General features: G+C 53.8%; 108 protein-coding genes, 2 tRNA genes, 4 other RNA genes and 1 pseudogene (1 of these 115 running past the window's edge). 65 read left to right on the top strand and 50 right to left on the bottom strand.

The annotated features are described in order from the left end of the window. Positions 1-603 carry the beginning of a C4-dicarboxylic acid transporter DauA gene (dauA, locus tag BMI79_RS03055; protein WP_076940339.1) on the bottom strand. The gene continues 1089 nt to the left of window position 1, outside the view, so 603 of the gene's 1692 nt are visible here — the first part of the coding sequence; its start codon is at positions 601-603; its stop codon lies off the left edge, out of view. A gap of 200 nt (positions 604-803) precedes the next feature. Next, complete coding sequence (locus tag BMI79_RS03050; protein ID WP_076940338.1) at positions 804-1289, bottom strand: heme-degrading domain-containing protein; 486 nt, start codon at positions 1287-1289, stop codon at positions 804-806. Between the two features lie 190 nt (positions 1290-1479). Here BMI79_RS03050 and BMI79_RS03045 point away from each other — a divergent pair, with 190 nt between their 5' ends. Both BMI79_RS03045 and BMI79_RS03040 read left to right on the top strand, forming a co-directional pair. Continuing rightward, positions 1480-2577, top strand: a complete 1098-nt coding sequence (locus BMI79_RS03045; protein WP_076940337.1) for a GGDEF domain-containing protein — start codon at positions 1480-1482, stop codon at positions 2575-2577. A gap of 140 nt (positions 2578-2717) precedes the next feature. Then, complete coding sequence (locus BMI79_RS03040) at positions 2718-3257, top strand: DUF2058 domain-containing protein (protein WP_076940336.1); 540 nt, start codon at positions 2718-2720, stop codon at positions 3255-3257. 437 nt (positions 3258-3694) lie between these two features. On the opposite strand, the gene BMI79_RS03035 is transcribed toward BMI79_RS03040, so the two are convergent. From BMI79_RS03035 to BMI79_RS03025, 3 genes are all read right to left on the bottom strand, one after another. After that, entirely contained in the window at positions 3695-4870 is a 1176-nt protein-coding gene (locus tag BMI79_RS03035) for an acyltransferase family protein (RefSeq protein ID WP_076940335.1), read from the bottom strand. Between the two features lie 587 nt (positions 4871-5457). Next, positions 5458-5580: non-coding RNA, RtT sRNA (locus BMI79_RS03030), on the bottom strand. Positions 5581-5624: 44 nt separating this feature from the next. Beyond that, positions 5625-5714 (bottom strand) — tRNA-Ser (locus tag BMI79_RS03025). A gap of 445 nt (positions 5715-6159) precedes the next feature. Between BMI79_RS03025 and nrfA the strand changes: the two genes are divergently transcribed. From nrfA to BMI79_RS02950, 15 genes are all read left to right on the top strand, one after another. Then, positions 6160-7593, top strand: coding sequence for an ammonia-forming nitrite reductase cytochrome c552 subunit (nrfA, locus tag BMI79_RS03020; protein WP_076940400.1), 1434 nt, complete (start codon positions 6160-6162; stop codon positions 7591-7593). Between the two features lie 42 nt (positions 7594-7635). Next, the gene (nrfB, locus tag BMI79_RS03015) at positions 7636-8205 is read left to right on the top strand and encodes a cytochrome c nitrite reductase pentaheme subunit (RefSeq protein ID WP_076940334.1); all 570 of its coding nucleotides are present in this window, start codon (positions 7636-7638) and stop codon (positions 8203-8205) included. Further along, positions 8202-8873: a cytochrome c nitrite reductase Fe-S protein gene (gene nrfC, locus BMI79_RS03010; protein WP_076940333.1), complete on the top strand. Its 672-nt coding sequence runs from the start codon at positions 8202-8204 to the stop codon at positions 8871-8873. The genes nrfB and nrfC overlap by 4 nt, the downstream gene beginning before the upstream one ends. After that, on the top strand, positions 8870-9817 hold the full coding sequence (gene nrfD, locus BMI79_RS03005) for a cytochrome c nitrite reductase subunit NrfD (RefSeq protein WP_076940332.1): 948 nt from the start codon (positions 8870-8872) through the stop codon (positions 9815-9817). The genes nrfC and nrfD overlap by 4 nt, the downstream gene beginning before the upstream one ends. A 31-nt stretch (positions 9818-9848) precedes the next feature. After that, the gene (gene nrfE / locus BMI79_RS03000; RefSeq protein WP_076940331.1) at positions 9849-11534 is read left to right on the top strand and encodes a heme lyase NrfEFG subunit NrfE; all 1686 of its coding nucleotides are present in this window, start codon (positions 9849-9851) and stop codon (positions 11532-11534) included. Then, entirely contained in the window at positions 11522-11908 is a 387-nt protein-coding gene (locus tag BMI79_RS23970) for a cytochrome c-type biogenesis protein CcmH (protein WP_076940330.1), read from the top strand. Before nrfE ends, BMI79_RS23970 begins: the two co-directional genes overlap by 13 nt. Next, positions 11905-12471: a TPR domain-containing protein gene (locus BMI79_RS02990; RefSeq protein ID WP_076940329.1), complete on the top strand. Its 567-nt coding sequence runs from the start codon at positions 11905-11907 to the stop codon at positions 12469-12471. Before BMI79_RS23970 ends, BMI79_RS02990 begins: the two co-directional genes overlap by 4 nt. A gap of 355 nt (positions 12472-12826) precedes the next feature. After that, positions 12827-13732 carry a GntR family transcriptional regulator YhfZ gene (yhfZ, locus tag BMI79_RS02985; RefSeq protein ID WP_076940328.1) on the top strand — a complete coding sequence of 302 codons (906 nt, stop codon included), beginning with the start codon at positions 12827-12829 and terminating at the stop codon, positions 13730-13732. A 9-nt stretch (positions 13733-13741) separates the two neighbouring features. Continuing rightward, positions 13742-14101 carry a PRD domain-containing protein gene (locus tag BMI79_RS02980; protein WP_076940327.1) on the top strand — a complete coding sequence of 120 codons (360 nt, stop codon included), beginning with the start codon at positions 13742-13744 and terminating at the stop codon, positions 14099-14101. Positions 14102-14181: 80 nt separating this feature from the next. Beyond that, positions 14182-15357 (top strand): YhfX family PLP-dependent enzyme, encoded by a 1176-nt coding sequence (locus BMI79_RS02975; protein WP_076940326.1) that lies wholly within the window; start codon positions 14182-14184, stop codon positions 15355-15357. Beyond that, entirely contained in the window at positions 15350-16576 is a 1227-nt protein-coding gene (locus tag BMI79_RS02970; protein WP_076940325.1) for a phosphopentomutase, read from the top strand. The genes BMI79_RS02975 and BMI79_RS02970 overlap by 8 nt, the downstream gene beginning before the upstream one ends. Continuing rightward, on the top strand, positions 16573-17475 hold the full coding sequence (locus BMI79_RS02965; protein WP_076940324.1) for a phosphotriesterase-related protein: 903 nt from the start codon (positions 16573-16575) through the stop codon (positions 17473-17475). Before BMI79_RS02970 ends, BMI79_RS02965 begins: the two co-directional genes overlap by 4 nt. A gap of 77 nt (positions 17476-17552) precedes the next feature. Further along, a complete protein-coding gene (locus tag BMI79_RS02960) occupies positions 17553-17915 on the top strand; it encodes a DUF2620 domain-containing protein (RefSeq protein ID WP_076940323.1) in 363 nt (120 codons plus the stop codon). Between the two features lie 10 nt (positions 17916-17925). Further along, the gene (locus BMI79_RS02955) at positions 17926-19275 is read left to right on the top strand and encodes a YhfT family protein (RefSeq protein ID WP_076940322.1); all 1350 of its coding nucleotides are present in this window, start codon (positions 17926-17928) and stop codon (positions 19273-19275) included. Between the two features lie 22 nt (positions 19276-19297). Beyond that, positions 19298-20416 (top strand): aminotransferase class V-fold PLP-dependent enzyme, encoded by a 1119-nt coding sequence (locus BMI79_RS02950; RefSeq protein WP_076940399.1) that lies wholly within the window; start codon positions 19298-19300, stop codon positions 20414-20416. A 401-nt stretch (positions 20417-20817) separates the two neighbouring features. Here BMI79_RS02950 and BMI79_RS24530 read toward each other — a convergent pair. After that, positions 20818-20940: non-coding RNA, RtT sRNA (locus BMI79_RS24530), on the bottom strand. A gap of 46 nt (positions 20941-20986) precedes the next feature. Then, a tRNA-Ser gene (locus BMI79_RS02945) sits at positions 20987-21076 on the bottom strand. Between the two features lie 218 nt (positions 21077-21294). Here BMI79_RS02945 and ghrA point away from each other — a divergent pair. From ghrA to BMI79_RS02930, 3 genes are all read left to right on the top strand, one after another. After that, positions 21295-22236, top strand: a complete 942-nt coding sequence (gene ghrA / locus BMI79_RS02940) for a glyoxylate/hydroxypyruvate reductase GhrA (RefSeq protein WP_076940321.1) — start codon at positions 21295-21297, stop codon at positions 22234-22236. A gap of 123 nt (positions 22237-22359) precedes the next feature. After that, the gene (locus BMI79_RS02935) at positions 22360-23097 is read left to right on the top strand and encodes a phosphatase (RefSeq protein ID WP_076940320.1); all 738 of its coding nucleotides are present in this window, start codon (positions 22360-22362) and stop codon (positions 23095-23097) included. A gap of 41 nt (positions 23098-23138) precedes the next feature. Further along, on the top strand, positions 23139-23717 hold the full coding sequence (locus BMI79_RS02930; RefSeq protein ID WP_076940319.1) for a TorD/DmsD family molecular chaperone: 579 nt from the start codon (positions 23139-23141) through the stop codon (positions 23715-23717). Positions 23718-23757: 40 nt separating this feature from the next. Here the strand turns inward: BMI79_RS02930 and BMI79_RS02925 are convergent, their stop codons facing one another. The 3 genes from BMI79_RS02925 to mdtH all read right to left on the bottom strand — a co-directional run bounded on the left by BMI79_RS02925 (position 23758) and on the right by mdtH (position 26550). Beyond that, the gene (locus BMI79_RS02925) at positions 23758-24321 is read right to left on the bottom strand and encodes a lipoprotein (protein WP_076940318.1); all 564 of its coding nucleotides are present in this window, start codon (positions 24319-24321) and stop codon (positions 23758-23760) included. Positions 24322-24511: 190 nt separating this feature from the next. Further along, the gene (gene grxB, locus BMI79_RS02920; protein WP_076940317.1) at positions 24512-25159 is read right to left on the bottom strand and encodes a glutaredoxin 2; all 648 of its coding nucleotides are present in this window, start codon (positions 25157-25159) and stop codon (positions 24512-24514) included. Between the two features lie 185 nt (positions 25160-25344). Beyond that, a complete protein-coding gene (gene mdtH, locus BMI79_RS02915; protein ID WP_076940316.1) occupies positions 25345-26550 on the bottom strand; it encodes a multidrug efflux MFS transporter MdtH in 1206 nt (401 codons plus the stop codon). Between the two features lie 345 nt (positions 26551-26895). Between mdtH and rimJ the strand changes: the two genes are divergently transcribed. From rimJ to murJ, 4 genes are all read left to right on the top strand, one after another. Next, complete coding sequence (rimJ, locus tag BMI79_RS02910) at positions 26896-27483, top strand: ribosomal protein S5-alanine N-acetyltransferase (RefSeq protein ID WP_076940315.1); 588 nt, start codon at positions 26896-26898, stop codon at positions 27481-27483. An 8-nt stretch (positions 27484-27491) separates the two neighbouring features. After that, entirely contained in the window at positions 27492-28136 is a 645-nt protein-coding gene (locus BMI79_RS02905) for a DUF480 domain-containing protein (protein ID WP_076940314.1), read from the top strand. Then, positions 28129-29046, top strand: coding sequence for a Gfo/Idh/MocA family protein (locus BMI79_RS02900; protein WP_076940313.1), 918 nt, complete (start codon positions 28129-28131; stop codon positions 29044-29046). Before BMI79_RS02905 ends, BMI79_RS02900 begins: the two co-directional genes overlap by 8 nt. A 114-nt stretch (positions 29047-29160) precedes the next feature. Continuing rightward, a complete protein-coding gene (gene murJ, locus BMI79_RS02895) occupies positions 29161-30696 on the top strand; it encodes a murein biosynthesis integral membrane protein MurJ (protein WP_076940312.1) in 1536 nt (511 codons plus the stop codon). Positions 30697-30767: 71 nt separating this feature from the next. On the opposite strand, the gene argS is transcribed toward murJ, so the two are convergent. After that, on the bottom strand, positions 30768-32498 hold the full coding sequence (gene argS / locus BMI79_RS02890; protein ID WP_076940311.1) for an arginine--tRNA ligase: 1731 nt from the start codon (positions 32496-32498) through the stop codon (positions 30768-30770). A 771-nt stretch (positions 32499-33269) separates the two neighbouring features. Between argS and BMI79_RS02885 the strand changes: the two genes are divergently transcribed. After that, positions 33270-33833, top strand: coding sequence for a VOC family protein (locus tag BMI79_RS02885; RefSeq protein ID WP_076940310.1), 564 nt, complete (start codon positions 33270-33272; stop codon positions 33831-33833). On the opposite strand, the gene BMI79_RS02880 is transcribed toward BMI79_RS02885, so the two are convergent. Continuing rightward, entirely contained in the window at positions 33830-34981 is a 1152-nt protein-coding gene (locus BMI79_RS02880; protein ID WP_076940309.1) for a MalY/PatB family protein, read from the bottom strand. The two genes, BMI79_RS02885 and BMI79_RS02880, sit on opposite strands and share 4 nt — an antisense overlap. Before the next feature lie 117 nt (positions 34982-35098). Between BMI79_RS02880 and cutC the strand changes: the two genes are divergently transcribed. The 3 genes from cutC to BMI79_RS02865 all read left to right on the top strand — a co-directional run bounded on the left by cutC (position 35099) and on the right by BMI79_RS02865 (position 39269). Further along, positions 35099-35857 carry a copper homeostasis protein CutC gene (gene cutC, locus BMI79_RS02875; RefSeq protein WP_076940308.1) on the top strand — a complete coding sequence of 253 codons (759 nt, stop codon included), beginning with the start codon at positions 35099-35101 and terminating at the stop codon, positions 35855-35857. Positions 35858-36727: 870 nt separating this feature from the next. Then, positions 36728-38083: an MFS transporter gene (locus BMI79_RS02870; protein WP_076940307.1), complete on the top strand. Its 1356-nt coding sequence runs from the start codon at positions 36728-36730 to the stop codon at positions 38081-38083. Between the two features lie 10 nt (positions 38084-38093). Continuing rightward, a complete protein-coding gene (locus BMI79_RS02865; RefSeq protein WP_241680024.1) occupies positions 38094-39269 on the top strand; it encodes a 4-hydroxybenzoate 3-monooxygenase in 1176 nt (391 codons plus the stop codon). Between the two features lie 43 nt (positions 39270-39312). Here BMI79_RS02865 and BMI79_RS02860 read toward each other — a convergent pair whose 3' ends face one another. Continuing rightward, positions 39313-40146: an IclR family transcriptional regulator domain-containing protein gene (locus tag BMI79_RS02860; RefSeq protein WP_076940306.1), complete on the bottom strand. Its 834-nt coding sequence runs from the start codon at positions 40144-40146 to the stop codon at positions 39313-39315. Between the two features lie 241 nt (positions 40147-40387). On the opposite strand from BMI79_RS02860, the gene BMI79_RS02855 reads away from it, so the two are divergent. Both BMI79_RS02855 and pcaC read left to right on the top strand, forming a co-directional pair. After that, positions 40388-41761 carry a 3-carboxy-cis,cis-muconate cycloisomerase gene (locus tag BMI79_RS02855; protein WP_076940305.1) on the top strand — a complete coding sequence of 458 codons (1374 nt, stop codon included), beginning with the start codon at positions 40388-40390 and terminating at the stop codon, positions 41759-41761. Beyond that, on the top strand, positions 41758-42147 hold the full coding sequence (gene pcaC, locus BMI79_RS02850) for a 4-carboxymuconolactone decarboxylase (protein ID WP_076940304.1): 390 nt from the start codon (positions 41758-41760) through the stop codon (positions 42145-42147). The genes BMI79_RS02855 and pcaC overlap by 4 nt, the downstream gene beginning before the upstream one ends. Positions 42148-42151: 4 nt before the next feature. Here the strand turns inward: pcaC and pcaQ are convergent, their stop codons facing one another. The 4 genes from pcaQ to BMI79_RS02830 all read right to left on the bottom strand — a co-directional run bounded on the left by pcaQ (position 42152) and on the right by BMI79_RS02830 (position 45313). Beyond that, positions 42152-43084 carry a pca operon transcription factor PcaQ gene (gene pcaQ, locus BMI79_RS02845; protein ID WP_076940397.1) on the bottom strand — a complete coding sequence of 311 codons (933 nt, stop codon included), beginning with the start codon at positions 43082-43084 and terminating at the stop codon, positions 42152-42154. A gap of 81 nt (positions 43085-43165) precedes the next feature. Beyond that, on the bottom strand, positions 43166-43792 hold the full coding sequence (pcaG, locus tag BMI79_RS02840) for a protocatechuate 3,4-dioxygenase subunit alpha (protein ID WP_425272336.1): 627 nt from the start codon (positions 43790-43792) through the stop codon (positions 43166-43168). Then, positions 43792-44514, bottom strand: a complete 723-nt coding sequence (pcaH, locus tag BMI79_RS02835; protein ID WP_076940303.1) for a protocatechuate 3,4-dioxygenase subunit beta — start codon at positions 44512-44514, stop codon at positions 43792-43794. Before pcaH ends, pcaG begins: the two co-directional genes overlap by 1 nt. Before the next feature lie 151 nt (positions 44515-44665). After that, positions 44666-45313 (bottom strand): TetR/AcrR family transcriptional regulator, encoded by a 648-nt coding sequence (locus BMI79_RS02830; protein ID WP_076940302.1) that lies wholly within the window; start codon positions 45311-45313, stop codon positions 44666-44668. Positions 45314-45527: 214 nt separating this feature from the next. Between BMI79_RS02830 and BMI79_RS02825 the strand changes: the two genes are divergently transcribed. Further along, a complete protein-coding gene (locus tag BMI79_RS02825) occupies positions 45528-47390 on the top strand; it encodes a bifunctional sugar phosphate isomerase/epimerase/4-hydroxyphenylpyruvate dioxygenase family protein (protein ID WP_076940301.1) in 1863 nt (620 codons plus the stop codon). A 6-nt stretch (positions 47391-47396) separates the two neighbouring features. Here BMI79_RS02825 and BMI79_RS02820 read toward each other — a convergent pair whose 3' ends face one another. Beyond that, the gene (locus tag BMI79_RS02820) at positions 47397-48284 is read right to left on the bottom strand and encodes a shikimate dehydrogenase (protein WP_076940300.1); all 888 of its coding nucleotides are present in this window, start codon (positions 48282-48284) and stop codon (positions 47397-47399) included. A gap of 523 nt (positions 48285-48807) precedes the next feature. Here BMI79_RS02820 and BMI79_RS02815 point away from each other — a divergent pair. Beyond that, complete coding sequence (locus BMI79_RS02815; protein WP_425272341.1) at positions 48808-50178, top strand: MFS transporter; 1371 nt, start codon at positions 48808-48810, stop codon at positions 50176-50178. Between the two features lie 42 nt (positions 50179-50220). Here the strand turns inward: BMI79_RS02815 and cmoB are convergent, their stop codons facing one another. The 5 genes from cmoB to BMI79_RS02790 form a co-directional block, all read right to left on the bottom strand. Next, positions 50221-51192 (bottom strand): tRNA 5-methoxyuridine(34)/uridine 5-oxyacetic acid(34) synthase CmoB, encoded by a 972-nt coding sequence (cmoB, locus tag BMI79_RS02810; RefSeq protein ID WP_076940298.1) that lies wholly within the window; start codon positions 51190-51192, stop codon positions 50221-50223. After that, positions 51189-51932, bottom strand: a complete 744-nt coding sequence (gene cmoA / locus BMI79_RS02805) for a carboxy-S-adenosyl-L-methionine synthase CmoA (protein WP_076940297.1) — start codon at positions 51930-51932, stop codon at positions 51189-51191. The genes cmoB and cmoA overlap by 4 nt, the downstream gene beginning before the upstream one ends. Positions 51933-52035: 103 nt before the next feature. Further along, entirely contained in the window at positions 52036-52431 is a 396-nt protein-coding gene (locus BMI79_RS02800; protein WP_076940296.1) for an MAPEG family protein, read from the bottom strand. Positions 52432-52584: 153 nt separating this feature from the next. Next, on the bottom strand, positions 52585-53400 hold the full coding sequence (locus BMI79_RS02795; protein WP_076940295.1) for a DUF72 domain-containing protein: 816 nt from the start codon (positions 53398-53400) through the stop codon (positions 52585-52587). A gap of 67 nt (positions 53401-53467) precedes the next feature. Next, positions 53468-54040, bottom strand: coding sequence for a hydrolase (locus BMI79_RS02790; protein WP_076940294.1), 573 nt, complete (start codon positions 54038-54040; stop codon positions 53468-53470). Between the two features lie 521 nt (positions 54041-54561). Between BMI79_RS02790 and aspS the strand changes: the two genes are divergently transcribed. The 6 genes from aspS to ruvB all read left to right on the top strand — a co-directional run bounded on the left by aspS (position 54562) and on the right by ruvB (position 59963). After that, positions 54562-56346, top strand: a complete 1785-nt coding sequence (gene aspS, locus BMI79_RS02785; protein WP_076940293.1) for an aspartate--tRNA ligase — start codon at positions 54562-54564, stop codon at positions 56344-56346. Beyond that, on the top strand, positions 56346-56792 hold the full coding sequence (nudB, locus tag BMI79_RS02780; protein ID WP_076940292.1) for a dihydroneopterin triphosphate diphosphatase: 447 nt from the start codon (positions 56346-56348) through the stop codon (positions 56790-56792). Before aspS ends, nudB begins: the two co-directional genes overlap by 1 nt. A gap of 83 nt (positions 56793-56875) precedes the next feature. Then, positions 56876-57619: a YebC/PmpR family DNA-binding transcriptional regulator gene (locus tag BMI79_RS02775; RefSeq protein ID WP_076940291.1), complete on the top strand. Its 744-nt coding sequence runs from the start codon at positions 56876-56878 to the stop codon at positions 57617-57619. Positions 57620-57686: 67 nt separating this feature from the next. Beyond that, positions 57687-58208, top strand: a complete 522-nt coding sequence (gene ruvC / locus BMI79_RS02770; RefSeq protein ID WP_037398908.1) for a crossover junction endodeoxyribonuclease RuvC — start codon at positions 57687-57689, stop codon at positions 58206-58208. Positions 58209-58323: 115 nt separating this feature from the next. Beyond that, on the top strand, positions 58324-58938 hold the full coding sequence (gene ruvA, locus BMI79_RS02765; RefSeq protein ID WP_076940290.1) for a Holliday junction branch migration protein RuvA: 615 nt from the start codon (positions 58324-58326) through the stop codon (positions 58936-58938). Positions 58939-58955: 17 nt separating this feature from the next. Next, the gene (gene ruvB / locus BMI79_RS02760; RefSeq protein ID WP_076940289.1) at positions 58956-59963 is read left to right on the top strand and encodes a Holliday junction branch migration DNA helicase RuvB; all 1008 of its coding nucleotides are present in this window, start codon (positions 58956-58958) and stop codon (positions 59961-59963) included. A 38-nt stretch (positions 59964-60001) separates the two neighbouring features. Here the strand turns inward: ruvB and znuB are convergent, their stop codons facing one another. Then, positions 60002-60787, bottom strand: coding sequence for a zinc ABC transporter permease subunit ZnuB (gene znuB / locus BMI79_RS02755; RefSeq protein ID WP_076940288.1), 786 nt, complete (start codon positions 60785-60787; stop codon positions 60002-60004). After that, positions 60784-61542, bottom strand: a complete 759-nt coding sequence (gene znuC / locus BMI79_RS02750) for a zinc ABC transporter ATP-binding protein ZnuC (protein ID WP_076940287.1) — start codon at positions 61540-61542, stop codon at positions 60784-60786. Before znuC ends, znuB begins: the two co-directional genes overlap by 4 nt. Positions 61543-61620: 78 nt before the next feature. Between znuC and znuA the strand changes: the two genes are divergently transcribed. The 3 genes from znuA (at position 61621) to lpxM (ending at position 64990) form a co-directional block, all read left to right on the top strand. Continuing rightward, the gene (gene znuA / locus BMI79_RS02745) at positions 61621-62547 is read left to right on the top strand and encodes a zinc ABC transporter substrate-binding protein ZnuA (RefSeq protein ID WP_076940395.1); all 927 of its coding nucleotides are present in this window, start codon (positions 61621-61623) and stop codon (positions 62545-62547) included. A gap of 21 nt (positions 62548-62568) precedes the next feature. After that, positions 62569-63891, top strand: a complete 1323-nt coding sequence (gene mepM / locus BMI79_RS02740; RefSeq protein WP_076940286.1) for a murein DD-endopeptidase MepM — start codon at positions 62569-62571, stop codon at positions 63889-63891. Positions 63892-64021: 130 nt separating this feature from the next. Further along, positions 64022-64990: a lauroyl-Kdo(2)-lipid IV(A) myristoyltransferase gene (gene lpxM / locus BMI79_RS02735; RefSeq protein WP_076940285.1), complete on the top strand. Its 969-nt coding sequence runs from the start codon at positions 64022-64024 to the stop codon at positions 64988-64990. Between the two features lie 67 nt (positions 64991-65057). Here lpxM and BMI79_RS02730 read toward each other — a convergent pair whose 3' ends face one another. From BMI79_RS02730 to BMI79_RS02720, 3 genes are all read right to left on the bottom strand, one after another. After that, a complete protein-coding gene (locus BMI79_RS02730; protein WP_076940284.1) occupies positions 65058-65948 on the bottom strand; it encodes a leucine-rich repeat domain-containing protein in 891 nt (296 codons plus the stop codon). A gap of 282 nt (positions 65949-66230) precedes the next feature. Next, a complete protein-coding gene (gene pyk, locus BMI79_RS02725) occupies positions 66231-67673 on the bottom strand; it encodes a pyruvate kinase (protein ID WP_076940283.1) in 1443 nt (480 codons plus the stop codon). Between the two features lie 188 nt (positions 67674-67861). Continuing rightward, complete coding sequence (locus tag BMI79_RS02720) at positions 67862-68734, bottom strand: MurR/RpiR family transcriptional regulator (RefSeq protein WP_076940282.1); 873 nt, start codon at positions 68732-68734, stop codon at positions 67862-67864. A gap of 394 nt (positions 68735-69128) precedes the next feature. Between BMI79_RS02720 and zwf the strand changes: the two genes are divergently transcribed. The 4 genes from zwf to mdtI all read left to right on the top strand — a co-directional run bounded on the left by zwf (position 69129) and on the right by mdtI (position 72600). Next, positions 69129-70604: a glucose-6-phosphate dehydrogenase gene (gene zwf / locus BMI79_RS02715; RefSeq protein WP_076940281.1), complete on the top strand. Its 1476-nt coding sequence runs from the start codon at positions 69129-69131 to the stop codon at positions 70602-70604. 141 nt (positions 70605-70745) lie between these two features. After that, on the top strand, positions 70746-71387 hold the full coding sequence (locus tag BMI79_RS02710) for a bifunctional 4-hydroxy-2-oxoglutarate aldolase/2-dehydro-3-deoxy-phosphogluconate aldolase (RefSeq protein ID WP_076940280.1): 642 nt from the start codon (positions 70746-70748) through the stop codon (positions 71385-71387). Positions 71388-71915: 528 nt separating this feature from the next. Beyond that, positions 71916-72284 (top strand): multidrug/spermidine efflux SMR transporter subunit MdtJ, encoded by a 369-nt coding sequence (mdtJ, locus tag BMI79_RS02705; protein WP_076940279.1) that lies wholly within the window; start codon positions 71916-71918, stop codon positions 72282-72284. Continuing rightward, the gene (gene mdtI / locus BMI79_RS02700; RefSeq protein ID WP_076940278.1) at positions 72271-72600 is read left to right on the top strand and encodes a multidrug/spermidine efflux SMR transporter subunit MdtI; all 330 of its coding nucleotides are present in this window, start codon (positions 72271-72273) and stop codon (positions 72598-72600) included. The genes mdtJ and mdtI overlap by 14 nt, the downstream gene beginning before the upstream one ends. Before the next feature lie 45 nt (positions 72601-72645). On the opposite strand, the gene BMI79_RS02695 is transcribed toward mdtI, so the two are convergent. After that, entirely contained in the window at positions 72646-72990 is a 345-nt protein-coding gene (locus BMI79_RS02695) for a RidA family protein (RefSeq protein ID WP_076940277.1), read from the bottom strand. 133 nt (positions 72991-73123) lie between these two features. Here BMI79_RS02695 and yoaA point away from each other — a divergent pair, with 133 nt between their 5' ends. From yoaA to rnd, 5 genes are all read left to right on the top strand, one after another. Further along, on the top strand, positions 73124-75028 hold the full coding sequence (gene yoaA, locus BMI79_RS02690; protein WP_076940276.1) for a DNA repair helicase YoaA: 1905 nt from the start codon (positions 73124-73126) through the stop codon (positions 75026-75028). 79 nt (positions 75029-75107) lie between these two features. Continuing rightward, positions 75108-75809 (top strand): tRNA (adenosine(37)-N6)-threonylcarbamoyltransferase complex dimerization subunit type 1 TsaB, encoded by a 702-nt coding sequence (tsaB, locus tag BMI79_RS02685; protein WP_076940394.1) that lies wholly within the window; start codon positions 75108-75110, stop codon positions 75807-75809. A gap of 103 nt (positions 75810-75912) precedes the next feature. Beyond that, entirely contained in the window at positions 75913-76512 is a 600-nt protein-coding gene (locus tag BMI79_RS02680) for a Slp family lipoprotein (protein ID WP_076940275.1), read from the top strand. A 198-nt stretch (positions 76513-76710) separates the two neighbouring features. Next, the gene (gene fadD, locus BMI79_RS02675; RefSeq protein WP_076940274.1) at positions 76711-78399 is read left to right on the top strand and encodes a long-chain-fatty-acid--CoA ligase FadD; all 1689 of its coding nucleotides are present in this window, start codon (positions 76711-76713) and stop codon (positions 78397-78399) included. 121 nt (positions 78400-78520) lie between these two features. Continuing rightward, on the top strand, positions 78521-79642 hold the full coding sequence (rnd, locus tag BMI79_RS02670; RefSeq protein WP_076940273.1) for a ribonuclease D: 1122 nt from the start codon (positions 78521-78523) through the stop codon (positions 79640-79642). Positions 79643-79850: 208 nt separating this feature from the next. Here rnd and minE read toward each other — a convergent pair whose 3' ends face one another. From minE to minC, 3 genes are read right to left on the bottom strand one after another with little or no spacing between them, the layout of a single operon-like run. Continuing rightward, on the bottom strand, positions 79851-80120 hold the full coding sequence (gene minE / locus BMI79_RS02665; protein WP_076940272.1) for a cell division topological specificity factor MinE: 270 nt from the start codon (positions 80118-80120) through the stop codon (positions 79851-79853). 3 nt (positions 80121-80123) lie between these two features. Beyond that, positions 80124-80936 carry a septum site-determining protein MinD gene (gene minD / locus BMI79_RS02660; RefSeq protein ID WP_076940271.1) on the bottom strand — a complete coding sequence of 271 codons (813 nt, stop codon included), beginning with the start codon at positions 80934-80936 and terminating at the stop codon, positions 80124-80126. Between the two features lie 25 nt (positions 80937-80961). Further along, the gene (minC, locus tag BMI79_RS02655) at positions 80962-81648 is read right to left on the bottom strand and encodes a septum site-determining protein MinC (protein ID WP_076940270.1); all 687 of its coding nucleotides are present in this window, start codon (positions 81646-81648) and stop codon (positions 80962-80964) included. Between the two features lie 136 nt (positions 81649-81784). Here minC and BMI79_RS02650 point away from each other — a divergent pair, with 136 nt between their 5' ends. The 4 genes and pseudogenes from BMI79_RS02650 (at position 81785) to BMI79_RS02635 (ending at position 83780) form a co-directional block, all read left to right on the top strand. Further along, a complete protein-coding gene (locus BMI79_RS02650; RefSeq protein WP_076940269.1) occupies positions 81785-82057 on the top strand; it encodes a YcgL domain-containing protein in 273 nt (90 codons plus the stop codon). Between the two features lie 98 nt (positions 82058-82155). Next, positions 82156-82428 (top strand): annotated as a pseudogene (locus BMI79_RS24085) (lytic murein transglycosylase); the annotation flags it as partial. A gap of 93 nt (positions 82429-82521) precedes the next feature. Next, entirely contained in the window at positions 82522-83178 is a 657-nt protein-coding gene (locus BMI79_RS02640) for a fumarylacetoacetate hydrolase family protein (protein ID WP_076940268.1), read from the top strand. A gap of 155 nt (positions 83179-83333) precedes the next feature. Continuing rightward, positions 83334-83780 (top strand): YcgN family cysteine cluster protein, encoded by a 447-nt coding sequence (locus BMI79_RS02635; protein WP_076940267.1) that lies wholly within the window; start codon positions 83334-83336, stop codon positions 83778-83780. A 43-nt stretch (positions 83781-83823) separates the two neighbouring features. On the opposite strand, the gene kdoO is transcribed toward BMI79_RS02635, so the two are convergent. The 3 genes from kdoO to nhaB all read right to left on the bottom strand — a co-directional run bounded on the left by kdoO (position 83824) and on the right by nhaB (position 87587). Beyond that, positions 83824-84723, bottom strand: coding sequence for a Kdo hydroxylase KdoO (gene kdoO, locus BMI79_RS02630; protein ID WP_076940266.1), 900 nt, complete (start codon positions 84721-84723; stop codon positions 83824-83826). Between the two features lie 627 nt (positions 84724-85350). After that, positions 85351-85881, bottom strand: a complete 531-nt coding sequence (dsbB, locus tag BMI79_RS02625; protein WP_076940265.1) for a disulfide bond formation protein DsbB — start codon at positions 85879-85881, stop codon at positions 85351-85353. 122 nt (positions 85882-86003) lie between these two features. Next, positions 86004-87587: a sodium/proton antiporter NhaB gene (gene nhaB / locus BMI79_RS02620; protein ID WP_076940264.1), complete on the bottom strand. Its 1584-nt coding sequence runs from the start codon at positions 87585-87587 to the stop codon at positions 86004-86006. 243 nt (positions 87588-87830) lie between these two features. Between nhaB and fadR the strand changes: the two genes are divergently transcribed. Then, the gene (gene fadR, locus BMI79_RS02615; protein WP_076940263.1) at positions 87831-88550 is read left to right on the top strand and encodes a fatty acid metabolism transcriptional regulator FadR; all 720 of its coding nucleotides are present in this window, start codon (positions 87831-87833) and stop codon (positions 88548-88550) included. A gap of 58 nt (positions 88551-88608) precedes the next feature. Here the strand turns inward: fadR and BMI79_RS02610 are convergent, their stop codons facing one another. After that, a complete protein-coding gene (locus BMI79_RS02610; RefSeq protein ID WP_076940262.1) occupies positions 88609-90144 on the bottom strand; it encodes a SpoVR family protein in 1536 nt (511 codons plus the stop codon). 664 nt (positions 90145-90808) lie between these two features. On the opposite strand from BMI79_RS02610, the gene BMI79_RS02605 reads away from it, so the two are divergent. Together BMI79_RS02605 and dadX are read left to right on the top strand one after the other, a co-directional pair. Beyond that, complete coding sequence (locus BMI79_RS02605) at positions 90809-92113, top strand: D-amino acid dehydrogenase (RefSeq protein WP_076940261.1); 1305 nt, start codon at positions 90809-90811, stop codon at positions 92111-92113. Positions 92114-92178: 65 nt separating this feature from the next. Beyond that, positions 92179-93252 (top strand): catabolic alanine racemase DadX, encoded by a 1074-nt coding sequence (gene dadX / locus BMI79_RS02600; protein ID WP_076940260.1) that lies wholly within the window; start codon positions 92179-92181, stop codon positions 93250-93252. Between the two features lie 13 nt (positions 93253-93265). Here the strand turns inward: dadX and BMI79_RS02595 are convergent, their stop codons facing one another. Together BMI79_RS02595 and BMI79_RS02590 are read right to left on the bottom strand one after the other, a co-directional pair. Further along, a complete protein-coding gene (locus tag BMI79_RS02595; protein ID WP_076940259.1) occupies positions 93266-93826 on the bottom strand; it encodes a 3'-5' exonuclease in 561 nt (186 codons plus the stop codon). A 330-nt stretch (positions 93827-94156) separates the two neighbouring features. Beyond that, positions 94157-94333, bottom strand: a complete 177-nt coding sequence (locus BMI79_RS02590) for a GhoT/OrtT family toxin (RefSeq protein ID WP_076940258.1) — start codon at positions 94331-94333, stop codon at positions 94157-94159. 348 nt (positions 94334-94681) lie between these two features. Between BMI79_RS02590 and cspE the strand changes: the two genes are divergently transcribed. Beyond that, positions 94682-94894 carry a transcription antiterminator/RNA stability regulator CspE gene (gene cspE, locus BMI79_RS02585; RefSeq protein ID WP_076940257.1) on the top strand — a complete coding sequence of 71 codons (213 nt, stop codon included), beginning with the start codon at positions 94682-94684 and terminating at the stop codon, positions 94892-94894. 397 nt (positions 94895-95291) lie between these two features. Here the strand turns inward: cspE and BMI79_RS02580 are convergent, their stop codons facing one another. Together BMI79_RS02580 and yeaG are read right to left on the bottom strand one after the other, a co-directional pair. Continuing rightward, positions 95292-96563: a YeaH/YhbH family protein gene (locus BMI79_RS02580; RefSeq protein ID WP_076940256.1), complete on the bottom strand. Its 1272-nt coding sequence runs from the start codon at positions 96561-96563 to the stop codon at positions 95292-95294. 119 nt (positions 96564-96682) lie between these two features. Next, the gene (gene yeaG / locus BMI79_RS02575; RefSeq protein ID WP_076940255.1) at positions 96683-98617 is read right to left on the bottom strand and encodes a protein kinase YeaG; all 1935 of its coding nucleotides are present in this window, start codon (positions 98615-98617) and stop codon (positions 96683-96685) included. 486 nt (positions 98618-99103) lie between these two features. On the opposite strand from yeaG, the gene BMI79_RS02570 reads away from it, so the two are divergent. After that, positions 99104-99808 carry a MipA/OmpV family protein gene (locus tag BMI79_RS02570; RefSeq protein WP_076940254.1) on the top strand — a complete coding sequence of 235 codons (705 nt, stop codon included), beginning with the start codon at positions 99104-99106 and terminating at the stop codon, positions 99806-99808. A gap of 94 nt (positions 99809-99902) precedes the next feature. Here the strand turns inward: BMI79_RS02570 and BMI79_RS02565 are convergent, their stop codons facing one another. Both BMI79_RS02565 and gapA read right to left on the bottom strand, forming a co-directional pair. Next, positions 99903-100778, bottom strand: coding sequence for a D-hexose-6-phosphate mutarotase (locus BMI79_RS02565; RefSeq protein ID WP_076940253.1), 876 nt, complete (start codon positions 100776-100778; stop codon positions 99903-99905). A gap of 86 nt (positions 100779-100864) precedes the next feature. Next, positions 100865-101860, bottom strand: a complete 996-nt coding sequence (gene gapA / locus BMI79_RS02560) for a glyceraldehyde-3-phosphate dehydrogenase (protein ID WP_076940252.1) — start codon at positions 101858-101860, stop codon at positions 100865-100867. Positions 101861-102206: 346 nt separating this feature from the next. Here gapA and msrB point away from each other — a divergent pair, with 346 nt between their 5' ends. Both msrB and BMI79_RS02550 read left to right on the top strand, forming a co-directional pair. Continuing rightward, complete coding sequence (gene msrB / locus BMI79_RS02555; RefSeq protein WP_076940251.1) at positions 102207-102620, top strand: peptide-methionine (R)-S-oxide reductase MsrB; 414 nt, start codon at positions 102207-102209, stop codon at positions 102618-102620. Between the two features lie 64 nt (positions 102621-102684). Beyond that, positions 102685-102957: a YeaC family protein gene (locus BMI79_RS02550; RefSeq protein ID WP_076940250.1), complete on the top strand. Its 273-nt coding sequence runs from the start codon at positions 102685-102687 to the stop codon at positions 102955-102957. Between the two features lie 126 nt (positions 102958-103083). Here BMI79_RS02550 and pncA read toward each other — a convergent pair whose 3' ends face one another. The 3 genes from pncA to sppA form a co-directional block, all read right to left on the bottom strand. Continuing rightward, complete coding sequence (gene pncA / locus BMI79_RS02545) at positions 103084-103716, bottom strand: bifunctional nicotinamidase/pyrazinamidase (RefSeq protein ID WP_076940249.1); 633 nt, start codon at positions 103714-103716, stop codon at positions 103084-103086. Positions 103717-103733: 17 nt separating this feature from the next. Next, positions 103734-104750 carry an asparaginase gene (ansA, locus tag BMI79_RS02540; protein WP_076940248.1) on the bottom strand — a complete coding sequence of 339 codons (1017 nt, stop codon included), beginning with the start codon at positions 104748-104750 and terminating at the stop codon, positions 103734-103736. A gap of 80 nt (positions 104751-104830) precedes the next feature. Continuing rightward, on the bottom strand, positions 104831-106684 hold the full coding sequence (gene sppA / locus BMI79_RS02535) for a signal peptide peptidase SppA (protein ID WP_076940247.1): 1854 nt from the start codon (positions 106682-106684) through the stop codon (positions 104831-104833). Positions 106685-106844: 160 nt separating this feature from the next. Between sppA and BMI79_RS02530 the strand changes: the two genes are divergently transcribed. The 4 genes from BMI79_RS02530 to BMI79_RS02515 all read left to right on the top strand — a co-directional run bounded on the left by BMI79_RS02530 (position 106845) and on the right by BMI79_RS02515 (position 111636). Beyond that, positions 106845-107396, top strand: coding sequence for an NAD(P)H nitroreductase (locus tag BMI79_RS02530; protein ID WP_076940246.1), 552 nt, complete (start codon positions 106845-106847; stop codon positions 107394-107396). A gap of 168 nt (positions 107397-107564) precedes the next feature. Continuing rightward, positions 107565-108608, top strand: a complete 1044-nt coding sequence (selD, locus tag BMI79_RS02525; RefSeq protein ID WP_076940245.1) for a selenide, water dikinase SelD — start codon at positions 107565-107567, stop codon at positions 108606-108608. 8 nt (positions 108609-108616) lie between these two features. After that, positions 108617-109726, top strand: a complete 1110-nt coding sequence (gene mnmH, locus BMI79_RS02520) for a tRNA 2-selenouridine(34) synthase MnmH (RefSeq protein ID WP_076940393.1) — start codon at positions 108617-108619, stop codon at positions 109724-109726. Further along, positions 109726-111636, top strand: a complete 1911-nt coding sequence (locus tag BMI79_RS02515; protein WP_076940244.1) for a DNA topoisomerase III — start codon at positions 109726-109728, stop codon at positions 111634-111636. The genes mnmH and BMI79_RS02515 overlap by 1 nt, the downstream gene beginning before the upstream one ends. A 46-nt stretch (positions 111637-111682) precedes the next feature. On the opposite strand, the gene BMI79_RS02510 is transcribed toward BMI79_RS02515, so the two are convergent. From BMI79_RS02510 to BMI79_RS02490, 5 genes are all read right to left on the bottom strand, one after another. Beyond that, positions 111683-112078, bottom strand: coding sequence for a pyrimidine (deoxy)nucleoside triphosphate diphosphatase (locus tag BMI79_RS02510; RefSeq protein WP_076940392.1), 396 nt, complete (start codon positions 112076-112078; stop codon positions 111683-111685). Positions 112079-112121: 43 nt separating this feature from the next. Further along, positions 112122-112928: an exodeoxyribonuclease III gene (xthA, locus tag BMI79_RS02505; protein WP_076940243.1), complete on the bottom strand. Its 807-nt coding sequence runs from the start codon at positions 112926-112928 to the stop codon at positions 112122-112124. Between the two features lie 102 nt (positions 112929-113030). Continuing rightward, complete coding sequence (locus tag BMI79_RS02500; protein WP_076940242.1) at positions 113031-113603, bottom strand: LOG family protein; 573 nt, start codon at positions 113601-113603, stop codon at positions 113031-113033. A 92-nt stretch (positions 113604-113695) separates the two neighbouring features. Continuing rightward, positions 113696-113795, bottom strand: a non-coding RNA gene (locus tag BMI79_RS02495) — RtT sRNA. 48 nt (positions 113796-113843) lie between these two features. Next, positions 113844-113971, bottom strand: a non-coding RNA gene (locus tag BMI79_RS02490) — RtT sRNA. Positions 113972-114055: the final 84 nt, after the last annotated feature.

The raw sequence follows: 114055 nt of genomic DNA, 5'->3' as shown, positions 1-114055 counted from the left end.
CTTTGGCCAGAAGATCAGGATTAATAGGGTAACGACACCGATCAGCGTATCGCCGAAATCCACGCTGGGCAGCGCATGCAGCAGGGCGTAGACTTTACCGATGTAATTTTCCGGTACTTCGGCCATGGCAAGCCCAAAAAAGTCTTTCACCTGCATGGTGGCAATGGTGATGGCGATCCCAGAGGTAAAACCGAGTGTTACCGACAGCGGGATGTATTCAATCAGGCGGCCAAGGCGCGCCAACCCCATCAACAGCAGAAACAGGCCGGAAATCATGGTGGCAATCAACAGGCCAGAAAGCCCGAACTGCTGCGAAACGGGGTATAAAATAACGACAAAAGCGGCGGTAGGGCCAGAGACGCTATAACGTGAGCCGCCGCTGACGGCAATCACGATCCCGGCAATCGCCGAGGTGTAAAGCCCGTACTGTGGTGGAACACCGCTGGCAATCGCCAGTGCCATCGCCAGAGGAATGGCGATAATACCGACGGTGACCCCGGCAATCGCATCTTTCAGCAGACGTTGAAGTGAATAAGGTTCCCGCCAACAGGCTTCAATCAGCGCGCTGAAGGGGCGAATGCCGTTAATTTCGTGCGTTTTCATCTAAGTTGCAAACCAAATCTAGAAAAGAGAAAGGAATGGCGGGCCAGATGAGGTCCGTCGCGGATAGCTGAAGATACCATACCCCTTTCTGTGGGCAGATACCTAGACCTGTATCAATGCAGTCATTATTGCTGCCATTGACAATGGGTTCAGACCGGCGTACCGGTCTGTATGGTGGGGATAAGTGCGATTTTTACGGCTTAGTGCATGGCTGGCAGGGATAAGCCGAGAAAGTGCGCCAGAGTATCTACCAAAAGATTATGATCTTCACGCTGCGGCGAACCGGAGATGGCAATCGTTCCAATACAACCCACACCGGCCAGCCGGATCGGAAATGCACCGCCATGGGCCGCATAGTCTCGCACGCTGAGGCCATACCTTTCTTCCAGCGTGACTTGGCGCTGCTGCAGGCGCAGGCCGACGGCATAGGAACTTTTATGAAAGTGATTAACCACATTGCGCTTGCGGCGCACCCAGTCAGCATTATCTGGCGTGGTGCCCGGCATGGCGTAGGAGAACAACGTGTGCCCGGTAAGCTGGATTTCGATAGCGATCGCCAGATGGTGCTGTTCAGCCGCCGTTTTCAGCGCGATGCCCAATTCCCAGGCGGTGGTATGATCGAAATGGTGAAAGGTTAATGCCGTTTCCTGCATAGCTAACGCTTGTAAACCGTCCTCAATATTCATGACTTATCCCCTTGGCGCTATTGTGAACAGACTATTCTGATCGGAGGGAGCGTTAAAGACAGTCTCATCATAACTTAGAACTGCTAGTCTATTATTATCGCGAGTAATATGTCAGTGACCTGGAGCGGGTGAGATAAGGATTTTTAGCGACGAATCACCCTGCGGACATCTGGGGGCATGCCGGATACCTATGACATACGTTGCCTCGATCGCTTCTTTGTACAGTGATGCCTGCATCACTTATGCCACGCTGTCACTGAGTTATTTTGTTCTGAGCAAGAATGCGCCTTTCTCTTACCATTCTGAACTGTGGAAACGCGTGCTGTTTGGTGCGCTGGCTGGCTTAGCGGTGCTTTATCTGAACCACGATCGGTTCCCGTTGGCTCACGGTGTTTATTATAGCTTTAGCATGATCCCGATGATTCTCGTCATCTTCTTTGGTGGCGGTGTCAGTGGATTGGCATGTTATTTGGTGAGCTTCATTTTTACCGGCGGATTCACGCTAGATAATCTGTTTATTGCTTCGATCGTTTTACCCTTGCTGCTTTCAGCGGTATGGCAAAAAAAATCGAACGGCGTGTTTTATCTCACCATTAGCATCATTGCGCTCTACCGTATTATCGTTGTTGGTACACAGGTTAATTTTCAAGAGCTATGGCTAGATATTCTGCTGTATCAGGCGGCTTCAGCCCTCTGCCTGGCTATTTGTTACCATGCCCTGATTTTTAAAGAGCGCCACATTCATGCCTTTTTTACCATGCGTAATAAAGCCACGATAGATAGCCTGACCCATATTAACAATCGAGCCAGCATCGATTACAAAATGATGGTGCTGCATGAGCAGCGTCAGCCTTGTGGCTTAATGATGCTGGATTTGGATGATTTTAAAAAGGTGAATGATACCTATGGCCATCTGGCGGGGGATGGCGTGCTGACGGGAATTGGCCGTATTTTGCAGGGCAGCGTTCATAGCGAGGATTTTGTCGGGCGCTATGGTGGTGAGGAGTTTATCGTGATTACTGCCAGCCATGACCCGGCATATATTCATACGGTGGCGGAACGTATTCGCAGCAAGGTTGAAAGTTCATGCTTTAGAACAGAAGAGGGCAATGAAATCCGCCTGACGATCTCTATCGGCACCTCATTGTTTTTACCTGGAATGACGGTGGAAAAAGCCATAGAGGTGGCCGACGAAGCATTGTATACCGCCAAACGCAATGGCAAGAATCGTGTGATGAGCAGCCAGTTGATGTCGTTGGCTCCGCTGGGGGACAGTTTCAGGCAGTAAGTCTGGTGCTGTGAGCGCTGTGTCTGAACCTGAAGGCAGCCGCTGATTCAAATCACACCGCGATCGGATTCGGCACCTGTTACAGCCTCAAAAATTACAGGTATAATCCCACAAATTATTCAACGGGTTTAGAAGCGAAGATGACAAAACTTACCTTACAAGAGCAGATGCTGAAAGCTGGATTAGTGACCAGCAAAAAAATGGCCAAGGTCCAAAAAACGGCTAAAAAATCACGAGTTCAGGCCCGTGAGGCAAGAGAGGCGGTAGAAGAAAATAAAAAAGCACAACTTGAGCGTGATAGACAGCTAAGCGAACAGCAAAAACAAGCTGCTTTATCTAAAGAATACAAAGCGCAGGTGAAGCAGCTCATTGAAATGAACCGAGTGGTCATTGCAAAAGGTGATATTGATTTTAACTTCACCGATAATAATTTAATTAAAAATATCGTTGTCGATAAGCCTACTCAAGCTCAGTTGATTAACGGCCGCCTCGCCATTGCGCGTTTGGTGGTTGATAGCAGCGGCAAGAGCGAATATGCCATCATCCCCGCGAGCGTCGCTGATAAGATTGCGCAGCGAGATGCCAGCAGTATTGTATTAAACAGCGCACTGAGCCAGGAAGAGCAGGATGAAGACGATCCGTATGCTGATTTTAAAGTGCCCGATGATTTGATGTGGTAATTGATTTTTCGCAGATGCTTATGAACGAAAAGCTCGTTAGGGCTTTTCATTCAGGTCCTGTGTTCGGTAGCCGTTCAATTCATCACACTTTCAATTTTTAACATTTTATTTATAACCATAATAATTCAAGTTGCATGTAGGCGGCAACTGAGCGACAAATCAGTCAAAGACTGATTTGAACAGCGCTTGCGCTGGCCCGTAGGGTGAGCCTCGAAGAGGCTCATAATCCCCAGGAGCTTACTCAAGTAAGTGACTGGGGTGAGTGACAAATCTGCTTGGCAGATTTGAACGCTGCTTGCAGCGGCCCCGAAGGGGCGAGGCCCAATATGGGCCGAGTAACGCAGTCAACACCCAAGCAACTTGAAGTATGAAGGGTATAGATATTCAAGAAATCCCCGAGTCTGGCAGCGGTGAACTCTGTCAGACTCGGGGGTGGGTCAGATTTTGATATAAATTTGCCGGCGATACAGCATTGAACTGATCGACCAGTTGACGCAGAGGAACAGCAGGGCGTAAGCCAGTGAACTCGGGTAGTCACCTAATAGGGGTCTTAACACCCCGTCGTAGACGAGCTGATGAATCGTGACTAACGAATCGTAACTACCAAACGGAATAGTGTTTAACAGCAAAGAAAGAAAGGCCGCATTGACGTAGATAAAAAGTGGATTAATACCGAACGCTTCAAAAGGGCGGCACCAGGTTTTCTTGCCCTTAATATCAATAATCCACATGAGCAATGCGAGGAAGGATGCGGCTAAGCCACAGGTCACCAGCACAAAAGTGGGCGACCATATCTTTTTATTAATCGGGCAACCATAGCTGAGTAAAAAGCCGATAAAGGTCAGGCTGGTGCCTATAATAAATAGCGTCTGTACTTTCTGCTGAATATCCTTGGTGCGTGAGAGTATTTTGCCGCAATAAAAGCCTAACAGGACGTGGGCGATCGCCGGGAGCGTACTCAGCAATCCTTCAGGGTCAATTGCCAGCCCGGCATCTTTGTACATGTGGTTGACGCCAAGAATCGCCTGGTCAAGTTGCGAAATAATATTTTGCTCACTTTGCTCAAACCCATTGCCTGCAAGCAGAATGGCATAATATCCCAACAGAAGCGTGACGATGATATGCGGGATGTATTTATGGTTGACCAACAGGGCAATAATCGCGGTAGCTGCGTAACAGATAGCCAATCGCTGCATTACTCCTAAAATACGAATGTGCTCAAAGTTCCATAGCGAAGGCCCTAATCGCTGCCAGAACTCAACGCCCTCAGCGGTAAGCTTGTAGGAGGTTCTGAGAAACAGGGCAAACCAGGCAATGAATAATCCAATCATAAAGATAACCAAGGTGCGGGTCAGAATTTTGGTTATGGTGGCTGAACTGGCCGAGAATTGGCTTTTCTGCAGAGAAATATAAGTAGAGATGCCCATAATGAACATAAAAAAGGGGAAAACCAGATCGGTTGGCGTTAACCCATGCCAGGAGGCGTGCCCGAGAGGAGCGTAAACGTAGCTCCAAGAACCAGGATTATTGACCAGAATCATTCCTGCGATTGTCATACCTCGTAAAACATCTAAGGAAAGCAAACGATTATGAGAACTGGAGATTTTCGACATAGTATCATGTTGTCCTTAAACTAAAGATGGAATGTGGCTTAACCACAATGAGGCCGGTTGCCATGGCCTTAATATCGTTTAAATTCATATTGTTATGACGTTTTGATAAGTGTCGATATAGAGAGTGGTAGAGCTGAGGGTTCGACGCCATCGCTGTCACAGCTTATAAAAAATAGCTTAAAATGATTATATTTATTAATTATTTTGTGAGGAGGGTGATTTGCTGGAAAGAGGATGGATTTTTATGCGTGGCAAGTGCAAAGAAAGCTGATGGTCGAGGCTGTCGATGTTGCCTGGGGGAATTGCAATGCGCGTATGTCGAACCCTGTCGAGGTTCTCTTGTAGGGTTCATAAAAGAAAATAAGCCAGAATTTTCGCTCTAATGCCCGTCAGTAAAGGCTGGCCAGTTCCCTCTCCCTTGGGGAGAGGGTTAGGGTGAGGGGACGAGCACCGAGCTATAAGCCCCTCACCCCGGCCCTCTCCCACAGGGAGAGGGGGCGACTCCTTTAGCAATGGCTGCATGATTGCGCAGTTTTGCGCTTAACTGACCAACATTAGAACTTTCGTTCAGAGTTTCTCTTTGAATTTGGCGGTGAGAGAGGGCTTGATTCGCTGCGCTCACCCTTCGGGCGGCCTGCGGCCGTCCAAAATGGCAGGCCATTTTGTCGAACCCTGTCGAGGGTTCCCACCCCTCTCTTTGGGGAATCTAAAAGCAAAAAAGCCTGAACTTTCGCTCAGGCTTTCTCTTTGAATTTGGCGGTGAGAGAGGGGTTCGAACCCTCGATACACTTTCGCGTATACACACTTTCCAGGCGTGCTCCTTCAGCCACTCAGACACCTCACCGTTTCGTTGCGCGTTACTCAGTGCAACGGGGCGCTACTATAGGGAGTGACGCTGATCCGGTCAAGAATATTTTCGTGCTTTTAGCGTGGCTGGTTAAGCTGTGTTCGCATTGCTGCAAACTCCGGCGGAAATAACGACGGGCGAGAATCCAATCACTGTGAACCAACGTTCAGAACGCAGTAGAAAGAAAAACCGCGCTCCTCTATGTTACTTATTATATACCTCTTATTAGGTATTTGATTTTCAAGCACGTTTGGCTGCGCTGCGCCACTTCGCAAAAATCAATCGAAGTGGTGAATTAGCCCTCATTAACTTGATTAAAGACAACAATTTTTGTGTGGTCTATGTTATCCATAGCCAGCGAGCAGTATCGATAATATGTCCTTCGTGGATCTAATAACTAATAAGCCGCTGCTATTCAGCAGGCTAAATGGATGGGATGCTTATGACTAAGGTAAGCGATATATTGGCCATTTTTCTGGCGGGGATCTGTGCGGGTTTTGTCTCGTTTTCGCTACAAGCCGATGCCTCTAACACCGCCGTACCGCAGAAAATAGAAGCCAAAAACGAAACATTCTCTGCGCCTCACCCCGATCAATACCAATCATGGAAAGCAACCTCAGAGCAGTCGGAGCAGGTCGATGCGCTAGCGGAAGATCCACGCCTGGTGATCCTGTGGGCCGGATATCCTTTTGCGAAAGACTACAAGAAACCGCGCGGCCACGCCTATGCGCTGACGGACGTGCGTGAAACGCTGCGCACCGGTGCACCAAAGACCGCTGAAGATGGGCCACTGCCGATGGCCTGCTGGAGCTGCAAAAGCCCGGACGTTGCCAGAATGATCACCGAGCAGGGCGAAGAAGGGTATTTCCACGGTAAATGGGCACGCGGCGGCCCGGAAATTGTCAATAACCTCGGCTGTGCGGATTGTCATAACACCGCTTCAGCGGAGTTTGCCGAGGGGAAACCGGCGCTGACGCTTTCCCGCCCTTATGCTTCCCGGGCGATGGAGGCGATTGGAAAACCCTTTGATAAAGCGGGGCGTTTTGATCAACAAGCCATGGTGTGCGGGCAGTGCCACGTTGAATACTATTTTGATGGTAAAGATAAAGCGGTGAAATTCCCTTGGGATAAAGGGACCACCGTCGACGATATGGAAGTCTATTACGACAATATCGCTTTCTCCGATTGGATCAATCCGTTGTCCAAAGCGCCGCTGCTCAAAGCCCAGCACCCAGAATATGAAACCTGGCGCGCGGGTGTGCATGGCCAAAACAACGTAGCCTGTATCGACTGCCATATGCCGAAAGTGCAAAACGCTCAGGGCAAGATCTATACCGATCACAAAATCGGTAACCCCTTCGATAACTTCGAAAAAACCTGTGCCACTTGCCACACCCAGGATAAGGCCAGCCTGGAAGGGATGGTAGCCAAGCGTAAAAAAGATATCACTGAGATCAAGCTGAAGGTCGAAGACCAACTGGTGCATGCACACTTTGAGGCGAAAGCCGCGTGGGATGCCGGTGCCACAGAGGCTGAGATGAAACCGATTCTGATGGATATCCGCCATGCGCAATGGCGCTGGGATTATGCCATCGCGTCGCACGGCATTCATATGCATGCACCAGACGTTGCGCTACGGGTGTTAGGCACTGCGCTCGATCAGGCGGCTCAGGCCCGCACCAAGCTGGCCCGCCTGTTGGCGACCAAAGGTATCAGCGATGAAATCCCGTTGCCGGATATTTCCACCAAGCAAAAGGCGCAGTTGGCCTTGGGCATGGATATGCCACAGCTTAATGCGGAAAAGCAGGAATTCCTCAAGACGGTAGTACCGCAGTGGGATGAGCAGGCGCGCAAAGCCGGGCGACTCAGCCAATAACCCCTCCGCCCCGTGCGCGGGGCGTAAAAAAATGGAGTGAATATGAGCGTACTGCGTTCGTTATTAACTACCGGGGTGCTGGCCTGCAGCCTTTGGCTGACGGTATTACCGGTATCAGCTCAAACTGATAGCCCTGCGATGCAACAACAAAACGCCGAGGTGAAGTTACAACGTAACCCCGATGAGGCCTGCTTGCGCTGCCATAAGCCGCAGCAGAATGCGATGCATGGCAAACATGCAGGGGCGATCAACCCGAATAATCAGCTACCGGTGACCTGCACCAACTGCCACGGTAACCCTTCGCTGCAGCATCGCGAAGGGGTGAAGGATGTGATGCGTTTTAATGAGCCTATGTATGGCGTAGAAACGCAAAATAGCGTCTGTATGTCTTGCCACTTGCCGGAGGCGTTGCAAAAAACCTTCTGGCCGCACGATGTCCACCTGGCCAAAGTGACCTGCGCCAGTTGCCATCAGCTTCATCCCCAGCAGGATAAAATGCAGGGGCTGAGTGATAAAGGGCGGATACAGATCTGCGTGGATTGCCACCGTCAGCAACAGGATGATCCGGCGTTTAATCCAGCAGCCGTGCGGCTGGGTAAGGAGCAGCCATGAGCTGCTCACGACGCCGTTTTATTACCGGTATAGGCGTGCTGGCCGTGGCGTCTAGCGCCGTAGAGAAAGTGCTGGCGCGCACGATGAATGTTAATGGTGTGCGCTATGGCATGGTGCATGACGAGTCGCGTTGCATCGGTTGCACCGCCTGTATGGATGCCTGCCGCGAAGTGAATCAGGTGCCAGCAGGCGTTTCGCGCCTGACGATTATCCGCAGCGAACCGATCGGCAGCTTTCCAGACGTGAAGTACCGGTTTTTCCGCCACTCCTGCCAGCATTGCGACGATGCGCCCTGTGTGGATGTCTGCCCCACCGGGGCTTCATTCCGAGATGCCGCCAGCGGGATTGTCGACGTTAACCCCGATCTGTGCGTCGGTTGCCAATACTGCATTGCTGCTTGCCCGTATCGGGTGCGGTTTATTCACCCGATCAGCAAAACGGCAGATAAATGCGATTTTTGCCGCAAAACCAATCTCCGCCAGGGTAAACAGCCCGCCTGCGTGCTGTCCTGCCCGACTCAGGCGCTGATCTTTGGCAATCTCGACGATCCCAACAGTGATATCTCGCGCCTGCTGAGGCAGACCACGACTTACCGCTACAAAATTGCGCTGGGTACCCGGCCAAAAGTGTATCGCGTGCCTTTTAAATATGGGGAGATAAGTCAATGACCTCTGCGTTTCATTTTGACTCTCTAGTCTGGGACTGGCCGATCGCGATTTACCTGTTTCTGATCGGCATCTCCGCCGGTCTGGTGACGTTGAGCATTCTGCTGCGCCGTTACCACCCGCAGGAGGGCACCTCACACAGCCGCATCATGCGCACCACGCTGTTTATTGCGCCCAGTACGATCATCCTGGGGCTGGTGATCCTGATTTTCCACCTGGCGCGCCCGTGGACCTTCTGGAAGCTGATGTTCCATTACAGCTTCACTTCGGTGATGTCGATGGGGGTGATGCTGTTCCAGGTGTATACGCTGGTGCTGGTGGTCTGGCTGGCGCTGATTTTCCGCGACGAAGTGGCTGCGCTACAGCAGCGCTGGCTGCCAAAGTTGACGCTGATCCCCAACCTGTTGGCGCGCTTCCTGCCGTTTCTGCGCCCGATTGAAACCCTGATGATGGTTTTGGCCGTGCTGCTGGGAGCCTATACCGGGTTCCTGCTGTCCGCGTTGAAATCCTACCCGATGCTCAATAACCCGCTGTTGCCCGCACTGTTTCTGTTTTCGGGAGTATCATCTGGGATTGCCGTGGCGCTGTTAGCCTTTGTGTTCGGCCCCAAGGGCGATTTGCACAGCAAGGAAATGCACTTTCTGCACCGTGTCGAAACCCCGGTGGTCTGGCTGGAGATCTTCCTGCTAGCCGCCTTTTTTATCGGCCTGTGGCTGGGGGATGATGGCAAGCTGCGTGCGCTGTCGGCGGCGCTGGGTGGCGGGTTCTGGGCCTGGTGGTTCTGGCTGGGCGTGGTGGGCGTTGGGCTGTGCCTGCCGCTGTTGCTGAAGGCATTAGGCTGGGGCAAGGCGCAGGGGCAGATCCTGCTGATCAGCGGTAGCAGCCTGTGTGGAGTGTTGCTGTTGCGCTATTTCATCCTGTATGCCGGGCAAATGACGGTGGCCTGAATGATGTTGGCAGCGAAATAAGGCGGTAAACGTGCTGTTGTGGTTACCCGAATTGGGGTTTGGTGCACTGTTGCTGGCGTGTACGGCGTCATGGCTGATCTCTGGCGTGGCGCTGTTCGCGCGCCACCGGGTAGCGCTGTTGCCAATCCGTGCTTGGAGTTTGGCAATATTTGCCTTGATCGCGCTGGCGTTCGCTATCCTGCTGTTGCTGTTTTTGCGCGATGATTTTTCTGTGCTGTATGTTGCCCAGCACGGGCACAGTCAACTCTCGGGCTTACTTAAGGCCGCGGCGTTGTGGGGCGGCCACGAAGGTTCATTGCTGCTTTGGTTGCTGTGCCTGAGCGGCTGGGCTGCCGTTTTCGCCTGGCGCAGTAAGCCGGAAGAGGCAACGGCGTCCGTCACGCTGGCGATCCTGTTGCTGATCGCCGGTTGCTTTCTGATCTTCATTCTGTGCTTCTCCGATCCCTTTGTTCGCGTTTTTCCCCCGGCGGTTGAAGGGCGAGATCTGAACCCGATGCTGCAACATATCGGGCTGATTCTGCATCCCCCTCTGCTGTATCTCGGCTATGCCGGGTTCGCCGTCTGCAGTGCGGTGATGTTGGCCGCCTTGCTGAACGGGGAGTTCACTCCCCAAACTGCCGGGCAATGCCAGCATTGGGCTGCCCCAGCATGGTGTTTCCTCACCGCTGGGATCATTCTGGGGTCCTGGTGGGCCTACAGTGAATTGGGTTGGGGCGGCTGGTGGTTTTGGGATCCGGTCGAAAATGCCTCTTTGCTGCCCTGGCTGACCGCAACGGCATTGCTACACAGCTTGGCCGCTAGCCAGCGCACCGGCGGGTTGCGGCACTGGACGCTGCTGCTAACGTTTGGGACGTTCGTGCTCAGCCTGTTGGGAACCTTGATCGTGCGCTCTGGCGTGCTGCTCTCGGTACATGCCTTCGCGCTGGATGAACAGCGGGCATTACCACTATTCGTGTTGTTTGCTTTCCTGAGCGGTGCCTCGTTTCTGGTCTACGCCCTGCGTGCCAACCGGGTTGAACAGCCGGTGCCACCTGCGCCGCCTGTGTTAGTAGTGACACTGCTGCTGTTCAGTTCGGCGGCGCTGATCGTGTTGATCGGCACGCTCTACCCGATGCTGTACCGGCTGATGGGCTGGGGGCAGATTTCTGTCGGTGCGCCTTACTTCAATCTGGTTCTACTGCCTTTTGGGCTGTTGGCGTTGATCCTGATGTGCGTTGGTGGTTTTCGCCGCCGGCTTGCGCAGTGGATTGCGCATTCCGGCGTGCTGCTGGCCGCCTTGGGCATTCTGTGTTCGTCGTTGCAACGGCATGAGGTCAGCCTGAACGTGGCCGTTGGGGAAAGCGTGACGCTGGCCGGTTATGAGTTCACGTTCCGCGCGATCGAGCTACAGGCGCAGGGCAACTTCACCACCGAACAGGCGGTGATCGACGTCTCACAGCAGGGGAAAGCGCTGACGCAGCTTAGGCCGGAGCGGCGTTTTTATACCGCGCGTCGCCAGCAGATGTTTGAACCGGGCATCGACTGGAGCGTGCTGCATGACTGGTACGTGGTAATGGGCGAGAAAAGCGGTGAGGATCGTTACGCCATGCGGTTTTATGTGCAGACCGGTATCCGTTGGATCTGGTGGGGTGGTGCCCTGATGATCATGGGCGTGCTGGCCGCTCGTTGGTCAAGGAGGACGCCATGCGCAGGCTAGCCATTTTGCTGTTGTGGTGTGGGCTGGCATGGCCGCTGCGGGCGCAGGTGGTCGATACCTGGGCATTTTCCTCGCCTATGGTGCAAGAACAGGCTCTGGCGGTGGCGGCAAAAATACGTTGCCCGCAGTGCCAGAACCAGAACCTGCTGGAGTCGAATGCGCCAGCGGCAGTGGCTATGCGCCACGAGGTTTTTGCCATGACGGAGCAGGGCAAAACGGAAAGCGAGATCATGAGTTTTATGACCGCGCGTTACGGCAATTTTGTGCGCTATCAACCCGCGTTAGAGGCTTCAACTTTGGTGCTTTGGGGGCTACCGCCGCTGCTGTTGGCGCTGATCGGTATCGTGCTGTGGCGCGGAAGGAGTAAACTATGACGCCGCGCCGTTTTCATCTGTTGTTGATCGGCCTGGTGTTGACGATCGCGGCGGGCCTGTATCTGGCCAGCGGCCGGCCCGCCAGCCTGCTGGCTCAGCAGCAGGTGCAGAAACTGACCCCGGCACAGCAGGCCGATAGCCGGTTGATGCGGTTGCAGCAAAAGCTCAGCCAGACTCCGCAGGACAGCGTGCTGTGGGCTGAGTTGGGAGAATACTATCTCTACAGGGATAACTTTGACGCTGCGATCGCCGCCTATCAGCAGGCGTTGGCGCTGCGCGGCGGTAACGCAGAACTCTATTCCGCGCTGGCGACGGTGCTCTATTATCAGGCCGGGCAGCATCTGACGCCGCAGGCGGCGGGCTATATCGAACAAGCCTTGCAGATGGATCCAGACGAAGTATCGGCCCTGATGCTGCTGGCTGCGGATGCCTTTATGCAGGCGGACTACGCACGGGCGAGTGGCTTGTGGCAGCGCCTGTTAGACAGCAATTCCCCGCGCGTGGATCGCCAGCAGCTTATCGCAGCCATTAATATGGCTAAGATGCTGATGCGGCAGCCATAAGCCGCATCAGGCCCGCAGAAAATCATGCCAGCGGCGCACCAGATAATTATGTTCATCCATCACTGAGTTCTAGACCGCGATGTGGCTCATTCGCTGCCCCCATCCTGGGTTTCACCCTGTGTTCAAGTTGCTAGGGGGGCGTTACACGGCCATATTGAGCCCCACCCCTTCGGGGGGGCTGCAAGCAGCGTTCAAAACTGCTGGCCAGCGCTGTTCAAATCGGTCAGTTGCCGCCTACAAGTAACTCGAATTATTTCGGGTATAGATGTGACCCTTCTCTGGTTTTTACTTTTCTGCCGTTGATCTTTATATTCATTTTTATGAATATAAAGCCAATGCAACAACGACATGCAACATGAATCATAAATTTATCAAGAAAGAGGGCATCGCCCAATCGTTTCTGGCGCGCTATCTGTTAACAGAGCAGATAGGCGGTAGGTTGAAAACCATCGATGCCCTGGCGAAAGAAAGCGGTTTATCTGTGGGCCTGATGCAAGGGGCGTTAAAAAGCCTTGAGCAAGATGGGGCGATTGGCGTTGAGCGCCGTGGGCGTAATGGCAGTTTTATTATCGCCGTCGACCATAAAGCGCTGCTCAAGCACGCCAATATCGGCAATGTTGTTTGCGCGATGCCGCTGCCCTATACCCGGATTTATGAAGGGCTGGCCAGCGGATTAAAAGCCCAGTTTGCGGATATTCCCTTTTATTTTGCCCATATGCGGGGATCGGACATCCGTATTGAGTGCCTGCTGAACGGTCTTTACGATCTGGCGGTGACCTCAAGACTGGCGGCCGAAAGCTACGTGCAGCAGCACCAGGTGCAGATCGCGCTGTCGCTTGGCGAGCACAGCTACACGGAGCAGCACCGGTTGATTTATCGCCTGGGTGAACGGGAGAGCATACGTAAGGTGGGGATAGACAGTGCCTCTGCGGATCAGAAAATTATGACCGCCGCATTTTTCGCCGGGCAGGCTATCACCCTGGTTGAGATCTCTTACCACGAATGCCTGAAACAGATTATCTGCGGTGATATTGATGCCGCTATCTGGAACGTGAGCGACGATGAGGAACTGGCCCGTCTGGGGCTGATGACAGCCCCCCTCAGTGGCGATGATTGTTTTACCAGCGCATCGGAGGCGGTGATCCTGACCCGTCACCATGATGTGCAAACACAGCGGTTGTTACACACCATGGTGGATCGTCAGAGCCTGTTGTTCCACCAGCAACGCGTGGTTGCGGGTGAGATAAGGCCTGTTTATTGAGGGATGAATATGGAGCAAAGATTACACCTGCTTTGTCAGGGCGGCGTGATTGATAGTGAAGTGCGTGATGGCATGCTGAGGGTGCTGGATGCGCTGGACAACCGCTGGTCTATTCCGGTGCGCAATGAGCAAGGCGTTATGGCCTTGACCCACATGGCCAGTGCCCTGATGCGTTCAAAGCAACATATTGTGATTCAGGCCTTGGATGAAGAGCTGCAACGCGAGATGTGCGAGGCAGAAATTTACCCGCAACTGCTGCTTATTCACCGGGATCTGTTGCAGGTATCGGGCCATCAAGCCCATCCCAATGAAGAGGGCTACCTGCTGGCTAATCTTTACAGTTTGCTGCAAGCCCAGAACCCGCACTGATGGGTTATTTCATGGGCTAAATATTCATATTACTGAAGATATAAGGCGATAATTATCGCCAGGGCTGCAGAAGAGAAGATATGTTTATTAACGCACTGCAAAAGCAAAACCCCAAGATGGTGGATGTAGCCAGGGAGTTATGGGCGCAAGGGCTTATCTTGCCTGACACCTATGTTATTGATGTTGACAGGGTTATTTCCAATGCCCGTCAGTTATTGCAGGTGGCTCAGGCATGCGGTATTGAACTCTACCTGATGACCAAGCAGATTGGCCGCAACCCTTGGCTAGCCGAGCGCTTGGTTGCCCTGGGTTACCGTGGCGTGGTGGCGGTGGATTTTCGCGAAACTCAGAGCCTGGCCGCCGCCGGGCTCCCGCTGTGCCACGTTGGGCATCTTGTCCAGATCCCCGATAAACTGATCCCGCAAATAGTGGCGCAGCGGCCAGAGGTCATCACCGTTTTCTCTCTGGAGAAAGCCGCGAAGATTGCCGAACATGCGCAGCGCTTGGGCTATGTGCAGCCGGTGATGCTGAAAGTGTTTGCGCCAGGCGATCTGCTCTATCCTGGTCAAGAGGCCGGTTTTGTGCTGGAGCAACTGCCAGAGGTTGCGGCAAAAATCGCCGCCATGCCGGGGCTGTTATTACAAGGGCTGACCCATTTCCCATGCTTGCTGTGGGATCCACAGCAGCAGCAAACCTTACCCACGCATAATTTACAGACGCTGCTGCAGGCCAGCCAACGGCTACGGCAATGTGGCTGTGACATCCGGCAGGTCAATGCCCCTTCCGCGGCCAGTTGCACCACGTTACCGCTGCTGGCACAGCTCGGTGCTACCCATACTGAGCCGGGGCACGCTCTGACCGGCACCATACCGGCCAATATCAAAGGCGATCAGCCCGAGCAGATTGCCATGCTGTATCTCACCGAGGTTTCCCACCATTTCGCCGGTAACAGCTATTGCTACGGCGGTGGCTATTATCGCCGCGGCAATGTTCTGCAGGCGTTGGTCGGTACAGAGCAAGAAGGGCCACTGCTGACCGCCAGCGTTCTGCCGCAGCATGAATCCAGCATCGATTATCACATTGCTCTGCAAGGGATATACCCCATCGGCAGCCCTGTCCTGATGTGCTTTCGCAGCCAGATATTTGTCACCCGTAGCGATGTGGCGCTGGTATCTGGCATTGCCACGGATCGGCCGAAGCTGGAAGGGATTTACGACAGCCAGGGCCGTGTGAAAAAAGGGGGCTGCAATGGCTAAGTTTCTGGTACTGGTGATCGACAGCTTCGGCGTGGGGGCGATGGATGACGTTGCACAGAAACGGCCTCAGGACCTGGGAGCTAATACCTGTGGCCATATTTTGCAGGCTTACCCTGAAGTACGTTTACCGACGCTGGAACGGCTTGGGCTGATTAATGCTTTGGGTTTTAAAGCCAATATCATGCAGCCTTGCGCCAGCGCGGTGTTTGGTACTGCCAACCTGCAGCATGAAGGGGGCGATACCTTTATGGGGCATCAGGAAATCATGGGCACCCAACCACAAACTCCGGTGTGCATTCCTTTTTCAGCGGTGATCGGCCCGGTGGAAGCGGCTCTGCAACAGGCGGGTTACCGAGTGAAACGCATGGGGGAGGGGCTGCAATACCTGTGGGTGAATGATGCGGTAGCGGTGGGGGACAACATCGAGGCGGATCTGGGGCTGGTATTTAATGTTACCGCCAATCTGACGCTGATCCCCTTCAGCGAAGTCAAGAAGATTGGCCGCGTTGTGCGCGAGCAGGTCAAGGTGGCGCGAGTGATTGCCTTTGGCGGGCTGATTGGCGATAGCCAGCGTATTCACCGGGCGGCAGAGACCAGGCTGGATAAATACATTGGCATTAACGCACCGGCGTCTGGAGCTTATGAGCACGGCTTTCAGGTGCAACACATGGGGTATGGCGTTAACGCCGCCGTACAGGTGCCACAGCAGTTGCATCAGGTGGGCATCAGCACGGTTCTGATCGGCAAAGTCGCCGACATCGTGGAAAATCCGCATGGCAGCAGCTATCAGAATTTGGTGGATAGCCAGACGATTCTGGATATCACCCTAAGCGAATTGCAAAAGCCGGGAGCGAGCTTCATCTGCAGCAATATTCAGGAAACCGACCTGGCTGGCCACGCCCAGAATACGGCGCGTTACCTCGATCGCCTGCAACTGGTGGATCGCAACCTGGAGCAGATATTGGCACATTTGGCCGCGGAGGATTGCCTGATTGTCACCGCCGATCACGGCAATGACCCGACGATTGGCCACAGTAAACACACGCGGGAAAAAGTGCCGTTACTGGTGTATTGCCAAGGTGCGCCTGCAGGGGATTTGGGGTTACGCAGCACGCTGTCGGATATCGGTGCCACCGTATGTGATTTCTTTCACGCCCCTGCACCGCAGAATGGCCGTTCATTTTTGCCACAACTCAGGCCGCACAGGAGCACGATATGACAAGCACCAAGCCGCTTACGAGCTGGATTGATGGCTCCGGTTACACCTATGTACATGAGCATCTGCATGTTGATCTCTCCGGGGGGAAAAACGATATCGACTGCAGGTTGGATCAATATGACCTGATCTGCCAGGAAATGCGTGAGCTGTTCGCGCTTGGGGTGCGCAACATTGTGGAGATGACCAACCGCTATATGGGGCGCAAGGCCGATTTCCTGCAGGCGCTGATGCGCGATAGCGGGATGAACATCATCGCCTCCACCGGTTATTACCAACAGGCATTTTATCCCGCCCATCTTGCCCAGCTTAGCGCAGCCCAAATCGCGGCGGAAATGTGCAGCGAGATCGAGCAAGGCATTGATGGCACGGCGATGAAAGCGGGGGTGATTGCTGAGATTGGCTCCAGCCGGGGGAAAATTACTGATGACGAACGGCGGGTGTTTGCCGCTGCGGCTTTGGCTCATCAGCAAACCGGCAGGCCGATCTCGACCCATACCACCCTCAGCACCATGGGTTTTGAGCAGCTACGGCTGTTGCAAAGTTTTGGCGTGGCTGCGGAGCATATTGTCATCGGGCACTGCGATCTGACCGATAACCTCGACACCATTTTGCCGATCTTGGATCAGGGCGCTTGGGTACAGTTCGATACCATCGGCAAAAACAGCTATTACCCCGACAGTAAACGGGTCGCGATGTTGCGAGCGATTGCGGATCGCAAGCAGCTTGGGCAAGTGATGCTCTCAATGGATATTACCCGGCGCTCCCATTTAAAAGCCAACGGCGGGATCGGTTTTGCCTATCTGCTGAACACCTTCGTGCCGATGTTGCTTGAGGCTGGTTTGTCTCAACGTGATGTGGATCTGATGCTGCGCGATAACCCAGCTCGATTTTTTAACTGATACCTACCCTGCGTTATGCACGCCGAAACGTACATGTTTAGGATACTGCTAGTTAACTGAATAAAAAGGAAAAAAAGATGAAATTTGTCATTGGTGGCCAGATCGAAAAAGAAAAAATTGCCGACGCCGTGCGCCGCCTGGCCGGTGAGAAAGCAACGTCTATCAGCATTATGAATGATATCGAAGCCGCGATGAGCATCAAAAGCGGCCAGGCGGATATCTATCTTGGCGCCTGCAATACCGGCGGCGGCGGGGCGCTTGCCATGGCGATCGCCATTATCGGCATGGACAAATGTGCCACCGTGGGGATGCCTGGCAAGATCCTGTCCGACGACGAGATCGCCGCCTGCATCAAAGCGGGCAAGATCGCCTTCGGCTTTACCGGGCAGGATATTGATGCGGTAGTACCGGTAATCGTTAACACGCTGTTCTCTCAGTGAGGCTGTTGCCATGGAACACTCATTCTTAATGCGATTGCTTGAAATCGACCCCACCAAGGCGGGGTTATTGGCGCTGATCGGGGCGATTTCCGCCATGATGGCCAACCGAGGGATTGCGGTATTTCATGATGGGCTCCGCCCGCTGATGCCCGAGTATCTGGAAGGGCGCATGAGCCGCAAGGCGCTCGGTGCCACCAGCTTTGCGTTGAGTTTCGGGCTTATTATCGGCTTCGGGCTGCCATTTTCCCTCACCGCACCGATTATTTTAGTGCACAGCCTACTGCTCGGTACCGACGTGATCGGCGTCTGGTGTGCCGACAGCCGCAAGGGGCTGGTGCTGTCTGGCGTGATCGGCGCGCTGTACGCTATTGCTCTGCTGACCGGGCTACGCTCGGTGGTCGAGCTGTTCAGCCATATGCCAGTGAACTTTATGAGCAATCTGGGGAAAGTGGGCGATCCTATTGTGGCTTGCTTTGCTCTGTTCCCGGCTATTGTAGTGGGTTATCAGTATGGTTACCGCAAGGGGATCTGGGTGTTGGTTGCAACGTTGGTGGGGTATCTCGCCACGCAGGCTATCGGTAACCTCAGCTTTGGTGGTTTGCTTGCTACCCCCGTCAAGCTTGATCCTAACGGCAGTGCGCTGCTGCTTTCCATGGTCGCCATGTTCTACTTTGCCATGAAAGAGCGCCCGCCAGAGCCAACCAACGGCCAGCAGGCAGGGGCGAATGCAATGCTGGTGGGGCTGTTTTCCAGCCGTATTGAACGTATCCAGAAGAATAAATGGCTGCTGGTGCTGAGCGGCGGGCTGACGGCGGTGGCGGCAACCATGTCTTTTAGCCTGTTGGCAGAAGGCCCAGTTTCACTGCAGTTGATGGCACATGGTGAACAAACCAGCGCCATGCTAGTAGCGCTGGCGCGCGCCATCAGCTTTGTGCCATTAGTGGGGATGACGGCGATCGCAACGGGTGTCTACAGCCCCGATGGCATGAAGTTTGTCTTCGTTGCCGGTTTGGCGACCAATAACCCGTGGATCGCTTTTATCGCAGGTTGCATCATCATGCTGATGGAGATCCAATTACTGACCAAAATCGCTATCGGCTTGGATAAATATCCTGGCATCAAAGCCTGTGGCGACCATATTCGTACCGCGATCACCCGGATGCTGGAAGTGTCGTTGCTGGTCGGGGGCATGATCGCCTCGAACGCTATTCTGCCGGGCATGGGCTTTATGGTGGTGGCAGGGCTGTACTTGCTTAACCGCACGTCGAAGCGGCCACTGGTTGAGATGGCTATCGGGCCGATCGCTACTATTGCGGTTGGGATATTGGCCAACATTATTCAGATTGTCGGCATCGGCTGATAGCCGAGTGGGGTGAATCATGATCAGGACTTTTCCACTTATCAGCATGAGTATGGAGCAGGCCCAGCAGGCTCAGTTTCGGCTGGTGGATACTATCTGCCGTCATTTCCCTGGGGCAGAGTTTTTGACCCAGGGGGATTTGGGCCTTGCGCCGGGGCATAATCAGCCGCGAATGACCCGGCAGGTTGAGGCGGTTATCGCCCAGTTTTTTTCTGCCGAAGCGGCGGCGCTGGTGAGTGGTGCGGGCACGGGGGCGATCCGCTGCGGGCTGGCGGCATTGCTTAAATGCGGTGACAGCCTGCTGATTCATGATGCACCGATTTACCCCACCAGCAAGGTGATTGTGGAACACATGGGGTTACGCCTGATTCGCGCAGATTTTAATCAGCCGGAACAGATTGCTCAGGCAGTGAGTGAGCACCGCCCTGCGGCAGCGTTGGTGCAACATACCCGGCAGAAAATTGAGGATAGCTATGACCTGGGGGCGGTTGTCCACCAACTGAACCAACTGGCGATCCCGTCGTTAGTGGATGATAACTATGCGGTGATGAAAGTGGCGAAGATTGGCTGTGAGCAGGGGGCAACCTTATCAACCTTCTCCAGCTTTAAGCTGTTTGGCCCTGAGGGGGTTGGGGTGGTGGTGGGCAAGCAGCAGGCCATTACCGCTATTCGCCACAATATGTATTCTGGCGGTAGCCAGATCCAGGGCTTTCAGGCGATGGAGGTATTGCGTGGGCTGACGTTTGCGCCGGTGATGCATGCGGTTCAGGCGCGGGTGAACGAGGAGTTGGTGCGCCGCCTGAATCAGGGCGAAATACCACTGATAAAACAGGCGCTGCTGGCGAATGCGCAATCTAAAGTGCTGCTGGTGGAGTTTCATCAACCGATCGCTGCGGCGGTGTTGGAGTATGCGCAAACACTGGGGGCGTTGCCTTATCCTGTTGGCGCTGAATCCAAGTATGAGATCCCTCCGCTGTTTTACCGCGTTTCCGGCACTTTCCGCCAGGCGGACCCCAGCCTGGAACAGCGTATGATCAGAATAAACCCTAATCGCAGCGGTGCGGACACTATTATCCGCATACTGCGTGAAAGCTGCTTGGCGGCCAACGCAGGTGATGAACTGCCAGAGTTGGCAATCTAAAAGCAAAAAGCCTGAACTTTCGCTCTAATGCTGGTCAGTTAAGCGCAAAGCAGCATAATAATGCATCAATGGCTCAAGGCATCGCCCCCTCTCCCTGTGGGAGAGGGCCGGGGTGAGGGGCAAGTCGTGCGGTGATTGTCCCCTCACCCTAACCCTCTCCCCAAGGGAGAGGGAACTGGTTAGGGTTAACTGATGAGCATTAGAACTTTCGCTCAGGTTTTCTCTTTGAATATGGCGGTGATGTCGGGCTTGATTCGCTACGCTCACCCTTCGGGCGGCCTGTGGCCGTCCAAAATGGCAGGCCATTTTGTCGAACCCTGTCGAGGGTTCTCGCCCCTCCCTGTGCGGGGAGTCTAAAAGCAAAAAAGCCTGAACGTGAATTCAGGCTTTCTCTTTGAATATGGCGGTGAGGGAGGGCTTGATTCGCTACGCTCACCCTTCGGGCGGCCTGCGGCCGTCCAAAATGGCAGGCCATTTTGTCGAACCCTGTCGAGGGTTCTCGCCCCTCCCTGTGCGGGGAATCTAAAAGCAAAAAAGCCTGAACGTGAATTCAGGCTTTCTCTTTGAATATGGCGGTGAGGGAGGGGTTCGAACCCTCGATACACTTGCGCGTATACACACTTTCCAGGCGTGCTCCTTCAGCCACTCAGACACCTCACCATATTGTTATCGGCAACGCTTTACGCTGGCGATGGGCGCTAATGTAGGAGAATCTGTTCCCAGCGTCAATACTCTTCTTACATCGCCGAGCGCGTTTAGTTAAACTTGCAGCAATCTGCTGATTTGACGAACGATCGCCGTTAATTTAATCCCCCGCCAGAGTGCAGGAACCGCTCTGGACAGGCGAGATAAACCGCAATCATTAAGGGCCAAGGATAATGAATATCATTTTTTACCATCCATTTTTCGCCGCTCAGGACTGGCTGGTGGGAATGACGCAACGCTTACCGCAGGCTCACATTCGTGCCTGGCAACCCGGAGATAATGATCGGGCAGATTATGCACTGGTATGGCGCCCGCCGTATGAGATGCTGGCTAACCGCGGCGATCTGAAAGGCATATTTGCCTTAGGGGCCGGGGTTGACGCCATCCTTGAGCAGGAACGCCAGCACCCTGGCACTTTGCCAACTGGGGTGCCATTGGTGCGACTGGAAGACAGCGGGATGGCCCAGCAGATGCAAGAGTATGCGCTGGCCTGCGTATTGCGCTATTTCCGCCGTTTTGATGAGTACCACGTATTGCAACAGCAACAACGTTGGTTGCCGTTGGTTCCGCATCAGCAGAGCGATTTCACTATCGGCATTCTTGGGGCCGGTGTTTTGGGCAAAAGCGTGGCGCAAAAACTGGTAGAGTTTGGTTTTAAGGTGCGTTGCTGGAGCCGCAGCGCCAAGCAGATTAACGGCGTGCAGAGTTTTGCTGGTAACGCGCAGCAGGCAGCATTTCTGCATGACACGCGCTTGCTGATCAATCTGCTGCCCAATACGCCGGAAACTCAGGGGATCCTCAATCAGCAGCTGTTTGCTCAGTTGATACCGGGGGCTTACTTGCTCAACCTAGCCCGTGGTGCGCATCTGGTGGAAAACGATCTGCTACAGGCGCTTGAGCAAGGGCAAATCGCTGCGGCAACGCTCGATGTGTTTGGTCAGGAACCGCTGCCGCAGGCGCATCCGTTCTGGTGCCATCCGCGTGTCTCCATCACTCCACATATCTCTGCTATTACGTTACCCGAGCAGGCAATGAACCAAATTGCTGCTAATATTCTGGCGCTTGAGGCGGGGGGCCCCCCCACCGGCCTGGTTGATATGCAGCGCGGTTACTGACGCGCGATCGCCCAGAGTGCACTACTGATGGCAGTGCTAGCTGCTATCATGAAACAAGTCAGCTTACCGTGCCCAAAATCAATCGGCCGCATGACATTGGTAGGCTCATCACAAGGAGAAATAATGTACCCCGTTGATTTACATATGCATACCGTTGCCAGTACTCATGCTTACAGTACTCTGCACGACTATATTGCGGAGGCGAAACAAAAAGGCATCACGTTGTTTGCCATCACCGACCACGGGCCGGATATGGCCGATGCCCCCCATTACTGGCACTTTATGAATATGCGAGTCTGGCCGCGTCTGGTGGATGGCGTCGGTATTCTGCGCGGCATTGAAGCCAATATCAAAAATCTGGCAGGTGATATCGACTGCACCGGCCCGATGCTGAATGAGATCGATCTGATCATTGCCGGGTTTCATGAACCGGTGTTTGCGCCACAGGACAAAGCCGCCAATACGCAGGCGATGATTGCCGCGATGGCGCAGGGGGATGTGCATATCATCAGCCATCCAGGTAACCCCAAATACCCTATCGATATTGCAGCGGTTGCCGCCGCCGCCGCGCAGTATCAGGTGGCATTGGAGTTGAATAACTCTTCCTTTACCCACTCGCGCAAGGGAAGCGAAGCCAACTGCCGCGCCGTGGCGGCGGCAGTGCGTGATGCCGGGGGCTGGCTGGCGTTGGGCTCTGATTCACATGTGGCGTTTTCGCTCGGTGATTTTGAGCACTGTGAGCGCATTATCAAAGAGGTGGATTTCCCACCGGAGCGTATTCTCAACGTATCACCGCGTCGCTTGCTGGGCTTTCTTGAACAGCGCGGTAAACCGGCAATTGCGGAACTGGCCAATTTGTGACATCGTCACGGCAAATTTTCCGTCTTGAATAGGGTTTGATCATGAATGAGTTTTCCGTTGTCTGTCGGGTACTGGGGACGCTGTTTTACCGCCAGCCACAGGATCCGCTGCTGGTGCCGCTGTTTACTCTGATCAAAGAGGGCAAGCTTCAGCAGCATTGGCCACTGGAACAGGACGAATTGTTAACGCGTTTGCAGCAGCATTGTGAAGCCAATCTGCTGGCGGCTGATTTTAATGCACTGTTTGTCGGCAGTGAGTGTAGCGTGCCGCCGTTCCGTTCTGCGTATGTGGAAGGGAGTACCGAAGCTGAAGTACGCGTTTTCCTGCAACAACGTGGGATGCCGCTAGGTGAGGCACCTGCCGATCACTTCGGTTCGTTGCTGCTGGCCGCTTCCTGGCTGGAAGATCAGTCGCAGGAAGATGAAGCTCAGGCGCAAATCATCTTGTTTGATGAGTTTCTGCTGCCCTGGTGCGGGCGTTTCCTGGGTAAGGTTGAAGCCCATGCCACCAGCGGTTTCTACCGTACTCTGGCCGTGATCACCCGTGACGCCATTGCGGCGATGCGTGATGAACTGGCGGAGTATGAGCAGGAAGAAGCAGGATCGGGCGAAGAAGAGTAGTTTGCAGAGGGCGCAGTCAGTCAACTGCGCCCCATTAAGCTTAGTCGGTGAACGGGATCACCAATTGACCCGGTTTTACTTCCAACCCTTTCGCCAGTTTGCGCGCCAGCGCTTCTGTCTTACTGTTATCCGGGTTTAAGACATAGACCGGCTGCTGGTCGAAGTAGGCTTTCAGCGACTGGTTCAGATAAGGCGTGAGCGCTTTCATCACGGTATCCATTTTTTCCGGTTGCACCTTGTAGTCCACCAGTTCCATTTCTTTCAGGAAGATAGCGCCTTTTTCACGCTCATAAACCGGCTGCGCCTTCAGCGTCAGTTGCAGCTCGGCTGCCTGCGGGCCAAGAATCGAGGTGATATCGACCTTGGCATTGCCAGAAAGCATCACCTTGCCAGGCTCGCTGCGGCCAATCTGGCTTTGCAACTGCGTCAGGACGATATTGGCATCAACGAGCCCAGGCACCCCAATCTGTTTCTGAAAATTATTGTGCTTCAGCAGGTAATCATTCACTTCCTGCTCGCTGACGCTGTATTGCGTCAGTTGGTTACAACCGGCAAGCGCACCGGCAAATATCAGGGCAGCAACGCCCATCAGGATCTTCTTCATTCGTGCCTCGTAAAACTGCTAATGGAAATGCTGCAGGTGATAATGATAAACATCTGGCTCCCAGCAAAGAAATATTTGCCCGGGTGGCAGGATAGCAGATGATGGGGTAGAAATGACGGGGGGCCTATCGGATAACGACGAAATCGGGGCAGAAAGGCATGCCAGCAACGCTGACATGCCCGAGAGACAATCACTGCTCCATATCGAGCAGCAGCGGGATATCGCCGCGTTGTGCCATTCGGTTACGGTAGGCCTCTACGTTGTCGGGCAGCGCGACGCCAGCGACGATCGACAGCGAACGCAGCAGCGGGAACAGGTGGATATCATCGGTAGAAAGCGTGCCATTAACCGCTTCAGGCGATTGGATCAGCGTGGCAAGGTTTGCCAGATCGTTTTCCAACTGAGCAATGAGATCGGCGCTGTCCGCCAGATGGGTGGCAAAATCCCCGATCGCCGCCTGTTTTTTATCGCTGAAGTAACGACGCGCATTGTCAGTGGCGAACTCTTCGAAATCGGCATTGGCAAAACGCGGCAACAGCAGTTTACCGGTATAGCTGTTGGCATGTTGCAGCCAGTCGATAATAGCCGGGTTGGTTTTGCCGGTCAGGAGAGGTTTACCGTCAAGGATATCGACATAATGCACAATATCCATACTTTCTGGCATGTAGCTCCCGTCATCCTTCTGCAGGATGGGGGCCATTTTCTTGCCGATCATGCTGATGGGGGTCGCTTCGTCATCGCTGAGCAGGGTCACTAAGCGTACAGGCAGATTCTTAAGGCCGAAGATCATGCGGGCTTTCACGCAGAATGGGCAATGATCATAAATAAATAGTTTCATGCTTGCTCCTGTTGTCAGGTTTTAACAGCAATAATTATCACAGCCAACCACGGCTGTCGCGCAAAGTTGTTGTTATATGATGCGTTGATAGGGACTTTTTTGCGCTCGTTTTTTCACTATCAGGATAGCTGCCACTGCTGATTTAACAGGTATTATCGGTTATTCAACGCGTATTGACACCTGGTTTAACCTCCGCGCAGCACGGCCGGGGCGGTGGCGCGTGGATTGAACTGCCAGTACAGGGCAAACAGCGTGATGAAGCCCACTAATCCTAACAGGAACCATGGCAGCTCGGGCCTGCCCAATGCATGGCCGGTGTCATACATCCAACCACCGCCGGTATAACCCAGTGCGCCGCCTAAAGCCAGGCCCAGACGGCTGAACCCCATGTAACTGCCACGCGCCCGTGGATCGGCCAGCGAGGCGCTCAGGGTTTCACGGGCGGGCTCGGCAATGATCGATCCCAGGTAGAAACAGCAGATCAGGGTGAAGAGCGCTTGCAGGCTGTTCGCCAGGCCGACCGGTATCAGGCTGATGGTCATCAGCAATAAACCGGCCATCAGGCGCTGTTCCAGGCGAAAGTGCTTTTCGCTCCAGCGCGCCAGTGGATAAAGTAATGACAGCGACAGCGCGGCCTCAATGGCATACATCCATTTTACAGCCGCCGGTGAGCCAGCGATTTCATTCACCACGATAGGCAGCATCAGCATCACCTGCACCGCCAGCATGTAGTAACCCGTCAGTGTCAGCACATAGGCTAGGAAACGACGATCGCGCATCACGCGCATCATGCCTTCTTTCATGGGCGCACGGACGGTGGAGATACGGTAGGCTGGCAACAGCCAGGCATTCCAACCGGCGGCCAACACGAAAATCCCGGCACCGGTCCAGCAGACAAAGTGGAAGTCATATTGCAGCAACCAACTGCCGATCAGCGCGCCGACCACCGCACCGGCGCTGTCTTGCATCATCAGCAGGGAATAGAAACGGCTGCGTTCGTGCGGACGCGTTAGCTTGATCACCAGCGCGGTACGTGGCGGATCGAACAGCGTGCCGCCAATCGCCGAAAGCGCGCAGGAAAACCATAGCAGCCAGGGTTGATCCGCCATCGCCATGGCAGCAAAGCCCGCGGCACGCAGCAGCATGCCGGTGACAATCATCGGTTTGGCACCAAAGCGATCGGCAATCGCGCCGCCAAAAATTCCCAGCCCTTGTTGCACCAGCTGGCGTAGGCCAAGCGCAATCCCCACCACCAAGGCGGCCCAGCCAAGCTGATCGACAAAGCGGATAGAAATCAGTGGGAAGACCACGAAAAAGCCTAAAACCACCAACAGGTTATCAAACAGTAGGAAATATTTACCCAAGCTCCGAGCTTGCGATACCAAAGACATGCTTCACCACGAGCAATTAAGAAGGAGAAAACGCCAACCCGCTTATTCTCCCCCCAATACACCCATACCGATAGAGGGGTAATAGATAATATTTTTTTATCGTCAATACGTTATGCGGGTGGCAAAACCGGTTAAAAAAAATGACAAAACGATTGATTGCTTATTTACTGAACGATGGGGGTTTTACCTGTGGGCCGGGCTACGGTTATATTAAACGCGGGCAAGTGCGGTTCTGCGTCGGTGATTGAACGTTAATGGCACCGGCGGTGAAGGCAATAACGGCAATAATTCAGTGCTCACCCAATCAATACTTCTTATCGAACCGTCCTGACCGCGGGGGAAATGATGTTTGGCTATCGCTCTGCATCACCAAAAGTACGCCTTACCACTGACCGGCTGATTGTCCGTCTCGTCCATGAGCGTGATGCCTATCGCCTGGCAGAATACTACGCGGCCAACCGCGCGTTTCTCAAACCCTGGGAGCCGTTGCGGGATGAAAGCCACTGCTATCCTTCTGGCTGGCAGGCGCGGCTGAGCATGATTACCGAGATGCAAAAACAGGGCAGTGCCTACTATTTTATCCTGCTGGATCTCGATGAAAATGAAGTGCGTGGCGTAGCCAATTTCAGCAATGTGCTGCGTGGCTCTTTTCACGCCTGTTTTCTGGGGTACTCCCTGGGGGAAAAATGGCAAGGGCAAGGGCTGATGTATGAAGCGCTGCAATCCGCCATCCGTTATATGCAGCGCCAACAACGGATGCATCGCATCATGGCCAACTATATGCCGCATAACCAGCGCAGCGGTGCGCTGCTCGCGCGGCTCGGTTTTGAACGTGAAGGCTATGCCAAAGATTATCTGCTGATCGACGGGCAGTGGCAGGATCACGTACTCACCGCATTAACCTACAAAGAATGGCTACCACCATCACGCTGAGGCCATAAATGAAATATGAATTGAGTGCTAAAGAAGCCCGAGTGATTGGTTGCCTGCTGGAAAAACAGGTAACTACGCCCGATCAATATCCGCTTTCGCTGAATGCCATCACCTTAGCCTGCAATCAGAAAACCAATCGCGAACCGGTAATGGAACTGTCGGAAAGTGAAGTCCAGCAGACCCTGGATTTGCTGCTACGAAAGCATTTTCTGCGTACGCTGAGCGGTTTTGGTAACCGGGTGGTGAAATATGAGCACCGTTTCTGTAATTCGGAATTCGGTCAACTGAAGCTCTCGCCTGCCGAGCTGGCGGTTATCGCCACGCTGTTACTGCGTGGCGCGCAGACGCCAGGCGAACTGCGCACCCGCACCAACCGTATGCACGAATTCAACGATGTCAGTGAAGTTGAAGATGTTCTGCAGCAACTGACCGTGCGTGAGGATGGCCCGTTTGTGGTGCGCTTGCCGCGTGAACCCGGCAAGCGTGAAAACCGCTTTATGCACTTATTCAGCGGGCAGATCGAAGCAGCTCCCGCAGAGGCTGAACCCGCCGCGGCAGGGGATCTGAGCGAACGGGTTGCGGCCTTGGAAGCTGAGGTGGCGGCGTTGAAACAGCAATTGGATCGCCTGCTAGCGCGGGGGCAACATGAGTAAATTACGTATCGGCGTGGTCGGGCTTGGAGGCATTGCGCAAAAAGCGTATTTGCCAATCCTCAGCCACGCGGTGGATTGGCAACTGGTTGGGGGCTTTTCACCTAACCAGCAGAAGGCACAACCGGTGTGCGACAGCTACCGTATGGCCTGTTTCTCGCGGCTTGACAGCTTGGCGCAGCAATGTGATGCCGTGTTTGTGCACAGCAGCACCGCGAGCCATTTTGCAGTAGTCAGTGAGCTGCTTAAGCTCGGCGTGCATGTTTATGTGGATAAACCGCTGGCGGAAACGCTGGAACAGGCAGAGCAATTGATCGCTCTGGCTGATAAGCGCGGTAAAGCGTTGATGGTGGGGTTTAATCGGCGCTTTGCGCCGCTGTATTGCCAATTGAAGCAGCAAATGCAGCAGCCAGCATCAATCCGTATGGACAAACACCGTGCGGACAGCGTTGGGCCGCAAAACCTGCGTTTTACCTTGCTGGATGACTATCTGCATGTGGTAGACACGGCATTGTGGCTGGGGGGCGGTGAAGCTACTCTGCTGAGCGGCAGCCTGCGCGCCAACCCTGCGGGTGAGATGCTCTATGCGGAGCACCATTTTGCCTGCGGCGAGGCGCTGGTCACCACCAGTATGCACCGCCGTGCCGGTAGCCAGCGTGAGAGCGTACAGGCGGTGAGCAACGGGGCCGTGTATCAGGTGAGCGATATGCGCCAGTGGCTGCGTGAGGATACACAGGGCGTGGTGGAGCAACCGGCTGCGGGGTGGCAGACCACGCTGGCCCAGCGCGGCTTTGTTGGCGCGGTGCAGCACTTTATTCAGTCGGTCAGCAATCATACTGCCCCGGAAACCGCCGGTGAGCAGGCGATCTACGCGCAGCGCCTGATCGAGAAGATGTTGCGTAACTCCGAGTAACATAGGGCGGTAGCTATTACTTTGCTGGATCCGTAGACTATTGCCTTGTTCTTCAACTGACGCCTGCTGTTGCAGGCGTTGATATTTACACGTCATACTCATCAGAAAAACCACATGAATCTATTAAAATCGTTGGCAGCCGTAAGCTCGATGACCATGTTTTCGCGGGTGTTGGGTTTTGCGCGTGATGCCATTGTGGCACGCGTTTTTGGCGCCGGTATGGCGACGGACGCCTTCTTTGTGGCGTTCAAATTGCCGAACCTGCTACGGCGTATTTTTGCCGAAGGGGCTTTCTCTCAGGCGTTTGTCCCTATTTTGGCGGAATACAAAAGCCAGCAGGGGGAAGAGGCGACGCGCACCTTTATCGCCTATGTTTCCGGCTTGCTGACGCTGGTGCTGGCGGTAGTGACGGTGCTTGGCATGCTGGCCGCGCCTTGGGTGATCTACATTACTGCTCCGGGCTTTACCGATACGCCGGATAAGTTCGCTCTGACTTCCGCGCTGCTACGCATTACGTTTCCCTATATCCTGCTGATTTCGCTGGCTTCTCTGGTGGGGGCAATCCTCAACACCTGGAACCGTTTCTCCATTCCGGCCTTTGCGCCAACGCTGCTGAACGTCAGCATGATCGGTTTTGCGCTGTTTGCTGCACCTTATTTTCATCCGCCGGTGCTGGCGCTGGCCTGGGCGGTGGTGGTCGGCGGCGTGCTGCAACTGGGTTATCAGCTGCCGCATCTGAAGAAGATCGGCATGTTGGTGCTACCGCGCCTGAAGTTGGGCGATGCGGGCGTATGGCGGGTGATGCGCATGATGGGCCCGGCGATCCTCGGGGTATCTGTCAGCCAGATTTCGCTGATTATCAACACCATTTTTGCCTCATTCCTGGTGTCTGGCTCCGTGTCCTGGATGTATTACGCCGATCGCCTGATGGAGTTTCCTTCTGGCGTATTGGGCGTGGCGCTGGGGACGATCCTGCTGCCTTCACTGGCAAAAAGTTTCTCCAGCGGGAATCAGGATGAATACAATCGCCTGATGGATTGGGGGCTGCGTCTCTGTTTTGTATTGGCGTTACCGAGTGCAATTGCGCTGGGGATCTTGGCCAAGCCACTGACCGTTTCCCTGTTTCAGTACGGTAAATTCACCGCGTTCGACGCGGCGATGACGCAACGCGCCCTGGTGGCCTATTCTGTTGGCCTGATGGGGCTGATCGTGGTGAAAGTGCTGGCTCCAGGGTTCTATTCCCGCCAGGACATCAAAACGCCGGTCAAGATTGCCATTATCACCCTGATCATGACACAGGTAATGAACCTGGCGTTTATCGGGCCGCTGAAGCATGCTGGGCTGGCATTGTCGATCGGTTTGGCCGCCTGTCTGAATGCTTCACTGCTGTATTGGCAACTGCGTAAGCAGAAAATCTTTCAGCCGCAGCCGGGTTGGGCCGTGTTTCTGATCAAGCTGGTGATTGCGGTGCTGGCGATGTCTGCGGTCTTGCTGGGGATTATGTGGCTGATGCCCGCCTGGGATCAGGGCAATATGTTGACTCGGCTGTTGCGGTTGGCGGTGGTGGTGGTCGCAGGCGCGGTGGCCTATTTCGCCGTGCTGGGGGGATTAGGCTTCCGGCCTCGGGATTTTGCCCGCCGGGTGGTGTAACCCTCCTCTTGTAACGTAAATAAAAAAGGTCGCTAACGAACAGCGACCTTTTTTGCATTTTGCCTCTCGCCTTACATGCGTTCGACGGTGTCGATCCCTAAGGTGTCCAAACCGGTTTTCAGCGTTTTGGCGGTCAGCAGCGCCAGTTTCAGGCGGCTTTGACGGGCTTCTTCGCTCTCGGCGTTCAGGATCTGGCAATGTTCGTAGAAACCGGAGAACAACCCGGCTAGATCGTACAGATAAGTACACATCACGTGTGGTGTACCCTCACGAGCTACCACGGTAAGGGTTTCTTCGAATTGCAGCAGGCGGGTGGCCAACGCAATTTCCCGCTCTTCGGTCATCACCAACGGCAGAGTCAGGTCGTTTTCAGCGATACCGGCGCGTTTGAACACCGAAGCCACGCGGGTATAGGCATATTGCATATAAGGGGCCGTGTTGCCTTCAAAGGCCAACATGCTGTCCCAGTCGAAGATGTAGTCGGTTGTGCGGCTTTTTGACAGGTCGGCGTATTTCACCGCGCCGATACCCACGGTATTAGCCACGTTCTGCATTTCTTCAGCGGACATGTCCGGGTTCTTTTCAGCAATCAATTTGCTGGCCCGCTCAATGGCTTCATCCAGCAGATCAGACAGCCTGATGGTGCCACCAGCACGGGTTTTGAACGGCTTGCCATCTTTGCCCAGCATCATGCCGAACATGTGATGTTCCAGCGTCACCGCATCTGGCACATAACCGGCTTTACGCACGATAGTCCAGGCTTGCATCAGATGCTGGTGCTGGCGTGAGTCGATGTAATACAGTACGCGATCGGCACCCAGCGTTTCATAACGGTATTTGGCACAGGCGATATCGGTGGTGGTATACAGGTAGCCGCCATCTTTTTTCTGGATGATGACGCCCATTGGGTCACCGTCTTTATTCTTGTATTCGTCAAGGAAGACCACGGTAGCGCCTTCGCTCTCTACCGCCAGCCCTTTTGCTTTGAGATCGGCAACGATGCCCGGCAGCATAGCGTTGTACAGGCTTTCACCCATCACGTCATCTTCGGTCAGGGTGACGTTCAGACGGTTATAGGTGATCTGGTTTTGTGCCATGGTGATGTCAACCAGCTTACGCCACATCTTCAGGCAGTAGTCATCACCCCCTTGCAATTTCACCACGTAGCCACGGGCGCGCAGGGCGAAATCTTCGTCTTCGTCGTAGTTTTTCTTTGCTTCACGATAGAACTGTTCCAGATCCGACAGACCCATATCGCTGGCGTGCTCGTTCTGCATTTTTTCCAGATAGGCGATCAGCATGCCGAACTGGGTGCCCCAGTCACCAACGTGGTTGGCGCGGATCACCTTATGGCCGAGGAATTCCTGGGTACGCGCGGCAGCATCACCAATGATGGTGGAACGCAGGTGGCCAACGTGCATCTCTTTCGCCACGTTGGGGGCAGAGTAGTCGATCACAATGGTCTGTGGCGCAACCGGGGCAATACCGAGCTTGGGTGCGCTCAACACGAGGTCAGCCTGATGAGCAACCCAGTTCGCGTTCAGGAAAATATTGATAAAGCCGGGGCCAGCGATCTCGACCTTGCTGGCTATGTCACCCAGGTCCAGCAGTTGCACCACTTTCTCTGCCAGCTGTCGTGGCGGCATGCCGAGTTTTTTCGCCACGGACATGACGCCGTTAGCCTGATAATCACCAAACTGCGCTTTCGTGGACTGACGAATTTGCGCTTCGCAATCGGCAGGTGCGCCTGCGGCAATCAGCGCCTGGCTGACTTTATCTGATAGAAGAGCCTGAATATTCACCGGGTTACCTTAATGCAAACGAGGGGCGTGCGCTGCACGGCCCTCCGGATTCAAAGGTGGTTCTTATTACCGCGCCAGAAAGGCCGGCTAACCACAAAATAGCCCGTAATTGTATCTGATAAGAGGCGCCGCGTCAGCAGTTGACGCGGGCAGGGTAACGAAAGAGGGGAAAAGTGGCGCTATGCAAGGTTAAAGAGTTAACGTTGTTTATTGTGGCGACCAGGACGGCTGCGTCGACTAGTATGCAGCATACTATTTTGACTTATCCTGCAGTGGCGATAAATTGCATAGACCGCAATAAGTATCAGAACAACAGAAAGGCCTAAAAGAAGCATAGTTATTTACCTGTATTTTGGTACAGGCTCAAATTATCGTAATAGTCCGGTGTAAGCAATTAATCACGCGCCAAATAAGAAAATTCTTACTATATCTTGTTTTTTTAGTCATTAAAATCAATGAATAAAGATTTTCTGCGTAAATTTTGGAGAAGGAATTGTGTGTCTTAAAATTAAATTTGTTTTAAAACAATTGGTTGGGTGGTTGTTTTATCTTGAGAATATAACAAATTAAAAGTGGGGTTAAATAATACACTCTAGGCGCTATTATCATTACCGACTGTCTAATAGTTTTTCGCAAAATAAAGTTGTACAAAAGAAGGAATAATTCACTCAAACCTGACGGTTTTTTTCACTGTACAAGTCGTAGCCTGTGCCGCATTCGCCGTGTAAATTATGCTATCTGTTGCCCGCATTTGGAGAAATTGAACAACCTATGATCTCTTTGTCATCGATTACCGAACTTAACGACCTGGTGCAGGATTTACCGCGCTTTGAACAGGCGCTGACACAACTGGCAGAAAAGCTGCATCTCGATTTGTCAGCATTCAGCGCTGACCATATTTCGCTGCGTTGCCACCAGAACAGCACCGCCGATCGCTGGCGCCAAGGGCTATTGCAGTGCGCGACGTTGTTGTCGGAAACGGAGATCAACGGCCGGCCTATTTGCTTGTTTGATCTGGCCGTTCCTTTGGCGGTGGGCCCGTGGCATATCGACTGTGTGGAGCTGCCCTATCCTGGTGAAAAACGTTATCCGCACGAAGGATGGGAGCACGTGGAACTGGTGCTGGGCGGCGATCCGGCCACCCTCTATGCGCGAGCGTTGAGCTGTTTGGCGGATGAGGCGCTGCTGCTGCCAGGGATCAAGCTGAAGCAGAGTGCGCCAAAAGGAGAGGGGGAACGCTTGCCGAACCCGACGCTGGCCCTGACGGATGGCAATATCACCATCAAGTTCCATCCGTATCCTATCCGTGACATCGTCGCCAGCGAGCGGGGTTAACCGGCACTGAGGCGATTGACCGCCTGCGCCATGCGATCCAGCGCCTCTCTGAGCAGTTCACGTCGGCAGCCAAAGTTGAGACGCACAAAACGGCGGTCGCCAAAGTCTAGCCCAGGGCTCAAGCCAACACCGGCCTGCTCGAAAAAGGCATGCGGGTTGTTTACGGGCAATCCGCGGCAATCGATCCAGGCCAAGTAGGTTGCTTCTACCGGAGGCAGATGCAGGCCGGGCAAGGCATTAATACGCTCGATCACCAAATCGCGGTTGGCGCGTAAATAATCCAGTTGTTCATACAGCCACTGTTGCCCATCGCTGTAGGCTGCCTGAGCGGCAACCAGCGCCAGTATGTCCACTTCCGGCACAATGCCACTGCGCGCCCGGCATAGCTGTAAACGCAATTGGTTGTTAGGGATGATGGCCATTGAAGCCCCCAATCCGGCGATGTTGAAGGTTTTTGACGGTGCCATCAGAGTAATGCTGCGCTGCGCCGCATCGTCATTCAGGCTGGCAAACGGAATATGCTGCAAGCCGGGCTCCAACAGCAGATCACAGTGGATTTCATCCGAACAGACGATCAGATCATGACGGCGGGCGAACTCATGCTGCGCCAGCAGTTCTTCGCGCCGATACACCGTGCCGCCAGGGTTGTGTGGATTGCATAGCATCAGTAGCCGCTCGTTCCCTTCAAGTTGCCGTTCTGCGTGAGCGAGATCCAATACCCAGCGTTGATTATCGAGCCGTAACGGAATTTGCCGTTGTGAACGACCAGCAAACTTTGCGGCTTTACGGAAAGGAGGATAAATCGGTGAAGGGGCAAGGGTTGCCTGACCTTCAGCGGTAAAAGCACGTACGCATAAATTCAGCCCGCAAACCAGGCCCGGCAGGATAACCAGCCATTCGGGCAAAATGTGCCAGCCATAGCGCTCTGCCATGCGCCGGGTAAAAACCTTGCCAAGCTCAGGGGATGGGTGGCCGTAGCCGAACACGCCATGGGCGATGCGCTGCTGCAGAGCGTCGATCACCGCAGGGGGAGAAGCAAAGTCTGTGTCGGCGACCCAGAGGGGAATAATGTCGCGATCGCGATATTTGTTCCACTTAACGCTGTCACTGTGACTGCGGTCTATCCATTGATCAAAATTGAATGCCATAGTTTCCCCTTGAGCTGGCTTATGTTGTAGGGTACGACCCTATGCGAGAAATCTTGTAACTATAGCGACAGGTAGAACAACTGCTGTAGCATTTTTAGCCGTTCACTGGGGGTAACGATGATAAAACTGGAAGTTTGTTGCTATAGCGTCGATTGTGCGATGACGGCTGAACAGGCAGGTGCCGATCGTATTGAACTGTGCGCCAGCCAGAGTGAGGGCGGATTAACGCCAAGTTATGGTTCGCTGTTGCTGGCCCGTGAGCGGGTGAATATTCCCGTGCATCCGATCGTGCGTCCGCGCGGTGGTGATTTCTGTTACAGCGCGGTCGATTTCGAGATCATGAAAAATGATATCTCATACATTCGTGACCTGGGGTTTGCCGGCGTGGTGGTCGGGATGTTGGGTGAAGAAGGGCATATTGATTTGCCGCGCATGCGGGAAGTGATGAAATTGAGCGGTGAGATGGCGGTGACTTTCCACCGCGCGTTCGACATGTGCCAAAACCCGCTGGTTGCGTTGGAGCAATTGACGCAATTGGGCGTAGCTCGCATTCTGACCTCGGGGCAACAGCAAAATGCCGAGCTGGGATTACCGCTGTTACGTAATCTGTTGCAGGCCAGCCAAGGGCCGGTGATTATGGCGGGGGCCGGAGTACGCTTAAGTAACCTGCACAAGTTTGTAGATATCGGTATTCAGGAGTTGCACAGCTCTTCTGGGCATACGGTGCCTTCGACCATGCGTTATCGCAAGGCCGGTGTGACCATGTGTTCCGACAGTGAGTTTGACGAGTTCAGCCATTATTGCGTGGATGGTGAAATGGTTGAAGCAATGAAGAATGCGCTGGCTTTGGTTGGCCCAATAACCAAGAGTGCGTGAAATAGACTCCTCGTTGTACCGGATCTGATATTTTCTGGCCCCGATAGATTATCGGGGCTTTTTAATTCCAAGCCAAGACATCAAACAATTATCTACGGCGAATAGATAAAAAAAAGCCCTGTTCAGGGATGATCGATCAGGGCGAGGCGTTTTGAAGTCGGCAATTATTATTTTGAACAGCATTATTAGCATTCAGAGTTTAGTTTAGAAATACTGCTATAACGTAGTGAGAATTATCTCAAAATCAATGAGTCAGCTTATAATAACCTGGCTTAATTTTAAAAAGGTTCAGCCTGTGACTATTTGCGGTTAATAGGTTGGTACAGCCGAAAAAAAGCCCTGAACAGGGTAGAGGTGCTCAGGGCGAAGTTATCAAGTATTCACTGGTGTTGGCGCGATACCAACACTTTTATATTAGTTAATAATTCTTGAGTTATCGTAATTTAATTGTTGCATTAATGTAACTATTGATTGCATTCAGGTGAGATGGGCGTTTTATCGCTCAACAGTAACGCTAATTTCCAGTGCCCCTCTTCCTCACGTTGCTGACAAGACGGCCAGCGTCAAATGAATCGTCATTAAGTACCATTAATTAATGTTAAACTAGTCACATAAATTCGATGTGCCTTTATTGGTGCATAACGATTTTTTGCATTGATTTATATTGTAATTTTTCATCTCTCCACCTGCTTTTGTTCGGTATTCGCACAGTAATTTAATTAACAATATTGCAACTTTTCGACGTCAATGTTTTGCTTAAATGGCGATTGACGCACTTGTGTTCGATTATCGCGCATTTAAGGGCTCTCAGGATACTTATCTCGCGTTCCCTTATGGTCACAGTAGCTCAGCCAAGATAGGAAGCGCTCTATGCCACAAGAAAACACTATTGATGTCCAAGCACTGATCAACAACAGCCGGTTTTCCACCTACCAGTGGCTAATACTGGGGATGTGTTTTTTAACGGTTGCGCTGGACGGTTTTGACACGGCGATCGTCGGTTATATTGCCGCTTCTCTGGTGCAGGAGTGGGGGATTGAAAAAACCTCACTGGGCCCGGTGATGAGCGCGGCGCTGGTGGGCCTTGCCGTAGGGGCACTGACCGCCGGGCCGTTGGCAGATCGCATCGGCCGCCGCAAAGTATTGATTCTCTCGCTGCTGGTCTTCGGCGGTTTCAGCCTGCTGACCGCGTTTGCGACCAACTTATCCATGCTGACTCTGCTGCGCTTCCTCACCGGATTGGGGTTAGGGGCTGCTATGCCTAACGCCGCGACGCTGATGTCGGAATATGCCCCCGAGCGCCGCCGGGCGTTGCTGGTGAACCTGATGTTCTGTGGTTTCCCGCTGGGTTCTTCGCTGGGCGGCTTCGTTTCTGCCTGGCTGATCCCCCATTTTGGCTGGCAAAGCGTGCTGATTCTGGGCGGTGTGGCTCCACTGCTGTTGGCGCTGGTGCTTATTGCCGCACTGCCAGAGTCGGTACGTTTTATGGTGTTGCACCGCTATCCGGCCGAACGTATTGCAGCCGTACTGCGCCGTATTTCGCCGCAGCAGTTGGTGGCACCGCTGCGTTTTACTTTGAATGAACAAGGGGCAAAAACCGAGAAGTCGGCGTTACGGGTAATCTTTTCCCCGCATTACCTGCGTGGCACCTTGATGCTGTGCCTGACCTATTTCATGGGGCTGATGATTTTCTATCTGTTGACCAGTTGGCTGCCGCTGTTGATCCGTGAAACGGGGGCCTCGCTGCGCCAGGCTTCGTTGATTACGGCCTTGTTCCCACTCGGGGGCGGCATTGGAGTGCTGGTGATCGGCTGGTTGATGGATCGGATGAATCCACACAAGGTGGTGGCCGTCGGTTACCTCCTCACCGCGCTGTTTGTCTTTGCTATCGGTTTTGTCAATACCAATCCGGTGCTGATGGGGGGCGTGGTGTTTATTGCCGGCGTTTGCATGAACGGTGCGCAGTCATCCATGCCGGCATTGGCCGCCGGTTATTACCCGACAAACGGTCGCGCCACCGGGGTGGCCTGGATGCTGGGTATTGGGCGCTTTGGCGGCATTCTTGGTGCAATGAGCGGCGGATTGCTGATGCAATTGCAACTGTCTTTCAGCGTGATTTTTACCCTGCTGGCGATCCCGGCATTGGTCGCCGCGTTGGCATTGATGATTAAACATTTTTCCCTCAGCAAACCTGCGTTGCTGGGCTCACTGAACAAGGCTCAATAAGGAGAACGTTGTGCATAGACAAACACAGGTAGGGATCGTGGGTGCCGGGCCCGCTGGGCTGATGCTTTCTCATCTGTTGCATCTGCAAGGGATCGAGTCGGTAGTGTTGGAAACGCGTAGCCAGCAAGCGGTGGAATCAACCATTCGTGCCGGCGTGCTGGAACAGGGAACTGTCGACTTGCTTAACCAGACCGGCTTAGGGGCACGTCTGGCGCGTGAAGGGGCCAAACATCAAGGGATCCGGCTGGCATTTGACGGGGAACAACACCGTATTGACCTGACCGAACTGACCGACAGAGAAATCACCGTCTACGCCCAACATGAAGTATTGAAAGACCTGATTGCCGCACGTCAGGCGGCACAGGGGCAACTGCTGTTTGAGGTGGAGCAGGTGTCGCTGCAGCAACTGGAAAGTGCGCGTCCGCAGATCCATTATCGTCATCTGGATGAAGACCACATCATTAGCTGCGATTTTGTGATTGGCTGCGACGGCTTTCACGGCATCTGCCGTGCCGCGATGCCTGGCGGGCTGCGTAAGGATTATACTCGCGTCTACCCCTTTGGCTGGTTTGGTATTTTGGTGGAAGCGCCTCCTTCCTGTGACGAACTGATCTATGCCCGCCATGCGCGTGGTTTTGCCCTGGTCAGCACGCGTTCGGCGCAGGTGCAGCGCATGTATTTTCAGTGCGATCCGCAGGAAAAGGTTGAGGATTGGTCTGACGATCGGATTTGGCACGAACTGGAAACCCGCTTGGAAAACCGCAACGGTTGGTCACTAAAGCAAGGGAAAATTTTCCAGAAAAATGTGGTCGGCATGCGCAGTTTTGTGACTGAACCGATGCGTTATAAACGCCTGCTGTTAGCCGGGGATGCCGCGCACATTGTGCCGCCTACCGGCGCAAAAGGGTTAAACCTGGCCATGGCCGACGTGCGCCTGCTGGCTCAGGCGCTGGAAAGCCTATACCGCCAGGGCAACTGGTCGCATCTGGATGCATACAGCGAGCAGGCCTTGCGGCGGGTATGGCGTGCGGAGCATTTCTCCTGGTGGATGACCAACATGTTACACACCCAGGGGGAAAGCAGTTCGTTCCAGCAGCGCCTGCAACTGTCTGAATTGCAATACATGGTCAAATCGCGCAGCGCCATGACCATGCTGGCTGAAAACTATGTTGGCTTGCCTTTTTAATCAGCAACCGCAGCCCGTAAGGGCTGCGATATCGGTGGCGGAGTCAGGATAACAGCAGTGACAGTTCCTGAGCGCCATCACGCAACACCGGCAGGATGCGCTCAGTCAGTTCAGCGATCGGCACCAATCCCGCCTGCACCCCGACGTTCAGGGCCGCGCTGACGCTGCCGTCGGCAGCCAGGAGCGGCACGGCAATCGAACGCAAGCCAATTTCCAATTCCTGATCGTTAATGGCGTAGCCTTGAGCACGCACCTTTTTCAGCTCTTCTTTCAGGCTGCTGACGCTGGCAATGGTGTGCTGGGTATAGCGCACCAGGCTGACGCGCTTGAGGTAGTTATTCAGCGCTTCCGGCGGCAAATGGGCGATCAGCACGCGCCCCATCGAGGTGGCAAAGGCAGGCAAGCGGCTACCGATATCCAGATCGATACTCATAATACGTGAGCTGGACGCGCGTGCGATATACAGAATGTCGTCACCGTCCAGCGTGGCGATCGAACAGGATTCATTGAGCATCTGGCTGATGTGCTTCAGCACTGGCTGAGTGGCCTTGGCCAGCGGCGTCGAGGCCAGATAAGGGTGGCCCAGCGTCAGGATGCGCGGGCGCAGCTCAAAGTTCTTGCCGTCCTGCGCGTAGACAAAACCTAATTTGGTGAGCGTGTACAGGCAACGGCGCACCGCGGCGCGCGGGATGCCGGTTTTCTGACTGATTTGTGAGATCGACATCAGCCGCCGCTGCGGCGTGAACGCCTGGATCACCTCCAGGCCGCGCGCCAGCGAAGTCATAAAATTCGGGTCACCTTTAAACGGATCGTTACTGCTGCCAGCAACAAAACTGTGATCTTCGGAAGCAGCGTCGGGGGAGGAGTGGCGAGTCATGGTCAATCTCTGCTGGTATTGGCTAATTTCGCACAGTCTATCCGATAATCGCCCACTGCGCGCTGCGGGCCGCAAACTGACGCGTGAAAATCCTGTTCGGATCACAGAATCTGATAACAGCACAATCAAGTTCCCGTTTTGTGCGATATACGCACAGTATAGCGATTATCGCCCTTGACGCTGTTCGGTTAGCAAGGCTAACGTTAACGCGTTGCCCAGAGTGAGTAGAGGACAGGAAATGATGGAATTACTGACACCGTTGCTGCGGCCTTCAGCGGTCAACCACTGCTTTAGCGATGCAGCGGTTTTGCAAGGGATGCTGGATTTTGAGGCAGCACTGGCGCAGGCGCAGGCTGAAGCTGGCGTGATCCCGCGTTCAGCAGCAGAAACCATCGCCCGCTGTTGTCAAAGCGAATTGTTGGATGCTGGTGCAGTGGCCGCCGCGGCGGCACAGGCAGGTAATCTGGCGATCCCGCTGGTACGCCAACTGACCGCGCGGGTGGCCGAACAGGATGCGCAGGCGGCGCGTTTTGTGCATTGGGGAGCCACCAGCCAGGATGCGATCGATACCGGCTTGGTGTTGCAGCTGCGCGGTGCGTTAGCGCAGACCGATCGCCAGTTGACGCAGCTGATGACGGTTCTGGTGCAGCAGATTGACCGCCATGGCGTTACGCTGATGGTGGGGCGAACCTGGATGCAACAGGCGCTGCCCACCACGTTAGGGCTGAAACTGGCTGGCACATTGGACGCGTTGCTGCGTTATCGCCAACGCTTGCAACAGATGTTGCCACGCGTGCTGGTGCTGCAATTTGGCGGTGCCGCCGGGACGCTCAATTCGCTGGGCACCAAGGGCAAAGCGGTGTCTGCTCTGCTGGCGCAGCGTTTGCAGTTGACGGAAGCCGACACCCCTTGGCACAGCCAGCGCGATCGCCTGCTGGAAGTGGCGGGCTGGTATGCGGGGCTTGCCGGTACGTTGGGCAAGCTGGCGCGCGATATTTCACTATTGTGCCAGACCGAAATTGCTGAGGTTGCCGAACCGCAGGCCGAGGGACGCGGCGGTTCTTCAACCATGCCGCATAAGCGCAACCCGGTGTCCTGCGCGGTGATCCTGGCGGCGGCGATGCGTGCCCCCGCGCTGGTAAGCGGCCTGTATCAGGCGATGCTGCAAGAACATGAGCGTGGTTTGGGTGGTTGGCATGCCGAATGGGAAAGCCTGCCGGAACTGATGATGCTCAGCGCCGGGGCGCTGGCGGCCAGCGTGCCGCTGATTGACGGGCTGCAGGTTTTCCCGGCCCGTATGGCGGATAATCTGGCGCTGACCGGTGGGCTGATCCTGGCTGAAGCCGTGACGATGGCGCTGGGTGAACAGATGGGGCGCCAGAACGCCCACCGCCATATCGAACAGGCCTGCCAGCACGCACAGGCAGCAAATTTGCCGCTGCTGGCGGTGTTGGAACAGGATGAGCAGGTGCTGAAATGGCTCGATCGCCAACAACTGGCCGAACTGCTCGATCCTGCCAATGCGCTCGGCAGCGCCAGCGTATTTATCCAACAGGTCTTGGCTCGTGCCAAAGCGGCGCACCAATCACTTTTCACCACCGAGGAGCAATCATGAATGATGAACAGCGTTACCAGCAAGGGATCGCGGTACGCCGCGAAGTGCTGGGGGATGCCCACGTTGACCGCACCCTGAGCAACCTGACGCCGCTCAACCAGGAGTTTCAGCACTTTATCAGCCGCTACGCCTGGGGCGAGATCTGGACCCGTCCTGGTTTGGCGCGCCATACCCGCAGCCTGATCACCATCGCGATGCTGATTGCCCTTAACCGTGAAGCGGAGCTGCGCATGCACCTGAAGGCAGCGTTCAACAACGGCGTCACCCGCGAAGAGATCAAAGAGGTGTTGATGCAGAGTGCGCTGTACTGCGGTTTACCTGCGGCCAACGCGGCGTTTCATCTGGCAGAAGCGGTGTTTGCCGAAATGGATGCTGCGGCAGGCTGAAGGGTTAAGCTCGTTCCCCCAAGGCTTCGCGGCGCACTGCGGTGATAAACTCTTGCAGAGCGCCGCTCGAATGCGCCTGATTACGCACGATGATCCCCACCGGTTCAGAGGTGCCTGGCCCGCTGAATGGCAGCGGCAGCAATCTGCCGGCGGCGAGATCGTCCTGCACCGCACCGGAAGGCACAAACCACAGGTAGTCGTATTGCAGCGTTAACCGCCGCGCCAGCGACGGTGACAAGGTTTCCACACGCTGGGCGGGCAGGGAAAGGCCGCTGGCGGTCAGCAGCGCCTCGGCATTCTGGCGCGGTACGGTGCCTTTGGGGGCGACGATCAGCGGGTAGCGCAGGGCATTTTCCAGCGTCAGGGTTTCACGCAGCAGCGGGTGTGCGGGCTGGGCCACAACCTGTAACTCTTCCAGAAACAGCAGTTCAAATAGCAGGCCGCTCATCATTTGCGGATCCGCCATGCGGCCGATCGCCAGATCCAGTTCACCGTTTTGTAACTGCGCCAGCAGCGCCGTGTTGTGCATGGTGGTGACCTGAATGCGCAGATGAGGATGAAGCTGCTGAAAATGGGCGATGACCGGCGGTAATACTCCCAGCGCGGCGGTGGGTAGAGCGCCTATCCGCAGCGGGGGCGGCAGAGCCTGGGCCTGTTGCGCCAGCACGTCTCCGGCGTCGGCCAGGGCCGCCATGATGCGCTGCGCATGAGACAGGAACACCTCGCCTTGCGCCGTCAGGCGGGCACCATGGCGGCCACGTTCAAACAGGGTGACGCCGGTCAGGGCTTCCAATTCGCTGAGCGTTTTCGACAGTGCGGGTTGACTCAGATTCAGGCGTTCCGCCGCCCGGTGCAGGAAACCTTCCCGGGCGACGGCGATAAAGCAGTGGATATGGCGCAGACGAATACGCTGGGTAAAAACGTTGTTGTTATCTATCACGCCGCCACTCCGTCATTAAGGTTACGGCAGAGTAACCGATCTTTCTGCCGTTATGAACGGGCTTGGCCGCACTCTGGATTACACATCGAAAAATACGGTTTCGTTCTCTCCTTGCAGCACGATATCAAACTGGTAGAGAGTGCCCTCTGCCGTGGTCTTTTTCTGGCCGATCAGCGTATTGCGCCGGACTTCCTGTTCGACCAGGTTGAGCACCGGATCGGCCTGGTTAGCTGCTTCCTCGTCGGAGAAATACATGCGGGTATGCAGCCCCAGGTTGATGCCACGCGCCACGATCCACAGGTTGACATGCGGCGCCATCAGCCGGCCGTCGCGCCCGGTCACTGCCCCAGGTTTGATGGTATCAAAGGCATAAACACCGCTGGCGAAATCGGAGCAGGCACGCCCCCAGCCACGGAAGTTATTGTCCAGGCTTTTATCATGCTGATGATCCTGCGGGTGTTGATAACGCCCGGCGGCATTGGCCTGCCAAATTTCCAGCAGGACGTCACGCAGCGGCGTACCGCTACCGTCGAACACCCGGCCTTCAATACGGATACGTTCGCCGCGGGTTTCGGCATTGGTCAGCACCGGGCCGAAGTTGTTGTCGAAAATATCAAAACCAGCGGCATGAGGGGCCAGGCCGATATGTACGTAAGGGCCTGCGGTTTGTGAAGGTGTTTCCAGCAAATAGGTATCTTTCAACATTAGGCTTTCCCCTGTAAGCGGTTTTCAAACAGCGTGGCGCGATGCCCGCGCAGCACCAGATCAAAGCGATACGCCAGGCTGTCGAGCTGCACAGACGCGGACTTATCGAGTACCGAAATCAGCGAACGCACGGCGTCATCGTTATTGATGGAACGCACAATCGGGCATTGGGCAATCAGCGGATCCCCTTCGAAATACATCTGGGTGATCAGGCGTTGTGCAAAGGCATCACCAGAGAGGGAAAAATGGATATGTGCCGGGCGCCAGTCATTGACACGGTTGCGCCAGGGGTAGGGGCCGGGCTTGATGGTGCGGAAAACGTAATAGCCCTTGTCGTCGGTAAGCATGCGTCCACAGCCGCCAAAGTTGGGATCGATCGGTGCCAGATACTGATCTTTTTTGTGGCGATAACGGCCACCGGCGTTAGCCTGCCACACCTCAACCAGCGTATTGCGCACGGGCTGGCCGTTTTCGTCGCGCACGTAGCCATGCACGATAATCCGCTCGCCAATCGGCATACCCTGTTTGGCGTAATTCAGGATCAGATCGTTATCTAGCGGCCCGAGTTCACTGCTGGAAAACACCGGGCCGGTGATTTCGGAAAGCGAATTCTGCAATGAAATGGGGGCATTACGCGGCGAGCGTAAGACACTGCTTTTATATTCCGGTGAGTAGGCTGGCGGATGGCGATCGCGATTGCGTTGATACAGCTCGCTGCTCATAGGGCGCTCCTTATGGATAAGGTGAAGGGGATAGCTTGACCCTCGGCAGTGTATAAGCGGTGAGTTGTTACAATAAAGTGAATTTTACAGGCTGTTTACATAGCAAAAAGTAATGTAAATGGCCTGCAATAAAGCAAAGGCAGCAGGCAGTTTACCTTGCAAGATAGCGGGTTGTGGCGACCACCGCCATTTTTCGGTGGTGGGCAATCTGTTCTTCTGGCGATTGGTTACTTTCAAAAAGCGTATTGAATGTGTACTGATTGGCAACATGGTGGAAACACAGGCTGCTGATCAGGCGGTGGACATCGTGGGCGCTGACTTCGTCATTAAACAGTTGTTTGGCTTTACCGCGCGCCAGAATATCTTCCAGCAGCGTCAGCGCACTCTGGTTGAGCGCGCGGATATGCGGCGACTGGCTGATGTATTGACCGCGCATCATGTTTTCCATGCAAATCAACCGAATAAAGTCGGGGTGCTCCACGTGGTAATTGAAGCTTTCTTCCACCAGCCTGACGATGGCTTCTGCGGGTGGCAGGCTAGCTAACGCCAAAGCGGACTCGTGATTGCGAATGTGCTGATAGACATATTCCAGCACCGCCAGATACAAGGTTTCTTTGTTCTGAAAGTGATACACCACCATGCGCTTGGTGGTTTCTGCCTGCTGGGCAATATTTTCCAGGCGCGCGCCTTTGAGGCCAAACTCGGCAAACTCAGACAAGGCGCTGGTAAAAATACGCTGTCTCAAACCTTGGGGATCGTTTTTGCGTTTGCCGCTTGGTGAGTCGATTGGATTTAACATCAAGAGGTTGGTTATTGAGAGAACACCGGGTAAGAGTAACCGCCGGGCTGCGCCAATACAACCTTCGCTTTCCGGTTGTTTTGTGATCGCTGTTAAGGAGTGGTGAACGCCGTTTTGAACCTGGTTGACATTATGAACCTTTTGGTACAAAAAAGGGTGTGCCGTGCTTCTGCCCGGTGCCAGAGGGTATTTGGTTTATCAACAGGGGAATCTCATGCTGCGTTCAATAGCGACGGTATCCATTGCCGGAACGTTACCGGAAAAGCTGGCAGCCATTGCTGCGGCAGGCTTTGATGGTGTAGAAATTTTTGAAAACGATCTGCTCTACTTTCCGGGTAAACTGGCAGAAATACGCCAGCGGGCGCAAGACCTGGGGTTAGCCATTACGTTGTACCAGCCGTTTCGTGATTTTGAAGGCGTGCCGCGATCGCTGATGGCGGGCAATCTGGAGCGCGCGCGGCGCAAGTTTGCGCTGATGCATGAGCTGGGGTGCGATCGCATGCTGTTGTGCAGCAATGTCTCACCAGACAGCTCTCCCCACTTCGATCAGCAGGTAGAGGATCTGGCCCAGTTGGCTGATTTAGCACAACAGCAACAGATCGTCGTCGCCTATGAGGCGTTAGCCTGGGGGCAGCACGTTAACCGCTATCGGCAGGCGTGGGAACGGGTACGTGCGGTTAACCGCCCGGCGTTGGGTCTGGCATTGGACAGTTTTCATATTTTGGCTTTGGGCGACAAACTCGATCAATTAGATGATATTCCGCTGGAAAAGATCGCCTTTCTGCAACTGGCGGATGCGCCGTGGTTGAACATGGAAGTGATTGAGTGGAGCCGCCATTTCCGCTGTTTCCCTGGACAGGGGGTGTTACCGCTGGTGGAGTTTGCCGCCGCGCTGCTTCGTAAAGGGTACTGCGGCCCCTGGTCGTTGGAAGTGTTTAATGACGGTTTTCGCGCGGCACCCAGCGGCGCAACGGCGAAAGACGGCTGGCGCTCGCTCTTGCTGTTAGAAGAACAGGCGCAGGCGGCGTTGAGGCAAATCGACCCTGAATTGTTCAGCACAGCGCCACTGCCACAGCGTCAGGCGATCGAATTCTTGGAATTTGCCGTTAATGGCGCAGAAGCAGACGAACTGGCGCGCTGGCTTGGGCAATTGGGGTTCAGCCACGCTGGCGTTCATCGCTCCAAGCGCGTGGCACTTTACCAGAATGGCGGAATTCGCGTGGTGCTTAACCAGCAGCCAAACTCTTTTGCCGCGGGCTACCATGAGCAGCACGGCGCTTCGCTGTGCGCGCTGGCCTGCCGTAGCGATCGTCCACAGGCTTTGTTACGGCGCGCCAGAGACTTTGCCTACCCGTCTTATCAGGGGCAGGTTGGCCCGAATGAGCATGAAATCCCCGCGCTCTGCACGCCGGACGGCAGCCTGATTTACCTGTTTGGCGAGCAGACCAGCGAGGTGTACCAGGATGATTTCCACCTGCAACCCGTAGCAGCTGTAGCAGGGCCACGGTTAGAGGGGATCGATCACTTGGCTTTGGCGATGCCCGCAAGCGCGCTGGAAAACTGGGTGATGTTTCTGCGCACGGTGTTGGGGATGCAGGCGGACAGCGAACAGTTGCTGCCCGATCCTTACGGCCTGGTGCGCAGCAAAGCGCTGCACACCCTCTGCAACGGCATTCGCTTACCGTTGAACGCTTCACAAAGCCTGGACACACTCAGTGCGCGCACCGTGGAGGCTTATCACGGCAGCGGGTTGCAGCACGTGGCATTCTCCACGGCCGATATTTTTCAGGCGGTGACTGCCGCCAGACAAAATGGCGTGGCGCTGCTGACCATCTCCGATAACTACTACGACGATCTGGCAACCCGTTTTAGCCTGGATGCAGAGTTCGTTGCTCGGTTGCGGCAGCACCATATTCTTTACGATCGCGATCCGGTGGGGGGCGAACTGCTGCATGTTTACACTCAGCCGTTCAGCGGTGGGTGTTTCTTCTTTGAACTGCTGGAAAGGCGTGGTGGCTATAGTCAGTACGGGGCAGCCAATGGTGCAGCACGCCTGGCAGCGATGCGCCAAGGGTAGCCCGGCTTATGCCGGGGTGACGCAGGCCTGTTGAAAAATCGCTAGCATATGTTCGCGATCCGCTGGCAGGCCGGTGTAAAGCTCAAATGCCTGAGCGGCCTGGAATACCACCATGCCGTCACCGCCAATTGCCTGGCAGCCTTTGGCGCGTGCGCGCAGGACCAGCTCCGTTTCCCGGGGAACGTAAATCACATCGGCCACCCAGTGCTGCGGCGTGAGCCAGTCAATATTGATGGGGATACCGGGGTGGCCGCTCATGCCGATCGGCGTTGCCTGCACCAGGCCGTTGCTGTTGGCTAATGCCTGCTGCGGATGGTGGGTGATGCTGATGCGATCGGAACCGAAGTGCAGCAGCAACTGCTGGTACAGCGCTTCACTGCGCGCCGTATCGCGATCGTACAGGGCCAGATGCTTGACGCCATACTCCAACAGGCCGTAGGCGCTGGCACTGCCTGCCCCCCCAGCGCCGATCTGCAACACGCGTTCAATATTCACCCCGGGTAAATTACGGCGGAAGTGGCTGATAAAACCGGGGCAGTCGGTATTGTGGCCGATGCGCTGGCCGTGGCGAAACAGAACGGTGTTGACCGCGCCAATAGCGCTAGCCTGCGGCGAGAGCTGATCCAGATAAGGGATGATTTGCTGTTTGAACGGGTGGGTCACGTTGCAACCGGTAAAACCGAGGGTTTCCAAGCTGCGTAACACATTTGGCAGGGCCTCCGCCTCCCAACCACGTTGGGCAAAGTCCAGCAACTGATAGCTGCAGCGTAGACCTTGGCGGCGAGCTTCGTGCTCGTACAACTGGGGAGACAGCGAGCCTTGGATATCTTTGCCTAGCAAAGCCAGCAGATAAAGCGCTGGACGCGATGCTGCAAGTGGGGCGTTGGCATTCATGATGAACTCCGGTGGTTTCAAGGTTGGGGCAGATTGCCCGCGCCATGATAAAATGAACCATATGGTTCTTTATGTAAACATGAGGGATGTGATTTGTGACAGTTGTCAAAGGTGATAAAGGGGCACCGGCTGAGCGGAAACCCTCGGGATATGATGAGCTTCACATATTTGCAACAATATTTTCACCTTTGGCGCTGGCAATAAACAGAAAACCTTAGGTGAATTAATATGTTTTATTTCAATTAATTGAGTTTATTTTTAACCGTGAACCACATCAAGTCAGTAAGGTTAAAATGTACCAAACAGTTCGATAACCGCCCAAATTATCGCATCACCCCATTGCTGGCACCCGTGTGAATTCTTACATTCTAAGTACGATATACGAATTATTGGGCGATAATCGCCCAGTTTACCGTTGCTGTCGCCATCGGCCGCAGGCGTATAACTCAACGACGCAAAGATCGATTACAGCGTGTTGATGACGAAAAACGCTTGTGGCATAGCCGAATGTACGGAGGGAAATATTGTGGCTGCAAACGAGATAGATGTGAGGGAATTGATTAACCAGCGTCCCCTGGGGCGTTTTCAAAAGCTGATTATCTGCCTGGGATTCATTGTGATTGCCCTGGATGGCTTCGATATCACGCTGATGGGGTTTATTGCGCCAGAGCTGAAGGTGCAGTGGGGCGTGGCTAACCACCAATTGGGTTGGGTGATCAGCGCTGCGCTAGTCGGGTTAACCTTGGGGGCGCTGCTCTCTGGCCCGCTGGCGGACCGTCTGGGCCGCCGGGTGATTATCATCAACAGCGTATTTTTCTTCGGTTTTTGGACCATTATTACCGCCTTTTCGCAGAATATCGACCAGATGATATTGTTCCGTTTTATGACCGGGCTGGGGATGGGCGCTGCGATGCCGAATGTTGGCACGCTGATCTCTGAATATGCGCCGGAGAAAAAACGCTCGTTCCTGATTACCGTGGTGTTCTGCGGCTTTACCTTTGGTGCTGCGATTGGGGGATTTGCCGCCTCTTGGTTGATCCCGCGTTTCGGCTGGCACTCTCTGCTGCTGCTAGGCGGGATCCTGCCGTTGCTCAGTGTGCCACTGTTGTTGCTGAAACTGCCGGAGTCGGTGCGTTTTCTGGTCACCAAGCGCGCCAGCGCGCAGCGCATCGGCAAGATTGTTGAAAAACTGGCACCGGGCAGCACCCGCCCGGACACCCGTTTTACACTGCCGCCGTTGGTAGGCGAGGGCAAAGGGGCGGTGCGGATTGTGGTGTCGCGTGATTACCGTTTCGGTAGCGTTATGCTGTGGATTGGCTATTTTATGGCGCTGTTTCTGGTCTATCTGCTGGGCAGTTGGTTACCGACGCTGGTGAAAGAGATCGGCCTTAGCGTTGCTCAAGCGGCGGTGATCACCGCGTTGTACCAGGCGGGTGGCACTTTTGGCTCCTTGTTTGCCGGTTGGATGATGGACAGGGTCAACCCGCATCGGGCGCTGGGTGGTATTTATCTGGTGGGCGCGGCCTTTACCTTGCTGATTGGCCAGGCGGCACACAGTGAAATCTTGCTGGGGCTGCTGGCTTTCGGCTGCGGTTTCTGCCTCAACGGTGCTAATACGGGTATGAACGCACTTTCTGCTGGCTATTACCCCACCGAAGCCCGCGCTACCGGCTCCAGTTGGATGCACGGTATTGGCCGCACCGGCGCTATTCTGAGCGCCTTTGCCGGAGCGCAGATGCTGGCGTTGGGGTGGGAGTTTACCCAGGTGTTTGCCATTATTGCGATCCCTGCGGTGATCACCGCCTGCACCATTTTCGCTAAGGGGATCTGGGGATACCAGCGGCAGCCAGTTACGGCTCAGGAAGAGAGGGTGCAGCAGTCAACGGTAGCCTGAGGCAAGCAAGCAGCACAGGCATTGCGTCTGTGCTGCCGTGATTCAGGGTTTTTTCGCGGTGAATACCGCGCGCAGCGGTGCCGGGTAGCCTTCAATGGTTTTGCTGCGATCGTGCGGATCCAGGAACTCCGCCAACGACTCACTGGTCATCCAGTCAGTGCGGCGCTGCTCGTCAAGGCTGGTGACACCAATATCAGCAATCTTGACGTCGACAAAACCGCATTTTTCCAGCCAGCATTTCAGCGCTTCTGCGGAAGGGATAAAGTAAACGTTACGCATCTGCGCATAGCGATCGCCCGGTACCAGCACCTGATGGCGATCGCCTTCTACCACTAGCGTTTCCAGCACCAATTCCCCTTCGGCGACCAGCTGATTTTTCAACTGATACAGATGATCCAGCGGCGAACGGCGGTGATACAGCACGCCCATCGAGAATACGGTGTCGAACGCCGCCAGTTCCGGCAACTGTTCAATGCCGAGTGGCAGCACATGTGCGCGTTGATCGCCACCCAGCAGTTTGCGCACCGCTTCAAACTGGCAGAGAAATAACTGCATTGGGTCGATACCCACCGCCAGATGGGCCCCTTCGCCGACCATCCGCCACAGGTGATAACCACTGCCGCAGCCGACGTCGAGAATGGTGCGGCCGGCCAACGGAGAAATGTGCGGCAGCACGCGATCCCATTTCCAGTCGGAGTGCCATTCGGTATCGATATTGATGCCATACAGGGAAAATGGCCCTTTGCGCCATGGCATCAGGGTACGCAGCATTTTCTCGATGCCTTCTAACTGACCAGGCGACAGCGGCTGTTCCATGTCGGCGCGCACGCCGTGCAGCAGATCGAGGTGCGTTGGGGTCAGTTCAGGCAGGTGTTCCACCGAGTTGAACCACTGTTTGAACTTGCCATGCAGTGACTCACGCTGCCAGGCGCTGATCTGCGCGGGCAGGGTATCCAGCCAGTGGCTGAGCGGCCCTTTGGCAATGCGTTGATAAAAATCGCCAAACTCAATCATGCGGTTTCTCCTGATTTCAGGGCAATCAGCGAACCAAAGTTAAAACATTGGAACCAGACCTCGGCGTGTTCAAACCCTGCCTGTTGCAGCCGGGCTTTATGGGTTTCCACTGAGTCTGTCAGCATCACGTTCTCCAGCATGCTGCGCTTTTGGCTGATTTCCAGTTCGCTGTAGCCGTTGGCGCGCTTGAAATCATGGTGCATGTTGAACAGCAGTTCGCCCACGTTGCTGTCTTCAAAGCTGAATTTTTCCGACAGCACCAGCGCACCGCCGGGCCGCAGCCCACGATACACTTGCTGCAGCAGACGCAGGCGATCGGCAGGCTCAAGGAATTGCAAAGTAAAGTTGAGCACTACCATCGACGCATTTTCAATGTTGATATCCAGGATATCCGCTTCAATGACTTCGACCGGTGTATCGGCGCGGAAGGCGTCGATATGGCGGCGGCAGCGTTCAACCATGGCGGGGGAGTTATCGACGGCGATAATCTTGCAGCCAGCCACGTTGATGTTCCGCCGCATCGACAGCGTGGCTGCCCCCAGAGAACAGCCAAGGTCATACACCTGGCTGCCCGGCTGGACAAAACGTTCGGCCAGCATGCCAATCATGGAGATGATATTGGAATAACCGGGAACGGAGCGCTGGATCATGTCAGGAAAGACTTCAGCGACGCGTTCGTCGAAGGTCCAGTCGCCCAGTTTGGCGATCGGTGCAGAGAAAAGGGTATCGCGGTTTGGCATAGCGGCAAATCAGGTCAGAATTCGAAGGCGCGTATACTAGCAGAAAAAGACGGGAAATAATGCATACCCGTCGTCTTTCAAACTGTAGCGGTGCTACGGGGAATCAATGCAGGCTGAAAACCAGATCCCAGGGCAGATAGAAGATATTGGCGATAACCATCAGGATTAGCGAGATATAGGTGGCCGCCATTCCTGAACGGCGCCAACTGACCTCGCGATTGCGCAGGCCATAATAGTGAACCAGCCTGCCTGCCATCAGCAGCAAACCGCACAGATGAATCATCCAGACTTCGGCCCCGTTCATCTCCATGATGACCAGCAGGACGGTGGCAATAGGGATGTATTCAACCGCATTGCCATGTACGCGGATTGCGGTTTGCAACTCGTAGAATCCGCCGTCGCCGTAGGCAACACGGTACTGCATCCTCAATCTAACTACGTCATAAGAGAGTTTGATCAACAACAATGCGCCGAGCACCACATAAAGCGCGCTTACCATTTTTAACTCCATTCCCTAACTAAATCAGGCCATAAGCATGATAACTGCCATTATCGGCACTGTCGCGAGGAAAAAGCCAATATGTTCATCATACATTGGGTGGCAGGCGCATTAGTTGGCTTGCTGCTCGAATTTTACCGCTTATATAAAGGGTTAGAACAGCGCATTCTGTTCAGGCCAGTCTGGCGGTGCGGGTAAATTCGGAATAGCCTGGCGTAATTGCTGCCAGATTTTTTGTGCCTGCTGCGGCGAGTCGCCGTTATCTGGCGTATGAATGAACAGATAAGGCTGATACTGTTGCTGCCAAATCGGAAGTTTCTGCTGCCAAGGGGCAAACCAGCGCAAGTTGTCTTCCAGCACATCCCCGCCGATAAAGCGCACCAGCGGATTGTTGGCAGTGACGATCGCGTGAACCGGCAGTTTGGGCTTTTTCTGCTGGGCGTCACGAACGGCGGCGGTGTTGGGTTTGGCGTTATGCACCGAACGGCTATCAAGAATCACCCGATTGATGCCGCGATGATGTAACCCTTGGTTGAGCAAGAGTTCGTCCTCACCTTTGGCGAAAAACGCCGGATGGCGCACTTCTACGCCGTAGGTAAAGGCTTGCGGCAGAGCGTCGAAAAACTGCCACAGGATGGGCAGGTGTTGCGGGCTGAAAGCGGCGGGCAGCTGTAACCAGAGCTGCCCGATGCGTGAATGGATCGGGCTCAGGCAATCATAAAACGCCTGGATTTCGCTTGAACAGAGGCGCAGCGCGGCTTTATGGCTGATATCTGACGGAAACTTGAAACAAAAGCGGAAATTATCGCTGGTCATATCGCGCCAGCGATGGACTATTTCCAGCTTCGGTAACGCGTAGAAGGTGGTATTGCCTTCCACGCAGTTAAAATAACGGCTGTAATCTGCCAGATCGCGCAGCCCGATGCGGTTCCAGGCTGCGTGTTGCCACTGTGGTAATCCGATATACATCAATCTGTTGTCTTCCTGGTATACCTGTCGTTTTCCAAGCCACAACCTAGCAGGTTTTCAGACTGCGTTACAGTGCTGCCAGAATCTCGCTGGTGCTGCGTACGCGGGCAATACGCGGGAAGATATGGTCGAAGGCAAACTGATGCATCTCGGCGCTGTAGGTGCTGCACATATCTTCGGCGATCACCAGTTCATAGCCATGTTCCCAGGCGTTGCGGGCGGTGGATTCCACGCCGATGTTGGTGGCAATGCCACCCAGTACGATCGACTTGATACCACGGCGGCGCAGTTGCAGATCGAGATCGGTGCCGTAGAACGCGCCCCATTGGCGCTTGGTGATCAGGATATCGCTATCACTGACCGCCAATTCCTGTGGGAATTGCCACCACGAATCCGGCAGGCCGCCGACCGGTGCTGGAGAAGGTTTATCCACTGGCTGTTTCAATGCTTCGGCAAACGAGTCTGACCAACCGACGCGCACCAGGAACACCGGCGCGCCCAAGGCACGGAAGCGGCCTGCCAGATGAGCAGCATGGGTGACCACCTGGTTGGCGCTGTGCGGGCCTGCGGCGAAGGGCAGAATGCCATCTTGCAGATCGATAAGTACTAACGCGGTGGATTGGGGATCAAGTTTCAACATTGGGGTCCGTCTCATATGTGGATAAAATTCATGCTGGCAGGCGCATGGTCAATGACCAGTCAGCAAGCTGTGGCGTGAGGCTACGTGAAAAAACTGCGCTGAGTTAATGGAAAATTTGTTAACTAATGTGTTACCCCTAGCAAAGATGCCCTATATCTACCCAAAATACGTGGAGTTGCAGGTAGGCGGCAACTGAGTGAGTCCCCAGGAGCTTACATAAGTAAGTGACTGGGGTGAGTGAAGGCAGCCAACAACCCTGCAACTTCACGTATGAAGGGGATAGCGTTGCAACAATGCGGTGTTCGCACTTATCTGGCGCATGAATTTCCTTTATAATGGCCGCCTTTTTTCACCGATCTTTAATCCAACGACCTATACCAAGGGATTTCACGTTTCAGCCAGGTGGCAAGTGCGGGTTGTGCACGGGCGATCACGCTGTGGCGGGTATAGATAACAGCCGTGCGGACAACAGCAATCATGCAACACTCCGGCGGAGTCGGCTTAAGTCAAAAGGATAGCGTATGCGTACTGAATATTGCGGGCAGTTGAATCTGGCCCACGTCGGCCAGGAAGTCACTTTATGTGGTTGGGTCAACCGTCGTCGCGATCTGGGCGGCCTGATCTTCATTGATATGCGTGACCGTGAAGGTATCGTGCAGGTGTTTTTCGATCCAGACCAGAAAACGGCGTTCGATAAAGCGTTCGAACTGCGTAATGAGTTCTGCATTCAGATCGTCGGCACCGTCCGTGCTCGTCCGGACCATCAGGTCAATAAAGATATGGCTACCGGTGAAGTGGAAGTGTTCGCGCACGGTCTGGAGATCATCAACCGCTCCGAACCGCTGCCGCTGGACTCCAACCAGACCAACACCGAAGAAGCGCGCCTGAAATACCGCTATTTGGACCTGCGTCGCCCGGAAATGGCCGATCGCCTGAAAACCCGCGCCAAAATTACCAGCTTTGTGCGCCGTTTTATGGACAGCCACGGTTTCCTCGATATCGAAACCCCGATGCTGACCAAAGCCACGCCAGAAGGTGCCCGTGATTACCTGGTGCCGAGCCGCGTGCATAAAGGCAAATTCTATGCGTTGCCGCAGTCTCCGCAGCTGTTTAAACAGTTGCTGATGATGTCCGGTTTCGATCGCTACTATCAGATCGTCAAATGCTTCCGCGACGAAGATCTGCGTGCCGACCGTCAGCCTGAATTCACTCAGATCGACGTGGAAACCTCCTTCATGACCGCCGATCAGGTGCGTGAAGTGATGGAACAACTGGTACATGAACTGTGGCTGGACGTGAAAGGCGTGGATCTGGGGCAATTCCCGATCATGACCTTCGCCGAAGCGATGCGCCGTTACGGCTCCGACAAACCCGATCTGCGTAACCCGCTGGAACTGGTGGACGTGGCCGATCTGGTGAAAGAGGTTGAATTCAAAGTGTTCTCTGGCCCGGCAAATGATGCCAAAGGCCGCGTTGCGGTGATCCGTGTGCCGGGTGGCGCGCAGTTGACCCGCAAGCAGATCGATGAATACGGTGCCTTTGTTAACATTTATGGGGCCAAAGGGCTGGCATGGCTGAAGGTTAACGACCGTGCCGCTGGCATGGAAGGTGTGCAAAGCCCGATCGCCAAATTCCTCAGTGAGGAGGTTCTGGAAGCCGTTCTGGCACGTGCCAATGCGCAAACCGGCGACATCCTGTTCTTCGGCGCTGACAGCATCAAGATTGTTACTGATGCGATGGGCGCACTGCGCTTGAAGCTGGGCCGCGATCTGGGGCTGACCAAGCTCGACAGCTGGGCACCGCTGTGGGTGGTGGATTTCCCGATGTTCGAAGAAGATGGCGAAGGTGGCCTGGCGGCGATGCACCATCCGTTCACCGCACCCCGTGATATGAGCCCGGAAGAGTTGGCTAAAAGCCCGGTTTCAGCCATCGCCAACGCCTACGATATGGTGTTGAACGGTTACGAAGTGGGTGGCGGTTCGGTGCGTATTCACCGCAGTGAAATGCAGCAGACGGTATTTGGCATCCTGGGTATCAACGAGCATGAGCAGCGTGAGAAGTTCGGCTTCCTGCTGGATGCGCTGAAGTACGGTACGCCACCGCACGCCGGTCTGGCTTTCGGCCTGGATCGTCTGGTTATGCTGCTGACCGGTACGGAAAACATCCGTGACGTCATCGCTTTCCCGAAAACCACCGCAGCGGCTTGCCTGATGACCGATGCGCCAAGCTTCGCCAACCCGGCATCTTTGCAGGAGCTGGCGATCAACGTGGTAAAGAAAGCCTCTGCCGAGCAAGAGAGCGAGTGATGAATTACAAGCGGCCCGAGTCGATCCTGGTGGTGATTTATGCGCAATCCAGTGGCCGGGTGCTGATGTTACAGCGGCGTGATGATACGGAGTTCTGGCAGTCGGTGACCGGCAGCCTGGAAAACGGTGAATCACCGCCGCATGCCGCACAGCGCGAAGTCAAAGAAGAGACGGGAATCGATATCGGCGCAGAAAATTTGCCGCTGGTCGATTGCCAGCGCTGTGTGGAGTTTGAACTCTTCGTCCATCTGCGGCATCGCTATGCGCCAGGAACTACGCGCAATAAAGAGCACTGGTTCTGCCTGGCGCTGCCTGAAGAGCGCGATCCGGTATTAAGCGAACATCACGCCTACCAATGGCTTGACGCAGCAGACGCCGTCAAACTGACCAAGTCGTGGAGCAATCAGCAGGCGATTGAAGAGTTTGTGACCCAATCTATACCCTGAAGGCGTTGAGTTGCAGGAAACCAGTGGGCCGGCAACTCGAGGTATGACGGGGGTATCCAGTAGTTCTTTTTGGAGATATTTGTATGGCAGGTCATAGTAAATGGGCCAACACCAAACACCGCAAAGCGGCGCAAGATGCCAAGCGCGGTAAGATTTTCACCAAAATTATTCGTGAGCTGGTCACCGCAGCCAAATTGGGCGGCGGCGATCCGGGTGCTAACCCGCGTCTGCGTGCGGCCATTGATAAGGCGCTGTCCAACAACATGACGCGCGACACGTTGAACCGTGCGATTGCGCGTGGCGTGGGTGGTGATGATGACAGCAATATGGAAACCATCATTTACGAAGGTTACGGCCCTGGCGGCACGGCGGTGATGATCGAGTGCCTGAGTGATAACCGTAACCGTACCGTGGCTGAAGTGCGTCATGCTTTCACCAAGTGCGGCGGTAATCTGGGGACTGACGGCTCCGTTGCTTACCTGTTCACCAAAAAAGGCGTGATCACTTTTGCACCGGGTCTGGATGAAGATACGGTGATGGAAGCAGCACTGGAAGCGGGCGCAGAAGATATCGTTACCTATGATGACGGCGCTATCGACGTTTATACCGCCTGGGAAAACCTGGGAGAGGTAAAAGATGCTCTGACCGCTGCCGGTTTTACTGCGGAAGCCGCGGAAGTTTCCATGATCCCATCGACCAAGGCCGATATGGACGCAGAAACTGCGCCTAAACTGCTGCGCCTGATCGATATGCTGGAAGATTGTGACGATGTGCAGGAGGTTTACCACAACGGTGAGATCTCCGACGAGATCGCCGCGACGCTGTAATGCAGGTGACTGATGGCGTTGCCTGCCGGCAGCGCCAGGCAAGATTAAACGCAGGGTGGTGGTAGCAATGGCGATCATACTGGGTATCGATCCCGGTTCGCGCGTTACCGGTTATGGCCTGATCCGCCAGCAAGGCCGTCAGCTGACCTACGTTGCCAGTGGCTGTATCCGTACCGTAGTTGACGATATGCCGACGCGGTTAAAGCTGATTTATGCCGGTGTCAGCGAAATAATCACCCAGTTCCGGCCGGATTTTTTCGCCATCGAACAGGTGTTTATGGCCAAAAACCCGGACTCTGCCCTCAAGTTGGGGCAGGCGCGCGGCGTGGCGATCGTTGCCGCCGTGAACCAGAACCTGGAAGTGTTTGAGTATGCGGCGCGCCAGGTGAAGCAGACGGTGGTGGGTACCGGTGCGGCAGAAAAGGCGCAGGTGCAGCATATGGTGCGCGCTTTGCTGAAGCTGCCTGCCAACCCGCAGGCCGATGCCGCCGATGCGCTGGCCATTGCCATTACCCATTGCCACCTTAGCCAGAACGTGCTGCGGGTGAGCGCAGGGCGGTTGGATCTGGCACGCGGTCGGTTGAAGTAATGGCGTTAAATGTGAAGCTCGGGCTGGATATTCATCCAGCCTTTTTTATGGTATAAGCTTTACAACATTGTGTAGTGGCAAACACTACCACCAAAGGATCCATACAGGAGGGGTAATGATAGGTCGTCTCAGAGGAATTATTCTGGAAAAACAGCCACCGCTGGTGTTACTGGAAGCCAACGGCGTCGGCTATGAAGTGCATATGCCGATGACCTGCTTTTATGAACTGCCGGAGCTGGGGCAACAGGCGATCGTGTTTACCCACTTTGTGGTGCGCGAAGATGCGCAATTGCTGTATGGGTTCAATGATAAACAAGAGCGAGCGCTGTTCCGCGAATTGATCAAAGTGAATGGCGTAGGGCCGAAACTGGCGTTGGCGATCCTCTCCGGTATGTCTGCGCAGCAGTTTGTCAGCGCCGTAGAGCGTGAAGAGATCACCGCACTGGTGAAGTTGCCGGGCGTTGGCAAGAAAACCGCCGAGCGCCTGGTGGTCGAAATGAAAGACCGCTTCAAAGGGTTGAATGGCGATCTGTTTAACAACAGCAGCGAGATCAGCCTGCCAGCCACCGCAGCCAAAGCGGCTGAAATGGATGTTGAAGCCGAAGCGGCTTCGGCACTGGTGGCCCTGGGCTATAAACCACAGGAAGCCAGCCGTATGATCGGCAAAATCGCCAAGCCGGGTGCAGATTGCGAAACCTTGATCCGCGACGCGCTGCGTGCCGCACTTTGAGGCCAAAGGGGTAGAAAATGATTGAAGCAGACCGCCTGATTTCTGCCGAGCCGTTCAATGAAGAAGAGGTTCTGGATCGCGCGATTCGCCCCAAGCTGCTGACCGAGTACGTTGGCCAACCGCACGTGCGCGAGCAGATGGAGATTTTTATTCAGGCGGCCAAACAGCGCGGTGATGCTTTGGATCATCTGCTGATTTTCGGCCCACCGGGGCTGGGTAAAACCACGCTGGCGAATATCGTTGCCAACGAGATGGGCGTCAATTTGCGCACCACCTCCGGCCCGGTGTTGGAAAAAGCCGGGGATCTGGCGGCGATGCTGACGAATCTTGAACCGCACGACGTGCTGTTTATCGATGAAATCCACCGCCTTTCACCGGTGGTGGAAGAAGTGCTGTATCCGGCGATGGAAGATTATCAATTGGATATCATGATCGGCGAAGGCCCGGCGGCGCGCTCGATCAAGCTCGATCTGCCACCGTTCACTTTGGTTGGGGCTACCACCCGTGCGGGCTCGCTGACGTCGCCGCTGCGCGATCGTTTCGGTATTGTGCAGCGCCTGGAGTTTTATCAGGTGGCCGATCTGGAGCATATCGTGTCGCGCAGTGCCAACTGCCTTGGGCTGGATCTGTCTGCGGATGGTTCGCATGAAATTGCACGCCGCGCCCGCGGGACACCGCGTATCGCCAACCGTCTGTTACGCCGGGTGCGTGACTTCGCCGAGGTGCGCGCCAACGGGATCATTAACGGCGACGTGGCGATGCAGGCATTGGATATGCTGAACGTCGATGCCGAAGGTTTTGACTATATGGACCGCAAGCTACTACTGGCAATTATCGACAAGTTCAACGGTGGCCCGGTGGGGCTGGATAACCTGGCGGCGGCGATCGGTGAAGAGCGTGAAACGATCGAAGATGTGATCGAACCCTTCCTGATCCAGCAGGGTTTTATTCAGCGCACGCCGCGCGGCAGAATGGCGACCAACCATGCCTATAAGCATTTTGGCATCGCGCGGGAAGAGAATTAAGCATCAAGGGCGCAATCACCTGCGCCCAGAGATGAAACTTATGCCTGCTGTTTTTTCGACAGGCTCATCACAAACAGCACCGCTGCACAGAGCACCACCGAAGGCCCCGCCGGGGTATCGTAAAATGCCGAGAAGGTCAGGCCGCCGGTGACCGCAATCATCCCCACCAACACCGCATAACCGGCCATCTGCTCTGGGGTGCGGGCAAAACGGCGCGCGGTGGCGGCTGGGATGATCAACAGCGAAGTAATAATCAGCGCGCCGACAAACTTCATCGCCAAGCCAATGGTCAGAGCGGTTACCAGCATCAGAATGGTGCGCGCACGCGCCAGATTGACGCCGTCAACATGGGCCATTTCTGGGCTGATGGTCATCGACAGTAGATCGCGCCATTGCCACCACAGCACCAGCAGCACCACCATAACGCCTGCGCCGATCAGCCAGATATCACTTAGGGTTACCGACAGCAGATCCCCAAACAGATAAGCCATCAGATCAACGCGCACGTTTGACATCAGCGCCACCACGACCAGGCCGAGCGACAGCGCGCTGTGCGCCATAATCCCGAGCAGCGTATCGACCGCAAGCTGAGGGCGGCGCTCCAGCCATACCAACACCAGTGCCAGCAGCAGCGTGACGGCGATCACGGCATAAAACGGGTTGATGTCCAGCAACAGACCGAAGGCTACCCCAAGCAGTGAAGCGTGCGCCAAGGTATCGCCGAAGTAAGACATTCTGCGCCAGACCACAAAAGATCCTAACGGGCCCGCGGCGGCAGCCAACAGCACCCCGGCCAGCCAGCCGGGCAATAACAGTTCAATCATGCCTCACGGCTCCCGGATTTTTTCAGCACAATTCTGCCTTGCAGGTCGTGACGGTGATTATGGTGATGGCGGTAGATCGCCAATTGTTCGGCTCCGCGATTGCCAAACATGGCAATGAATTCCGGATGCATGGACACCACTTCTGGCGTGCCGGAACAGCAGATGTGCTGGTTCAGGCAAAGTACGTCGTCGGTTTTTGCCATCACCAAGTGCAGGTCGTGGGATACCATCAGCACGGCGCAGCCCAATTCTTTACGCAGTTGGTCAATCAGATCGTACAGCGCCAGTTGACCGTTGACGTCAACCCCTTGAGTGGGTTCATCGAGCACCAGAAGCTGCGGCCTGTTTAATAACGCACGCGCCAGCAAGACGCGCTGGTTCTCGCCACCGGAAAGCTTTTGCATCGGCTGCTCCAGTAAGTGAGCTGCATGGACGCGTTTCAACGCGGGCAGAATATCGGCATTTTTTACGCCAGGCTTGAGGCGCATAAAGCGGCTGACGGTGAGCGGCAACGTGGCATCCAGGTGCAGCTTTTGTGGCACATAGCCGATGCGCAGATTAGGCTGACGCTCAATTGCCCCTTCCGTGGGGGCGATCAGGCCGAGTACCACGCGCACCAGGGTAGATTTACCCGCTCCATTGGGGCCAAGCAGCGTCAGGATACGGCCCGGCTGCAGCTTGAGCGAGATATTCGTCAGAACCCGTCGGGTGTCAAAAGTGACTGAAATGTTTTTTAGCGTCGTCAGTGTAGACATAGTGTGATTACATTTTGCAGAACCAACCGAATGTTATAATATCACGTTTCTTGGTTGAAAACGATGGGATTACTGATGATGATGCAGAAAAATAAATGGTTACAGCGTGCACTGTTTGCCAGCGCGCTGATGGTGGCTGGTCAGGCTACGGCGGCGGTTGTCACTTCGATTCGTCCATTGGGGTTTATCGCCTCGGCGATCGCTGATGGGGTAACGCCAACGGAGGTGCTGTTACCGGATGGCGCATCGCCACATGATTTCGCGCTGCGCCCATCGGATATTCAACGTCTGCGCGATGCGGAGCTAGTCGTGTGGGTCGGCCCGGATCTGGAGGCGTTTCTGACTAAATCGCTGACGCCGGTGGCTGCCAATAAGCAATTGTCGGTTGCTGAGCTGGCTAGCGTACAACCGTTGCTGATGAAAGGGGATGACGACGACGATCATGATCACGGGCATGATGCGCATGAAAGCGAGCATGGGCATCATCATGGTGAATATAACATGCACCTCTGGCTGTCGCCGGCGGTGGCGAAAGTGACGGCGATCGCGATTCATGACAGATTATTGGAACTTATGCCGCAAAAGAAGGACAAATTAGACGCAAACCTGCGCCAGTTCGAGGATCAGCTAGCGCAAACCGACAAAAATCTTGCTAAGATGCTTACGCCTGTGCGTGATAGGGGATATTTTGTTTTTCATGATGCTTACGGCTACTTTGAAAAACACTTTGGCTTGAGCCCATTGGGCCATTTTACCGTCAACCCCGAAATTCAGCCTGGAGCACAGCGCTTACACCAAATTCGAACACAGTTGGTTGAGCAGAAAGCAGTATGTGTTTTTGCTGAGCCACAATTCAGGCCGGCCGTAATCAATGCCGTTGCCGCGGGGACCAAGGTGCGTTCTGGAACGCTGGATCCGCTGGGCACAGGCATCGCACTGGGGAAAGACAGCTACGGGAACTTCCTGACAGCGCTGTCCAACCAGTACGTGAGCTGCCTGAAGTAAAGATCATGAGGATATTATTGAGTGCAGAAGATAGTCCGAACTATCGCTCTGGCGTATAACAACCTGCCTCGGCCCCACCGCGTTATGCTGGGGTCGTTGACAGTTGTTACCTTGGCCGTCGCCGTTTGGCGGCCTTCGGTTTATCACCCAGAACATACCCCCATCGTTAGAAATGTTGAATTAGAATCCAATCAGGTTCGCTCTCTGGCGCCAGAGGCCAGCGAACCGATCGATGTTGAACAGCCTACTCCCGATGATGACATCCCGCAGGATGAACTGGACCAGAAGGTCGCCGGTGAGGAAGGCGTGCACGAGTATGTGGTGTCTACCGGGGATACGCTGAGCAGCATTCTGACCCAGTATGGCGTCGAAATGTCGGACGTCTCTTTGCTCTCCGCGCAAAACCGCGATCTGCGTAACTTGAAGATTGGTCAGCAGCTGTCATGGACATTGAATGATGCTGGCGATCTGCAGCGTTTGACCTGGGAGGTTTCCCGCCGTGAAACGCGTACCTACGAGCGCGTAGGCAACAGCTTCAAAGAATCCCAGGAAACCCAAAAAGGGGAATGGCGCAATAGCGTGCTGAGCGGCCAGTTGAACGGCAGCTTTGTCAGCAGCGCGGCGGCGGCGGGCCTCAACCGTGCAGAAATCAACGCGGTGACCAAAGCGCTGCAATGGCAGCTCGATTTCCGCAAGCTGCGCAAGGGCGATCAATTCGCCGTCTTGATGTCGCGTGAAGAGTTTGACGGCAAGAGCGAGCAAAGCCAGTTGCTGGGCGTGCGTATGCGTAGCGGGGGTAAAGACTACTATGCGATCCGCGCTGACGACGGCAAATTCTACGACCGCCAGGGCTCGGGCCTGGCGCGCGGTTTTATGCGTTTCCCAACCATGAAACAGTTCCGCATTTCCTCCAACTTCAACCCGCGCCGCTTGAACCCGGTAACCGGGCGCGTGGCACCGCATCGAGGTGTCGATTTCTCAATGCCGGTCGGCACGCCGGTGCTGGCCGTGGGTGACGGTGAAGTGGTGGCTGCCAAGTACGGGAGCGATACCGGTAATTATGTGGCGATCCGCCATGGTCGCCAATATACCACTCGCTATATGCACCTCAAGAAAGCGCTGGTTAAGCCTGGGCAAAAGGTTAAACGCGGCGATCGCATTGGGCTTTCTGGTAACACCGGGCGTTCCACCGGCCCACACTTGCATTACGAACTGTGGACTAACCAGCAGGCGGTGAATCCGGTAACGGCTAAGCTGCCGCGTTCTGAAGGGCTGAGTGGTAAAGAACGCAGCGATTATCTGGCGCAGGTGAAAGAAGTGGTTCCACAGCTGCAACTGGATTAACCCTTTCAGCCACGTTTGATCCTACATCGGCCTGATTTCGGGCCGATGTTTTTTATATTGGCGCCTGTTCGGTGTAAATTGCCTTCTGTAGTGAGGGTTAATGCTGGCGCGTTGAGCGAAGAGTTGTTACATGCAAAACGAAAAAAAATCGAACGTAGAGTTCATACCCCAATTCCAGAAAGCCTTCTTCCACCCGCGTTACTGGGGAGTGTGGTTGGGAACCGGGCTGATGGCCGGTGTTTCTCTGATCCCGGCGCGCATGCGCGATCCGGTGTTGGGGGCTATTGGCAAGTTGGTGGGGAAGGTGGCAAAAAGTGCCCGCCGCCGTGCACGCATCAACCTGCTTTATTGCCTGCCGGAAGTGCCGGAGAGCCAGCGCGAACACATCATTGATGAGATGTTCGCCACCGCCCCGCAGTCGATGATCCTGATGGCGGAACTCGCCTGTACCAAACCGGAAAAAGTGCTTAAGCGTGTGCGTTGGCACGGCGAAGAGGTGCTGGATAAAATTCGTCAGGAAGGCCGTAATGTGATCTTCCTGGTGCCGCACGGCTGGGCGGTGGATGTGCCGGCGATGCTGATGGCGGCACGCGGCCAGCCGATGGCCGCCATGTTCCATAACCAGAGCAATCCGCTGGTGGATTACCTGTGGAATGCCGTGCGCCGCAAATTTGGCGGCCGCATGCATGCGCGTAATGACGGTATCAAACCCTTTATCAGTTCCGTGCGCCAAGGCTATTGGGGTTACTATCTGCCGGATCAGGACCACGGTGCTGAACACAGCGAGTTCGTTGATTTTTTTGCCACCTACAAAGCGACGCTGCCTGCGGTGGGGCGTTTGATGAAGGTGTGCCGTGCGGCGATTGTGCCGCTGTTCCCGGTGTATAACGGCAAAACCAGCATGCTGGATATCTATATTCGGGAACCGATGGATGATTTGGCTGAAGCGGACGATCACCGCATTGCTCGCCGGATGAACGAAGAGGTTGAGAACCTGGTTGGCCCGAATCCAGAACAATACACCTGGATCCTGAAGCTGCTGAAAACGCGTAAAGAAGGGGAGATCGAACCTTATTCACGCGACGATTTATACCGCTAAACAGCCGCTGGTTATATTGACTGAAAGCCGAACGGTGACTGCTGTTCGGCTTTTTTTGTTACCGCAATTACACATGAACCATGCAGCCTTGTTGGATCAGGCTATCAAGCACCTGAGGGTAGTGGCTGAAGTTATTCCAACGTAAGTCCAGCCGCCGCAGGTTGTGCATTTGCGCCATACTTTCAGGCAACTCGCTCAAGCGATTAGCGCGCAGATCCAATGACACCAGCGAGCGTAGCGCGCCAAAATCATCAGGCAACTGTGTCAATTGGTTGAAGCGCAGGTTCAATGTGGTCAGGCTGGGCAATTGGCAAAACTCATCCGGCAAATGTGCAACGGCATTGTTTTCCAGATCGAGCACCATTAGTTTGCCGAGTTGCATCAGTTCGGCAGGCAGCGTTTCGATGCGGTTATTCATCAGATGTAATTCACGCAATGGGTGCAACAGGCCAAGCTCAGCCGGAAGCGCAGCAATCTGATTGTTGTAAAGACGCAGCTCCTGCAATGCGCTCAGCGCGCATACGGCTGCGGGGATCATCGTCAGTTGATTATCGGTCAGATTCAGATAGCGCAGTGCTTGCAGTTGCCGCACGGAATCGGGTAGATCGCCGAACAGGTTGTCGCTCAGATACAGATATTTCAACGCGCGCAGGGCACCTATTTCCGTAGGGACGGTGTTCGCCTGGTTATGGCCGAAATCAAGCATCTCCAATTGCGTTAACTGCCCGATCTCTGCGGGCAGTTGGGTGATTTTATTGCAGGAAATATTCAGTACCTGCAGATGCCGATGGCGCAAGATCGGCAGCGGAAAGCTTGTCAGGTGATTATTGTACAGGCTGATTTTCTGCAGAGCGCTTCCTGAGAGGCTTTGATCGTCGAGGCTTTCCAACCCCTGTCCATCCAGGTCCAGCACTTCAGGGGGGGCCGACGAGAGTTGAGAAGGATGTTGATGCAGCATGAAGCGTGCTCCAGAGGTTGGTAGGGGAGGTAACTATAGAAAAATAAAAGGCCAGCAGGGGGTTATAATGCTTGTCAGTTAAGGCTAACCAGTTCACTCTCCCTCGGGGAGAGGGTTAGGGTGAGGGGAAGATCACTGAACTAAAGCCCCTCACCCCGGCCCTCTCCCACAGGGAGAGGGAGGCCACACCTTTAGCACCTGCTGCATAATTATGCAGCTTTGCGCTTAACTGATCAGCATTACAGCAGGGGTAACCGGCTGGCCTTGGAACTGCTGGCGTAATTATTCTACGCGCAGAATACGGGTGGTATTGGTGGTACCTACGGTGCCCATAACGTCACCCTGGGTGACGAGCACCAGATCGCCGGACACCAGGAAACCTTTATCGCGTAAGCGGGTAATCGCGTCATTGGCGGCGAGAACGCCATCACTGTGGCTGCCGAAGTACACCGGCGTAACGCCACGGTACAGGGCGGTCAGGTTCAGCGTATGCTCATGGCGTGACATGGCGAAGATTGGCAAACCGGAGCTGATGCGAGACATCATCAGCGCGGTGCGGCCTGATTCGGTCATGGCAATGATGGCGGTAACCCCTTTCAGGTGGTTAGCCGCATACATAGTGGACATGGCAATCGCTTCTTCGATGTTGTCGAACTGCACATCAAGGCGATGCTTGGATACATTGATGCTAGGGATTTTTTCTGCACCCAGACAGACACGCGCCATCGCGGCAACGGTTTCGGCAGGGTACTGCCCGGCGGCGGTTTCGGCCGACAGCATTACCGCATCGGTACCATCCAGCACGGCGTTTGCCACGTCCATGACTTCGGCACGGGTTGGCATCGGGTTGGTGATCATCGACTCCATCATCTGGGTCGCGGTGATCACGGCACGGTTCAGCGTACGGGCACGGCGGATCAGTTTCTTCTGGATGCCGACCAGTTCCGGATCGCCAATTTCTACCCCCAAATCACCACGGGCAACCATCACCACGTCGGAAGCCAGAATGATATCGTCCATGGCCTCATCACTGGCCACGGCTTCGGCACGTTCGACTTTCGAAACGATTTTGGCGTTACAGCCCGCATCACGCGCCAGGCGGCGAGCATAGTTCAGGTCTTCGCCGGTACGCGGGAAGGAGACGGCCAGATAGTCCACGCCGATTTTGGCAGCAGTGATGATATCAGCTTTGTCTTTCTCGGTCAGGGCTTCAGCCGACAGGCCACCGCCCAGTTTGTTGATCCCTTTATTGTTCGACAGCGGGCCACCTACGGTGACTTCGGTGAACACTTTCATGCCCTGAACTTCGAGCACTTTTAACTGTACGCGGCCATCGTCCAGCAGCAACACATCACCCGGTACCACGTCGGCAGGCAGGCCTTTATAGTCGATACCGACTTTTTCTTTATCGCCTTCGCCTTTTGACAAGTTGGCATCCAGCAGGAATTTATCGCCGACGTTCAGGAAGATTTTGCCTTCCTTAAAGGTGGAGACCCGAATTTTTGGCCCTTGAAGATCGCCTAAGATAGCGACGTGACGCCCCAATTTGGCAGCAATCTCGCGCACTTTGTCTGCACGAATCTGGTGGTCTTCTGCGCTGCCATGGGAAAAGTTAAGCCGAACTACGTTCGCACCGGCGGCAATGATCTTCTCCAGATTATTGTCGCGGTCGGTAGCCGGACCCAGTGTGGTAACAATTTTGGTTCTTCTGAGCCGTCTGGACATGTATTACTCCGTTGACTGGTAAAGCAAGTATTGGTGTTGCTGAACGTTAGGATAACGAAACCGGGATAATAACAACCACCTTAACCCGCTGATATTTCACCCAGGTTATCCCTATGAGCGTGCTGACAAAGTACAACCTATAATCCCGCCGATCAAATCATTGCCCTGAACAGCGATTTTCAAATCCGTTATGAGTCAAAACTGCTGGGAATGACGACTCCCTTATCAAAGCGCGATTCCTTCAAGGCTTCCTTGACCCGCTTCAAGTTATCTCTGAATTTAGCCCCTCGGCGCAAGGTAAATCCGGTTGCCAGCACGTCGATGAGCGTTAACTGAGCGATCCGTGACACCATTGGCATATAAACATCAGTATCTTCCGGTACGTCAAGCAGCAGGGCGAGGGTGGCTTCTTTGGCTAACGGGGTATCGCGCGAAGTGATGGCAATGACCGTAGCATCGTTTTCACGCGCCAGGTGCGCCATTTCCACCAGATTCTTGGTGCGCCCGGTATGTGAGATCAATACCACAACGTCACCTTCTGTCGAGTTCATACAACTCATGCGCTGCATCACGATATCGTCGAAGTACACCACCGGAATATTGAAGCGGAAAAATTTGTTCATGGCGTCGTGCGCCACAGCTGCCGAAGCGCCCAACCCGAAGAACGAGATTTTTTTTGCCTGGGTAAGCAGATCAACAGCACGATTAATGGCGGCAATGTCGAGATTTGCCTTTACTGTATCCAGGCTGGCCATCACGGATTCAAAGATTTTACTGGTGTAAGCATCGACGCTGTCATCTTCTTCCACGTTACGGTTTACGTAAGGCGTGCCGTTGGCCAGGCTTTGGGCCAGATGCAGTTTAAAATCCGGGAACCCTTTGGTATCAAGACGGCGGCAAAACCGGTTGACGGTGGGTTCGCTGACATCGGCCATTTTGGCCAAGGTGGCGATGCTTGAATGAATGGCGGTTTGCGGGGAGGCGAGGATCACCTCGGCGACTTTCCTTTCAGATTTGCTCAGGAGTTCCAGATGGCTCTGGATTTTTTCCAGCGTATTCATATAACGAGAGTCACTCTTAGTGTTGTACCCGCCGCCTTTCAAGCCGCAGCTTGAAACTCATAGGGTAGGTCGATTTCAATCAAAGGAGAAATCAATGCCAATTTCGTGAAAATATACTACGTGCCGGTAAGCGTTGGCAGTATAGACCAGGGATAAGCGAGTTTTTTTCATCAGAACATGACCTGTGTCTAACTTTCATAATGGTAAGAGAGCATCAAAAAAGACAGAAAATTACAGTTTGGCCTGATGCCAGCGGCCTTCGCGTTGTGCCGAGGTTAATACCACAGTTCCTAGGGTTTTTTTCTGTTTTTGATCTGGGTTTACTGGCCGTAGTCAAAGAGAGTACATTAGTAATGTAAGAAAATTACAAATATCCTGCAACGAGGAGATGAACATGGCGGTAACCTCTACAGCCCAGGCATGCGACCTGGTTATTTTCGGCGCGAAAGGCGATTTGGCGCGTCGTAAGCTGCTGCCTTCCCTGTACCAATTAGAGAAAGCCGGTCACATCCATCCGGATACCCGTATTATCGGTGTCGGTCGTGCCGAGTGGGATAAAGAAGCCTATACCAAGGTGGTCAAGGAAGCGCTTGGCACCTTTATGAAAGAAGAGCTGAATGAAGAACTGTGGGCCACGCTGAGCGCCCGTCTGGATTTCTGCAATCTGGATGTGAATGACAGCAAGCACTTCGTCAATCTGGGCAAAATGCTGGACCAAAAGCACCGTACCACCATTAACTATTTTGCCATGCCGCCCAGCACTTTTGGTGCGATCTGCAAAGGGTTGGGCGAAGCCAAGCTGAACAAAGAGCCTGCGCGTGTGGTGATGGAAAAACCGCTTGGCACCGATCTGGCGTCTTCCCGCGTAATCAACGATCAGGTGGCGGAATATTTTAACGAATGCCAGGTTTACCGTATCGACCATTATCTGGGTAAAGAAACGGTACTCAACCTGTTGGCACTGCGTTTTGCCAACTCGCTGTTTGCGTCGAACTGGGATAACCGCACCATCGATCACGTGCAGATTACGGTGGCGGAAGAGGTGGGGATTGAAGGGCGCTGGGGGTATTTCGACCAGGCTGGCCAGATGCGCGACATGATCCAGAACCACCTGTTGCAGATCCTGACTATGATCGCCATGTCACCGCCGGCGGATCTGACCACGGACCGCATTCGTGATGAGAAAGTGAAAGTGTTGCGCTCGCTGCGCCGTATCAATCAGAGCAATGTCCGTGAAACCACCGTGCGTGGGCAATACACCGCAGGCTTTGTGCAAGGCAAAAAAGTGCCGGGCTATCTGGAAGAGGAAGGGGCTAACAAGAGCAGCAATACCGAAACCTTCGTTTCCATCCGTGTGGATATCGACAACTGGCAATGGGCTGGTGTGCCGTTCTATCTGCGTACCGGTAAGCGCTTGCCGACCAAATGTTCGGAAGTGGTGGTGTACTTCAAGAACCCGCCGCTGAACCTGTTCAGTGACTCCTATCAGCAGTTGCCGCAGAACAAACTGACCATTCGCTTGCAACCGGATGAAGGGATTGAGATTCAGGTGCTGAATAAGGTGCCGGGTCTGGATCACAAACACCGTCTGCAAACTACCAAGCTGGATTTGAGCTTCTCGGAAACCTTCAACCAGGAGCACGTGGCGGATGCTTACGAGCGCCTGCTGCTGGAAACTATGCGCGGCATCCAGGCGCTGTTCGTGCGTCGTGATGAGGTGGAAGAAGCCTGGAAATGGGTTGACTCCATCATGGATGCGTGGAAAGCGGACAACGAAGCACCAAAACCTTACCAGTCTGGCACCTGGGGGCCGGTGGCTTCCGTAGCGATGATCACTCGCGATGGCCGTTCCTGGAACGAATTCGAGTAAGGCATCTGCCGGCAGCTTGTCTGCCGGTTTTTTTTACCCGCTTCAGGCGGGTTGGCGGTACGGTCGGAATCCGCAGTGATGCGGAGCCCTGTGGCAGGGGCGTGCCATACACAATGCGAAAAAGTAGTGGAGATAACGACGATGAAAAACTGGAAAACCAGCGCAGAACAGATCCTGACGGCAGGCCCAGTCGTTCCGGTGATTGTGATCAACAAGCTGGAACATGCGGTGCCGCTGGCTAAAGCGCTGGTTGCGGGTGGTGTGCGCGTATTAGAAGTCACGCTGCGTACGCCCTGCGCGATGGAGGCAATCCGTGCGATCGCCAAAGAAGTTCCTGACGCCATCATCGGTGCGGGAACGGTGATTAACACGCAGCAGTTGCATGAAGTAACCGAAGCCGGTGCGCAATTTGCCATCAGCCCGGGTCTGACCGATAGCCTGCTGAAGGCCGCGACCGCCGGCAGTATTCCGTTGATCCCAGGAATCAGTACGGTGTCTGAGCTGATGTTAGGTATGGATCACGGCCTGCGCGAGTTCAAGTTCTTCCCGGCAGAAGCCAACGGCGGTGTCAAAGCGCTGCAGGCGATCGGCGGCCCATTCCCGCAGATCCGTTTCTGCCCAACCGGCGGGATCACGCCAAATAACTACCGTGATTACCTGGCACTGAAAAGCGTGCTGTGCATTGGTGGTTCCTGGTTGGTACCGGCCGATGCCCTGGAAAAAGGCGACTACGCGCGCATCACTGAATTGGCGCGTGAAGCCGTCAAGGGTGCCAGCCTCTAAGCACCTTTTCCAGGCAACTGACTTCTCTGAAGCTCGGTGTAATACCGGGCTTTTTTAATTTTTAAAACCATTAACATTCTTATTTTTAACCCATTTTCTCCGCTATTTTGTGAAAACGGCAGTTTGCTTTATCATTTTTGCTGTGGTAAAACTAAGTTAGTTAAAAATATTACATATATGAGGATATTGGGCAAATCGCACGGTGTGCGGCTGAAGATAGAGAATAATTATGATGAAACTTAATGGAATTACCCTCAGAACTTCTACTTGCCAGCTTTTCCTTTCTGCCATCCTTGCCAGTGAGCATCACTGGTGCAGCGAGCTATAGCGTCTTTTCCCCTTAACCGGTGCTGATGACAGGTTTTATCCCTGTTCACTTGGCGTAACCGGGCAACTGTTTTTACAGCATTCGGGTAGGTTTATCCCCAGGGATCTCTGCGTCTCCTGCGCCGCTGTGCGCCTGTTTGACGAGATTAATCGGGATAAATACGCCTTAGCGTGCGCTATTCGCCGTTTGGGAGAAAAAAGATGATTTATTGGATATTTTTAGGCTTTGCCATCGTTGCTGAAATTATCGGTACCCTGTCCATGAAATACGCGAGCGTCAGCGGGGGCATGACCGGGCATATTGTGATGTACGTGATGATTACCGGTTCCTATGTGATGCTGTCGTTAGCGGTAAAACGCGTGGCGCTGGGTGTAGCTTATGCGTTGTGGGAAGGGATCGGTATTCTGTTTATTACCCTGTTCAGCGTAATGCTGTTTGATGAGCCGATTTCTGCGCTGAAAGTGTTGGGGCTAGTGACCCTGATTGCCGGTATCCTGCTGGTGAAGTCCGGTACCCGCAAAGTACGAAAACAGGTCAGCCCGCGAGGTGACAACCATGCAACAGCTTGAGTTGTACCACATTGGGTTTCTGGCGTTAGCCATCGTGCTGGAGATTGTCGCTAATATCTTTCTGAAAATGTCGGACGGCTTCAGTAAAGTCTGGTTGGGGTTGTTGTCACTGTTGTCGGTCTTGGGGGCATTCAGTGCGCTGGCACAGGCGGTTAAAGGGATCGAGCTGTCGGTGGCCTACGCGCTGTGGGGCGGTTTCGGCATTGCTGCGACGATCGCGGCAGGTTGGATCCTGTTCGGGCAGCGTTTAAATGCCAAAGGCTGGGTTGGCCTGGCGTTGCTGCTGGCGGGAATGGTGATTATCAAACTGGCCTGAAGTTAAAAACCAAAAGCCGCAGGTTTATCGCCTGCGGCGTCTTTTTTACAGGGCCGCAATAATCTTGATTTCAACTTTGAATTTCGGATTCATCAGCTTGGCCTGCACGGTGCAGCGCACCGGTGCGCTGCCAGCCACCACCCAGGCATCCCAGGCGGCATTCATGGCGGCAAAATCGCCGGCATCAGCCAGGAAGATAGTCGCATCTAATACCCGGCTTTTGTCCGAACCTACGCGCGTCAGCAAAATATCAATAGCCGCCAGCGCGTTGGCGGTCTGCGCCATGGCGTCGTCATCAAGGTTTTCCGGCACGCTGGTGTAATAAATGGTGTCATTGTGGATCACGGCTTCGGACCAGCGCTGTGCCGGATCAATACGTTCGATATTCATTCAATTATCTCCCTATCATCAACGGCATAAGGGTAACACAGCCACCGTAAAATGTGTGCGCTGATAAAGTCGATGGTAGCAGCGTGGCAGGCTTGGCATAATCACCGCTGAATAATACCGACAGAGAGATAGCGTGGCAGACGATTTCGCACCAGAAGGCGCATTAGCGCAGGCAATTAAAGGTTTCAAACCCCGTGAGCCGCAGCGCCTGATGGCCGAGGCGGTGACGGAAGCGATCAATTTCAAACAGGAACTGGTGGTTGAGGCGGGCACCGGTACTGGCAAAACCTACGCTTATCTGGCCCCGGCGCTGCGTTCCAAACGCAAGGTGATTATTTCCACCGGTTCTAAAGCATTGCAGGATCAGCTCTATGCACGCGATCTGCCTACCGTTGCCAAGGCATTAAAATATAACGGTAAATTGGCGTTGCTGAAAGGGCGTTCCAACTACCTGTGCCTGGAGCGCCTCGAACAGCAGTCGATGGCCGGTGGCGAACTGGCCGGGCAGACGCTGATCGATCTGGTGCGCCTGCGCAGTTGGTCGTCACAGACGGAAGAAGGGGACGTCAGTTCCTGTAGCGATGTAGCGGAAGACAGCTTTGTCTGGCCGCTGGTGACCAGCACCAACGACAACTGCTTAGGCAGTGATTGCCCGCTGTATAAAGAGTGCTTTGTGGTCAAGGCCCGCCGCCGTGCCATGGATGCTGATGTGGTCGTGGTGAACCACCATCTGTTCCTGGCGGATATGGTAGTGAAAGAGGGTGGCTTTGCTGAACTGATTCCGGAAGCGGACGTGATGATTTTCGACGAAGCGCACCAGATCCCAGATATCGCCAGCCAGTATTTCGGCAAGCAACTCACCAGCCGCCAACTGTTGGATTTAGCGAAAGATATCACTATCGCCTATCGCACTGAGGTACGAGATACGGCACAGCTGCAAAAAAGTGCCGATCGCCTCAGCCAAAGTACCCAGGATTTCCGCTTGGCCTTGGGGGAACCGGGGTTTCGCGGCAATCTGCGTGAAGTATTAGCGCAGCCAAATGTGCAGCGCGCACTGGTGTTGCTCGATGACGCGCTGGAGCTGTGTTATGACGTGGTCAAGCTTTCTCTTGGCCGTTCCGCCTTGCTGGACGCGGCGTTTGAACGCGCGACGCTATACCGTGGCCGTCTTAAGCGCCTGAAAGAGGTGAATGAACCGGGTTTCAGCTACTGGTATGAATGCAACTCACGCCACTTTGTGTTGGCGCTGACGCCGCTGACGGTCGCCGAGCGCTTCCGTGAAATGCTCGACGATAAACCGGGCAGTTGGATCTTTACCTCGGCCACGCTGTCGGTGAATGAGCAGATGGGCCATTTCACCGAACGTCTGGGGCTGAATAACGCCAAAACGTTGCTGCTGCCCAGCCCGTTTGATTATGCTAATCAGGCGTTGCTGTGCGTACCGCGTTTCCTGCCGTCGCCCAATCAGCCCGGTGGTGCACGCCAATTGGCGCGGATGCTGCGGCCATTGATCGAAGCTAATCAGGGGCGCTGTTTCTTTCTTTGCACCTCACACCAGATGATGCGCGAACTGGCAGAAGAGTTCCGTGCCACTCTGACGCTGCCGGTGTTGCTGCAAGGGGAAACCAGCAAAGGCCAACTGCTGGCGCAGTTTGTTGAAGCCGGCAATGCGCTTTTAGTGGCCACCAGCAGTTTCTGGGAAGGGGTGGATGTGCGCGGTGATACGCTCTCCTGTGTCATCATCGATAAACTGCCGTTTACCTCGCCAGACGATCCGCTGCTGAAAGCGCGCATTGAAGATTGCCGTCTGCGCGGGGGCGATCCGTTCAACGATGTGCAGCTACCGGATGCGGTGATTACGTTGAAACAGGGCGTTGGCCGCCTGATTCGCGACACTGACGATCGCGGTGTGCTGGTGATTTGTGACAACCGCCTGGTGATGCGCCCCTATGGTGAAGTGTTCCTTAACAGCCTGCCGCCCACGCCGCGCACCCGCGATCTGGCACAGGCGATCGCCTTCCTCAAGGCAAAATGCTAGCGGATAGGCGTCACTTCGGGGCTGTGCTACAATGCGCGCCCTGTATGAAACCATTGATTTTTCCCGCCTGAGGTTTGGCATGTCCACGCGAATTTTAGCGATTGATACGGCGACGGAAGCCTGTTCTGTCGCCATCTGGAATCAAGGCGAAACTCACGCCCTGTTTGAACTGTGCCCACGCGAACACACCCAGCGTATTTTACCCTTGGTGCAACAGGTGCTGGCTGAATCTGGATTAACCCTTTCCCAACTCGATGCGCTGGCCTTTGGCCGTGGGCCGGGTAGCTTTACCGGCGTGCGTATTGGCATTGGTATTGCCCAGGGGCTGGCGCTGGGGGCCGATCTGCCAATGCTCGGGATCTCCACGTTACAAACCATGGCGCAAGGCGCTTGGCGCATGACCGGTGCGCAGCGCGTGCTGGCGGCGATCGATGCGCGTATGGGCGAAGTCTACTGGGGCCAGTTTGAGCGGCAGCCAGATGGCGGTTGGCTGGAGAGCGAAGGGGAAGCCGTGCTGTCGCCGCCGCAGGCGCTGGAGCGTGCCCTGCGTTTGCAGGGCAACTGGGCCCATGTTGGCACCGGTTGGCAAACCTACCCAGATCTGGTTGCAGGGGCTTCGCTGAGCCTGACGGATGGGCAGATGCTGTTGCCACAGGCCGAAGATATGCTGCCATTGGCATTGCAGGCCTGGCAGCAGGGGCTGGCAGTGAGCGTCGAAAATGCCGAACCAACCTATTTGCGCAATGAAGTCACCTGGAAGAAACTGCCGGGGCGCGAATAATTACACTATTATTAAAGTGTTGTCATTGATGTCGGAAATATGCCCGTGCGACTTGAGCTAAGGAATGCGGTCGAAGTTACAGCTAATTCAGGAGATTGCGACGATGCTGACCCGCACTTTGAGTAAAAAATGCCTGGCTCTGGTGATTGCCGGTAGCGTACTGGCGCTCTCCGGCTGTGTCACTATCCCAGATGCTATTCAGGGAACCAGTGCTACGCCGGTGGATCAACTGTCGTCGGTGCAGAATGCGCCAAGTCTGTTTACCGGTGCCGAGGCGCGTTTTGGCGGTACGGTGGTTGCCATGACCAATGAGCGTGGCCGTACGGTATTGGAGATTGCCGCGGTGCCACTGGATTCTGGGGCGCGACCCATTCTGGGGGAACCATCACAAGGGCGGTTGCTGGCTTCGGTTAACGGCTTCCTTGACCCGGTTGATTTCAATGGGCAGTTGGTCACGGTGGTGGGGCCGATTACCGGTGTGCGCGAAGGCAAGATTGGTATGACGCCGTATCGGTTTGTCACTATGAATGCCACAGGATTCAAACGCTGGCGTATTGCTCAGCAGGTTGTCATGCCACCGCAACCGATGGGGCCATGGGGCCCTTGGGGGCCACGTCACGATCCTTGGGGCCCCGGCTGGGGAGGTGGACCGGGTTGGTACAATCCTGGTCCGGCCAGGATCCAGACCTTGGTTGTACCCTAAACGTGGTGATTCTGATAGGGCGGCTTGATAGCCGCCTTATGTTTTTTGTCCAAGGGTGCACTGGCAATTAGTGACCTGCATCGCAACCTGAGTATTGTTTAAAACCCGAACTGGTACGCTGAGTTAAAATATTGTTAAAGCTTGGCGGTAAAGTGGGGGGCTGCGATGATAATTAGCAAAAATTTCAGGAGTAATAGCTTGGATAAGGTCTGGTTAAAACGTTACCCGGCAGATGTTCCGGCAGAGATTGATGCCGATCACTACACATCTCTGATCGAAGTATTTGAAAATGCGGCCATACGATATGCGGATCAACCCGCTTTTATCAATATGGGGGAGGTAATGACCTTCCGCAAACTGGAAGAGCGAAGCCGGGCGTTTGCTGCTTACCTGCAAAATGAGCTGGGGTTGAAGAAGGGCGATCGTGTCGCGCTGATGATGCCAAACCTGCTGCAGTACCCGATTGCCCTGTTCGGCATTCTGCGTGCCGGGATGGTGGTGGTGAACGTCAACCCGCTGTATACGCCGCGCGAGCTGGAGCATCAGTTGAACGACAGCGGTGCCAGCGCCATTGTGATCGTCTCCAACTTTGCCCATACGTTGGAAAAAGTGGTCTTCAAAACCCAGGTGAAGCACGTGATCCTGACGCGGATGGGCGATCAGCTCTCTGCCGCCAAGGGTACGCTGGTGAACTTTGTGGTGAAATACATCAAACGTCTGGTACCCAAATATCATTTGCCGGACGCGATTTCCTTCCGCAGTGCGCTGCAACGCGGCCGCCGCATGCAATATGTTAAGCCGGATGTCGTGAATACCGATCTGGCCTTCCTGCAATATACCGGCGGCACGACCGGCGTGGCTAAAGGCGCTATGCTGACCCACCGTAATATGCAGGCCAACCTGGCGCAGGCTAAAGCCGCTTATGTTCCTCTGCTGCGTGAGGGGCAGGAACTGGTGGTGACGGCATTGCCGCTGTATCACATCTTTGCTTTGACGGTGAACTGCCTGCTGTTTATCGAGTTAGGCGGGCGTAGCCTGCTGATCACTAATCCGCGTGATATCCCAGGAATGGTGAAGGAACTGGCGAAATATCCGTTCACCGCCATGACCGGCGTAAATACTTTGTTTAATGCGTTGCTGAACGATGCCGACTTCCAGAAACTCGATTTCTCCACATTACGGCTGTCGGTGGGCGGTGGCATGTCGGTGCAGAAAGCCGTCGCGGAACGGTGGGAGAAACTGACCGGCAAGCATTTGTTGGAGGGTTACGGCCTGACGGAATGCTCTCCATTGGTATCAGGTAACCCGCACGATCTGAAGCATTACAGCGGCAGTATTGGCCTGCCGGTGCCCTCTACTGACATTCGTTTGCTGGATGACGATGGCAAAGATGTTCCCGTGGGTGAACCTGGAGAACTGTGGGTCAAAGGGCCGCAAGTTATGTTAGGCTATTGGCAGCGGCCGGATGCCACGGATGAAGTGTTAAAAGACGGTTGGCTTGCCACTGGCGATGTGGTTACCGTGGACGATGAAGGTTTTATTCGCATTGTCGATCGTAAAAAAGATATGATCCTGGTTTCTGGATTTAACGTCTATCCGAACGAGATCGAAGATGTGGTCAGCCAGCATGCGAAAGTCTTGGAGTGTGCTGCGATCGGTGTGCCGAGCGGGGCTTCCGGTGAAACGGTGAAGATCTGCGTGGTGAAGAAAGACGCCTCACTGACTCAGGAAGAGTTACTGACCCATTGTCGCCGATTCCTGACCGGGTACAAAGTGCCAAAAATTGTTGAGTTCCGTGACGAATTGCCGAAGTCGAACGTTGGCAAGATTTTGCGCCGGGAACTGCGTGACGAGCAAAAAAAGCCCAATGCGGCTGATGCTGCCTAAGCGGGCTTGTTACAACTCCTTATCAACAACGCCGGTTAATGCCGGCGTTGTTGTGTTTGAATCATGAAATACTCCTCCTCTTCGTGCAGAAGAGTGGGTAAACGATAAAGAGAATGACGTTTTGAATTATCAGTTGATCACGACCGACACTGGCTTGCAGCAGGTCTGCGAGCAGGCAAGAAACCATGCCCAGATTGCGCTGGACACTGAGTTCGTCAGAACGCGCACCTATTACCCGCAGTTAGGCCTGATCCAGTTATACGATGGTGAACAACTTTCCCTGATTGATCCGCTTCCTATCAAGCAATGGCAACCGTTTATCGATCTGCTGGCCGATACCCGCGTGGTGAAATTCCTGCATGCAGGCAGTGAAGACTTGGAGGTATTCCTCAATGCCTTCAAAACGTTGCCAACGCCGATGATCGATACCCAGATCCTGGCCGCGTTTAGCGGCCATGCGTTGTCTTGCGGCTTTGCCAAACTGGTGGCGGAGTATATGCAGGTCGAGCTGGATAAAAGTGAATCCCGTACCGACTGGTTGGCGCGGCCGTTAACGGAACGGCAGTGTATTTACGCTGCTGCTGATGTGTTCTACCTGTTGCCGATGGCCAAACAACTGGTGCAGGAAACCGAAGAGGCGGGTTGCACAGCGGCGGCACACGATGAATGTCTTTTGTTATGCCAGCGCCGCAGTGAAACCTTGGCGCCAGAATTAGCCTACCGTGAAATCACCAACGCCTGGCAGTTACGTCCGCGTCAGTTAGGCTGTTTGCAGAAACTGGCGGAGTGGCGTTTGCGTCAGGCGCGTGAGCGCGATCTGGCGGTGAATTTCGTGGTGCGTGAAGAGAACCTGTGGGCCGTTGCCCGCTACATGCCAGCCTCCTTAGGGGAGCTTGATGCACTGGGGCTGAGTGGGCCAGAGATTCGCTATCATGGTAAAACGCTGATTGCGCTGGTGGCAGAAGCTAACGCGCTGGATGAGTCTGCGTTGCCTGAGCCGATTACTAATCTGATCGATCAGCCCGGTTATAAGAAAGTATTTAAGGATATTAAAGCGGCCATCAGCGAAGTGAGTGAAAAAAGTGGTTTAAGCAGCGAGTTGCTGGCCTCACGTCGGCAGATCAATCAATTGCTAAACTGGCATTGGAAACTGAAAGGCAATGATACAACGCCAGAATTAATCAGCGGTTGGCGTGGTGAATTATTAGCAGAACCTTTGCAGGATATCCTGAAGAATTATTAATCGTTGGTAACAAGAATGGGGCAGTGCAGGCTGTTCTATTCTTGCAAATACTGCCGTAAGAAATTTAACCCTACCGCTATGCTAAAAAGATTAATTGGCATTATCTCAACGCGCAAAGCAGCGATATTTACGTCTTTATCTTTTTGTATGTATATATATACAGTTACCCCCTGCGTAAAATAGGCAGGGGGTAATTAATGCGCCGCAATCATTTAGGTGTATCTTCCGATTCCGGTAGCGTTACGTTCAGTTCAAGTACCGAAATATCGTCTCCTTTCTGCTCGAATTGCACATGCAGCATTTCAGGATCGACTTGAACGTATTTACAAATTACCGCCAGAATGTCGCGTTTTAAATCAGGTAGATAGTGGGGCTCGCTGTCCCCACGCCGACGCTCTGCAACGATAATTTGCAGCCGTTCCTTGGCTACACTGGCTGTTGATTTTTTGCGGGACAGAAAGAAGTCTAACAAAGCCATGGTTTATCCCCCAAAAAGGCGTTTCAGGAAGCCCTTTTTCTCTTCTTCGATGAAGCGGAATGGGCGTTCTTCTCCTAACAGGCGGTGAACGGTGTCGTCGTAGGCCTTACCGGCGTCTGACTCACTATCAAGAATAACAGGTTCGCCCTGATTGGAGGCGCGTAATACAGACTGATCTTCCGGAATTACGCCAACCAGCGGAATACGCAGAATTTCCAGCACATCTTCCATGCTCAGCATGTCGCCACGGCTGACACGGCCCGGGTTGTAACGGGTTAGCAGCAAATGTTCCTGGATAGGGGCTTCACCTTTTTCGGCACGGCGAGATTTGGAAGCCAGAATGCCAAGGATGCGGTCTGAGTCGCGTACTGAGGACACTTCCGGGTTAGTGGTGATAATGGCTTCATCGGCGAAATACAGCGCCATCAGCGCGCCGGTTTCAATGCCAGCGGGTGAATCGCAGACCACAAACTCAAATCCCATCTCATCGAGATCGTTGAGGATCTTTTCAACGCCTTCACGGGTCAAGGCGTCTTTATCACGCGTTTGCGACGCGGGCAGGATATAGAGGTTTTCGGTGCGCTTATCTTTGATCAACGCCTGATTCAGCGTGGCATCACCCTGAATAACGTTAACAAAATCATAAACTACCCGGCGTTCACAGCCCATGATCAGGTCAAGGTTACGCAGACCGATATCGAAGTCGATCACTACGGTTTTCTTGCCTTTCTGGGCTAAGCCGGTAGCAATGGCCGCGCTCGATGTGGTCTTGCCAACGCCCCCTTTACCCGATGTAACAACAATAATGCGTGCCATGAAATGGATTCCTTGTCAAAAGGGCTTAATTTAAAGGTTGTATGGTTAAAGCGTTATCCAACAGGCTGAGCCGCGCTGCCTGCCCGAAGAAGTCGGACGGGATCTGATCGCTCAACCAATACTGCCCTGCGATAGAGACTAGCTCAGCACCCAGGTGCGTGCAAAAAATCTGGCACTGGGCATCGCCGGAGGCGCCAGCCAGTGCACGGCCGCGCATGGTGCCGTAGATATGAATATTGCCATCGGCAATCAATTCTGCGCCGGCACTGACGCTGCTGGTGACGATCAAATCGCTGTTGCGGGCATAAATCTGTTGGCCGGAACGGACAGGAGCATTGATGATGCGCGTTTTGGCAGGGGCGTTATCCGGCACGGGTGCCGCGACGGGCGGGGGAATTTTCTGCCCTTTACCTTCGTTTAATAAGGGTAAACCGGCACGAGCGATAGCACGTTTTTGCCGCTCATCTTTGCAACCACTGATGCCGACCACGCGTAAACCCGCAGCCGTGACAGCCTGTTGAAGTTCTTTCCAGTTCGCGTCGCCGTTCAGCGTCGCGACATTGATCACAACAGGGGCATTTTTAAGAAAAGCGGGTGCTTGATCCACTTTCTCCTGCAATGCCTGACGTATTACCTCGGGTTCTGAATTATACAAATGAACAACCGATAGGGTAAAACTGCTGCCTTTTAGCTCAATTGGCGATTGTGACATCTATCCTGACTCAGTCTCAGCAACTTTAAATCCCCGGAATACCACTCGGGGTGCGATATTCCGAAGTACTATAAGCATGTTATAGTCAGAGTTATATCCAGGCAAGACGCTGCCTCAATTAAATAGAGTTAAAAAAATGCTTTGTGTGATCTATAGAAGCCCAAAACGCGATCAAACTTATCTTTATGTCGAAAAAAGAGACGATTTCTCGCGCGTGCCGGAAGAACTGATGAAAAGCTTTGGTACACCGCAGTTCTCAATGATGCTTTCACTCGACGGGCGCAAGAAATTAGCCTCGGCAGATATTGAAGCGGTGAAAGAAGCGTTGAAGCAAGATGGATTTTATCTGCAGTTCCCGCCACCGGTGGAAAATTTATTAAACCTGCATCTGTCTGACAGCAAAAAATAATCCCAACAGATCTTTAGCGTGGAGTTAAACGCCGTTTCTTTTGAATATTCTGATTCTGGCGACCGTTCACGACAAAGCCAGGCGTCTGCTGGGGCTGAGAGGTGAAGTTGCCAGCAGGATTTAATGTCGATAGTCTGGGGTTGCAAGAGGCGCAGGCACACAGCGTCGTTTAATTAGCCGCACGTGGTGTCAGGCTTGCGAATGGCTCAGCGTTGCCATCTTCTCGTTTACGCAGTTGGGCGATCGCGCCAGATGATATACAAGGGCGGGCATTCCTGGTTTATGATAATTTTCGTACCTTGATGCACTGGAATCGCTCGTACTATTTTGCGATTAGTGTGGGAATGATGGCAGACGGTATCGGGCAATAAAAGCCGATGCTATAAAGCGGTGCCTGGAGTGGTGCCGCGTTCGAAGATGGGGTTTGTAAGCGGAACCCCAACACTGTGGTTGGGAGAGGTGGTATGTATCAACATAGAGACTGGCAAGGTGCGTTGCTCGATTTCCCGGTAAATAAAGTGGTCTGTGTCGGCAGTAACTATGCTGACCACATTAAGGAAATGGGTAGTGCGACGTCGCCTGAACCCGTGGTATTTATCAAACCTGAAACGGCGCTGTGTGACATTCGCCAGCCGGTGGCGATCCCTAAAGGCCTAGGATCGGTTCATCACGAGGTTGAACTTGCGGTACTGATCGGTACGCCGTTGAAGCAGGCCAATGAAGATCGTGTGGCGCGCGCTATCGCCGGGTACGGAGTGGCGTTGGACTTGACCTTGCGTGAGCTGCAGGCCGGGTTTAAAAAGGCTGGGCAACCCTGGGAAAAAGCCAAGGGTTTTGATGGTTCTTGCCCGATCTCCGGCTTTATTCCGGTGGCTGAGTTTGGCGATCCACAAAATGCCGAGCTTTCGCTGACGGTGAATGATGAACTGCGTCAGCAGGGGAATACTCGCGATATGATTACCCCAATTTTACCGCTGATCGCTTACATGAGCCGTTTCTTTACGCTGCGTGCAGGTGACATTATCCTGACCGGTACGCCTCAGGGCGTGGGGCCGATGGTTTCCGGCGACATGCTGAAAATCTCTCTGAATGGCAAAGCACTCAGTACACGTGTGATTTAATGCCTTGCGGCCTGCAACGTCATCATTAGGTGCAGGCTGCAACCGGCAGGGTTAGTTCCGTAGTTATTTCCTTTTGCGCTCAGTGTCGATATAGTGCCCCCCTTGAAGCCTGTACGCAGGTGATGTGCTCATTTACCTATTATTCGGATGTCGATATGTCACAACTCCCTTTTTGGCAACAGAAAACGCTGGATGAAATGTCTGAAGCAGAGTGGGAATCGCTGTGCGACGGTTGTGGCCAATGCTGCATGAATAAACTGATCGACGAAGATACCGACGAAATCTATTTCACTAACGTTGCCTGCGATCAGCTGAATATCAAATCTTGCCAGTGTCGCCATTACGAGCGGCGATTTGAACTGGAAGAGGATTGCATCAAGCTGACGCGTGAAAACCTCACTACGTTCGACTGGTTGCCACCAACCTGTGCCTATCGCCTGATTGGTGAAGGCAAACCGCTGTTCTCTTGGCATCCGCTGATCAGCGGTTCCAAGGCTGCCATGCACGGTGAGCGCATTACGGTGCGCCACATCGCCGTTCGTGAAAGCGAAGTGGTGGATTGGCAGGATCACATCTTAAACAAACCGAGCTGGGCAAGGTAATCGCCGATCGCTCAGCGTTCCCCAGCCCCGGTAGGAGCAAAACCTAAATCAGCGGTTTATGAAGCATCGCTTCCAAGACCTTCAGCGGTGAGTTCTGCGGCGTTTTCATCGCTTTCACTGGCAACAGGAAGGTCTGTTCCAGCATGAATTGCCCCGACATCGCGGCGTGCGGTGTCTGGTCGGAAAAGCAAATCCAACTGCTGCCCGGTGGGAATTCGATCGCCTGCTGCGGGCCGTTGTTCTGGTATTCCATATCCGCTTTCATCGCATCGTGCATTTGCAGCATCAGATGATCGTAATGGCTGCGACGGGTTTTGGTAATACCGACTTTATCCTGCACCCAACTGATCAATGGGGAATAACGCCCGAGCCGGGGCAGAAAGCGCTGCGCCAACTCTGGGAACGGCTCACCGACACGCCAGAGACGGTTCTCTCCGTGGGGATTGATATTGGTGAAGATCCGTAGAATACGCTCACCATAATTAGGGCGTGAAGGGAACGCATCAACATGAAGACGGGTATCATCTTTACGCCATGAATTGCAGGCTTTCCAGGCAGAAATAGGGTGCAGGCGCAGGCTGTTGGTTGGCGTATGCAGTGTATGACGATATTCGGGCAATACCGAGGTAACCAACTCCTGGCAGGCGCGGTGATGGTGAGCCAACAATTTCTGTATCGCTTCTCGCTGCTTTTCAACCGCGACACCGGTCAGTTTCTGCAATTTCGGCTGATAACTGATATTCTTGCGTTTAGGATCGGCCAGTTCGGGGGTCAGTAAGGTTTTCTCAGTGTCGGTCAGATTAAAGGCCAAATGGGGAAAAAACAGTACCTTGCCTTGTTCGAGGGCGGCGACGGCGTCTATAGAGGAAGGAGAGGTAGTGCTCCAATCCTGATAGGGAAGCCGCATAATGGCCGCTTCTGGGGTTATTTTAATGTCTGACATTTTGTTCCCTTACTTAAGTACCGCGTCTTTCTTACGGTTTTCTCCATCTGTGAGACAGAGTCTGACCGCGATATCGGCCCAACCTACTTGGGTAGGACACGGCGTTATATCTGGCACATCATAGATGTTTTATGAACATAACTGTTATACGAAATTAAACAAAGAGTAAATGGTGCTATAAATAAATGCTTAAGGTTAATCTGGTGAGCGATTATGAGTTTTATTTATTAGTAATTATATTAACCAGTAACATTAAAATATATTTACAATGAATAAAGTATGGGCTATTTATATAAGCCAGCATTAACTATAAACATTTTTGAAACATGTCTCGGCGGGTAAATGGATAACAGAGAACAGATTGTTATCACAGCATAACTTAATGTTATGTAAATTACGCCACAAATCCCCAAGTTGGGCTTCTTTTTAAAGCCAATGTTAGGTAGTTTGTCGGCTATCTCGCCCAGCAATGAGAATGTAATGATGAAGATGGCTCGTCTGTTTACCGTAGCCGGGGCACTGATTGTGCTCGTTTATTTCTTTACTCACACCTGATGTGAAGCAATGCGTGAAATGACAACCCGATAAAAAACGGCGCTTGAAGCGCCGTTTTTTGTCTGATGACGACTAGCGGCCAAACAGATCACGCCGACGCTGGCGTACAAATTGGCTCAGCAGTACCAAAACACCGATCAGCAGATAGGCAGCAAAGATCCCTACCAACCACTGTGGCATTTCTAATGACAGAAACTGCCATTGGCGCACGGAACAGTCTCCTGAAGCGTGGAACACCTCGGGCAGCCATTTGTCGAGCGGCAGCCAGGATGGGAAACTGACGAAGAAATCACAGGTATTGAACGGCGATGGGTGTAATTGGATCATGGTGTGCTTCCAGGCCAACTGTACGCCCGACCAGGCACTGTATATCCATAATAAGATAGCCGCATAACGCAGCGGCGTTTTTGGCGCAATGGCACCCAGCAGCGCAGCGCCTAATATCCCGAACAGCGCAACGCGTTCATAGATACACATCACACAAGGCTGCAACAGCATTACGTGTTGAAAATAGAGAGCAACCAACTCCAGGACCAATGCAGTCAGGGCCATCAGCAGCCAAGCACCGCGCCCTTGTGAGCAACGGTTAAAGAATTGCAACATATATTTGTTCTTCCATGCAGTAAGCAATTGAACCGGCAGTGTAAACCAATTCATCCCCGCTGCCAGCTATCTGAACGCTATTCAGTGAAAAATAGTCGCTGGTGGCGGGGCGGTTATGCCGATTAATGTGCCGAGCCTGGGGCTACGGCGTCAAGCGGTGGCAGCGTTAACCAGTGCCATTGTGTTAGCAGATCCGTGGCTGGCGCTAAGGTATGCTGCACGCACAATAGGCCAACCAAGGTTAGCACCAGAGTGTAAGGCAACGCCATCCAAACCATGCGGCCATAAGACAGGCGGACTAACGGCGCTAACGCTGATGTGAGCAGAAACAGGAAAGCGGCCTGGCCGTTGGGGGTGGCAACCGAGGGCAGATTAGTGCCGGTATTGATGGCCACCGCCAGCATTTCAAATTGTTTAAGTGAAAGTGTGCCGTTTTCCAGTGCTGCACGTGCTTCGTTAATATACACCGTGCCGACAAAAACGTTGTCAGAAACTGAAGAGAGCAGGCCGTTAAACAGATAGAACAGAGAGAGTTGTGCCGAAGGTTCTGCCTGCAGAACAAACTGAATCACCGGCGTAAACAACTGCTGTTCCACGATTACTGCCACCACGGTAAAGAACACCGTCAACAACGCGGTAAAGGGCAGGGCCTCCTGAAACGCCTTGCCGATGGCATGTTCATCCGTGATACCGCACAGAGACGTCGCCAGAATGATCACTGAAAGGCCAATCAACCCCACCTCCGCCAGATGGAAGGCTAGGGCAATAACCAGCCACAGGCCAATCAGGGCCTGTACCACCAGCTTCATGTTATCCTGGCGGCTACGCTTGGCGGTCGCTTTCCGATCGAACTCCTGCAGCACCTCACGCACGCGTTCCGGCAACGCCGTGCCGTAGCCAAACACCGCAAAACGTTCAACCAGCAGACAGACCAGCAGGCCACAGACAAATACCGGCAGCGTAACCGGTGCCATGCGCAGGAAAAACTCACCGAATCCCCAGCCAGCATTTTTGGCGATAATCAGGTTCTGTGGCTCCCCCACCATGGTCATCACACCACCCAGCGCGGTCCCCACACCGGCGTGCATCAGCAGGCTGCGTAAAAAAGCCCGGAACTGCTCAAGCGTTTGCTTATGGTCAGGATTATCAATGTTGCTGTCGTCACTGATGTCGATATTCTTATCGGCACCTTTGGACGCCACGTTGTGATAGATCGAATAAAAACCGGTGCCAACGCTGATAACCACGGCAACCACCGTCAGGGCATCGAGGAAAGCAGAAAGCAAAGCGGCCGCGACGCAAAAGGCCAGCGAAAGCAGCATTTTGCAACGGATATTGAGCAGCAGTTTAGTAAACACAAACAGCAGCAGCTGTTTCATGAAGTAGATGCCAGCCACCATAAACACTAGCAGTAGCAACACCTCAAGATTGTTAGCTATCTCTTTACTGACGTGTGCTGGGCTGGTCATACCGATTAGCACCGCTTGGATAGCCAGCAACCCACCGGGTTGCAAGGGATAGCATTTCAGCGCCATGGCCAGCGTAAAGATAAACTCAACGACCAGCAACCAACCTGCAGCAAAGGGGCTGATCAGGAAAAATACCAGCGGATTAATCACCAGAAAACTGATGATGGTTAATTTGTACCAGTCGGGAGAAGGCCCGAGAAAATTTTTCACCAATGCCGAACGTATAGTCATATTCATGCTGTCTTTACAAAACCTTCAAAAGAGTTAACGCGCTATACCCTAACAACCGCCATGGGTCTGTTGCAATCCAAGGTTAGTTTTATGAGGAAATTTCTGCCAAGCGGTGTTTTCGCATATTTTTTGCCGGGTTATGCACACTTTCGTTTAATGTTTTTTGCTCCCGCTATGTGATACCCCGGCGATCTGGTATGATCAGCAAACTACTATTACTGTATATCGTCGCTACGGAACGTCAAACACATGGTCATAAAGGCGCAGAGTCCTGCCGGTTTCGCGGAAGAATATATTATTGAAAGTATTTGGAATAATCGCTTCCCCCCTGGCTCTATTTTGCCCGCGGAGCGTGAGCTTTCAGAGCTGATTGGTGTCACACGCACCACATTACGTGAGGTTTTACAGCGACTGGCCCGTGATGGTTGGTTAACGATTCAGCATGGTAAACCCACCAAAGTGAATAATTTTTGGGAAACTTCAGGCCTGAATATCCTGGAAACCCTGGCACGCCTCGATCACAACAGCGTGCCGCAATTGATTGATAACCTGCTGGCCGTGCGCACCAATATTGCCTCGATCTTTATCCGCGCTGCGGTGCGCAACCACCCCGAGCAGGCGCAAGAAGTGCTGGCGAAAGCCGCGCAGGTGGAAGATCAGGCGGAGGCCTTCAATCACCTCGATTACGAGATTTTCCGTGGGCTGGCTTTTGCCTCGGGCAACCCGATTTATGGCTTGATCCTCAATGGGTTGAAAGGGCTGTATACCCGAGTGGGCCGCTATTACTTCTCTAACCCGGATGCGCGCAAACTGGCGCTCAGCTTCTACAACAAGCTCTCTACCCTGTGCCACGAAAAGATGTACGATCAGGTGATGGATTGCGTTCGTAGTTACGGTAAAGAGAGCGGGGCAATCTGGCACAGCATGCAGGGCGCAATGCCGAGCGATCTGGCCGAGGCCCGCCGGTAACAGGTTCCTCTGTTCGTCAAAAGGGGCGCATTGTGCGCCCCTTTGCTGTTGTAGCGAGTTATAACGCGGTGGGCCTTGGCGGGCAGCGATCGAGCAACTCAATGCTGCCATCTTCGTTTTTCTGCTCCAGAATGATATCGAAGCCCCACAGGCGGTGCAGGTGTTTCATCACCTCTTTGCGGCTCTTGTCCAGCGGCGCGCGATCTTGTGGAATGTAACGCAGCGTTAGTGAACGATCGCCGCGCAGATCGACGTTCCAAATCTGGATATTCGGTTCATGATTGCTCAGGTTGTACTGTGCTGACAGCTCCTGACGTATCGCGCGGTAACCGGCCTCGTTGTGGATCGCCGAGATCTCCAGATAGTTGTTGCGATCGTCATCCAGCACGGTGAATAAGCGGAAGTCACGCATCACTTTCGGCGATAGAAACTGGCTGATAAAGCTCTCATCCTTGAAGTCACGCATGGCGAAATGCAAGGTATCCAACCAGTCTTTACCAGCGATGTCAGGGAACCAATAGCGATCTTCCTCGGTCGGAGACTGGCAGATACGCTTGATATCCTGGTACATGGCAAAGCCCAGTGCATACGGGTTAATCCCGTTGTAATACGGGCTGTTGTACGGTGGTTGATACACCACGTTGGTATGGCTGTGCAGGAACTCCAGCATAAAGCGATCCGTCACACGTCCTTCATCATAAAGATGGTTCAGAATGGTGTAGTGCCAGAAGGTAGCCCAACCTTCGTTCATCACCTGAGTCTGTTTCTGTGGATAGAAGTATTGGCTCACCTTGCGCACGATGCGCAACACTTCACGCTGCCAAGGCTCCAGCAGCGGGGCGTTTTTCTCCATAAAGTAGAGAATGTTTTCCTGCGGCTCACGTGGGTAACGCAGTGCCTGCTCAGGAAGCGCCTCGCGGTCTACGCGTGGCAGCGTTTTCCACAGCGAATTCACCTGGCTTTGCAGATATTCCTCACGGCTTTTCTGCCGCGCTTTCTCTTCCAGCAGCGAGATTTTCTGCGGGCGTTTGTAGCGATCAACGCCGTAATTCATCAGCGCATGGCAGGAGTCCAACAGCTTCTCCACTTCCTCAACGCCATAGCGTTCTTCACACTGGCTAATGTAGTGACGGGCAAACAGCAGATAATCCACGATTGAGCTGGCATCGGTCCAACTGCGAAACAGGTAGTTATTCTTGAAAAACGAGTTGTGCCCATAACAGGCATGCGCCATAACCAGCGCCTGCATAGTAATGGTGTTTTCTTCCATCAGGTAGGCAATGCACGGGTTGGAATTGATCACGATCTCATAGGCCAAGCCTTGCTGGCCCTGTTTGTAGAGTTGCTCGGTTTCAATGAACTTTTTACCGAACGACCAATGGGTATAGTTAATCGGCATCCCGACGCTGGAGTAAGCGTCCATCATCTGCTCGGAGGTGATGATCTCGATTTGATGTGGATAGGTGTCGAGCCGGTAATGCTTGGCCACCCGGTCAACCTGCTCCAGATAAACCTGCAGCAGGTCGAACGTCCAGTCCGGTCCATCGCTCAGACGTTTATCTTCCTTAACCTTTTTATGTGTCGAAGTAGTCATCAGCGCACCCTCGTTATTAACGGACTCTGCTCGTTTTGGCAGGTCTTGTATCAATCATAGTCCAAGTTGAAATAAACCGTTATATATCAGTAAAGTAAAATTAACATATCGCTCTGCACCGATCGTTGGTTGGCTTTCAACTTACTGGTTACCGCGGTCGTCCTGACCTCTTGCGGTTATTTCTGCTGATTTCTGGCCGAGAAGACGCTGAGCCAATCGCCTTTTCTCTCTTTCGAGTATAGCCCGGCCGAAAGGGGGTGCAACTTATGGCATGAGAGAGGTTGTTGTTCAGCAGCGAGTTTTTTCTGCTGCGAGGGTACGACGTCGTTTAAATATAATATTCCGTCAAAAGGTGATTTATAAAAAATAAAGTTCTGATTATTAAGGGCGGTTTCATATTTATCTACCGTTAACGGAATGTTATCAGAGAAGGTTTTTGCATTGCAATCAATGCAGTCAATGATGGCGATTGAAGGGCTGTTTCTTTCCCCATCGCCATTTTTACAACATCTTATCGCTATTTATAGGCGTCTATTGCAAAAGATCTCCGTTTGAACGATAAATTAAATGTGAATGTTGTCATGATTAATGAGTAAGTTGTTTTTCGGTTTTTTCCACTGGGTTAATTTCATGTAATTAGATGATTATGCTTTTGGAGTCAGCGATGCGTGTGGTCATTTTAGGGAGTGGAGTGGTAGGCGTTGCCAGTGCCTGGTATTTAGCAAAAGCCGGTCATGAGGTCACGGTTATCGATCGTCAAGCGGGGCCGGCAATGGAAACCAGCGCCGCCAACGCCGGGCAGATCTCACCGGGCTATGCCGCGCCGTGGGCTGCGCCAGGAGTGCCGCTAAAGGCGATTAAATGGATGTTCCAGCGCCATGCGCCGCTGGCGATACGTCTTGACGGCAGCAGCTTCCAGCTACGCTGGATGTGGCAGATGTTGCGAAATTGCGATACCGCCCACTATATGACCAACAAAGGCCGTATGGTGCGCCTGGCGGAATACAGCCGTGACTGTATCAAAGTGCTGCGTCAGGAAACCGGTATTCAATACGAAGGGCGTCAAGGGGGGACGTTGCAACTGTTCCGTACTCAGCAGCAGTTTGAGAGTGCTGCCAAGGATATCGCCGTGCTGGAAGATGCCGGGGTGCCTTATAAACTGCTGGAAGCCAGCCAATTGGCGACGGTTGAACCGGCGTTGGCGCAGGTGGCGCATAAGTTGACCGGCGGTTTGCAGTTACCCAATGATGAAACCGGGGATTGCCAGCTGTTTACCCAACAATTGGCGAAGCTGGCCCAACAGGCCGGTGTCAATTTTCTGTTCAACCGCAGCGTTGATCGCCTGTTGGTGGCGGGCGATAAAATCACCGGGGTGCAGTGTGATGGCGAAGTGATTAAAGCCGACAGCTATGTGGTCGCGTTCGGGGCTTATTCCACCGCATTACTGCGCGATATGGTTTCGATACCGGTCTATCCGCTGAAAGGCTATTCGTTGACGATCCCGATCACCGATGAAGCGGCCGCACCGTTCTCTACCGTGCTGGATGAAACCTACAAAATCGCCATTACCCGTTTTGATCAGCGCATCCGCGTGGGGGGCATGGCCGAGATTGTCGGTTTTAATACCGAACTGGAACAGAAACGCCGTGAAACGCTGGAGATGGTGGTGCGCGATCTGTATCCGAACGGTGGCCGGATTGAGGATGCCACATTCTGGACCGGTTTGCGGCCAATGACGCCCGACGGCACGCCGATCGTTGGCCGAACGTCGCTGAAAAACCTCTATCTCAATACGGGACATGGTACGCTGGGCTGGACGATGGCCTGTGGTTCCGGGCAGTTGCTTGCCGATCTGATTTCCGGCATTACGCCAGCAATCCCCTCTGACGATTTAGCCGTAGCGCGCTATAGCGCCAGTTTTCGCCAGAGACCGGCAATCCCGCTGAATGACGTGCATCCGGCACGCTGAAAGTAACGAGTGCCGCAGGTTGTTGCCTGCGGCTGTTGTTTGCCATGGAGGCTGAAGGAGAACCAATGCCCCGCCCGATAACCGCTACGCTGCATTTGGCGGCGTTTGCCAATAATCTGCACGTTGTTCGCCGTTTTGCTCCCACTGCCAAGGTCTGGTCGGTTGTTAAGGCAAATGCCTATGGGCATGGCCTGAAGAATGTCTGGCAAAGTCTGGCGCAAACTGATGGTTTTGCCCTGCTCGATCTGGCCGAGGCCATCCTGCTTAGGGAGTCTGGCTGGCGCGGCTCGATCCTGCTTCTGGAAGGTTTTTTTCAGCCAGAAGATCTGTTGCTGATCGATCGCTATCGATTGGCCACTGCGGTGAACAGTGACTGGCAGCTTCAGGCGATTGCCGAAGCGCGTCTGCAAGCGCCCGTGGATGTTTACCTGAAACTCAATAGTGGGATGAATCGTTTGGGGTTCGCCCCAGAGCGGTTGCACAATATCTGGCAGAAAGCGCAGGAGTTGCGCAATATTGCATCAATGACGCTGATGAGCCATTTTGCTACCGCTGATAGCACCGAAGGTGTCGCACAACAGATGGCAACGATTGAACGCGCCGCAGCCGCCATCACTCTGCCACGCTGCCTGGCGAATTCTGCCGCCATCTTGTGGCACCCTGAGAGCCATGGCAGTTGGGTGCGGCCGGGTATTATCCTGTATGGCGCATCACCCACCGGCAACTGGCGCGACATTGCTGATACGGGCTTGCAACCGGCGATGACGCTGAGCAGTGAAATCATTGGTATGCAAACGTTGCAACAGGGCGATCGCGTGGGTTATGGCGGCCGCTATACCGCCACTGGGCCGCAGCGTATTGGCGTGGTGGCCTGTGGCTATGCCGATGGCTATCCGCGTCATGCGCCGACCGGCACGCCGGTGTGGGTCGATGGCGTATTGACCCATACGCTGGGTAGCGTTTCGATGGACATGATGATGGTGGATCTGACGCCTTGCCCGCAGGCCGCTATTGGCACCCGGGTGGAGCTATGGGGGCGGAATCTGCCGGTGGACAATGTTGCAGCAGCAGCCGGTACGCTGGGTTATGAATTGCTGACCAGCCTGGCGGCGCGGGTTAACGTTGACGTCGTCAGGTAAGAGGCGGGCAGCATCAAACGGAAGAGGGTTTGCGGTAATAGAGTGCGGAAATAACATCAGCAACATAGCGTGCCTGATGTTTGGCATCATCCAACGCACGATGAGGGGTGCCTTCAAACGGGCGCTCTTTTTTCGGGTTGAAGCCGTGCAGTTCTGCCAGCGTAATGATGGTACGTACGTCCTGCGTATCCCAGAATTGCCAAGGGCAGGGTATTTCAAGCTGGTTGAAGGCGTGTTCGAGGATTGTGCAGTCAAACTCTTTACCGTTGCCCCATACTTTCACGCTGTTGGTGCTGTGCATGTGAATAAAACGGCTGAAGTGAGTTAACACGCGCTTTAGATTTTCTGTCCCGCCAAAGGCCCGCTTACGTGCTTCATCTGACTGTTTGGCCCACCAGGCTACGGTGGTGAGGCTGATGGTGCGACCAGGCTGATCCTTTTGGCTGTTGATCGCGGCTTCAAATTCCGCGCCCAGCTTGCCCGTTTTGGGATCAAAAAAGACTGCAGCAACGACCAGGATCACGGCGCTGGGTGCGATGTCCAGCGTTTCAATATCTAACATCAGGTGGTGCATTGCGGGGCCTCCGGCAGCTTTGTGGATAGCATAATGGTACACCAAACCGAATAGTGTGGTGCAACTCGGCGGGTAAGTGCCTATTTTGACAGAGGCGAAAGTCAGTTAATCACGGTATGATGTTTTCAGTCATTGCGTCGGGTTGGTAACTAGCGTTGAGAACTCTTATCTTCATTTTATGTATGATCGGTTACCTGCTGGTACTAGGCTACCTTAGCGTTTATGTCACTGATAAAATTTGTGAGAAATCCAATAACTTCAGCAAAGTCTGCCGTATGGTAGATATCTCAGAGCCCCATATTCAGAAGTAAAGATGTTTTTGTCATTTGGTTAGAATAAGGCAAACAGCAATACGACCGGGAGACTCAGTGGCCAGGTCAGGCCGATGACGAGTGCGCTGATGCAGCGGATTTTAATGGTATCCTTGCTGACTAAGTACGTAAAAAACATAGAAACTAATAGGCCAATTAAATAAACGTATTGCGTTGTTACCCACAGCGATGACATGAAACCGATCCAAGTTTTTTTTTGAGCAGCGCATTCTAGGGGGTTAAACTGTGACAAGCAACGTTTGGCTCTGGCTTATTGTTTTCAGGCAAGGGGGTTTTAGTCGTTTATCAAAAATAATTATAAATATAGATTGCTAATAACGGATGGTTATGAGTAAATGACGTCATCGGTTTGTAGCACAGACCTTATGAAAGCAGTTTTAGTAAAGCAGTTCTCAGTATTAGTGATATCCGACAGATACCTCTTCTTCCGCGAATTCTCTTCTTTAGTGCCCCATAAGTTTCCACTGAATAGCAGACCTCACTCGCCACTATGGCGGCCTAAAAAATAATGAAGGAAGTATCTATGTCTAATAAAATGACTGGTTTAGTAAAATGGTTTGACGCTGGTAAAGGTTTTGGTTTTATTTCCCCTGCTGACGGTAGCAAAGATGTGTTTGTGCATTTTTCTGCCATTCAGGGGAATGATTATAAAACGCTTGATGAAGGCCAAAAGGTTGAGTTCACCATCGAAAATGGTGCTAAAGGCCCGTCAGCTGGCAACGTTACCGCGCTGTAATCTGAGCTGGTAGGGTGATAGAAACTTGCGACAGCGATGATGGCAAAGACCGGAGCAGACAAGCGTTAACCCACCCTACCTCTTCACCTCCGGCCCTGTGCCGGGGGTGAAGATTTTCCACCGCGAAAACCACCACCCACTATCCAGACTTCAGCAACAGAAAAGGTTATTGAGAACAGTAGTTTTTTCTGTTGTGAAAGGGCCGTGCTCAGGCCGTGTAAAGTTGGAGTGTTCGATGAACGCTTACGCCACACCATGACAGCCGGGAAAGCGACCGGCACAAATTCTAGCCCTGGCAGCCATGCCGGGGTTTTTTATTTTACGGATGGAATATTCAGGCAGAAATACAATCAGCCAGAAACCTGAGTTATCTGGCTGATTGAGATTAAGATCGGTTTTACGCCGTTTGTTTGTGGAAAAGTGCCCGGAATACCGGATAGATATCCTCTGGCTCGCGGATATGCTGCATGGCGAAGTTTTCAAAGGTTGCCTGCAGATTTTCATATTCGCGCCACAGCGTTTGATGGGCACGGCGTGTGATCTCGATGTAGCTGAAGTAACGCACCATCGGCAGGATCTTTTGCGCCAACAGTTCGTGACACAGCGGTGAGTCATCCGCCCAGTTATCGCCGTCCGATGCCTGTGCAGCATAGATGTTCCACTGCGCCGGATCGTAGCGTTCCTCAACCACTTCCTCCATCAGCTTCAGCGCGCTGGAGACAATGGTACCGCCCGTTTCTTGCGAGTAGAAAAACTCCTGTTCGTCCACTTCTTTAGCCTGCGTATGGTGGCGGATATACACCACCTCAACGTTCTTATAAGTCCGGCTCAGGAACAGATAGAGCAGAATATAAAAACGTTTGGCCATGTCTTTGGTGGCCTGATCCATCGAACCTGAAACGTCCATCAGGCAGAACATCACCGCCTGGCTGGAAGGCTCCGGTCGGCGCTCATAGTTCTTGTAGCGCAAATCGAAGGTGTCGATAAAGGGCACGCTGTCGATTTTCTTGCGCAGTTCGGCAATTTCTTTACGCAAGCGCTCCTCTTCCAGCAGTTGCACCGGTTCGGTGTTTTCCAACTGGGTGAGGGTATCTTCGAGCTCATGCAATGCCCGCCGTTTACCGGCCGTCATCGCGGTTCGCCGCGCCAGTGAGTTTTGCAATGAACGCACGACGCTGATATTCGCTGGTACGCCGTTAGCGGTGTAACCGGCACGATGGGTTTTGTACTCTGTTAACTGTTTGTACTGGTTTTTCTTCAGGTTTGGCAGCGCCAGATCTTCAAACAGCAGGTCGAGATACTCATCTTTGGAGATCTGGAAGACGAATTCATCTTCACCTTCTCCGTCCTGGCTGGCATTGCCTTGGCCGCTGCCTCCGCCGCCGCCGCCACCTTGTGGCCGTTCGACGCGGTCATTTTGCACAAAGTGATCGTTGCCCGGATGAACGCGATGGCGTGTACCGCCACGCCCCTGATGAAACATCGGCTCGCTGATATCACCCGAAGGAATCGAAACTGACTCCCCGCTGTCGACGTCGGTCACCGAACGCTTGTTGATGGCTTCGGCAATCGACTGTTTGATTTGCGACTTATAACGGCGCAAGAAGCGCTGGCGGTTCACCATGCTCTTGTTTTTGCCATTCAGCCGTCGGTCAATGAAATAGGCCATACATCCCCCAAACAACGTTGCCAACTTTCTCTACCTGCAGCTTCCAGGTTGCAGCCCGTTGGCTGCAACCCGAAAGTCACTAGGTATACAGGCTATCTATGACGCCATGGCCGCAAACATTATGAAGATTTCCTTACCCGCAGGTACCATTCGCACAGCAGACGAACCTGTTTACGGGTATAGCCTTTCTCCATCATACGGTCGACGAAGTCATCGTGTTTCTTCTGCTCATCCGTTGAGGTTTTCGCATTGAAGGAAATGACTGGCAGCAACTCTTCGGTATTCGAGAACATTTTCTTCTCGATCACCGTCCGCAGTTTCTCGTAACTGGTCCAGTTTGGATTCCGGCCACTATTATTGGCGCGGGCACGCAGAACAAAGTTGACGATCTCGTTGCGGAAATCTTTCGGGTTGCTGATACCCGCTGGTTTTTCGATTTTCTCCAGTTCAGCATTCAAGGACTCACGGTCAAACAGTTGGCCGGTATCGGGGTCACGGTACTCCTGATCCTGGATCCAGAAATCAGCGTAGGTGACATAGCGGTCAAAAATGTTCTGGCCGTATTCGGAGTAAGATTCCAGATAAGCGGTCTGGATTTCCTTGCCGATAAACTCGGCGTATTTCGGAATCAGATAGCCTTTCAGGTGCTCCAGGTATTTTTCAGCCTGATCCTGTGGGAACTGCTCGCGTTCGATCTGCTGTTCCAGCACGTAGAACAGATGGACCGGGTTTGCAGCCACTTCAACATGATCAAAGTTGAATACCCGAGACAGAATTTTGAAGGCGAAACGGGTCGAAAGACCGTTCATTCCCTCATCAACCCCGGCATAGTCGCGGTATTCCTGATACGACTTGGCTTTCGGATCGGTGTCTTTCAGGCTTTCGCCGTCATAAACCCGCATCTTCGAGTAGATACTGGAGTTTTCTGGCTCTTTCAGCCGCGAGAGCACGGTAAAGCGGGCCAACGTTTCCAGTGTGCCAGGGGCGCACGGCGCGTGTGTCAGCTCACTGTGATCCAGCAGCTTGTCGTAGATTTTGATCTCTTCTGACACCCGCAGGCAGTAAGGCACCTTGACGATGTAAACACGGTCGAGGAAAGCCTCGTTGTTTTTGTTGTTACGGAAGGTCACCCATTCCGATTCGTTCGAGTGTGCCAAGATAATACCGCTGAACGGCAGGGCAGAAATCCCCTCAGTCCCGTTGTAGTTACCTTCCTGGGTGGCCGTCAGCAGAGGATGTAGCACTTTAATCGGTGCTTTAAACATCTCGACGAACTCCATGATCCCTTGGTTGGCACGGCACAGGGCACCGGAATAACCGTAGGCATCTGGATCGTTCTGCGCGTGGTTTTCCAGTTTACGGATGTCCACTTTGCCCACCAGTGCGGAAATATCCTGGTTGTTCTCATCGCCAGGTTCGGTTTTGGCGATGGCAATTTGGTCAAGGATGGAAGGGCGAACCTTCACAACTTTGAATTTGGTGATGTCACCGCCGAACTCATGCAGGCGTTTCGCTGCCCACGGCGACATAATGGTGCCGAGATAGCGCATGGGGATGTTGTATTCTTTTTCCAGAATATTGGCATCTTCCTGCGGGTTGAACAGGCACAGCGGATGGTCATTGACCGGGCTGCGCTCCCCATTAGCGCTCAGGGTGTAAATAGGCACGCGTTGCATCAGCGCTTTCAAACGTTCTGCAAGCGATGACTTACCGCCACCCACCGGGCCCAGCAGGTAAAGGATCTGTTTCTTCTCTTCAAGCCCTTGAGCGGCGTGCTTCAGGTAAGAGACTATCTGTTCGATAGCTTCTTCCATACCGTAGAATTCTTCGAATGCCGGATAGCGTGCGATCACTCTGTTGGAGAACAGGCGCGACATGCGTGACTCAAGCGCGGTGTCCACCATGACTGGTTCACCGATAGCCATCAGCAGACGTTCCGCCGCATTGGCATATGCACTGCGATCTTGCCGGCAAATGGTAAGAAATTCCTGCAGTGTGAACTCTTCGTCCTTGGCAGCTTCGTAGCGCTGGCGATAGTGGTCAAATATGTTCATGGCGATGCCCGTCCTTTCGTTATTAGCACAGGTTAAAGGGAGCTGGTGTTGGTATTCTGGCTCCCGAAAGAGCGACGTTATCTCTGAGTACAGCAACTCGTATGCCAACTTGGTGCGCTTATTATCGCGAGTTGCGCTGTATTGCCACTGAGCCCAGGATAATTCACCTTCTGATTTAAGCGTAGTTGCATACTGGAAAATTTCCTGCATGAAAAAAAGCTTTTTTTAAGTCATATCAATGACTCAGTTATTTCATAGTGGCCAAATGCCTTATCTGGCGCGGGTTGCGGCCAAATATGCTAAGGTTCTGCCATCAAAAATTCATACTTCTGTTCTAAGTTATTCGATCTTGGTCATTTTATATTGTAAAGATTAGGCAGGTAGTTACATTTTCACATAAACTATATTCATCGTTTACTCTGCTATTTACGGAAAAAACCAGTGAAGATATCTCATTTCAAAACGCTAGCAATTGTCGCTTCTGCAATGGTGTGTGCGCATAGTGCTCAAGCAGGGAACTTGTCTCTCGGGGCAGGTGTACTGGTTACGCCAGAGCCGTATCTTGGTTATCAAACCCGTGTGTACCCGTTGCCCATCATTAACTATGAAGATGACAACTTCTACTTTCGCAGCCTGACGGCTGGTTATTATCTGTGGAATGACCAACAGAACAAATTGAGCGTGATGGCGTATTACCTTCCTCAGTCTTTTCAGCCTGACGACAGTGACGATGAGCGCATGAAACGCTTAGATAAACGTCGTGGCACGCTGATGGCTGGCCTAACGTATTCCTATAATACAGAGTGGGGAACTATCCGTACTGCATTATCGGCGGATACGTTGGACAACAGCAACGGTATGCTGGGGGATGTGACGTATCTCCACCGTTTTATGCTGGATAACTGGATGTTAGTGCCAGGAGTCGGGATAACCTGGAGCAGTAAGAACCAAACTGATTATTACTATGGCGTTAGCGATCACGAATCTCGTCGTAGCGGCCTAGACAGCTATTCGGCAGGTAATAGCTTTGCGCCCTATGTTGAACTGACGGCAAATTACAGATTCAACCCTAATTGGAATGCGTTTGTCACCGGCCGCTATATCCACTTGTCTAGCGAAGTTAAGGATAGCCCGATGGTTGATAAATCATATACGGCTATTTTACTGACCGGGGTAAGTTACAACTTCTGAGTTAACTTGCACGATAATTGTGCGTCGGTTGCACTAAAAAGGGGCGATAGCGCCCCTTTTGCACAATCCCAATGCAGTAGCATTCAGGGCAGACTTAGCCGCTTTGGCGGCTGCGGAACGTCACTGCCAAACGTGCAGGTTGTTCACCTGTGGCAAGCAGCGGTTTAGTCACTCGGCCAGTTTCCACGCACACCATAGTTTTATACCCTTCATCCGTCATATCTGCCATGCTGGCAGACAGTGCTGCACCTGGGTTCCAGGCGATCACGTCGCTCATATCATGATGATTGACTTCGATGGCGCGCTGCAAAGCCGGATCTTTAATCAGGCTGCGTGTCGTGGGCTGGGTATAGACCCGATCGGTTTGGCCGACAAAGACGAGCTCTCCTGCCTGACGCGCGTCAGCGACATGTGCCACCTTATCGATATAGTGTTCACCAAGGCCGGCAACGCTGATGCGAGTGATATCGCCAATTTCGAAATAGGTATGTAGCGCAGCGGTTGCCTGATAATCACCCTGAGATTCCAGCTCAATCTCACATTCTTCACCCAGCTTGAAGCGGGCGATGAGCGTAAAGGCATGTGGCCAATGAGCGCGTGTTTGTGCGCTATCTTGCAGCGTAAAGGTTAGGTTCACGCCGTTTTCATCTTCATCGTGGGCCGTTAAGCACCAAGGCTGATTGCGTGCGAAACCGTGAGAGGGGGTTCCCGCTGTGCCGAACCAGGGCCAGCAAATCGGCACGCCACCGCGGATCGCGATACCTTGTTTGAATGGGGTATTCTCACTTAGCCAGATCACTGGCCGATCGCCTTCGGGTTGCCAGGCCAGCAAATGCGCACCCTGTAAGCTAATGGCTGCTCGTACTTTGGGATGAGTTACTACCACTACCGGCAGCTCATCCAACTGACGCTGGCTGATAAAGGGAGTGATTTGTTCGGTAACGGGTAGGGTGAAGATTTTCTCGTACACGTAAGTTGCCTTCTTTTCGCCGCAAAAAACCAGTAAAAAGGGCGACACTAATGTCGCCCTTATGATCACTACCACCTCACGCCAGATTACTTGGAGATGTGAGCGATCAGATCCAATACTTTGTTAGAGTAACCTGTTTCGTTGTCGTACCAAGAAACCAGTTTCACAAAGGTGTCGCTCAACGCGATACCGGCTTTCGCATCGAATACGGAAGTCAGTGTTTCGCCGTTGAAATCGGTAGAAACCACTTCGTCTTCGGTGTAACCCAGCACGCCTTTCAGCTCGCCTTCAGAAGCGGCTTTGATAGCAGCACAGATTTCTTTGTAGGAAGCTGGTTTTGCCAGACGAGCAGTCAGGTCAACCACAGACACGTTCGGGGTAGGAACGCGGAACGCCATACCGGTCAGTTTGCCGTTCAGTTCTGGGATAACTTTACCTACTGCTTTAGCAGCACCGGTAGAAGAAGGGATGATGTTCTGGGCTGCGCCGCGGCCGCCGCGCCAGTCTTTGTGAGACGGGCCATCAACGGTTTTTTGAGTTGCGGTGGTTGCATGAACCGTGGTCATCAGCGCTTCAACGATACCGAACTTGTCGTTGATCACTTTGGCCAGCGGTGCCAGGCAGTTGGTGGTGCAAGATGCGTTAGAAACGATTTCTTGGCCAGCGTAAGATTTATGGTTCACGCCCATAACGAACATTGGGGTGTCATCTTTAGATGGACCTGTCAGAACCACTTTCTTGGCGCCTGCAGCGATGTGCTTACGTGCAGTTTCGTCAGTCAGGAACAGGCCTGTTGCTTCAGCAACGACGTCAACGTTGACTTCGTTCCACTTCAGGTTAGCCGGGTCTCTTTCTGAGGTACAACGGATGGTCTTACCGTTAACAACCAGGTGGCCGTCTTTAACTTCTACAGTACCGTCGAAACGGCCATGGGTAGAGTCGTACTTCAGCATGTAAGCCATGTACTCTGCGTCTAACAGATCGTTGATTGCAACGATTTCAATGTCAGAACGTTCCTGAGCAGCACGGAAAACAATGCGACCGATACGGCCAAAACCGTTGATACCTACTTTGATAGTCATATATTCCACCAGCTATTTGTTAGTGAATAAAAGGTTGGTTGTAAAATTACAAAAACCTTACCGAGCGTCAAGCGGAATCGTGTCAATTCTTGCGGCAAGTCAAACCTGAAACCCGGTTTTGCACGCTTATTGCACATTCCATTTACGTTTGGTCTCATCTTGATATGGGGGCAAACCACTAAGTATAAAGTCACTGTGCACAATATATGTGATTAGGATCACATTAGTCGTGGCGTGACCTTACGCGCTATAGTTTAGGCTAAAAAGGCCTGCAAAGTTGTTAATTTTTTGTTACCATTACTCATTGTTTTCGTTGATGTTATCGACTATTTCGGGAATCGCACAAATGGCTAAAGAGACAATGCCTCATCAACCCGTCACGGAACTGAATGAAATCCAACGCTATGTTACGCAGGAGCGTGGCACAGAAGCGCCATACTCCGGTAAGTTGCTGCACAACAAACGTGATGGGGTGTACCATTGCCTGTGTTGCAACGCACCGCTGTTTTACTCTGACAGCAAGTATGATTCTGGCTGTGGATGGCCCAGTTTCTACCAGCCGGTTTCTGATGATGCCATTCTATATCTTGATGATAATTCACATAATATGCATCGCGTTGAGATCCGCTGTGGCCATTGTGATGCGCATCTGGGACACGTATTCCCCGATGGCCCGCAGCCAACGGGTGAACGTTACTGTGTCAACTCGGCATCATTGAGTTTTACCGACAATGAGAGTGGTGAGAAAACGGTGGGTTAGGGAGTAAATTGATCAACAAAATCGATTCAGCTAATTATTCATCTGTGAGTGAGGAAACGCATTGATGGAAGTGAAAGACCTGATTGCGGCCATGACGCCAGAAATCTACCAGCGGTTGGTGCAGGCCGTGGAACTGGGTAAATGGCCTGATGGTGTTGCCCTGACGCCGGAACAGAAAGAAAACAGCCTGCAGGCGGTAATGCTCTGGCAGTCGATGCACAATGCCGATCCCCAGCATATGAGCATTGGCACCGATGGGCAGATTGTGATGAAAAGCAAGCAGGAGCTGAAACAGCAGTTTATTGCCGAGCCTTTGGTGAAGCTGAAACCGCAGTAAGCTGGCATGTAGGGCGATGTCAGCATCGCCCTTGCGGCTATACTTGATGCTTAATCTTTTAGCTCACTGATGAACCAAGCGTTTATTATCGTCTGCGCGATATCCCCAGAACGGCGGCCCATAGCGTTAGCGTTGGATAAACTGTGACAGTGTCACCAATTGCGCTCCTGCTTGCTGCATCGCCAATAGCGCTTGTTGGCTATCTTCCGGTTGCAGATTGACGCCTCGGCATCCCTCTGTGATCACCATGGTGTGGTAACCCAGATGCAAGGCGTCCAACACGCTGAATTTGACGCAATAATCCGTTGCTAACCCCATCACGGCAAGATGGGTGATCCCCTGAGACTTCAGCCAGTTATCAAGAGCCGTTTGCGTGCGACGGCCATTATCAAAAAACGCACTGTAGCTATCGATGTTCGGGTTTTCACCCTTACGAAACACCGCCGCCAGTGCCTGTTGCTTGAGCTGCGGATGGAATGCGGCTCCAGAAGTGCCTTGCACGCAGTGTATCGGCCACCAAACCTGCGGTAATCCTTCAAGCTCACCGAGCGTACCGGGTTGCGCGTGAGAGTTCACCGCAAAGCTGCGGTGATTGGCCGGGTGCCAATCCTGGCTGGCAATCACGGCCTCCTGCCGGGCCAGACAGGCTTCGATCGCCTGATTGGCAATGGCGATGGTCTGATCGCCTTCGGCAACCGCCAGCGCGCCACCGGGGCAAAAATCGTTTTGCAAATCAATCAGCAGTAGGGCAGTTTTCATTTCCACTCCACGATCGGTTAGCCCGCAGCACTCAGTTCACCACGCAGATCCTGTTGCATCTGGCTGCGAATTTCTTCCGGCGTCAGAGGTTGGCTCAACAGGTAATGCAGCTTGGTTAAGGCAGCCTCTACCGTCATATCAAAGCCGCTGATCACGCCAGCATGGGCCAGGGCATTGCCGGTGGCATATCCCTCCATGTTGACCCGGCCAGAGATGCACTGAGTCAAGTTAACCACTACGATGCCACGCGCAGAGGCATCGCGCAATTCATCCACCAGTTCTGCCTTCTGTGGCGCATTGCCGACGCCATAAGAGCGCAGGATCAGGGCTTTTACCGGTTGCAGCAAGAAGTTACGCACTACCGCACTGGAAATCCCTGGATATATGGTGACCACGCCGATCGGTTGTGGCGTAATGTTATGCACTATCAGATCGCCGTTACAAACCGGGGAAGCAATGCCGGTTTGGCGGCGGATATGGATCCCGGCCTCCAGCAGCGGCGGCAGGTTGGGTGAGGCGAAGGCGTCAAAGCCGTCGGCATGGGCTTTAGTGGTGCGATTGCCGCGAAACAGTTTGTTGTTGAAAAACAGACAAACTTCATTCACCGGGTGATGGGCCGCCAGATACAGTGCATTCAGCAGATTAGTCTGGCCGTCGGAACGTAGTTCTGCTAAAGGAATCTGTGACCCTGTCACAATAACCGGTTTATCCAGGTTTTCCAGCATGAAGGATAACGCCGAGGCGGTAAAAGCCATGGTATCGGTGCCGTGCAGGATGACAAAACCATCATATTGATCGTAATGCTGCTTAATATCGTCGGCAATATGCTGCCAGTCTTCCGGCGTCATATCAGAGGAGTCGATCAGCGGTGCATACTCATGGATGGTGAAGTCGGGCATTTCCGGGCGATGGAATTCGGTCATCAGCGACAGCTGGTGCTGCAAGTGGCCGGAAACCGGAATATAGCCGTGTTCAGAACGTTGCATCCCGATCGTGCCACCGGTATAGGCGACGTAAATGGATTTCTTGTGCATAACATAAATCTTAATAGATTCCAGATGAGCTGAATTATAGAGGAATAAGCCCGGCAGATGCCGGGCCAGAGAGCCATGTGCTAACGCACTTCACCACAGGTCAGGCAGATAGCATAACGATGCTGCGGATCGTTCAGATTATTGAACAAGCCAGGTTGCTCCTTCACTGCCAAAGCAACGGAAGCCAGCGGAGCTGGCAGCATCGACTGGAGAGCCGCAGGCAGCATTGCATGGATGGAAACACCAAACTGGCTGAGGATCATATCTGCCAGGCTTGGATTATCCACAAACCAGTTAAGCTGCCACTGCGGCAGTTTGGCCAACTCGGCGGCTTTCTTCACGGCGTCATCAAAGTCACCCAATTGATCGACCAGGCCATTTTTCTTGGCATCATTGCCAAGCCAGACGTGGCCCTGAGCGATGTGGTCAACCTGCTCTGGTGTCATATTCCGTGCTTTAGCCACCAGGTTGATAAAGTTCTTGTAGCCGTTCTCGATGTTCAACTGCATCATTTGCGAGAACTCGGCTGGTAACGCCTTGGTGATCGCTAAATCGGCCAACGGTGAGGTGGCTACCCCGTCGGTATGCACCCCAATGCTGCTCAGCGTGTTTTCAAAGGTGTTGATAATACCAAAGATGCCGATGGAGCCGGTGAGGGTACTCGGGCTGGCGATGATGTAATCCGCAGGTGTTGAAACCCAGTAACCACCGGAAGCGGCCATCCCCCCCATGGAGACGACCACCGGTTTTCCGGCTGCTCGCACGGCGGCCAGCTCAGAACGGATCACCTCAGAAGCGCTTACGCTGCCGCCAGGGCTATTCACACGGAAGACCACCGCTTTGATTTTCGGATCCAGGCGCGCCTGGCGCAGCTGTGCCGCAGTGCTATCACCACCGACGGTTCCAGGGGTTTGCTGGCCATCCATGATCGCGCCGTTAGCGAAGATGACAGCGATTTCACCCCCCTGATCCGGCGTTGATTTAGGCTGATAGTCGTAGATGCTGACCGCGTTGAAATCATTGGTCTGCTTGTCCCAGCCGAAGGTTTTTATCAACTGAGCTTCAACCTCGGGGCGTGAAGCCAGTTCATCAACCTGTTTGCTTTCCAGAGCAAACTTGCCCGTATCACCCCCTGCGGCTTGCAGGCCAGAGAGGATTGCCGCAGCCCCTGGGAACAGCTGTTCTGGCGTCAGTTGACGATTGGCGGCGACGGTTGACAGGTAATTCTGCCACAGGCCACCCACCCAGCGGCTGTCGGCATCGCGGGCTTCCGGAGACATATCGTTGCGGATCAGCGGTTCCACCGCGGATTTATAAGTCCCGACCCGGAAAATATGGGTCGTGACTTTCAGGGTGTCCAGCAAGGACTTGTAATACAGGTTGTTGATCGCAAAGCCGTGGAGATCGACTCCCCCTTGTGGGGACAGATAGATTTTATTGGCATAGCTGGCCAGATAGTATTGTGTCTGATTGTAGCTGTCGCCAATGGCGAAGATCGGTTTGCCACTGTCGCGGAATTCGCGCAGCGCTTTGCCAATATATTGCAAGGAAGGTTGATCGGCACCGGCGAACTCATTGAGCTGCAACACCATACCCGTGATGTTTTTATCATCTTTGGCCTTACGAATCATATCCACCAGGTCAAACAGCGAGTTCTCTTGCAGACGATTACTGGAGGCACCCAATAGCTCACGGCCCCATTGGCGAACCCGGCTGTTCACAGACGGCTGGTCAACCACAACGCCGCTCAGGTTCACCAGCAACGCGCCTCGTGGTGTTTCCACCGGCGTGCTGCTTTGGAAAGAAAGATAGATGCCGGCTCCAACCAGGATCAGCAGAATCAAAAATAAGTTCAGGATAAATTCCCTGATAAAATTCAGCAGACGCCAGGCCCACTTGAAAACGCCAGAAATGAATCGCCACAATGTGCGCATGTGCTCTCCAAAAAGAGTCGAGAATGTCCCGCTATCCTAATGAGCGGCCGAAGAAATGTCAGCTTTAAATCGTAAGCTATAGACAGTATTGCAGAGGCTGTAACTCACTGTGTAGCTATGTTAACGTGATCCGAATGAAAATTATTATCAGGAGATTATAATGGATGCACTGGATCTTTTACTGAATCGCCGTTCGGCATCACGTTTGGCCGCTCCTGCGCCAACGGGTGAAGCGCGTCAGAATATTATCAATGCCGGGTTACGCGCTCCCGATCATGGCGCATTGCAGCCGTGGCGATTTGTGCTGATCGAAAATCAGGGGTTAGAACGTTTCAGCGCCTTGTTACAGGCGGCGGCAAAGCATGATGAACTGGATGAGGCTGCCGTTGAAAAAGCCAGGCAGGCCCCGTTCCGCGCCCCGTTGATCATTACTGTGGTGGCGCATTGCAGTGAAAATCCGAAAATCCCCCGCTGGGAACAGGTGATTTCTGCCGGTTGTGCCGTGCAGGCGATGCAGATGGCGGCATTGGCACAAGGGTTCAATGGCATCTGGCGTACCGGTGCCTGGACGGAACATCCGCTGGTGCGGGAGGCTTTTGCCTGCCGTGAACAGGATGAGATCGTTGGTTTCCTTTATCTCGGTACCCCACAGCTGAAAGCCACAACCAAAGTGGTGCCTCCAGACAGCACGCCTTTCGTCAGCTATTTCTGATCATGCCTGCGGGTTATTGGCGGAAAGTGCGCGATACCCCGCAGTTTTGTACTGTTTCTGAGCAGGCTATACGCATAATGCCAGCCTGCTCTTACCAATCCCCTCGGCAAGCGTTACCCTATACCCCATTGTGATATTCTGAAGCTTATTACCCAAAGGGAGTGGACTATGACATCGCCGGTCATTCGTTTAACCCAGTACAGCCACGGGGCTGGCTGCGGCTGCAAAATCTCGCCGAAAGTTCTCGAAACGATACTGCATAGCGAACAGGAAAAGTTTGTTGATCCGCGTTTACTGGTGGGCAACGAAACCCGTGATGATGCGGCGGTGTATGACATCGGTAATGGTGTTGGCATTATCAGTACCACGGATTTCTTCATGCCGATCGTCGATAACCCGTTTGATTTTGGCCGTATCGCGGCCACTAACGCCATCAGCGATGTCTATGCCATGGGCGGTAAGCCGATTATGGCGATTGCCATCCTGGGCTGGCCGATTGCGACGCTGCCTGCGGAAGTGGCACAGCAGGTGATAGACGGCGGGCGTTATGCCTGCCAGCAGGCAGGAATCGCCCTGGCTGGCGGCCATTCGATCGACGCACCTGAGCCGATCTTCGGCCTGGCGGTGACCGGTATCGTCAGCACTGAGCGGGTGAAGAAAAACAGCGCTGCACAGGCAGGGGCGAAACTGTTTCTGACCAAGCCACTGGGGATTGGCGTGCTAACAACGGCAGAGAAGAAAAGCAAACTGCGGCCAGAGCACGAAGGGCTGGCGACGCAGGTGATGTGCCAGTTGAACAAGCCTGGCACGGACTTTGCCGACGTGGCCGGTGTGACGGCAATGACCGATGTGACGGGTTTTGGCTTACTGGGGCATCTCAGCGAAATGTGCCAGGGTTCTGAGTTGCAGGCGACAGTGTGGTTTGATCAGGTGCCGAAACTGCCCGATATCGAACGCTATATCAGCGAGGGCTGCGTACCGGGTGGCACTGGCCGTAACTTCGACAGCTATGGCCACCTGATAGGCACCATGAGCGATTTGCAGCGCCAGTTATTGTGCGATCCGCAGACCTCCGGCGGTTTACTGCTGGCCGTGCTGCCGGAAGCTGAGGCAGAGGTGCAGGCGATTGCTGCGCGCCACGGCATCACGCTGAAGACCATCGGTGAACTGCACACCGCCCAGCCGGGCAAACCGCTGATTGAGGTTGTCTAGTGTTAGCCATGCAGACTCGGCAGGATACCGACGACTATCGGCGCATTTTTCTGCAAGATGTGCCACTGATTGATGTGCGTGCGCCCATCGAGTTTCAGCAGGGGGCATTTCCAACGGCCATTAACCTGCCGTTGATGAACGACAATGAACGACAGGCGGTGGGAACCTGTTACAAGCAACACGGCCAGCAGGCGGCGATTGCTCTTGGGCATCGTCTGGTTAATGGCTCCTTGCGGGAGCAACGTACTCAAGCCTGGATCGCCGAATGTGCCCGGCAACCACAGGGGTATATTTATTGCTTCCGTGGTGGGTTGCGTTCGCAACTGGTGCAGCAGTGGCTACGTGAGGCCGGGGTAGACTATCCGCGAGTTAGCGGTGGCTACAAGGCACTGCGTACCTTCCTGCTGGAGACTCTGGAGTCCTGCGCTGCGCTGCCGATGGTGATCGTAGGTGGGAATACCGGCAGTGGCAAAACGTTGTTGATCAATGAGCTGATGGCAGGCATTGACTTGGAAGGTGTCGCCCGTCATCGCGGATCGTCTTTTGGCCGCACGCTGGTGGAACAACATACGCAGATTGATTTTGAGAACCACTTGGCCGTACGGATGTTGAAAAAGCAGCATGCAGGCTGCCGCCACTGGGTGCTGGAAGATGAAAGCCGGATCATCGGCTCCAATAATTTACCATTGGCATTGTTCAACGGCATGCAACAGGCGCCCTTAGTGGTGATCGACGATCCGTTTGAGGTTCGTCTGGCCCGCCTGCAGGCGGAATACATCGAGCAGATGCGTTTGGCTTTTGAACACGCCTACGGTGAGCAGGAAGGTTGGCAAAAATACGCCGAGTATCTGCACCACGGTTTGTTCGCGATTCGCCGCCGTTTGGGGTTGGAGCGTTTCCAGCAATTGACGCAATGGTTGGATCAGGCGTTGCGGTTGCAGCGGACCCAGGGCAATAGCGATGCTCACCAGCAATGGCTGGTGCCGTTGTTACAGCACTATTACGATCCGATGTATCGCTATCAGTTAGAGAAGAAGACCCAGCGGATGATCTTCCGTGGTAACTATGCTGAAGTTAGAGAATTCCTGATGACGTACAGCCAGAATAGCGGTGAATAATGCGACTGTTTATTGCCGAAAAACCGAGTTTGGCGCGCGCCATTGCCGATGTGTTACCTAAACCCCACCGCCGGGGGGATGGATTTATTGCCTGCGGCAACAACGATGTGGTGACCTGGTGCGTTGGCCATCTATTAGAGCAGGCGCAGCCGGATGCGTACGACAGCCGTTATGCGCGCTGGTCGCTGGCGGATCTGCCGATTATTCCCCAGAAGTGGCTGCTGCAGCCGCGTCCTTCGGTCAGCAAGCAGTTAAATGCGATAAAAAGGCTGTTAACGGAAGCCGATGAAGTGGTCCATGCCGGTGACCCGGATCGTGAAGGGCAGTTGCTGGTTGATGAAGTGCTGGATTACCTGGCGTTAACGCCAGAAAAGCGCCAGAGCGTGCGCCGCTGCCTGATCAACGATCTCAACCCGCAGGCGGTGGAGCGGGCTATCGAACGCCTGCGCGATAACCGCGACTTTATTCCGCTATGTGTTTCCGCGCTGGCGCGTGCGCGTGCCGACTGGCTGTATGGCATCAATATGACCCGTGCCTACACGCTGTTGGGGCGCAATGCGGGCTATGACGGGGTGCTATCGGTTGGACGGGTGCAAACGCCGGTGTTAGGGCTAGTGGTGCGGCGTGACGAAGAGATTGAAAACTTCGTACCTAAAGATTTCTTTGAAGTGAAAGCGCATATCGTTACGCCGAAAGAGGAGCGTTTTGTTGCACTGTGGCAACCGAGCGACTCCTGTGAGCCTTATCAGGATGAAGAGGGGCGCTTGCTGCATCGCCCGTTGGCCGAGCATGTGGTCAAGCGTATTGAGGGCCAGCCTGCGCGGGTGACCTCTTATAATGATAAACGGGAATCAGATACCGCCCCGTTGCCGTTTTCCCTTTCCACGCTGCAAATCGAGGCAGCGAAGCGTTTTAACCTCAGTGCCCAGCAGGTGCTGGATATCTGCCAGCGGCTGTATGAAACCCATAAGTTAATTACTTACCCGCGCTCCGACAGCCGCTACCTGCCAGAAGAGCATTTCGCCGGGCGCCATGCGGTGCTGAACGCCATCAGCGTGCATCAGCCAGACCTTTACCCGCAACCGGTGATCGACAGTGAACGCCGTAACCGTTGCTGGGATGATAAAAAGGTGGATGCACACCATGCGATCATCCCGACGGCCCGTGCCAGCAGAGCCAACCTGAGCCAAGACGAACTGAGCGTCTATGGTCTGGTGGCCCGTCAATATCTGATGCAGTTCTGCCCGGATGCGATGTTCCGCAAATGTGTCATTGAACTGGATATCGCCGGTGGAAAGTTTATCGCCAAGGCGCGTTTTCTGGCTGAAGCCGGTTGGCGTACCCTGCTGGGCAGTAAAGAGCGTGATGAGGAAAATGAAGGCGCACCCTTGCCTGTGGTCGCCAAGGATGACGAACTGCTGTGTGAGCGGGGTGAAGTGGTGGAACGCCAGACGCAGCCGCCGCGGCCATTCACCGATGCCAGCCTGCTTTCTGCCATGACCGGGATTGCGCGTTTTGTGCAAGACAAAGCATTAAAGAAAATTCTGCGTGCCACCGATGGTTTAGGCACGGAAGCAACGCGTGCGGGCATTGTCGAGCTATTGTTCAAGCGGGCGTTTCTCTACAAGAAAGGGCGCTATATCCATTCCAGTGAAACCGGGCGGGCGTTGATTCATTCCCTGCCGGATCTGGCTGCACGGCCTGACATGACGGCGCAGTGGGAGGCTACCCTGACGCAAATCAGCGAGAAATCCTGCCGTTATCAGGACTTTATGCAGCCGCTGGAAGGCACCCTGCAGGAGCTGATTTATCAGGCCAAACAAAGCCGGGCCAGCATGGCGTTTCGCGGTTTACCACCTCCGCCTGCCGCAGGGGCGAAAAAACGTAAAAAAAGTGCTCCCAAGGCGTAGTGCGGGTTAGCTCAGTACAAAGCTGCATCATCAAGCAGCCATTAGCTCAGTTGGGTAAGGTAGCAATATAGCTTTCCAGCAGTGGGATATCTGCCGGGGCGAGGGGGTAATCACGCGCTTGCCGCGGCGTTACCCAGGCCAGTGCCGAATGGCAGCGCTGTTGCAATTCACCGCTGAAAGTCTCGATCTGCCAGACATGCAAACGGATGATTCTTTCACCTTGCTGCCACTGCGTGCTGGCAAGGTAATTTCCTACGCAGGCCACAATGCCCAACTCTTCGTGCAGTTCACGAGCCAGAGCCTGTGGCTGGCTCTCATGCGCTTCAACCTTGCCACCGGGGAACTCCCACAAACCGGCCTGATCGCTACTGCTATCGCGCTGGGCGAGTAAAATTCTGCCGTCTTTTTCCATAATGGCGGCGACAACGTCGATGATTTTCATATGAATGATCGGTAAGGCCCCGTTATCACCACGGGGCAGGGAATTACAGTGAAAACTCGGCCCAGACCGGCGCATGGTCGGAAGGTTTTTCCATCCCGCGGATCTGATAGTCAATACCCGTCGCCTTGCAGCGTGCGGCCAGAGGCGTGCTGGCCAGTAACAGATCGATACGCAGCCCACGGTTTTCATCGAAGCCGCGCGAACGGTAATCAAACCATGAGAACTCGTCGTTGCGCTCCGGGTTGGCATGGCGATAGGTATCCACCAACCCCCAGTCCAATAGGCGTTCCATCCATTCACGCTCTTCAGGTAGGAAAGAACATTTGCCGGTACGCAACCAACGTTTGCGGCTATCTTCGCCGATGCCGATATCAAAATCACTGGGGCTGATGTTCATATCACCCATGATCAATACCGGGGATTCCGCAGAAAGCTGCTGCTCCAAGTAATTTTGAAGATCCTGATAGAAACGGGTTTTGGCCGGGAATTTGACCGGGTGGTCGCGGCTCTCTCCTTGCGGAAAATAGCCATTAATCACCGTCAGCGTTCCCTGTGGAGTCGCCAGATCGGCCATGATAATCCGGCGTTGGGCATCGTCTTCGTCAGTCGGAAAACCACGACGCACGGCAAGCGGTTTCTCTTTGGTCAGCAGGGCAACACCGTAGTGGCTTTTTTGCCCATGGTAGAACACGTGATAACCATGCTGGCTTACCTCTTCCAGCGGAAACATATCGTCGTGAACTTTTGTTTCCTGTAGGCCGATCACATCCGGCTGATGTTGATCAATAATAGCGGCCAGTTGATGTGGACGTGCACGCAGTCCATTGATATTAAAAGAGACAAACTTCATGAGCGATGCCGTTTTTATCAGAAAAATGTGTTCAGATAGTAGCAGAGTTTGGCCGGAAAGGTAACGCGGACCAGCGGCAGAGGGCCGCTGGCTGAGGAAGGATTATTTTGCCCAACGGTCGTAATTTTTGGCTTGGTAATCGTCAAGCTGTTGTAACAGAGTTTGTGCTGAATGACTGATGTGCAGGGTGTTGAGGTAATCCTGGCGCATGAAGCCCTGATCGGCCACCTGCTGCAAAAAACCACTCAATGGACGATAAAAGTCGTTTACATTCAGCAACCCGACCGGCTTGTTGTGATAGCCGATCTGCCCCCAGGTCCAGATTTCGAACAGCTCTTCCAAGGTACCAATACCGCCCGGCAGAGCAATAAATCCGTCAGCCAGCTCGGCCATCCGCGCTTTGCGGGTATGCATATCAGGCACCACTTCCAGCTTGGTTAAACCACGATGCGCTGTTTCTGCCTCCACTAAACGTTCGGGGATGACGCCCACAACTTCGCCGCCAGCTTCGAGTACCGCGTCGGCGACAATGCCCATCAGCCCTTTTTTACCGCCACCATAGATTAAACGCCGCCCCTGAGTGGCAATCACCTGCCCCAGAATACGCGCATTTTCAGCATAGGCCGGGTTAATCCCTTCGCTGGCACCACAAAAAACGCAGATATTGTTACGCATACACAGTTCCTTACCGCTTTCAAAGAAGCCAGTGGTATAACGAATTGCGAGCGGGAGTTCAAGTAGGGGATTCATTGGTTGGATCGACGTAAGCGCTGAGTGGGAAGGATGACCGCGCTAAAGCGCGTTGTCTCGCTGCGCTCGACTCGAACCTTGGTCGAAGCTTCTCATCCTTCCCCCTGTGCGAAGAAATATGGGTATACGGAGTTGATTGTGACTTTGGGGGGGATTATACAAGGATGGTGGTGGGGGAAGGATAACTCGTCGCGTTGCTCCTCGCCCTTCGGGCCGCGCTAAAGCGCGTTGTCTCGCTGCGCTCGACTCGAACCTTGGTCGAAGCTTCTCATCCTTCCCCTGTGCGAAGAAATATGGGTACACGGAGTTGATTGTGACTTTGGGGGGATTATACAAGGATGGTGGTGGGGGAAGGATTCGAACCTTCGAAGTCTGTG

Source organism: Serratia oryzae (assembly GCF_001976145.1).
GTDB lineage: Bacteria > Pseudomonadota > Gammaproteobacteria > Enterobacterales > Enterobacteriaceae > Chania > Chania oryzae.
This window is presented reverse-complemented; position numbering and strand designations above follow the sequence as displayed.

Bases quoted from the DNA above. Each gene is read 5' to 3' on its own strand.
- BMI79_RS03050 (WP_076940338.1), bottom strand. From the start codon at position 1,289: ATGAATATTGAGGACGGTTTACAAGCGTTAGCTATGCAGGAAACGGCA.
- BMI79_RS03045 (WP_076940337.1), top strand. From the start codon at position 1,480: ATGACATACGTTGCCTCGATCGCTTCTTTGTACAGTGATGCCTGCATC.
- BMI79_RS03040 (WP_076940336.1), top strand. From the start codon at position 2,718: ATGACAAAACTTACCTTACAAGAGCAGATGCTGAAAGCTGGATTAGTG.
- BMI79_RS03035 (WP_076940335.1), bottom strand. From the start codon at position 4,870: ATGTCGAAAATCTCCAGTTCTCATAATCGTTTGCTTTCCTTAGATGTT.
- nrfA (WP_076940400.1), top strand. From the start codon at position 6,160: ATGACTAAGGTAAGCGATATATTGGCCATTTTTCTGGCGGGGATCTGT.
- nrfB (WP_076940334.1), top strand. From the start codon at position 7,636: ATGAGCGTACTGCGTTCGTTATTAACTACCGGGGTGCTGGCCTGCAGC.
- nrfC (WP_076940333.1), top strand. From the start codon at position 8,202: ATGAGCTGCTCACGACGCCGTTTTATTACCGGTATAGGCGTGCTGGCC.
- nrfD (WP_076940332.1), top strand. From the start codon at position 8,870: ATGACCTCTGCGTTTCATTTTGACTCTCTAGTCTGGGACTGGCCGATC.
- BMI79_RS23970 (WP_076940330.1), top strand. From the start codon at position 11,522: ATGCGCAGGCTAGCCATTTTGCTGTTGTGGTGTGGGCTGGCATGGCCG.
- BMI79_RS02990 (WP_076940329.1), top strand. From the start codon at position 11,905: ATGACGCCGCGCCGTTTTCATCTGTTGTTGATCGGCCTGGTGTTGACG.
- yhfZ (WP_076940328.1), top strand. From the start codon at position 12,827: ATGAATCATAAATTTATCAAGAAAGAGGGCATCGCCCAATCGTTTCTG.
- BMI79_RS02980 (WP_076940327.1), top strand. From the start codon at position 13,742: ATGGAGCAAAGATTACACCTGCTTTGTCAGGGCGGCGTGATTGATAGT.
- BMI79_RS02975 (WP_076940326.1), top strand. From the start codon at position 14,182: ATGTTTATTAACGCACTGCAAAAGCAAAACCCCAAGATGGTGGATGTA.
- BMI79_RS02970 (WP_076940325.1), top strand. From the start codon at position 15,350: ATGGCTAAGTTTCTGGTACTGGTGATCGACAGCTTCGGCGTGGGGGCG.
- BMI79_RS02965 (WP_076940324.1), top strand. From the start codon at position 16,573: ATGACAAGCACCAAGCCGCTTACGAGCTGGATTGATGGCTCCGGTTAC.
- BMI79_RS02960 (WP_076940323.1), top strand. From the start codon at position 17,553: ATGAAATTTGTCATTGGTGGCCAGATCGAAAAAGAAAAAATTGCCGAC.
- BMI79_RS02955 (WP_076940322.1), top strand. From the start codon at position 17,926: ATGGAACACTCATTCTTAATGCGATTGCTTGAAATCGACCCCACCAAG.
- ghrA (WP_076940321.1), top strand. From the start codon at position 21,295: ATGAATATCATTTTTTACCATCCATTTTTCGCCGCTCAGGACTGGCTG.
- BMI79_RS02935 (WP_076940320.1), top strand. From the start codon at position 22,360: ATGTACCCCGTTGATTTACATATGCATACCGTTGCCAGTACTCATGCT.
- BMI79_RS02930 (WP_076940319.1), top strand. From the start codon at position 23,139: ATGAATGAGTTTTCCGTTGTCTGTCGGGTACTGGGGACGCTGTTTTAC.
- BMI79_RS02925 (WP_076940318.1), bottom strand. From the start codon at position 24,321: ATGAAGAAGATCCTGATGGGCGTTGCTGCCCTGATATTTGCCGGTGCG.
- grxB (WP_076940317.1), bottom strand. From the start codon at position 25,159: ATGAAACTATTTATTTATGATCATTGCCCATTCTGCGTGAAAGCCCGC.
- mdtH (WP_076940316.1), bottom strand. From the start codon at position 26,550: ATGTCTTTGGTATCGCAAGCTCGGAGCTTGGGTAAATATTTCCTACTG.
- rimJ (WP_076940315.1), top strand. From the start codon at position 26,896: ATGTTTGGCTATCGCTCTGCATCACCAAAAGTACGCCTTACCACTGAC.
- BMI79_RS02905 (WP_076940314.1), top strand. From the start codon at position 27,492: ATGAAATATGAATTGAGTGCTAAAGAAGCCCGAGTGATTGGTTGCCTG.
- BMI79_RS02900 (WP_076940313.1), top strand. From the start codon at position 28,129: ATGAGTAAATTACGTATCGGCGTGGTCGGGCTTGGAGGCATTGCGCAA.
- murJ (WP_076940312.1), top strand. From the start codon at position 29,161: ATGAATCTATTAAAATCGTTGGCAGCCGTAAGCTCGATGACCATGTTT.
- BMI79_RS02885 (WP_076940310.1), top strand. From the start codon at position 33,270: ATGATCTCTTTGTCATCGATTACCGAACTTAACGACCTGGTGCAGGAT.
- BMI79_RS02880 (WP_076940309.1), bottom strand. From the start codon at position 34,981: ATGGCATTCAATTTTGATCAATGGATAGACCGCAGTCACAGTGACAGC.
- cutC (WP_076940308.1), top strand. From the start codon at position 35,099: ATGATAAAACTGGAAGTTTGTTGCTATAGCGTCGATTGTGCGATGACG.
- BMI79_RS02870 (WP_076940307.1), top strand. From the start codon at position 36,728: ATGCCACAAGAAAACACTATTGATGTCCAAGCACTGATCAACAACAGC.
- BMI79_RS02860 (WP_076940306.1), bottom strand. From the start codon at position 40,146: ATGACTCGCCACTCCTCCCCCGACGCTGCTTCCGAAGATCACAGTTTT.
- BMI79_RS02855 (WP_076940305.1), top strand. From the start codon at position 40,388: ATGGAATTACTGACACCGTTGCTGCGGCCTTCAGCGGTCAACCACTGC.
- pcaC (WP_076940304.1), top strand. From the start codon at position 41,758: ATGAATGATGAACAGCGTTACCAGCAAGGGATCGCGGTACGCCGCGAA.
- pcaG (WP_425272336.1), bottom strand. From the start codon at position 43,792: ATGTTGAAAGATACCTATTTGCTGGAAACACCTTCACAAACCGCAGGC.
- pcaH (WP_076940303.1), bottom strand. From the start codon at position 44,514: ATGAGCAGCGAGCTGTATCAACGCAATCGCGATCGCCATCCGCCAGCC.
- BMI79_RS02830 (WP_076940302.1), bottom strand. From the start codon at position 45,313: ATGTTAAATCCAATCGACTCACCAAGCGGCAAACGCAAAAACGATCCC.
- BMI79_RS02825 (WP_076940301.1), top strand. From the start codon at position 45,528: ATGCTGCGTTCAATAGCGACGGTATCCATTGCCGGAACGTTACCGGAA.
- BMI79_RS02820 (WP_076940300.1), bottom strand. From the start codon at position 48,284: ATGAATGCCAACGCCCCACTTGCAGCATCGCGTCCAGCGCTTTATCTG.
- cmoB (WP_076940298.1), bottom strand. From the start codon at position 51,192: ATGATTGAGTTTGGCGATTTTTATCAACGCATTGCCAAAGGGCCGCTC.
- cmoA (WP_076940297.1), bottom strand. From the start codon at position 51,932: ATGCCAAACCGCGATACCCTTTTCTCTGCACCGATCGCCAAACTGGGC.
- BMI79_RS02800 (WP_076940296.1), bottom strand. From the start codon at position 52,431: ATGGTAAGCGCGCTTTATGTGGTGCTCGGCGCATTGTTGTTGATCAAA.
- BMI79_RS02795 (WP_076940295.1), bottom strand. From the start codon at position 53,400: ATGTATATCGGATTACCACAGTGGCAACACGCAGCCTGGAACCGCATC.
- BMI79_RS02790 (WP_076940294.1), bottom strand. From the start codon at position 54,040: ATGTTGAAACTTGATCCCCAATCCACCGCGTTAGTACTTATCGATCTG.
- aspS (WP_076940293.1), top strand. From the start codon at position 54,562: ATGCGTACTGAATATTGCGGGCAGTTGAATCTGGCCCACGTCGGCCAG.
- nudB (WP_076940292.1), top strand. From the start codon at position 56,346: ATGAATTACAAGCGGCCCGAGTCGATCCTGGTGGTGATTTATGCGCAA.
- BMI79_RS02775 (WP_076940291.1), top strand. From the start codon at position 56,876: ATGGCAGGTCATAGTAAATGGGCCAACACCAAACACCGCAAAGCGGCG.
- ruvC (WP_037398908.1), top strand. From the start codon at position 57,687: ATGGCGATCATACTGGGTATCGATCCCGGTTCGCGCGTTACCGGTTAT.
- ruvA (WP_076940290.1), top strand. From the start codon at position 58,324: ATGATAGGTCGTCTCAGAGGAATTATTCTGGAAAAACAGCCACCGCTG.
- ruvB (WP_076940289.1), top strand. From the start codon at position 58,956: ATGATTGAAGCAGACCGCCTGATTTCTGCCGAGCCGTTCAATGAAGAA.
- znuB (WP_076940288.1), bottom strand. From the start codon at position 60,787: ATGATTGAACTGTTATTGCCCGGCTGGCTGGCCGGGGTGCTGTTGGCT.
- znuC (WP_076940287.1), bottom strand. From the start codon at position 61,542: ATGTCTACACTGACGACGCTAAAAAACATTTCAGTCACTTTTGACACC.
- znuA (WP_076940395.1), top strand. From the start codon at position 61,621: ATGATGCAGAAAAATAAATGGTTACAGCGTGCACTGTTTGCCAGCGCG.
- lpxM (WP_076940285.1), top strand. From the start codon at position 64,022: ATGCAAAACGAAAAAAAATCGAACGTAGAGTTCATACCCCAATTCCAG.
- BMI79_RS02730 (WP_076940284.1), bottom strand. From the start codon at position 65,948: ATGCTGCATCAACATCCTTCTCAACTCTCGTCGGCCCCCCCTGAAGTG.
- pyk (WP_076940283.1), bottom strand. From the start codon at position 67,673: ATGTCCAGACGGCTCAGAAGAACCAAAATTGTTACCACACTGGGTCCG.
- BMI79_RS02720 (WP_076940282.1), bottom strand. From the start codon at position 68,734: ATGAATACGCTGGAAAAAATCCAGAGCCATCTGGAACTCCTGAGCAAA.
- zwf (WP_076940281.1), top strand. From the start codon at position 69,129: ATGGCGGTAACCTCTACAGCCCAGGCATGCGACCTGGTTATTTTCGGC.
- BMI79_RS02710 (WP_076940280.1), top strand. From the start codon at position 70,746: ATGAAAAACTGGAAAACCAGCGCAGAACAGATCCTGACGGCAGGCCCA.
- mdtJ (WP_076940279.1), top strand. From the start codon at position 71,916: ATGATTTATTGGATATTTTTAGGCTTTGCCATCGTTGCTGAAATTATC.
- mdtI (WP_076940278.1), top strand. From the start codon at position 72,271: ATGCAACAGCTTGAGTTGTACCACATTGGGTTTCTGGCGTTAGCCATC.
- BMI79_RS02695 (WP_076940277.1), bottom strand. From the start codon at position 72,990: ATGAATATCGAACGTATTGATCCGGCACAGCGCTGGTCCGAAGCCGTG.
- tsaB (WP_076940394.1), top strand. From the start codon at position 75,108: ATGTCCACGCGAATTTTAGCGATTGATACGGCGACGGAAGCCTGTTCT.
- BMI79_RS02680 (WP_076940275.1), top strand. From the start codon at position 75,913: ATGCTGACCCGCACTTTGAGTAAAAAATGCCTGGCTCTGGTGATTGCC.
- minE (WP_076940272.1), bottom strand. From the start codon at position 80,120: ATGGCTTTGTTAGACTTCTTTCTGTCCCGCAAAAAATCAACAGCCAGT.
- minD (WP_076940271.1), bottom strand. From the start codon at position 80,936: ATGGCACGCATTATTGTTGTTACATCGGGTAAAGGGGGCGTTGGCAAG.
- minC (WP_076940270.1), bottom strand. From the start codon at position 81,648: ATGTCACAATCGCCAATTGAGCTAAAAGGCAGCAGTTTTACCCTATCG.
- BMI79_RS02650 (WP_076940269.1), top strand. From the start codon at position 81,785: ATGCTTTGTGTGATCTATAGAAGCCCAAAACGCGATCAAACTTATCTT.
- BMI79_RS02640 (WP_076940268.1), top strand. From the start codon at position 82,522: ATGTATCAACATAGAGACTGGCAAGGTGCGTTGCTCGATTTCCCGGTA.
- BMI79_RS02635 (WP_076940267.1), top strand. From the start codon at position 83,334: ATGTCACAACTCCCTTTTTGGCAACAGAAAACGCTGGATGAAATGTCT.
- kdoO (WP_076940266.1), bottom strand. From the start codon at position 84,723: ATGTCAGACATTAAAATAACCCCAGAAGCGGCCATTATGCGGCTTCCC.
- dsbB (WP_076940265.1), bottom strand. From the start codon at position 85,881: ATGTTGCAATTCTTTAACCGTTGCTCACAAGGGCGCGGTGCTTGGCTG.
- nhaB (WP_076940264.1), bottom strand. From the start codon at position 87,587: ATGAATATGACTATACGTTCGGCATTGGTGAAAAATTTTCTCGGGCCT.
- fadR (WP_076940263.1), top strand. From the start codon at position 87,831: ATGGTCATAAAGGCGCAGAGTCCTGCCGGTTTCGCGGAAGAATATATT.
- BMI79_RS02610 (WP_076940262.1), bottom strand. From the start codon at position 90,144: ATGACTACTTCGACACATAAAAAGGTTAAGGAAGATAAACGTCTGAGC.
- BMI79_RS02605 (WP_076940261.1), top strand. From the start codon at position 90,809: ATGCGTGTGGTCATTTTAGGGAGTGGAGTGGTAGGCGTTGCCAGTGCC.
- dadX (WP_076940260.1), top strand. From the start codon at position 92,179: ATGCCCCGCCCGATAACCGCTACGCTGCATTTGGCGGCGTTTGCCAAT.
- BMI79_RS02595 (WP_076940259.1), bottom strand. From the start codon at position 93,826: ATGCACCACCTGATGTTAGATATTGAAACGCTGGACATCGCACCCAGC.
- BMI79_RS02590 (WP_076940258.1), bottom strand. From the start codon at position 94,333: ATGTCATCGCTGTGGGTAACAACGCAATACGTTTATTTAATTGGCCTA.
- cspE (WP_076940257.1), top strand. From the start codon at position 94,682: ATGTCTAATAAAATGACTGGTTTAGTAAAATGGTTTGACGCTGGTAAA.
- BMI79_RS02580 (WP_076940256.1), bottom strand. From the start codon at position 96,563: ATGGCCTATTTCATTGACCGACGGCTGAATGGCAAAAACAAGAGCATG.
- yeaG (WP_076940255.1), bottom strand. From the start codon at position 98,617: ATGAACATATTTGACCACTATCGCCAGCGCTACGAAGCTGCCAAGGAC.
- BMI79_RS02570 (WP_076940254.1), top strand. From the start codon at position 99,104: ATGGTGTGTGCGCATAGTGCTCAAGCAGGGAACTTGTCTCTCGGGGCA.
- gapA (WP_076940252.1), bottom strand. From the start codon at position 101,860: ATGACTATCAAAGTAGGTATCAACGGTTTTGGCCGTATCGGTCGCATT.
- msrB (WP_076940251.1), top strand. From the start codon at position 102,207: ATGGCTAAAGAGACAATGCCTCATCAACCCGTCACGGAACTGAATGAA.
- BMI79_RS02550 (WP_076940250.1), top strand. From the start codon at position 102,685: ATGGAAGTGAAAGACCTGATTGCGGCCATGACGCCAGAAATCTACCAG.
- pncA (WP_076940249.1), bottom strand. From the start codon at position 103,716: ATGAAAACTGCCCTACTGCTGATTGATTTGCAAAACGATTTTTGCCCC.
- ansA (WP_076940248.1), bottom strand. From the start codon at position 104,750: ATGCACAAGAAATCCATTTACGTCGCCTATACCGGTGGCACGATCGGG.
- sppA (WP_076940247.1), bottom strand. From the start codon at position 106,684: ATGCGCACATTGTGGCGATTCATTTCTGGCGTTTTCAAGTGGGCCTGG.
- BMI79_RS02530 (WP_076940246.1), top strand. From the start codon at position 106,845: ATGGATGCACTGGATCTTTTACTGAATCGCCGTTCGGCATCACGTTTG.
- selD (WP_076940245.1), top strand. From the start codon at position 107,565: ATGACATCGCCGGTCATTCGTTTAACCCAGTACAGCCACGGGGCTGGC.
- mnmH (WP_076940393.1), top strand. From the start codon at position 108,617: ATGCAGACTCGGCAGGATACCGACGACTATCGGCGCATTTTTCTGCAA.
- BMI79_RS02515 (WP_076940244.1), top strand. From the start codon at position 109,726: ATGCGACTGTTTATTGCCGAAAAACCGAGTTTGGCGCGCGCCATTGCC.
- BMI79_RS02510 (WP_076940392.1), bottom strand. From the start codon at position 112,078: ATGAAAATCATCGACGTTGTCGCCGCCATTATGGAAAAAGACGGCAGA.
- xthA (WP_076940243.1), bottom strand. From the start codon at position 112,928: ATGAAGTTTGTCTCTTTTAATATCAATGGACTGCGTGCACGTCCACAT.
- BMI79_RS02500 (WP_076940242.1), bottom strand. From the start codon at position 113,603: ATGCGTAACAATATCTGCGTTTTTTGTGGTGCCAGCGAAGGGATTAAC.